110 protein-coding genes (1 of these 110 running past the window's edge) are annotated in these 113,315 nt (G+C 71.2%); 76 read left to right on the plus strand and 34 right to left on the minus strand.

Annotated features, from left to right (window positions below):
- Positions 1-235: 235 nt before the first annotated feature.
- From AB0M82_RS18500 to AB0M82_RS18520, 5 genes are all read right to left on the minus strand, one after another.
- Complete coding sequence (locus AB0M82_RS18500; RefSeq protein WP_364722982.1) at positions 236-973, minus strand: SDR family oxidoreductase; 738 nt, start codon at positions 971-973, stop codon at positions 236-238.
- 98 nt (positions 974-1,071) lie between these two features.
- Entirely contained in the window at positions 1,072-1,932 is an 861-nt protein-coding gene (locus AB0M82_RS18505; RefSeq protein ID WP_364722984.1) for an amino acid ABC transporter permease, read from the minus strand.
- A complete protein-coding gene (locus tag AB0M82_RS18510; RefSeq protein ID WP_364722986.1) occupies positions 1,929-2,576 on the minus strand; it encodes an amino acid ABC transporter permease in 648 nt (215 codons plus the stop codon). Before AB0M82_RS18510 ends, AB0M82_RS18505 begins: the two co-directional genes overlap by 4 nt.
- 181 nt (positions 2,577-2,757) lie before the next feature.
- Entirely contained in the window at positions 2,758-3,684 is a 927-nt protein-coding gene (locus AB0M82_RS18515) for a glutamate ABC transporter substrate-binding protein (RefSeq protein ID WP_364722988.1), read from the minus strand.
- Positions 3,685-3,739: 55 nt separating this feature from the next.
- Positions 3,740-4,468, minus strand: a complete 729-nt coding sequence (locus AB0M82_RS18520; RefSeq protein ID WP_364723262.1) for an amino acid ABC transporter ATP-binding protein — start codon at positions 4,466-4,468, stop codon at positions 3,740-3,742.
- A gap of 305 nt (positions 4,469-4,773) precedes the next feature.
- Here AB0M82_RS18520 and AB0M82_RS18525 point away from each other — a divergent pair, with 305 nt between their 5' ends.
- Positions 4,774-5,448: a response regulator transcription factor gene (locus tag AB0M82_RS18525; RefSeq protein ID WP_364723264.1), complete on the plus strand. Its 675-nt coding sequence runs from the start codon at positions 4,774-4,776 to the stop codon at positions 5,446-5,448.
- 5 nt (positions 5,449-5,453) lie between these two features.
- Positions 5,454-6,851, plus strand: coding sequence for a HAMP domain-containing sensor histidine kinase (locus AB0M82_RS18530; protein ID WP_364722990.1), 1,398 nt, complete (start codon positions 5,454-5,456; stop codon positions 6,849-6,851).
- On the opposite strand, the gene AB0M82_RS18535 is transcribed toward AB0M82_RS18530, so the two are convergent.
- Positions 6,848-7,774 carry a TAXI family TRAP transporter solute-binding subunit gene (locus AB0M82_RS18535; RefSeq protein WP_364722991.1) on the minus strand — a complete coding sequence of 309 codons (927 nt, stop codon included), beginning with the start codon at positions 7,772-7,774 and terminating at the stop codon, positions 6,848-6,850. The two genes, AB0M82_RS18530 and AB0M82_RS18535, sit on opposite strands and share 4 nt — an antisense overlap.
- Before the next feature lie 398 nt (positions 7,775-8,172).
- Between AB0M82_RS18535 and AB0M82_RS18540 the strand changes: the two genes are divergently transcribed.
- From AB0M82_RS18540 to AB0M82_RS18560, 5 genes are all read left to right on the plus strand, one after another.
- Entirely contained in the window at positions 8,173-8,706 is a 534-nt protein-coding gene (locus AB0M82_RS18540) for a sigma-70 family RNA polymerase sigma factor (RefSeq protein WP_364722993.1), read from the plus strand.
- A gap of 44 nt (positions 8,707-8,750) precedes the next feature.
- On the plus strand, positions 8,751-10,064 hold the full coding sequence (locus tag AB0M82_RS18545) for an ABC transporter substrate-binding protein (protein WP_364722995.1): 1,314 nt from the start codon (positions 8,751-8,753) through the stop codon (positions 10,062-10,064).
- Positions 10,065-10,101: 37 nt separating this feature from the next.
- Positions 10,102-10,788 carry a hypothetical protein gene (locus tag AB0M82_RS18550; RefSeq protein ID WP_364722997.1) on the plus strand — a complete coding sequence of 229 codons (687 nt, stop codon included), beginning with the start codon at positions 10,102-10,104 and terminating at the stop codon, positions 10,786-10,788.
- Positions 10,789-10,923: 135 nt separating this feature from the next.
- Positions 10,924-12,417, plus strand: a complete 1,494-nt coding sequence (miaB, locus tag AB0M82_RS18555) for a tRNA (N6-isopentenyl adenosine(37)-C2)-methylthiotransferase MiaB (RefSeq protein WP_364722999.1) — start codon at positions 10,924-10,926, stop codon at positions 12,415-12,417.
- The gene (locus AB0M82_RS18560; RefSeq protein WP_364723000.1) at positions 12,414-12,887 is read left to right on the plus strand and encodes a hypothetical protein; all 474 of its coding nucleotides are present in this window, start codon (positions 12,414-12,416) and stop codon (positions 12,885-12,887) included. The genes miaB and AB0M82_RS18560 overlap by 4 nt, the downstream gene beginning before the upstream one ends.
- Before the next feature lie 111 nt (positions 12,888-12,998).
- On the opposite strand, the gene AB0M82_RS18565 is transcribed toward AB0M82_RS18560, so the two are convergent.
- The gene (locus AB0M82_RS18565) at positions 12,999-14,312 is read right to left on the minus strand and encodes a DUF349 domain-containing protein (protein ID WP_364723002.1); all 1,314 of its coding nucleotides are present in this window, start codon (positions 14,310-14,312) and stop codon (positions 12,999-13,001) included.
- A 216-nt stretch (positions 14,313-14,528) separates the two neighbouring features.
- Here AB0M82_RS18565 and miaA point away from each other — a divergent pair, with 216 nt between their 5' ends.
- Together miaA and dapF are read left to right on the plus strand one after the other, a co-directional pair.
- Positions 14,529-15,455, plus strand: coding sequence for a tRNA (adenosine(37)-N6)-dimethylallyltransferase MiaA (gene miaA, locus AB0M82_RS18570; protein ID WP_364723004.1), 927 nt, complete (start codon positions 14,529-14,531; stop codon positions 15,453-15,455).
- Positions 15,456-15,465: 10 nt separating this feature from the next.
- Complete coding sequence (gene dapF, locus AB0M82_RS18575) at positions 15,466-16,293, plus strand: diaminopimelate epimerase (RefSeq protein WP_364723006.1); 828 nt, start codon at positions 15,466-15,468, stop codon at positions 16,291-16,293.
- A gap of 69 nt (positions 16,294-16,362) precedes the next feature.
- Here dapF and valS read toward each other — a convergent pair whose 3' ends face one another.
- A complete protein-coding gene (gene valS, locus AB0M82_RS18580; protein WP_364723008.1) occupies positions 16,363-18,894 on the minus strand; it encodes a valine--tRNA ligase in 2,532 nt (843 codons plus the stop codon).
- A gap of 9 nt (positions 18,895-18,903) precedes the next feature.
- Positions 18,904-20,157, minus strand: a complete 1,254-nt coding sequence (locus AB0M82_RS18585) for an MFS transporter (RefSeq protein WP_364723010.1) — start codon at positions 20,155-20,157, stop codon at positions 18,904-18,906.
- A 62-nt stretch (positions 20,158-20,219) separates the two neighbouring features.
- On the opposite strand from AB0M82_RS18585, the gene AB0M82_RS18590 reads away from it, so the two are divergent.
- From AB0M82_RS18590 to AB0M82_RS18600, 3 genes are read left to right on the plus strand one after another with little or no spacing between them, the layout of a single operon-like run.
- Positions 20,220-20,723: a winged helix-turn-helix domain-containing protein gene (locus AB0M82_RS18590; RefSeq protein WP_364723012.1), complete on the plus strand. Its 504-nt coding sequence runs from the start codon at positions 20,220-20,222 to the stop codon at positions 20,721-20,723.
- 42 nt (positions 20,724-20,765) lie between these two features.
- Positions 20,766-22,199, plus strand: coding sequence for a GTPase HflX (hflX, locus tag AB0M82_RS18595; RefSeq protein ID WP_364723014.1), 1,434 nt, complete (start codon positions 20,766-20,768; stop codon positions 22,197-22,199).
- Between the two features lie 51 nt (positions 22,200-22,250).
- On the plus strand, positions 22,251-23,270 hold the full coding sequence (locus tag AB0M82_RS18600; RefSeq protein ID WP_364723016.1) for an esterase-like activity of phytase family protein: 1,020 nt from the start codon (positions 22,251-22,253) through the stop codon (positions 23,268-23,270).
- A 257-nt stretch (positions 23,271-23,527) separates the two neighbouring features.
- Here AB0M82_RS18600 and lexA read toward each other — a convergent pair whose 3' ends face one another.
- Positions 23,528-24,187: a transcriptional repressor LexA gene (gene lexA / locus AB0M82_RS18605; protein ID WP_364723017.1), complete on the minus strand. Its 660-nt coding sequence runs from the start codon at positions 24,185-24,187 to the stop codon at positions 23,528-23,530.
- 361 nt (positions 24,188-24,548) lie between these two features.
- Between lexA and AB0M82_RS18610 the strand changes: the two genes are divergently transcribed.
- The 3 genes from AB0M82_RS18610 (at position 24,549) to AB0M82_RS18620 (ending at position 31,144) form a co-directional block, all read left to right on the plus strand.
- A complete protein-coding gene (locus AB0M82_RS18610) occupies positions 24,549-25,022 on the plus strand; it encodes a LysM peptidoglycan-binding domain-containing protein (protein WP_364723019.1) in 474 nt (157 codons plus the stop codon).
- A gap of 302 nt (positions 25,023-25,324) precedes the next feature.
- Complete coding sequence (gene nrdR / locus AB0M82_RS18615) at positions 25,325-25,819, plus strand: transcriptional regulator NrdR (protein ID WP_364723021.1); 495 nt, start codon at positions 25,325-25,327, stop codon at positions 25,817-25,819.
- Positions 25,820-25,849: 30 nt separating this feature from the next.
- Positions 25,850-31,144 (plus strand): LAGLIDADG family homing endonuclease, encoded by a 5,295-nt coding sequence (locus AB0M82_RS18620; RefSeq protein ID WP_364723022.1) that lies wholly within the window; start codon positions 25,850-25,852, stop codon positions 31,142-31,144.
- A gap of 36 nt (positions 31,145-31,180) precedes the next feature.
- Here AB0M82_RS18620 and AB0M82_RS18625 read toward each other — a convergent pair whose 3' ends face one another.
- Positions 31,181-31,972: an isocitrate lyase/phosphoenolpyruvate mutase family protein gene (locus AB0M82_RS18625; RefSeq protein ID WP_364723024.1), complete on the minus strand. Its 792-nt coding sequence runs from the start codon at positions 31,970-31,972 to the stop codon at positions 31,181-31,183.
- A gap of 258 nt (positions 31,973-32,230) precedes the next feature.
- On the opposite strand from AB0M82_RS18625, the gene AB0M82_RS18630 reads away from it, so the two are divergent.
- Positions 32,231-33,943: a hypothetical protein gene (locus AB0M82_RS18630; protein WP_364723026.1), complete on the plus strand. Its 1,713-nt coding sequence runs from the start codon at positions 32,231-32,233 to the stop codon at positions 33,941-33,943.
- 166 nt (positions 33,944-34,109) lie between these two features.
- On the opposite strand, the gene AB0M82_RS18635 is transcribed toward AB0M82_RS18630, so the two are convergent.
- Positions 34,110-35,654 (minus strand): FAD-dependent monooxygenase, encoded by a 1,545-nt coding sequence (locus tag AB0M82_RS18635; protein WP_364723028.1) that lies wholly within the window; start codon positions 35,652-35,654, stop codon positions 34,110-34,112.
- Between the two features lie 90 nt (positions 35,655-35,744).
- Between AB0M82_RS18635 and AB0M82_RS18640 the strand changes: the two genes are divergently transcribed.
- Both AB0M82_RS18640 and AB0M82_RS18645 read left to right on the plus strand, forming a co-directional pair.
- Entirely contained in the window at positions 35,745-36,452 is a 708-nt protein-coding gene (locus AB0M82_RS18640) for a TetR/AcrR family transcriptional regulator C-terminal domain-containing protein (RefSeq protein WP_364723030.1), read from the plus strand.
- Between the two features lie 80 nt (positions 36,453-36,532).
- Positions 36,533-37,279 carry a ferritin-like domain-containing protein gene (locus tag AB0M82_RS18645; protein WP_364723031.1) on the plus strand — a complete coding sequence of 249 codons (747 nt, stop codon included), beginning with the start codon at positions 36,533-36,535 and terminating at the stop codon, positions 37,277-37,279.
- Here the strand turns inward: AB0M82_RS18645 and AB0M82_RS18650 are convergent.
- Positions 37,276-37,824: a helix-turn-helix domain-containing protein gene (locus AB0M82_RS18650; protein WP_364723033.1), complete on the minus strand. Its 549-nt coding sequence runs from the start codon at positions 37,822-37,824 to the stop codon at positions 37,276-37,278. The genes AB0M82_RS18645 and AB0M82_RS18650 overlap by 4 nt on opposite strands.
- Positions 37,825-37,904: 80 nt before the next feature.
- Here AB0M82_RS18650 and AB0M82_RS18655 point away from each other — a divergent pair, with 80 nt between their 5' ends.
- The gene (locus AB0M82_RS18655; protein ID WP_364723267.1) at positions 37,905-38,219 is read left to right on the plus strand and encodes a multidrug efflux SMR transporter; all 315 of its coding nucleotides are present in this window, start codon (positions 37,905-37,907) and stop codon (positions 38,217-38,219) included.
- Here AB0M82_RS18655 and AB0M82_RS18660 read toward each other — a convergent pair.
- The gene (locus AB0M82_RS18660; RefSeq protein ID WP_364723035.1) at positions 38,209-40,221 is read right to left on the minus strand and encodes a prolyl oligopeptidase family serine peptidase; all 2,013 of its coding nucleotides are present in this window, start codon (positions 40,219-40,221) and stop codon (positions 38,209-38,211) included. The genes AB0M82_RS18655 and AB0M82_RS18660 overlap by 11 nt on opposite strands.
- Positions 40,222-40,462: 241 nt before the next feature.
- Here AB0M82_RS18660 and AB0M82_RS18665 point away from each other — a divergent pair, with 241 nt between their 5' ends.
- Positions 40,463-41,398: a neutral zinc metallopeptidase gene (locus AB0M82_RS18665; RefSeq protein WP_364723037.1), complete on the plus strand. Its 936-nt coding sequence runs from the start codon at positions 40,463-40,465 to the stop codon at positions 41,396-41,398.
- Here the strand turns inward: AB0M82_RS18665 and AB0M82_RS18670 are convergent.
- Positions 41,382-41,963, minus strand: coding sequence for a TIGR03086 family metal-binding protein (locus AB0M82_RS18670; RefSeq protein ID WP_364723038.1), 582 nt, complete (start codon positions 41,961-41,963; stop codon positions 41,382-41,384). The two genes, AB0M82_RS18665 and AB0M82_RS18670, sit on opposite strands and share 17 nt — an antisense overlap.
- Positions 41,964-42,046: 83 nt before the next feature.
- Between AB0M82_RS18670 and AB0M82_RS18675 the strand changes: the two genes are divergently transcribed.
- From AB0M82_RS18675 to AB0M82_RS18690, 4 genes are all read left to right on the plus strand, one after another.
- A complete protein-coding gene (locus tag AB0M82_RS18675; protein WP_364723040.1) occupies positions 42,047-43,462 on the plus strand; it encodes a PLP-dependent aminotransferase family protein in 1,416 nt (471 codons plus the stop codon).
- On the plus strand, positions 43,459-43,905 hold the full coding sequence (locus AB0M82_RS18680) for a hypothetical protein (protein WP_364723041.1): 447 nt from the start codon (positions 43,459-43,461) through the stop codon (positions 43,903-43,905). The genes AB0M82_RS18675 and AB0M82_RS18680 overlap by 4 nt, the downstream gene beginning before the upstream one ends.
- A 106-nt stretch (positions 43,906-44,011) precedes the next feature.
- Positions 44,012-44,443 (plus strand): CBS domain-containing protein, encoded by a 432-nt coding sequence (locus AB0M82_RS18685; RefSeq protein ID WP_364723043.1) that lies wholly within the window; start codon positions 44,012-44,014, stop codon positions 44,441-44,443.
- Between the two features lie 257 nt (positions 44,444-44,700).
- A complete protein-coding gene (locus tag AB0M82_RS18690) occupies positions 44,701-46,092 on the plus strand; it encodes a glycoside hydrolase family 43 protein (RefSeq protein ID WP_364723045.1) in 1,392 nt (463 codons plus the stop codon).
- 49 nt (positions 46,093-46,141) lie between these two features.
- On the opposite strand, the gene AB0M82_RS18695 is transcribed toward AB0M82_RS18690, so the two are convergent.
- Positions 46,142-47,698 carry a DUF4139 domain-containing protein gene (locus tag AB0M82_RS18695; RefSeq protein WP_364723047.1) on the minus strand — a complete coding sequence of 519 codons (1,557 nt, stop codon included), beginning with the start codon at positions 47,696-47,698 and terminating at the stop codon, positions 46,142-46,144.
- An 84-nt stretch (positions 47,699-47,782) separates the two neighbouring features.
- Here AB0M82_RS18695 and AB0M82_RS18700 point away from each other — a divergent pair, with 84 nt between their 5' ends.
- Positions 47,783-49,591 carry a Xaa-Pro dipeptidyl-peptidase gene (locus tag AB0M82_RS18700; RefSeq protein ID WP_364723049.1) on the plus strand — a complete coding sequence of 603 codons (1,809 nt, stop codon included), beginning with the start codon at positions 47,783-47,785 and terminating at the stop codon, positions 49,589-49,591.
- 170 nt (positions 49,592-49,761) lie between these two features.
- Here the strand turns inward: AB0M82_RS18700 and AB0M82_RS18705 are convergent, their stop codons facing one another.
- Together AB0M82_RS18705 and AB0M82_RS18710 are read right to left on the minus strand one after the other, a co-directional pair.
- On the minus strand, positions 49,762-50,403 hold the full coding sequence (locus tag AB0M82_RS18705) for a response regulator transcription factor (protein WP_364723269.1): 642 nt from the start codon (positions 50,401-50,403) through the stop codon (positions 49,762-49,764).
- Positions 50,400-51,512, minus strand: coding sequence for a histidine kinase (locus AB0M82_RS18710; protein ID WP_364723051.1), 1,113 nt, complete (start codon positions 51,510-51,512; stop codon positions 50,400-50,402). Before AB0M82_RS18710 ends, AB0M82_RS18705 begins: the two co-directional genes overlap by 4 nt.
- A 94-nt stretch (positions 51,513-51,606) precedes the next feature.
- On the opposite strand from AB0M82_RS18710, the gene AB0M82_RS18715 reads away from it, so the two are divergent.
- The gene (locus AB0M82_RS18715; RefSeq protein WP_364723053.1) at positions 51,607-52,461 is read left to right on the plus strand and encodes a M23 family metallopeptidase; all 855 of its coding nucleotides are present in this window, start codon (positions 51,607-51,609) and stop codon (positions 52,459-52,461) included.
- 158 nt (positions 52,462-52,619) lie between these two features.
- Positions 52,620-53,693, plus strand: a complete 1,074-nt coding sequence (locus tag AB0M82_RS18720) for a DUF4192 domain-containing protein (protein ID WP_364723055.1) — start codon at positions 52,620-52,622, stop codon at positions 53,691-53,693.
- Between the two features lie 85 nt (positions 53,694-53,778).
- Here AB0M82_RS18720 and AB0M82_RS18725 read toward each other — a convergent pair whose 3' ends face one another.
- The 4 genes from AB0M82_RS18725 to AB0M82_RS18740 all read right to left on the minus strand — a co-directional run bounded on the left by AB0M82_RS18725 (position 53,779) and on the right by AB0M82_RS18740 (position 58,245).
- Positions 53,779-54,972, minus strand: coding sequence for a cytochrome P450 (locus tag AB0M82_RS18725; RefSeq protein ID WP_364723057.1), 1,194 nt, complete (start codon positions 54,970-54,972; stop codon positions 53,779-53,781).
- A gap of 151 nt (positions 54,973-55,123) precedes the next feature.
- Positions 55,124-56,113 (minus strand): UDP-glucose 4-epimerase GalE, encoded by a 990-nt coding sequence (gene galE, locus AB0M82_RS18730; protein WP_364723058.1) that lies wholly within the window; start codon positions 56,111-56,113, stop codon positions 55,124-55,126.
- 234 nt (positions 56,114-56,347) lie between these two features.
- The gene (galK, locus tag AB0M82_RS18735) at positions 56,348-57,532 is read right to left on the minus strand and encodes a galactokinase (protein WP_364723060.1); all 1,185 of its coding nucleotides are present in this window, start codon (positions 57,530-57,532) and stop codon (positions 56,348-56,350) included.
- Entirely contained in the window at positions 57,529-58,245 is a 717-nt protein-coding gene (locus AB0M82_RS18740; protein ID WP_364723062.1) for an iron dependent repressor, metal binding and dimerization domain protein, read from the minus strand. The genes galK and AB0M82_RS18740 overlap by 4 nt, the downstream gene beginning before the upstream one ends.
- A 112-nt stretch (positions 58,246-58,357) precedes the next feature.
- On the opposite strand from AB0M82_RS18740, the gene AB0M82_RS18745 reads away from it, so the two are divergent.
- Positions 58,358-59,203, plus strand: coding sequence for a sulfurtransferase (locus tag AB0M82_RS18745; RefSeq protein ID WP_364723064.1), 846 nt, complete (start codon positions 58,358-58,360; stop codon positions 59,201-59,203).
- 29 nt (positions 59,204-59,232) lie between these two features.
- Here the strand turns inward: AB0M82_RS18745 and AB0M82_RS18750 are convergent, their stop codons facing one another.
- Positions 59,233-59,913: an alpha/beta hydrolase gene (locus tag AB0M82_RS18750; RefSeq protein ID WP_364723066.1), complete on the minus strand. Its 681-nt coding sequence runs from the start codon at positions 59,911-59,913 to the stop codon at positions 59,233-59,235.
- 130 nt (positions 59,914-60,043) lie between these two features.
- Between AB0M82_RS18750 and AB0M82_RS18755 the strand changes: the two genes are divergently transcribed.
- From AB0M82_RS18755 to AB0M82_RS18765, 3 genes are read left to right on the plus strand one after another with little or no spacing between them, the layout of a single operon-like run.
- Positions 60,044-61,213, plus strand: a complete 1,170-nt coding sequence (locus AB0M82_RS18755) for an acetoin utilization protein AcuC (RefSeq protein ID WP_364723068.1) — start codon at positions 60,044-60,046, stop codon at positions 61,211-61,213.
- Positions 61,214-61,215: 2 nt separating this feature from the next.
- Complete coding sequence (locus tag AB0M82_RS18760; RefSeq protein ID WP_364723069.1) at positions 61,216-63,897, plus strand: GNAT family N-acetyltransferase; 2,682 nt, start codon at positions 61,216-61,218, stop codon at positions 63,895-63,897.
- Position 63,898: 1 nt separating this feature from the next.
- Positions 63,899-65,041, plus strand: a complete 1,143-nt coding sequence (locus tag AB0M82_RS18765) for a serine hydrolase domain-containing protein (RefSeq protein ID WP_364723071.1) — start codon at positions 63,899-63,901, stop codon at positions 65,039-65,041.
- A gap of 54 nt (positions 65,042-65,095) precedes the next feature.
- On the opposite strand, the gene AB0M82_RS18770 is transcribed toward AB0M82_RS18765, so the two are convergent.
- Positions 65,096-66,118, minus strand: a complete 1,023-nt coding sequence (locus AB0M82_RS18770) for an acyl-CoA dehydrogenase family protein (protein WP_364723073.1) — start codon at positions 66,116-66,118, stop codon at positions 65,096-65,098.
- A gap of 8 nt (positions 66,119-66,126) precedes the next feature.
- Positions 66,127-67,308: an acyl-CoA dehydrogenase family protein gene (locus AB0M82_RS18775; protein WP_364723075.1), complete on the minus strand. Its 1,182-nt coding sequence runs from the start codon at positions 67,306-67,308 to the stop codon at positions 66,127-66,129.
- Positions 67,309-67,378: 70 nt separating this feature from the next.
- Between AB0M82_RS18775 and AB0M82_RS18780 the strand changes: the two genes are divergently transcribed.
- The 13 genes from AB0M82_RS18780 (at position 67,379) to AB0M82_RS18840 (ending at position 78,996) form a co-directional block, all read left to right on the plus strand.
- Positions 67,379-67,570 carry a ferredoxin gene (locus tag AB0M82_RS18780; RefSeq protein ID WP_364723077.1) on the plus strand — a complete coding sequence of 64 codons (192 nt, stop codon included), beginning with the start codon at positions 67,379-67,381 and terminating at the stop codon, positions 67,568-67,570.
- A gap of 84 nt (positions 67,571-67,654) precedes the next feature.
- Entirely contained in the window at positions 67,655-68,512 is an 858-nt protein-coding gene (locus AB0M82_RS18785) for a 3-oxoacyl-ACP reductase (RefSeq protein WP_364723079.1), read from the plus strand.
- On the plus strand, positions 68,509-69,267 hold the full coding sequence (locus tag AB0M82_RS18790) for a glucose 1-dehydrogenase (RefSeq protein ID WP_364723081.1): 759 nt from the start codon (positions 68,509-68,511) through the stop codon (positions 69,265-69,267). Before AB0M82_RS18785 ends, AB0M82_RS18790 begins: the two co-directional genes overlap by 4 nt.
- Before the next feature lie 87 nt (positions 69,268-69,354).
- Complete coding sequence (locus AB0M82_RS18795) at positions 69,355-70,143, plus strand: ABC transporter permease (RefSeq protein ID WP_364723083.1); 789 nt, start codon at positions 69,355-69,357, stop codon at positions 70,141-70,143.
- A complete protein-coding gene (locus tag AB0M82_RS18800) occupies positions 70,143-70,991 on the plus strand; it encodes an ABC transporter permease (RefSeq protein WP_364723085.1) in 849 nt (282 codons plus the stop codon). Before AB0M82_RS18795 ends, AB0M82_RS18800 begins: the two co-directional genes overlap by 1 nt.
- Positions 70,988-72,322 (plus strand): MCE family protein, encoded by a 1,335-nt coding sequence (locus AB0M82_RS18805; RefSeq protein WP_364723087.1) that lies wholly within the window; start codon positions 70,988-70,990, stop codon positions 72,320-72,322. The genes AB0M82_RS18800 and AB0M82_RS18805 overlap by 4 nt, the downstream gene beginning before the upstream one ends.
- The gene (locus tag AB0M82_RS18810) at positions 72,319-73,356 is read left to right on the plus strand and encodes an MlaD family protein (RefSeq protein ID WP_364723089.1); all 1,038 of its coding nucleotides are present in this window, start codon (positions 72,319-72,321) and stop codon (positions 73,354-73,356) included. Before AB0M82_RS18805 ends, AB0M82_RS18810 begins: the two co-directional genes overlap by 4 nt.
- Positions 73,357-73,472: 116 nt before the next feature.
- Complete coding sequence (locus AB0M82_RS18815; protein WP_364723091.1) at positions 73,473-74,453, plus strand: MCE family protein; 981 nt, start codon at positions 73,473-73,475, stop codon at positions 74,451-74,453.
- Positions 74,450-75,640: an MCE family protein gene (locus AB0M82_RS18820; RefSeq protein ID WP_364723093.1), complete on the plus strand. Its 1,191-nt coding sequence runs from the start codon at positions 74,450-74,452 to the stop codon at positions 75,638-75,640. The genes AB0M82_RS18815 and AB0M82_RS18820 overlap by 4 nt, the downstream gene beginning before the upstream one ends.
- Positions 75,637-76,803 carry an MCE family protein gene (locus AB0M82_RS18825; protein WP_364723095.1) on the plus strand — a complete coding sequence of 389 codons (1,167 nt, stop codon included), beginning with the start codon at positions 75,637-75,639 and terminating at the stop codon, positions 76,801-76,803. Before AB0M82_RS18820 ends, AB0M82_RS18825 begins: the two co-directional genes overlap by 4 nt.
- On the plus strand, positions 76,800-78,032 hold the full coding sequence (locus AB0M82_RS18830; RefSeq protein ID WP_364723097.1) for an MCE family protein: 1,233 nt from the start codon (positions 76,800-76,802) through the stop codon (positions 78,030-78,032). Before AB0M82_RS18825 ends, AB0M82_RS18830 begins: the two co-directional genes overlap by 4 nt.
- Positions 78,029-78,517 carry a hypothetical protein gene (locus AB0M82_RS18835; RefSeq protein WP_364723099.1) on the plus strand — a complete coding sequence of 163 codons (489 nt, stop codon included), beginning with the start codon at positions 78,029-78,031 and terminating at the stop codon, positions 78,515-78,517. Before AB0M82_RS18830 ends, AB0M82_RS18835 begins: the two co-directional genes overlap by 4 nt.
- Complete coding sequence (locus tag AB0M82_RS18840) at positions 78,514-78,996, plus strand: hypothetical protein (RefSeq protein ID WP_364723101.1); 483 nt, start codon at positions 78,514-78,516, stop codon at positions 78,994-78,996. The genes AB0M82_RS18835 and AB0M82_RS18840 overlap by 4 nt, the downstream gene beginning before the upstream one ends.
- On the opposite strand, the gene AB0M82_RS18845 is transcribed toward AB0M82_RS18840, so the two are convergent.
- The gene (locus tag AB0M82_RS18845) at positions 78,993-79,469 is read right to left on the minus strand and encodes a hypothetical protein (RefSeq protein WP_364723103.1); all 477 of its coding nucleotides are present in this window, start codon (positions 79,467-79,469) and stop codon (positions 78,993-78,995) included. The genes AB0M82_RS18840 and AB0M82_RS18845 overlap by 4 nt on opposite strands.
- 63 nt (positions 79,470-79,532) lie before the next feature.
- On the opposite strand from AB0M82_RS18845, the gene AB0M82_RS18850 reads away from it, so the two are divergent.
- The 3 genes from AB0M82_RS18850 to AB0M82_RS18860 all read left to right on the plus strand — a co-directional run bounded on the left by AB0M82_RS18850 (position 79,533) and on the right by AB0M82_RS18860 (position 83,056).
- Entirely contained in the window at positions 79,533-80,780 is a 1,248-nt protein-coding gene (locus tag AB0M82_RS18850) for an aminotransferase class I/II-fold pyridoxal phosphate-dependent enzyme (RefSeq protein WP_364723104.1), read from the plus strand.
- A 116-nt stretch (positions 80,781-80,896) separates the two neighbouring features.
- Positions 80,897-81,871, plus strand: a complete 975-nt coding sequence (locus AB0M82_RS18855) for a ferritin-like domain-containing protein (protein ID WP_364723106.1) — start codon at positions 80,897-80,899, stop codon at positions 81,869-81,871.
- Between the two features lie 78 nt (positions 81,872-81,949).
- On the plus strand, positions 81,950-83,056 hold the full coding sequence (locus AB0M82_RS18860) for an FAD-dependent monooxygenase (protein WP_364723108.1): 1,107 nt from the start codon (positions 81,950-81,952) through the stop codon (positions 83,054-83,056).
- On the opposite strand, the gene AB0M82_RS18865 is transcribed toward AB0M82_RS18860, so the two are convergent.
- Positions 83,046-84,092: a LacI family DNA-binding transcriptional regulator gene (locus AB0M82_RS18865; protein WP_364723111.1), complete on the minus strand. Its 1,047-nt coding sequence runs from the start codon at positions 84,090-84,092 to the stop codon at positions 83,046-83,048. The genes AB0M82_RS18860 and AB0M82_RS18865 overlap by 11 nt on opposite strands.
- A 248-nt stretch (positions 84,093-84,340) precedes the next feature.
- Here AB0M82_RS18865 and AB0M82_RS18870 point away from each other — a divergent pair, with 248 nt between their 5' ends.
- The 4 genes from AB0M82_RS18870 to AB0M82_RS18885 are packed head-to-tail and all read left to right on the plus strand — an operon-like array spanning position 84,341 to position 88,840.
- Positions 84,341-85,621, plus strand: coding sequence for an extracellular solute-binding protein (locus AB0M82_RS18870; protein ID WP_364723114.1), 1,281 nt, complete (start codon positions 84,341-84,343; stop codon positions 85,619-85,621).
- On the plus strand, positions 85,621-86,553 hold the full coding sequence (locus AB0M82_RS18875) for a sugar ABC transporter permease (RefSeq protein ID WP_364723117.1): 933 nt from the start codon (positions 85,621-85,623) through the stop codon (positions 86,551-86,553). Before AB0M82_RS18870 ends, AB0M82_RS18875 begins: the two co-directional genes overlap by 1 nt.
- 9 nt (positions 86,554-86,562) lie before the next feature.
- On the plus strand, positions 86,563-87,447 hold the full coding sequence (locus AB0M82_RS18880; RefSeq protein ID WP_364723119.1) for a carbohydrate ABC transporter permease: 885 nt from the start codon (positions 86,563-86,565) through the stop codon (positions 87,445-87,447).
- Between the two features lie 16 nt (positions 87,448-87,463).
- Positions 87,464-88,840 (plus strand): GH1 family beta-glucosidase, encoded by a 1,377-nt coding sequence (locus tag AB0M82_RS18885; RefSeq protein ID WP_364723122.1) that lies wholly within the window; start codon positions 87,464-87,466, stop codon positions 88,838-88,840.
- 63 nt (positions 88,841-88,903) lie between these two features.
- Here the strand turns inward: AB0M82_RS18885 and AB0M82_RS18890 are convergent, their stop codons facing one another.
- Entirely contained in the window at positions 88,904-90,700 is a 1,797-nt protein-coding gene (locus tag AB0M82_RS18890; protein WP_364723125.1) for a long-chain fatty acid--CoA ligase, read from the minus strand.
- Positions 90,701-90,827: 127 nt separating this feature from the next.
- Between AB0M82_RS18890 and AB0M82_RS18895 the strand changes: the two genes are divergently transcribed.
- The 8 genes from AB0M82_RS18895 (at position 90,828) to AB0M82_RS18930 (ending at position 96,226) form a co-directional block, all read left to right on the plus strand.
- Entirely contained in the window at positions 90,828-91,232 is a 405-nt protein-coding gene (locus AB0M82_RS18895) for a polyketide cyclase / dehydrase and lipid transport (protein ID WP_364723127.1), read from the plus strand.
- A 33-nt stretch (positions 91,233-91,265) separates the two neighbouring features.
- Positions 91,266-92,060: a metallophosphoesterase gene (locus AB0M82_RS18900; RefSeq protein WP_364723129.1), complete on the plus strand. Its 795-nt coding sequence runs from the start codon at positions 91,266-91,268 to the stop codon at positions 92,058-92,060.
- A 27-nt stretch (positions 92,061-92,087) separates the two neighbouring features.
- Positions 92,088-92,522 carry an SRPBCC family protein gene (locus AB0M82_RS18905; protein WP_364723132.1) on the plus strand — a complete coding sequence of 145 codons (435 nt, stop codon included), beginning with the start codon at positions 92,088-92,090 and terminating at the stop codon, positions 92,520-92,522.
- Between the two features lies 1 nt (position 92,523).
- The gene (locus AB0M82_RS18910; RefSeq protein WP_364723134.1) at positions 92,524-93,663 is read left to right on the plus strand and encodes an ArsA family ATPase; all 1,140 of its coding nucleotides are present in this window, start codon (positions 92,524-92,526) and stop codon (positions 93,661-93,663) included.
- Positions 93,660-94,091 carry a hypothetical protein gene (locus tag AB0M82_RS18915; protein ID WP_364723136.1) on the plus strand — a complete coding sequence of 144 codons (432 nt, stop codon included), beginning with the start codon at positions 93,660-93,662 and terminating at the stop codon, positions 94,089-94,091. Before AB0M82_RS18910 ends, AB0M82_RS18915 begins: the two co-directional genes overlap by 4 nt.
- Positions 94,092-94,106: 15 nt before the next feature.
- The gene (locus AB0M82_RS18920) at positions 94,107-95,045 is read left to right on the plus strand and encodes an ROK family protein (protein WP_364723271.1); all 939 of its coding nucleotides are present in this window, start codon (positions 94,107-94,109) and stop codon (positions 95,043-95,045) included.
- A gap of 86 nt (positions 95,046-95,131) precedes the next feature.
- Positions 95,132-95,368, plus strand: a complete 237-nt coding sequence (locus AB0M82_RS18925; RefSeq protein ID WP_364723139.1) for a hypothetical protein — start codon at positions 95,132-95,134, stop codon at positions 95,366-95,368.
- Between the two features lie 12 nt (positions 95,369-95,380).
- A complete protein-coding gene (locus AB0M82_RS18930; RefSeq protein WP_364723141.1) occupies positions 95,381-96,226 on the plus strand; it encodes an NUDIX hydrolase in 846 nt (281 codons plus the stop codon).
- Here the strand turns inward: AB0M82_RS18930 and AB0M82_RS18935 are convergent, their stop codons facing one another.
- From AB0M82_RS18935 to AB0M82_RS18945, 3 genes are read right to left on the minus strand one after another with little or no spacing between them, the layout of a single operon-like run.
- Positions 96,227-97,366 carry a glutamate--cysteine ligase gene (locus AB0M82_RS18935; RefSeq protein ID WP_364723143.1) on the minus strand — a complete coding sequence of 380 codons (1,140 nt, stop codon included), beginning with the start codon at positions 97,364-97,366 and terminating at the stop codon, positions 96,227-96,229. It abuts the gene before it with no gap.
- An 11-nt stretch (positions 97,367-97,377) separates the two neighbouring features.
- A complete protein-coding gene (locus AB0M82_RS18940; RefSeq protein WP_364723145.1) occupies positions 97,378-97,908 on the minus strand; it encodes a hypothetical protein in 531 nt (176 codons plus the stop codon).
- A complete protein-coding gene (locus AB0M82_RS18945; protein WP_364723273.1) occupies positions 97,905-98,672 on the minus strand; it encodes an alpha/beta fold hydrolase in 768 nt (255 codons plus the stop codon). The genes AB0M82_RS18940 and AB0M82_RS18945 overlap by 4 nt, the downstream gene beginning before the upstream one ends.
- A 211-nt stretch (positions 98,673-98,883) precedes the next feature.
- Here AB0M82_RS18945 and AB0M82_RS18950 point away from each other — a divergent pair, with 211 nt between their 5' ends.
- The 16 genes from AB0M82_RS18950 to truA all read left to right on the plus strand — a co-directional run bounded on the left by AB0M82_RS18950 (position 98,884) and on the right by truA (position 110,319).
- The gene (locus tag AB0M82_RS18950; protein WP_364723147.1) at positions 98,884-99,645 is read left to right on the plus strand and encodes a lysophospholipid acyltransferase family protein; all 762 of its coding nucleotides are present in this window, start codon (positions 98,884-98,886) and stop codon (positions 99,643-99,645) included.
- A gap of 17 nt (positions 99,646-99,662) precedes the next feature.
- On the plus strand, positions 99,663-100,151 hold the full coding sequence (locus tag AB0M82_RS18955; protein ID WP_364723149.1) for a polyadenylate-specific 3'-exoribonuclease AS: 489 nt from the start codon (positions 99,663-99,665) through the stop codon (positions 100,149-100,151).
- Between the two features lie 362 nt (positions 100,152-100,513).
- Positions 100,514-101,488 (plus strand): hypothetical protein, encoded by a 975-nt coding sequence (locus AB0M82_RS18960; RefSeq protein ID WP_364723151.1) that lies wholly within the window; start codon positions 100,514-100,516, stop codon positions 101,486-101,488.
- Positions 101,489-101,510: 22 nt separating this feature from the next.
- A complete protein-coding gene (locus AB0M82_RS18965) occupies positions 101,511-102,164 on the plus strand; it encodes a LysE family translocator (RefSeq protein ID WP_364723154.1) in 654 nt (217 codons plus the stop codon).
- A gap of 282 nt (positions 102,165-102,446) precedes the next feature.
- On the plus strand, positions 102,447-103,754 hold the full coding sequence (secY, locus tag AB0M82_RS18970; RefSeq protein WP_364723157.1) for a preprotein translocase subunit SecY: 1,308 nt from the start codon (positions 102,447-102,449) through the stop codon (positions 103,752-103,754).
- Complete coding sequence (locus AB0M82_RS18975; protein ID WP_364723159.1) at positions 103,751-104,305, plus strand: adenylate kinase; 555 nt, start codon at positions 103,751-103,753, stop codon at positions 104,303-104,305. The genes secY and AB0M82_RS18975 overlap by 4 nt, the downstream gene beginning before the upstream one ends.
- Before the next feature lie 44 nt (positions 104,306-104,349).
- On the plus strand, positions 104,350-105,123 hold the full coding sequence (gene map, locus AB0M82_RS18980) for a type I methionyl aminopeptidase (RefSeq protein ID WP_364723162.1): 774 nt from the start codon (positions 104,350-104,352) through the stop codon (positions 105,121-105,123).
- Positions 105,124-105,455: 332 nt separating this feature from the next.
- Positions 105,456-105,677 (plus strand): translation initiation factor IF-1, encoded by a 222-nt coding sequence (gene infA, locus AB0M82_RS18985; RefSeq protein ID WP_004558881.1) that lies wholly within the window; start codon positions 105,456-105,458, stop codon positions 105,675-105,677.
- A 37-nt stretch (positions 105,678-105,714) separates the two neighbouring features.
- The gene (rpmJ, locus tag AB0M82_RS18990; RefSeq protein WP_004558882.1) at positions 105,715-105,828 is read left to right on the plus strand and encodes a 50S ribosomal protein L36; all 114 of its coding nucleotides are present in this window, start codon (positions 105,715-105,717) and stop codon (positions 105,826-105,828) included.
- A gap of 206 nt (positions 105,829-106,034) precedes the next feature.
- Positions 106,035-106,415 carry a 30S ribosomal protein S13 gene (rpsM, locus tag AB0M82_RS18995; protein WP_034285908.1) on the plus strand — a complete coding sequence of 127 codons (381 nt, stop codon included), beginning with the start codon at positions 106,035-106,037 and terminating at the stop codon, positions 106,413-106,415.
- Entirely contained in the window at positions 106,412-106,597 is a 186-nt protein-coding gene (locus tag AB0M82_RS19000) for a hypothetical protein (RefSeq protein WP_020643221.1), read from the plus strand. Before rpsM ends, AB0M82_RS19000 begins: the two co-directional genes overlap by 4 nt.
- Before the next feature lie 18 nt (positions 106,598-106,615).
- The gene (gene rpsK, locus AB0M82_RS19005) at positions 106,616-107,023 is read left to right on the plus strand and encodes a 30S ribosomal protein S11 (protein ID WP_247060546.1); all 408 of its coding nucleotides are present in this window, start codon (positions 106,616-106,618) and stop codon (positions 107,021-107,023) included.
- A 23-nt stretch (positions 107,024-107,046) separates the two neighbouring features.
- Entirely contained in the window at positions 107,047-107,652 is a 606-nt protein-coding gene (gene rpsD, locus AB0M82_RS19010; protein ID WP_364723166.1) for a 30S ribosomal protein S4, read from the plus strand.
- A gap of 93 nt (positions 107,653-107,745) precedes the next feature.
- Complete coding sequence (locus tag AB0M82_RS19015) at positions 107,746-108,816, plus strand: DNA-directed RNA polymerase subunit alpha (RefSeq protein WP_364723168.1); 1,071 nt, start codon at positions 107,746-107,748, stop codon at positions 108,814-108,816.
- Positions 108,817-108,860: 44 nt separating this feature from the next.
- Entirely contained in the window at positions 108,861-109,415 is a 555-nt protein-coding gene (gene rplQ, locus AB0M82_RS19020) for a 50S ribosomal protein L17 (protein ID WP_364723171.1), read from the plus strand.
- A 73-nt stretch (positions 109,416-109,488) separates the two neighbouring features.
- A complete protein-coding gene (gene truA, locus AB0M82_RS19025) occupies positions 109,489-110,319 on the plus strand; it encodes a tRNA pseudouridine(38-40) synthase TruA (protein WP_364723276.1) in 831 nt (276 codons plus the stop codon).
- A gap of 85 nt (positions 110,320-110,404) precedes the next feature.
- Here the strand turns inward: truA and AB0M82_RS19030 are convergent, their stop codons facing one another.
- The 3 genes from AB0M82_RS19030 to AB0M82_RS19040 are packed head-to-tail and all read right to left on the minus strand — an operon-like array spanning position 110,405 to position 112,694.
- A complete protein-coding gene (locus AB0M82_RS19030; protein ID WP_364723173.1) occupies positions 110,405-111,124 on the minus strand; it encodes a hypothetical protein in 720 nt (239 codons plus the stop codon).
- Complete coding sequence (gene eccE / locus AB0M82_RS19035; RefSeq protein WP_364723175.1) at positions 111,121-112,302, minus strand: type VII secretion protein EccE; 1,182 nt, start codon at positions 112,300-112,302, stop codon at positions 111,121-111,123. Before eccE ends, AB0M82_RS19030 begins: the two co-directional genes overlap by 4 nt.
- 17 nt (positions 112,303-112,319) lie before the next feature.
- Positions 112,320-112,694: a hypothetical protein gene (locus AB0M82_RS19040; RefSeq protein WP_364723178.1), complete on the minus strand. Its 375-nt coding sequence runs from the start codon at positions 112,692-112,694 to the stop codon at positions 112,320-112,322.
- A gap of 253 nt (positions 112,695-112,947) precedes the next feature.
- On the opposite strand from AB0M82_RS19040, the gene eccB reads away from it, so the two are divergent.
- On the plus strand, positions 112,948-113,315 hold the start of the coding sequence (eccB, locus tag AB0M82_RS19045; RefSeq protein WP_364723180.1) for a type VII secretion protein EccB. Its footprint extends 1,267 nt past the window's final position; 368 of the gene's 1,635 nt are visible here — the first part of the coding sequence; it begins with the start codon at positions 112,948-112,950; its stop codon lies beyond the right edge, outside the window.

A 113,315-nucleotide genomic window follows, 5' to 3' on the forward strand; every position in this document is an offset into this window, starting at 1 on the left:
ATCTCGGACTTGATCTTCGCAAATCCAGTCCTACCAGGGACCCCACGCCTCACTTCAGCACCAACACACCCCACAGCCCTACTGAGAAAACCTCATTGGGTGCGTGGAATCAGTCCTGCGGCGCGGAGCGCCTCCGTTGAGGGCGGTGGTGGGGGCATGGGAGGAGCAACCAACGCCACATTGGGGCGCTTGAGCCGGGCCGTCGAAAGCCTGGGCGAGGCTGCCCGAGCGCGGATCAGCCGAGCGCGCGGCCGCCGTCGACCAGCAGCCGCTGACCGGTGACGAAGCCCGCATCCTCCGACGCGAAGAAGCTCACCGCCGCCGCGACGTCCTCGGGGGTGCCCAGCCGGCCCACCGGCACCCCCGCCAGGTAGGCCTCGCGCTCGGCTTCGGGGACGTCCGCGTGCCGCTCCACCGGGACGAACCCGGGCGCGACCGTGTTGACCGTGATGCCGTCCGGCGCGAGTTCGCGCGCCCAGGCGCGGGCCAGGCCGATCTGCGCGCTCTTGGCCGTCGCGTAGGCGGAGCGTCCGGGTGGCGGGCGGTCCGCGACCTCCGAGTCGACGTGCACGATCCGGCCGTACCCGCGGGCCCGCATCCCGGGCAGCACCGCGTGCCCGAGCAGCACCGGGGATCGCACGAAGTAGTCCAGCTGGGCCAGGTGCTCCGGCCAGTCCACTTGGGACACCGGCGCGTCGGGTCGCGGGCCGGTGGCGTTGAGCACCAGCACCCCGATCGGGCCGAGCAGCGTGGTGACGGCGTCGACGAGGTCGCCGACCTGACGCCGGTCGGTGACGTCCGCGGCGAAGGCGCCCGCCCGGCCGCCTTCCGCGAGGATGCCCTCCGTCGCGGTCTTGAGATCGTCGTCGTCGTGGCGGCCGTTGACGGCGACGGCGAACCCGTCGCGGGCCAGCCGCCGGGCGATCACCCGCCCGAGGCCCCGTGAGCTGCCGGTCACCAGTGCGACACCCATGGGTCCGACGCTACGGAACACGCGCGATCACGACAAGAGCACGACCGGGCACGACGAAGCCCCCGGGAGCGAAGTCCCGGGGGCCTCGAAGGCGGTGATCAGGCGGAGGCGGCCACGACGTCCTCGGCCGCGGCGGGCGGCCCCGTCACGACCTTCTTGTTGCGCCGGTTGCGACGTTCCAGGTACGTCGCCAGCGCCGCCAGCAGCAGGCACATCACGACGTAGATGGCGGTCGCCACGATCGTCGACGGCACGATCGGCCGCCCGAACGTGCCCTGCGAGCCGATGTAGCGGGCGTAGTACAGCAGCTCCTGGAACGTGATGATGAAGCCGAGCGCGGTGTCCTTGAGCAGCACGACGAGCTGGCTGATGATCGTCGGCAGCATCGCCCGGACCGCCTGCGGCAGCAGGACCAGGAACATCACCTGCGTCTTGCGCATGCCGAGGGCATACGCGGCTTCGCTCTGGCCCTTCGGCAGCGACTGGATGCCCGCGCGGAAGACCTCCGCGAGCACCGAGCCGTTGTACAGCGTCAGGCCGAGCACCACGCCGAGGAACGGCGACGTCGGCACGCCGGCGGTCGGCAGGCCGAAGTAGAACAGGAACATCAGGATCAGCGCGGGGATGGCGCGGAAGAACTCCACGACGAACCCGGCGATCCGGCGGATCCACGCGTGGTCGGACAGCCGGCCGGCCGCGAAGATCGCGCCGAAGATCAGGGCCAGCACGGCCGCCGCGGCGAAGGCCTGGAGGGTCTGGAGCACCGCGTTGGCCAGGTCCTCCTGGACCTGCGTGTACTGCAGCCATTCCCACTTGCGCGCGGTGAACTGGCCGCTGTCGTAGAAGCGCCATCCGATGTAGCCGACGAACGCGAGGACCACGAGGGTGCCGACGACCGCATACGTCCGGTACCGCAGCCGGGCCTTCGGGCCGGGGACGTCGAACAGAACGTTACTCATCGGGCCACGCTCCAGCGCTTCTCCAGGCTGCGTTGGGCGAACGACAGCACGGCGACCAGGATGATGAAGCCGAGGGCGACCCACAGGAGGCCGACCAGCTGGTTCTCACCGCGTTCGGACAGGTACGAGCGGATCGCGCCGGCCTCGGCGACGGAGAAACCGGCGGCGATCGTGGTGTTCTTCAGCAGCGCGATCAACGTGCTGATCAGCGGCGGCACGACCGACCGCAGCGCCTGCGGCAGCACGACCTGGCCGATGATCTGGGCGAACGTCAGCCCCAGCGCCCGCCCCGCCTCGGCCTGGCCCACCGGCACGGTGTTGATGCCCGAGCGCACGACCTCGCAGATGAACGCCGAGGTGTACACGGTCAGCGCGGTCACGGCGGCCGGGAAGTAGTCCAGCTTGACGATGTCGAGCAGCGGGTACGCGAACACGAAGAACGCGAAAACCAGGGTGAGCGGGGTGTTCCGGGCGATCGTCACGTACGCCGTGCCGACGGCGCGGAAGACGGGGACCGGGCTCACCCGCAGCATGGCCAGGATCGTGCCCCAGATCAGGCTGCCGACGGCCGAGAGCAGGAACAGTTCGATCGTGGTGAGGAAGAAGGGACCGAACAGGTCCAGGTTGTTGAGCAGGACGTCCATGGAGCCTTCCCGCGTCCGTGTTTATGTGGGTTTGTTGGGGAGCCAGAGGATGGATGTGGGAAGGCCGGTGAACCGGGAAACCCGATCCACCGGCCCCGGTGTCACCAAGCCGGCCAAAAGCGTTGCCGCGAAGCCATTCGGCCGTGACTGTGGCCGGCTTGGTGACGGTTGGCGCAGTGTGTCAGTACTTCTCGAGGGTCGGCGCCTTGGCGTCCGATCCCGACTTGCCGAGGGTGGCGTCGTAGATCTTCTTCCAGGTGCCGTCGTCCAGCGCCTTCTGCAGGATCTCGTTGATCTTGTCGCGCAGGACCTTGTCGTCCTTGTTCAGGCCGATGCCGTACTTCTCGGTCGAGAACGTCTTGCCGACGACCTTCAGGTTGTCCGGGTCCTGGGACGCGAAGCCCTTCAGGATCGCGTCGTCGGTCGTGACCGCGTCGACGTCCTTCGACAGCAGCTTCTCGACGCACTGTGAGTACTTCTGGAACTCGACGATGTTGCCCGGCTCGGTCAGGTTCTCCGAGCGGACCTTCTGGATCGGGGTCGAGCCGGTGACCGAGCAGACCTTCTTGCCCTTGAGGGTCTCCTTGCCGGTGATCGACGTGTCGTCCTTGCGCACCAGGAGGTCCTGGCCGGCGACGAAGTACGGCCCGGCGAAGGACACCAGCGCCTTGCGCTTGTCGGTGATCGAGTAGGTGCCGACGTAGTAGTTCACGTCGCCGTTCGCGATCGTCTGCTCGCGGGCGCCGGAGTCGACGGTGCGGAAGGTGATCTTCTCCGGGTCGAAGCCGAGGCCGGCCGAGACGAGCTTGGCGATCTCGACGTCGAAGCCGCCGAACTTGCCGGTCGTCGGGTCCTTCTGGCCGAGGCCGGGCTGGTCGTCCTTCGCGCCGACGGTCAGCGCCTGCGCCGCCTTCATCTTGGCGAACACCGGGGAGCCCTGCAGGTCGACCCCGGTCGCGACCGGGTAGGTCGGCAGTGCCGCCGCGTTCGTGCCGTTCTGGCCGCCCGTGCCCGGCGTGGTCGGCGTGCCTTCCTTGCCGCAGGCGGTGAGCGTGGTCAGTGTCAGACCACCGACGAGCAGTCCCACCGCGAGGGTGCGGATCCTCATGTGAATCTCTCCTGTGTGTCGTCACCCGCGACGCGAACGGCGCCGCGGAACGTTGTCAGTGGGTCAAGATCTTGCCCAGGAAGTCCTTGGCGCGCTCGCTCTTGGGCGCGGTGAAGAACTCTTCGGGCGTGGTGTCCTCGACGATCTCGCCGTCGGCCATGAAGATCACCCGATTGGCTGCCCGGCGGGCGAAGCCCATCTCGTGGGTGACGACCAGCATCGTCATGCCGTCCTTGGCGAGGCCCGTCATCACGTCCAGGACCTCCTGGACCATCTCCGGGTCCAGCGCCGAGGTCGGCTCGTCGAACAGCATGACCTTGGGCCGCATCGCCAGCGCCCGCGCGATGGCGACGCGCTGCTGCTGGCCGCCCGACAACTGCGCCGGGTACTTGTCGGCCTGGTTGGCGATGCCGACGCGCTCGAGCAGCTCCATCGCGGTCTTGCGGGCTTCCGCCTGGCCGAGCTTGCGGACCTTGACCGGCGCGAGCATGACGTTCTCGACGATCGTCTTGTGCGCGAACAGGTTGAACGACTGGAACACCATGCCGACGTCGGCCCGGAGCGCGGCCAGCGCCTTGCCCTCGGCCGGCAGCGGGACGCCGTCGACGGCGATTTCACCCGAATTGATCGGCTCGAGGCGGTTGATGGCCCGGCACAGGGTCGACTTGCCCGACCCCGACGGACCCAGCACCACGACGACCTGGCCGCGAGGCACCTCGAGCGTGATCTCCCTGAGTACGTGCAGGTCGCCGAAGTACTTGTTCACGGCGGACGCCTTGATCATCGGCGCCGCCACCTCCGCGGTCATCTGGCCTCCAGTGTCGTTCGTTCCGGCAAACAGAGCATGGGTCATCACGCGATGGGCGAGAACCTACCGTTGGTCTAGCGGCTGGCAAGGCCGCTTGAGCAATACTTAGGGTTTCAACTGAGTATCGATGTCCCTTTCGGGCAGTATCGTCCGCGCCGCCGCGGGCGTCGAGTTCAACTCACGGAGAGTGACCGTCCGGGTGGCCGGTGCGGGCCTCGCCCGGAGGTCCTAGAGTTCGTCGCTACCGGCCGGTGAAGCAGGTCACCATGGGAGGCGGACGGGTGCGGGTGCTGCTGGTGGAGGACGACGACCGGGTCGCGGGCGCGCTCATCCCGGCGCTGACCCGCCGCGGCCTGGCGATCGCCCGGCTGGCCACCGGCGCCGGGGTGCTCGATCGCGTGCACGAGGTCGACGTCATCCTGCTCGACCTCGGGCTGCCGGACATCGACGGCGTGACGCTGTGCCGCCAGATCCGCGCGGTCAGTGACGTCGCGATCATCGTCGTGTCGGCGCGCGGCGAGGTCGACGACCGGATCCAGGGCCTGCGCGCGGGCGCCGACGACTACCTGGTCAAGCCCTACGACGTCGAGGAGCTGCTCGCCCGGGTCGAGGCGGTGCGCCGCCGCCGCGGGGAGCACACCACCACCGAGCCGGTGGTGATCCGCGTCGGCGACGTCAGCGTCGACCTGTCCCGGCACGAGGTGCTGGTCGACGGGCACGCGGTCGCGTTGTCCCGCAAGGAGTTCCAGGTGCTCGCGCTGGTGGCGGGCGCGCGCGGCGCGGTGTGCTCGCGCGAGCACGTGCTCACCGAGGTGTGGGGCCACCGCGGCCCGGCGGAGAGCCGCTCGCTGGACGTCCACGTCGCCACGCTGCGGACGAAGCTGGGCCGCCCGGCGCTGATCGAGACGGTCCGCGGGGTCGGGTACCGGCTCGGCGGCCAGGTCGCCCGGAGCTGAGGAGCGTGCGCGTCCGGCTGCAGGGCATCGTGCTGACGCTGGTCGCGTTGCTGGTGTTCGGCCTGGGCATCCCGCTGGCGACCTCGATCGCCGCCGGCGCGCAGCAGGACCTGTTCCTCGACCGGCTGACCGACACCGCCCGCTTCGCGTCGCTGGCGCAGCGTCCGCTGCTGGACAACAAACCGACGCTGCTCGAGCCCGACCTGCTCCGCTACACCGAGGTGTACGGCGTCCAGGTGGTGGTCTTCAACCAGGACGGCAAAGCGGTCGTCACCTCCCCCGGCCCGAACGGCGCGCGCATCGACCTGCGCGCCGAGCGAATCATCGGGCCGGCCCACGAGGCGCTCGCCGGCCGCCGGTCCCAGCCCGCCGGCGTGCTGATGCCGTGGGATTCGACGCCGCTGGTGCTCGCCGAACCGGTGCTCACCGACGGCGAGGTGCGCGGCGCGGTGCTCACCGTGTCCGACACCGGCGCCGAGCGCGCCGACGTGCTGTGGTGGTGGCTGCTGCTCGCCGCGGGCGGGATCCTCGCCTTCACGGTCGCGCTGGCCGTGGCGATCCCGGTGGTCCGGTGGATCCTGCGGCCGGTGCGGCGGCTCGACGACGCGACCGGCGCGCTGGTGGCGTCGGTGATCGGCGGCCGGGAGGCCGAGCCGGTGGGGGAGGGCGGCGGGCCGCCGGAACTGCGTCAGCTCGGCCGGTCCTTCGACCGGATGGCCGCCAGCGTGTCCGGCGCGCTGGCCGCGCAGCGTGCGTTCGTCGCGGACGCCTCGCACCAGCTGCGCAACCCGCTGACCGCGCTGAAGATCCGGCTCGGCAACCTCGAAGGTCACGTCGACGACGAGCCGGCCGCCGCCGACCTCGAGGCCGCGCGGGTCGACGCGGGACGGCTGCACCAGATCCTCGACGGCCTGCTTTCGATGGCCCGCGCCGAGGCGTCCGGCGGCGAGCTGGACCCGGTGGTGCTCGACGAGGTCGTCGCCGAGCGGGTCGCCGACTGGACGGTGGTCGGCGAGGCGCGTGACGTCCGCCTGGTGGTCGAGGCGGCGGGGGAGAGCGCGCGCGTGCGCATGCCGCCGCGCGGCGCCGAGACGATCCTGGACGCGCTGCTCGACAACGCGTTGAAGTTCACCGCGGCCGGCACCGAGATCCGGGTCGCCGTCGAACGCGACGACGACCGGGTGCGCCTGTCCGTGCGCGACCACGGGCCGGGGCTGCGGCCCGACGAGCTCGACCGCGCCCGGGACCGGTTCTGGCGCAGCCCGGCCCACCAGAACGTGCCCGGCTCGGGGCTGGGCCTGGCGATCGTCAGCGAGCTCGTCGCGCACTCCGACGGCGAGCTGGAGCTCGACCTGCCCGACGGCGGCGGCCTGCGGATCACGATGACGTTCCCGGCGGCCTAGGTCTTCTGGGCCCGGTAGTAGCGGAGCGCGCCCGGGTGCAGCGGGATCGGCTGGGTCTCGATGCCCGGGTGAACGTCGATCGACAGCGCCGCCGGGTTGGCCAAGGCGAGCTGCGGCCGGGCGTCGAACAGGCCGCGGACCAGCGCCTCGGCGACGTCGTCGCTCATCTCCCGGCGCACCACCAGGAAGTTCGGCACCACCAGCGTCGTCACCGGCACGAGCTGGTCGTAGGTGCTCGCCGGGATGGTCGCGGTGCCGTAGACCTGGCTGATCGCCTGCATCTTCGGCATCAGCTCGGCGATGTCGAGCAGCCGCAGCGAGTGCTCGCGGTTGTGGTCCGCTATCAACGGCGTCGGCAGGCCACCGGACCAGAAGAACGCGTCGACGTCGCCGTGCAGCAGCGCGACGATGGAGTTGTCGAGGCCGCGCGCGCTTGTACTGACCGAGTCTTTCAGGCCGGCCACGCGCAGCAGCTGGTCGGCGATGAACTCGACGCCGGAGGACGGCGACCCGATGGCGATCCGGCGGCCGCGCAGCTGCGCCACCGAATGGATGTCGGAGCCGGCGCGGACCACGATGTGCAGGTAGTCGTCGTGGATCCGCGCGAGCGCGGCGAGGCTGTGGTTGGTCTGGTACCGCTCGGCCGCGACATCGGCGGCGACGAAGGCGACGTCGGCCTGCCCGGCGAGCACCTTGTCGACGTTGGCGGGCGAGCCCTCGGTCTGCAGCACCTGCGGCCGCTCGATGCCCAGGCCCGCCTGCCAGGCGGTGGCGAGTGTCTGGGCGAGCCTGTCGTAGACCCCGCCGGGATTGCCGGCGGCGATCCGCAGCCGGACGTCGCCGAGGCCGGCGGTGCAGGCGGTGAGCGCCAGCAGCAGGGCGGCCGCCACCGCGAGTCCACGCGTCCGCCGGGGCCCGGTCACGAACCCGATCGTGCCAGATCCGGCGGCCTGCGTGCGCGGCGAAGCCTTCTTCACCGCGTCCCCGCGGTGACCGGCACGACGCGCTTTGCCGCGGTGGCGGGGCTCGGCGGCCCAGCCTCGCTCGCGAAGGCGGCGACCAGTTGACAAATTCCGGACAAATACGTGCGGCTTGATTTGTGCATCACTGTGTCACCTGGCCTTGTTCGACGAAGTATGCGTCCAATCAGGTGACGTTTGTCGTGCCGGCTTGATCACCACGTCTTCTCTGGCATGAGCGCAAGCGCAGACGACCAGGTATCGCCTACGAGGCGTGGTCCTTGGCGTCCTGCCCCTCTTCCGTGGCAATTCCGGACCGTTCTTTGCCGCCGTGGCCAGCGGCTCATCGAAGGCGAGTAAGCGTGACCAGTTACTGGGAACCAGTATCCGACGACCCATGCGGGGCGGATTTCGCCGACCTCTTTTCCCGTGTCGGTCCGCAGGTCAGGAGATTTGCCAGGGCCCGGACTCGCCGGATGGATCCGGAAGACGTCGTCACCGAAACGGTCCTGCGGCTCAAGGAGTACCTGGACGGCGGGTCCGACGGCGAACCGGTGAACCTGGTTCCGCTGGCCCTCCGCATCGCTCGCAACCTCATCGTGGACCATTCGCGGGTTCGCGGGCATGAGGTGTTGCTCCCGGTGGAAGACCTGATCGCCGTCAGAACTCTCCGTGAGGAGGACTTCGCGGACCAAAGTGCCGAGATCATCGACGCTTTCGACGCGCTTCGCGCCCTGCCTGACGAATTGCAGGAGATCATGACGCTGGTGTGCCTGAACGAGTGCTCGCTTTTCGAGGCCGCGCGCATTCTGGGTATCGGTGTCCGGACCGCGCAACGTCGTTACCAGAAGGGCAGGGAAAGACTGTGGCGCACCCTCAGGCCGCGCGACAGCTGACGACGAGGGATGGGACGAGGACAATGGGAGAGGGAGCGGGGAGAATGGTTTTTCGATGGTTGGGCCGTCGGGCCGTCGAGATCGACGATGTCGAGCTCGACCGGCGCCTGGCGGATCTTCGCCGCGCGCTGAGCTGCGCACCTCCGGGACGAGGCGGCATCGGGCCGGACGACGCCGCCGGCCGGCGGCCCGGCCACCCGGGTGCGAGCCTCGTCGCCATCGCCGGCACCTGCGCCGGTGATGACTCCGCGGCCGACGCCGCGGGACCGGACGCGGACCCGGTGGCGCTGCAGGTGGTGGCGTCGCGGCAGGCGGCCGGCCGTCGCGGCGGCGCCGCGCATGTCCGCGCGCTGACCGCGGCACCGCCACTCCACCGGCTGCCGGCCGCCGCGGTCGTGCTGGTCGTGCTGGCGGTCCTGTCGGCCATCGCGGGCGGGTTCTACTGGTATCGCGGGGCTGGGCAACCGGCGGAGCCGCCGCCGCTCACGCCGCCGGTCAAGGTTCGGGTGGGGGTGCTGCCCCTGGTCGACGTCGCGGCGTTCTACCGATCCGTCGACCAGGGCTACTTCCGGAAGGTGGGTCTCGACGTCCAGGTGGTCACCGTGGCGAGTGGTCCGGAAGCCATCCGGGGTCTCGAGACGGGCGTACTCGACGTCGCGTTCAGCAGCTATCCGGGGATGTTCCTGGCGCAGGCGACCCGTGCGGCCGACCTGAAGATCATCGCACCGGCGTACATCGCGAAGCCGGGGCACCTGATGCTCGTCGGTACGCCGGACCGCACCTTCACGAAGCCGGAACAGTCCGCGCACAAGCGGATCGCGGTCACCGCCCGGGGATCGATCTCGGACCTGCTCGCGATCTCGGGGTTGCGGCGGGTTGGCGGAGATCCGTCCACGGTCACCTGGGTCCCGATGGACATGAGGGCGATGGTGCCGGCGATGCAGCGTGGTGAGATCGACGGTGCCGTCGTCGCCGAGCCGTTCGTCACGACGGCCGGCGAAGCCGGCGCGGTCCAGCTCGTCGATCTCGGGCTCGATCTGAACTTCGAGATCTCCATGTCCGGTTGGGTGGTACCTGCCCGGTCCCTCGCCGCTCGGCCCGCGGTGGTCGAGGCCTTCCAGCGAGCCCTCACCCGGGGGGTCACCGATGTCCAGGACCGCGACGTCCGCGAACGGATTTTCCAGCAGTACCTCGGCATCGACGCCGAAACGGCGCGTGAGGTCCGGGTCGGCAGCTACCCCGCGCACCTGGATCTCGGCGACCTCCAGCGCGTCGCCGGGCTGATGGTGGAGCAGAAGATGCTGGCCGGACCGCTGGATGTGACGCCGATGCTCCTGCCCCCGGGGTCGGGCTCCTGACCGATGACGATCATTGTGCCGACCAGGAGGACAATCGATGGCGAAGACAGGCTGGCCCGCCACCCCATGGAGCGCCCAGCAGTGGTTGCGACGGCTGAGGCCGCAAGCGGACGCCCTGCACTACACCATCCTGGCGGTCGATGTGGAGGGCTTCAGCGCCCCCGGACGGACCAACCTGCATCGGCTGGTCGTCCGCTCCGCGCTGTACCAGGCGGTCGAGGACGCCCTGGCCGCGTCGGGCGTCCGGTGGCGTGGCTGCCATCGGACCGACCTGGGCGACGGGGTGCTGGTCCTGGTGCCGGGAACGTGTCCGAAGGCCGCCCTTGGCGAACGAGTTCCGCGGGTGCTCGCGAAACACCTGTCCGCGCACAATGGTGCGCACCGGTCCGAGGAACGGTTCCGGCTGCGGGTGGCGCTGCACGCCGGGGAGATCACTCGCGATACGCACGGTTTCACCGGATCGGCGATCCTCCACGCGTTCCGCCTCCTCGAATCCCGTGCCGTCAGGGACGCGTTGTCGGCTTCCGGCGGAGACGTCGCCGTAATCGCTTCGAGCTGGTTCTACGACGAGGTCATCCGGCACAGTCCGGTCACCGACCCCGGGAGTTACGTGCCCGTGGTCGTCACCGTGAAGGAGACCACAGCAGGCGCCTGGATCCACCTTCCGGCGAGGCGGGCGCCGGTGGCCGTCGTGGCGAAGGGCGCCGACCGCGAGTTCGGATAGCCGGCCGGCCGGGTCTCGACGGTGGTGCCGGTCCGGTCGCGACGAGCCGGCTGCGTCCGGCGGGAGCCGTCCAGGACGGCGGAGCCGGGAGGGGACACCGAGACGCAGGTGGGGGCGGGTCTACCCTGGTAGCCGATGACCGAGAACCAGGCACCCAGGGCGTACCAGATCCGCACCTTCGGCTGCCAGATGAACGTGCACGACTCGGAGCGGCTCGCCGGGCAGCTCGAGGAGGCCGGGTACGTCCCGGTGAGCGCCGGCGCCAAGCCCGACCTGATCGTGTTCAACACCTGCGCGGTCCGGGAGAACGCGGACAACAAGCTTTACGGCACCCTCGGGCACCTGCGCCCGGACAAGGTCGCGAACCCGGACCTGCAGATCGCCGTCGGGGGCTGTCTCGCCCAGAAGGACCGCGGGGAGATCGTCAAGCGCGCTCCGTGGGTGGACGTCGTGTTCGGGACGCACAACCTCGGGTCGCTGCCGACGCTGCTCGAGCGCGCCCGGCACAACGCCGAGGCCGAGGTCGAGATCCTCGAATCCCTCGAGACCTTCCCCTCGACGCTGCCCGCGCGCCGCGAATCGTCCTATGCGAGCTGGGTGTCCGTCTCGGTCGGGTGCAACAACACCTGCACCTTCTGCATCGTCCCCGCCCTGCGTGGCAAGGAACGCGACCGGCGGCCCGGCGAGATCCTCGCCGAGGTCGAGGCGCTCGTGGCCGAGGGTGTGCTCGAGGTGACCCTGCTCGGCCAGAACGTGAACTCCTACGGCGTCGAGTTCGGCGACCGGCTGGCCTTCGGCAAGCTGCTGCGGGCGACCGGCGGGATCAGCGGCCTGGAGCGCGTGCGCTTCACCTCGCCGCACCCGGCCGCGTTCACCTCCGACGTCATCGACGCCATGGCCGAGACGCCGAACGTCTGCCACCAGCTGCACATGCCGCTGCAGTCCGGGTCGGACCGCGTGCTGCGCGAGATGAAGCGGTCCTACCGCTCGGCGCGCTACCTGAAGATCCTCGACGAGGTCCGCGCGGCGATGCCGGACGCGGCGATCACCACCGACATCATCGTCGGCTTCCCCGGCGAGACCGAGGCGGACTTCCAGGCGACCCTGGACGTCGTCGCGCAGGCCCGCTTCTCCAGCGCGTTCACCTTCCAGTACTCGAAGCGCCCGGGCACGCCGGCCGCGACGATGGACGGCCAGCTGCCCAAGGAGATCGTGCAGGAGCGCTACGAACGCCTGGTCGAGCTGCAGAACGCGATCTCGTGGGAAGAGAACAAGAAGATCGTCGGCCGCCGGGTGGAACTGCTCGTCGCCTCGGGGGAGGGCCGCAAGGACGCCGAGACGCACCGGATGAGCGGCCGCGCCCGCGACGGACGGCTCGTGCACTTCACGCCGGCCGGCCCGGCGCTCGACCGGGCGGTCCGCCCGGGTGACGTCGTCGAGACGGTCGTCACCTACAGCGCGCCGCACCACCTGGTGGCCGACGGCGACCTGCTGACGCACCGGCGGACGCGGGCCGGCGACAACGCGGAGGCCGGGCTGCGGCCGAAGACGAGCGGCGTCACGCTGGGCCTGCCGGGCTTCGGTGCCCCGGCCGCCCGGCCGGAGCCGGTGAGTGGGTGTGCGTTGTGACCGAGCCGAGTGGCAACGGTGAGCTGGCCGAGCTGGCCGCCGAGATCGACGAGGTGGGCGAGCGCGCCTCCCGCACGGTGGAGCTGGGCCGCCGCGGGTTCACCATCGCCGTGTTCACGTTCGTGCTGCTGATCTGCCTGATCCTGCCGTGGGTCGGCGACCACGTGGGCTGGCAGGTCCTGGCCGGCGAAGGCGGCGGCATCCCGCAACTGTTCGCGGCGACGTCGACCGGCGTCGGCATCCTCGCGTCGGCGCTGGCGCTGGTGACGCGGCGGTGGTGGCTGGCCTGGGTGTGCGCCGCCGGCGGCTGGTTCGCTTCGGTGGACGGGCTGCTGGCCATCTGGTCGCAGCAGTCGTCGCACGCCAGCGGTGCCGCGGGCAGCGGACCCGGGTTCGGCCTGATCATCGCCTGGATCGCGACGATCTGCCTCGCCGTCCAGTGGATGCGGACGGCGTTCTCGCGCTCCTAGCGTCGCGCGTCCGAGGGTCGTTGACAGGGGCCCGGGGTTGCGTCTGACGCACCGAACGCCACCTTGGGGACTCAGCGTCCCCAAGGTGGCCGTCACGGACTTGAAGCGACCTCAGCGGTCGGCGACGGCCGCCTCAGCGGCCTCCAGCCACTCGCGCCACTGGGCGGCCTGCTCGTCGGCCTTCTTCGCGCGACGCTCGTCGCCCGCGGCGCGCGCCTTGGCTGCCTGGGATTCGAACTGCTCGACGCGCTCGCGGAACTGCGCGACCCGGGCCTGCGCCTCCGGGTCGGTGCGCCGCCAGCGGCTGTCCTCGGCCGACTTGACCGCGTCCTGGACCGCCTTCAGCCTGCTGTCGAGCTCGCGGATGCGCTCACGCGGGACCTTGCCGATCTCGTCCCACTGCTCCTGGATCCGGCGCAGCGCGTTCTTCGCCGCCTCGAAGTTCGCCGCCGCGTCGATCTTCTCGGCTTCGATCAGCAGCTCCTCCTTGCGCGCGGCGTTCGTGGCGAACTCGGCGTCACGCTCGGAGAACACCGCGGACCGGCGGGCGAAGAACTTGTCCTGCGCCGCGCGGAACCGCTGCCACAGCGCTTCGTCGCTGTCCTTCGGCGCGCGGCCGGCGGCCTTCCACTCGGTCATCAGGTCCTTGTAGCGGCCAGCGGTGTCGCCCCACTCGTCGGACTCGCTGATCGCCTCGGCCTCGGCGATGAGCTCTTCCTTGCGCTGCTTGGCCGCGGCGCGCTGCTTGTCGAGTTCGGCGAAGTGCGAGCCCCGACGGCGGTTGAACCCCTCGCGGGCCTTCGAGAACCGCTTCCACAGTTCGTCGTCGGTCTTGCGGTCGACGCCCTTGACCGTCTTCCACTCGTCGAGGATCGCGCGTAGCCGGTCACCCGCCGCCTTCCACTGCGTGGAGTCGGCGGCGATCTTCTCGGCCTCCTCGGCCAGCTCCTGCTTCCGGGCGATCGCGGCCGCGCGGGCCTCCTCGCGCTCCTGCTTCGCGCTGGCCAGCGCCTTCTCGGCGTGCGCGATGACGTACTCCAGCCGCGCGGCGAGCGCGGCCAGGTCGCCGACCAGGGCGGCCTCGGCGAGCCCGTCCCGGATCTGGGTGGCGCTCGACAGCGCGTGCTTCGGGTCGCCGGCCCCGGAGATCAGCCGGGTCTCCAGCAGCTCGACCTCGGTGCGCACGTCGTCGAAGCGGCGGGCGTAGTGCACGAGGCCCTCGTCGGGGGTGCCTGCCTGCCAGACGCCGACGGCGCGTTCACCCTCGGCGGTGATGACGTAGACGGTCCCCTCTTCGTCGATCCGGCCCCAGGTGGACGGGGTGGGCTCGGCGGGCGGCACGGGCGGGGCGGCGTGCCCGGCGTGCAGCGCGTGCGGCACCGGGTGCGGGGCCGGGGTACCGGTGGAAGTGTTCTCCTGGGCCATCGCAGGCTCCTTATCGCCTGTACGCCCGCTCGCGCGGGCGCCCCGCCGTCGGCGGGGCCGGGTAATGCGGTCGTCACGGGCCGTGCTCGGATGCTACGGCCCCACGCGGCATTCAAGCAGCTCAGCGCGCACCGTGGTACCGGATGGGCCATCCGAAGCTCGTGATCCTACTTCCGGTGGACGCTCCGTGTCGGCTCGCCGGTATCGTCAGCCGCCGTGACCAGCCCCGTCGTCCCGCCCGAACGCCGTCCGGTCGCGGTGGTCGGGCCGACGGCCACCGGCAAGACCGCGCTGGCCGTGGACCTGGCCCTCGCCATCGGCGGAGAGGTCGTCAACGCCGACGCGCTGCAGCTCTACCGGGGGATGGACATCGGCACCGCCAAGGCCACCGCGGACGAGCGTCGCGGCGTCCCGCACCACCTGCTCGACGTGCTGGAGGTGACCGAGACGGCGTCCGTCGCCGCCTACCAGCGCGCCGCACGGGCCGAGATCGAGCGGCTGCTGGCCGACGGCCGGGTGCCGGTGCTGACCGGCGGCTCCGGCCTCTACGTCCAGGCGGTGCTCGACGACCTGCGGTTCCCGGGCACCGACCCGGCGGTGCGGGCCCGGCTGGACGCGGAGGCCGCGGAGCTGGGCACGCCGGCGCTCTACACCCGGCTGGGGGAACGCGACCCGGCCGCGGCGGCGGCGATCCTGCCGACCAACACCCGGCGGATCGTGCGCGCCCTCGAGGTCATCGAGATCACCGGCGAGCCGTTTTCGGCGAACCTGCCGAAGCCGGGCCCGGCCCGCTACGGCACGGTCCTGGTCGGCGTCGACCGGGAGCCCGCGGAGCTCGACGAGCGCGTCGACGAGCGCGTCCGGCGGATGTTCGCCGCGGGGCTGGTCGACGAGGTCCGCGGGCTGCTGGCGCGGGGCCTGCGCGAGGGCAGGACGGCGTCGCAGGCGCTCGGCTACCAGCAGGTGCTCGCCGAGCTGGACGGCGAGGGCGACTTCGAGGCGGCCGCCGCGGCGACGGCGCAGGCGACGCGGCGCTTCGTCCGGCGGCAACGGTCGTGGTTCCGGCGCGACAAGCGGATCCACTGGTTCGACGGCGCCGATCCCGGGCTGGCCGCACGCGTCCTGGATACCCTGGGCCGGTAACCTTGCCGCTATGGGCGGAATCGAGTTCCTCAAGGGGCACGGCACACAGAACGACTTCGTGCTGCTCCCCGACGCGACAGGCCGCCTCGAGCTGACCGAGACGAGGGTCGCCGCGCTGTGCGACCGCCGCCGCGGGCTGGGGGCCGACGGCGTGCTGCGCGTCGTCCGCGCCGCCGCCCTCGGGGTGCCCTCGGATGGCGAATGGTTCATGGACTACCGCAACGCCGACGGGTCGATCGCGGAGATGTGCGGCAACGGTGTCCGCGTTTTCGCCCGCCACCTCGTCGACTCCGGCCTCGCCACCGAGGGCGAGTTCGTCATCGGCACCCGCGCCGGCGACCGCCCGGTGGTGGTGCACCCGGATCGTTCGGTGACCGTCCACATGGGACCGGCGACGATCACCGGCGCCTCGGTCACGGTGGTGGCCGGCCGGCCGTTCTCCGGCGTGGCGGTCGACGTCGGCAACCCGCATCTGGTGTCGCTGCTCGACGACGACGTCGCGGGGCTCGACCTGCGCGACCAGCCGGACTTCGACCACGACCTCTTCCCGCACGGGGTGAACCTCGAGTTCGTCAACCGGCTCGGCGAGGGCGCGCTGCGGATGCGCGTGCACGAGCGCGGCGTCGGCGAGACCCGCGCCTGTGGCACCGGCACGGTCGCCGCGGTGGCGGCGGCGTTCCACCTCGCGGGCACCGACACCGGCGTGTCCACTGTGGACCTCCCGGGCGGCCGGGTCGAGGTGACGGTGTCCCGCGGCGCTTCCACGCTCTCGGGTCCCGCGGAGATCGTGGCGCGCGGCGAGATCGACGAAGCCTGGTGGGCCGCCGCCGGTTCCTGACGTGCCAAGGCCGTGAATGTCGCATTGAGGGACTCAGAGTCCCTCAATGCGACATTCACGGACTTCTGGTCAGGTCGAGGTGCCGACCCGGGCGTCGAGGGCGAAGTCGCCGTCGCGGGTGGTGATGTGCAGGATCGCCCCGGCGACGCGGATGTCCGGCTCGATCTGGGCGAAGCGGGCCAGCACGTCGGCCGGGCCGGTCACCGACAACGAGTCCACCGCCGATCGCATCGAGACCTTCGCGTCCGTCTTCGCCCGGCGCACCGCCGCGATCACCTCACCCGCCAGCGTCAGCAGCTCCGGGTCACCGTCCGAAGCCTCGACCGCGGGCCACGACGCCCGGTGCACCGACCCCTCCCGCCACCACGACCAGACCTCATCGGTCGCGAACGGCAGGAACGGCGCGAACAGCCGCAGCACCGCCGACAACGCCGTCACCAGCGCCGCCTGCGCCGAGGAAGCCGCCTCCTCGCCGAGGTCGCCGTACGCCCGGCCCTTCACCAACTCGACGTAGTCGTCGCAGAATGTCCAGAAGAACGTCTCCGTCACCTGCAGCGCCCGCGCGTAGTCCAGGGCTTCCAACGCCGCCGTCGCCTGGGAAACGACGGCGGACAGCGACGCCAGCACGGCCCGGTCCAGCGGCTCGGCCGCGACCGCGTCCGGTGAGGGCACGCCGAGGCCGAGCACGAACCGGCTGGCGTTGAGCAGCTTCGTCGCCAGCCGCCGCCCGACCTTCATCTGGCCTTCGTCCACCGCGGTGTCGACGCCGGGCCGCGCGCTCGCCGCCCAGTAGCGCACCGCGTCCGAGCCGTGCCGCTCCAGCAGGTCCACCGGCGTCGTCGCGTTGCCCTTGGACTTCGACATCTTCTTGCGGTCGGGGTCGAGCACCCAGCCCGCGATCGACGTCTCCCGCCACGGCAGCACGCCGTGCTCCAGCTCCGCGCGCACCGCCGTCGAGAACAGCCACGTGCGGATGATCTCGTGCGCCTGCGGGCGCAGGTCCATCGGGAAGACGCGCGAGAACAGGTCGTCGTCGACACTCCAGCGGCCGACGATCTGCGGCGTGAGCGACGACGTCGCCCACGTGTCCATCACGTCGGCCTCGGCGACGAAGCCGCCCGGCACGCCGCGCTGGTCCTCGGCGAACCCGGGCGGGACGTCGCTGCTCGGGTCGACCGGCAAGGCGGCGTCGTCCGGCAGCAGCCGCTCGTCGTAGTCCGGCTCACCACGGGAATCGAGCCGGTACCACACCGGGATCGGCACCCCGAAGAACCGCTGACGGCTGATCAGCCAGTCGCCGGCGAGGTTCTCCACCCACGACGAATACCGGACGCGCATGTGCTTCGGCACCCAGTTCAGCTCTTCGCCGCGGGCGAGCATCTTCTCCCGGAAGGAGGCGTCGTTCCCGCCGTTGCGCAGGTACCACTGCCGGCTGGCGACGATCTCCAGCGGCTTGTCGCCCTTCTCGTAGAACTTCACCGAGTGCGTGATCGGCCGCGGCTCGCCCCGCAGCGCCCCGGCTTCGCCCAGCCGGCGGACCATGATCTCGCGTCCCGTGTGGACGGTCTTGCCCACCAACGACGCGTACGCGTCCGCGGGCACGCCGTGTGGCGCCTCGGGCAGGAACCGGCCGTCCCGGCCCAGCACCACCCGCGTGGCCAGCCGCAGCTCGCGCCACCACGTGACGTCCGTCGTGTCGCCGAAGGTGCACACCATCGCGATGCCGCGGCCCTTCTCCGGATCCGCCAGGTGGTGCGCCATCACGGGGACCTCGACGCCGAACACCGGCGTCCGGACGGACGTCCCGAAGAGCGGCTTGAACCGCTCGTCGTCCGGGTGCGCCACCAGCGCGACGCACGCGGGCAGCAGCTCCGGCCGGGTCGTCGCGATCACGACGTCCGAGCCGTCCGCCGCGGTGAACGCGAGGTCGTGGAAGGCGCCCGGGCGTTCGCGGTCTTCGAGTTCCGCCTGCGCCACCGCTGTCCGGAAGCTGACGTCCCAGAGCGTCGGCGCCTCGGCCTGGTACGCCTCGCCGCGGGCGAGGTTGCGCAGGAACGCGCGCTGCGAGATCAGCCGCGACTCGCGCCCGATCGTCTGGTAGGTCATCGTCCAGTCGACCGAAAGCCCGAGCCGCCGCCACAGCTGCTCGAAGACCTGCTCGTCGGTTGCGGTCAGCGTTTCGCACAGCTCGACGAAGTTCCGCCGCGACACCGCGACGACGTCCTTGCCCGGCTTCTCCGGCGGCCGGAATTCCGGGTCGTAGGGCAGTGAAGGCTCGCAGCGGACGCCGAAGTGGTTCTGCACGCGGCGTTCCGTCGGCAGGCCGTTGTCGTCCCACCCCATCGGGTAGAACACCTCGAGCCCGCGCATCCGCTTGAACCGCGCGAGCACGTCGGTGTGGGTGTAGGAGAAGACGTGCCCGATGTGCAGCGACCCGCTGACCGTCGGCGGCGGGGTGTCGATCGAGTAGATCTCGTCCCGGTTCTTGCCGCGGTCGAAGCGGTAGGCACCCGTGGATTCCCATACGGGTACCCACTTGGCCTCCAGACCGTCGACACCGACCTTGTCCGGGACTCGTGGGCGCTCGTGTGGGGTACTCATGCGGCAACTCTAGGGGGCCGGAGAACCGGTTTTCGCCTCGGTCGGCAGGTCGCGCATGTGCCGCAAGGGCGAGCACACGGCCCACAGGACCGCGGCGGCCTCGCCGGCGACGGCGACCCACATCGCGCCGCGCAGCCCGAGTCCTTCGCCGAGCGCGCCACCGAGCAGACCGCCGAACGGGATGGTGCCCCAGACGACGAAGCGCACGCTCGCGTTCATCCGGCCGAGCAGCCGGTCCGGGCAGATCGCCTGCCGGTACGAAACCTGCGCGATGTTGTAGACGATGATCCCGAACCCGCTGGCGACGAGCCCGAACCCGGAGAGCCCGAGCCGCCAGTCCGGCGCGGCGAGCGGGACCAGCAGGTGGCCGGGCGCGGTGACCAGCGGGACCAGCCAGATCGCGCGGGACTGGCCGACGCGGCGGGTGACCGCGCCCGAGCAGACCGCGCCGAGGATGCCGCCGGCGCCGCCGACCGCCATGAGCGCGCCCACCGCGGCCGGCGGCAGCCCGACGGTCCGCGTCAGGAACAGCACGTACACGGCGATGAACGCGCCGTTGAAGAAGTTCGCCGTCGCCGTCGTGCCCACGATCGCCCGCAACGGCTTGTCGGAGAAGACGAACCGCAGACCCTCGGCGATCTGCGGGAGCAGCCGGGCATGGCCGTCGCGCTGCGGCACGGGTTCCTCCGCGCGGATCCGCAGCAGGCACAGCGCCGAGGTGAGGAAGCCGAGGCCGGTGACCAGCACGGTGTTCGCCGCGGTCACCAGCTGGACCAGCACGCCGGCCGCGCCCGGCCCGGCGATCTGCGCGGTCGACTGGACGGCCTGCAGCTTGGCGTTGCCCTCGAGGAGGTGCTCCCGGCCGACGAGCGAGGGCAGGTACGACTGGTAGGCGATGTCGAAGAACACGGTCGCGATGCCGACGAACAACACGACGACGAGCAGCTGGGCGAACGTCAGCACCCCCGCCCACCAGGCGACCGGCACGCTCAGCAGCAGCGCCGCCCGCGTGAAGTCGGCGGTGAGCATCACGCGGCGGCGGCGCAGCCGGTCCACCCACACTCCGGCGGGCAGCCCGATCAGCACGAAGGCGAGCGTCTCGGCCGCGGTGAGCAGGCCCATCTCGAACGGCGTCGCGGCCAGCGTGACGGCGGCGAGCAGCGGGACGGCGGTGTTGCCGACGAACACGCCGAACTGGCTGGCCGTGTCGCCGGCGAAGAGCCGTCTGAAGTCGGCGTGGCGGAAGAGTGACCCCCTGGACATGACCCGAGTCTGACGCGAGTGATTGGAAAGTGTCAATCACTGTTCGCTCTAAGCTGTCCCGCGTGCTCCCCGCGAAACGACGTGCCGCGACCGAAGCCGAGGCTGCCGCGCTGGCCTCCGGAATACGGCTGCGCATCATCCGGTTGACCTTCTCGGAGGCGCTGACGAACAAGGAGCTGGCCGAAAGGCTGGGCCGAGACCCGGCGACGACGCTGCACCACGTGCGCAAACTCGTCGAGACCGGCTTCCTCGCCGCGCAGCCCCCGCGCCGCGGGACCAGGGGCGCGAAGGAAATTCCGTATCTTTCGACCGGGCTTTCCTGGACACTCGACTCATGCGGTGACAAGGACGTGGAGCAGGCGGTGCTCGAGGCCTATCTGGCCGAGATCGCCGAAACCGGATTCGAGGGCGTGCGCCAGTCGCGCCTGGTCGTCCAGGTGGACCCCGAGGAGCGGGCGGAGCTGGAAACGCGGCTCAACGCCCTGCTCGAGGAGTTCCGCGCACGCCCCCGCCGTCCCGGCGCCGAGCGCACCGCGGTCTACCTCGCCACTTATCCCAGCACGTAAAAGTTCGGTTCCTGCGGCGAATCGTGGGAACATGGAGGCACGATGACAGAACTGACACACACCGAAGACCACGACGGCGACCTGTCGACAGGCGAGATGGAGCTCGAGGACCGGGCGTCGCTCCGCCGGGTCAGGGGACTGTCCACGGAGCTGGACGACGTCACCGAGGTCGAGTACCGGCAACTGCGGCTCGAGCGCGTCGTGCTGGTCGGCGTGTGGACCGAGGGCACGGCCCTGCAGTCCGAGGCGTCGCTGGCCGAGCTGGCGCGCCTGGCCGAGACGGCGGGCTCGGAAGTCCTCGAAGGGCTCATCCAGCGGCGGACCAAGCCGGACCCGGCCACCTACATCGGCTCGGGCAAGGTGCGGGAGCTGCGCGACATCGTCTCCTCCACCGGCGCCGACACCGTGATCTGCGACGGCGAGCTCTCGCCGGGCCAGCTGCGGCAGCTCGAGGAGAAGGTCAAGGTCAAGGTCATCGACCGGACCGCGCTGATCCTCGACATCTTCGCCCAGCACGCCCGGTCGAAGGAGGGCAAGGCGCAGGTCGAGCTGGCCCAGCTGCAGTACCTGATCCCGCGGCTGCGCGGGTGGGGCGCGTCGCTGTCCCGGCAGGGCGGTGGCCGCGCCGGTGGCGCGAACGGCGGCGTCGGCCTGCGTGGTCCCGGTGAGACCAAGCTCGAGACCGACCGGCGGCGGATCAACAAGCGCGTGGCGAAGCTGCGCCGGGAGATCGCCGCCATGGACACGATCCGCGAGACCAAGCGCGGGCGGCGGCTGGCCAACGAGGTGCCCAGCGTGGCGATCGTCGGCTACACCAACGCCGGCAAGTCGAGCCTGCTCAACGCGCTGACCGGGGCCGGGGTGCTGGTGGAGGACGCGCTGTTCGCCACCCTCGACCCGACCACGCGGCGCGCGCAGACCGCGGACGGCCGCGGCTACACGCTGACCGACACCGTCGGGTTCGTGCGGCACCTGCCGCACCAGCTGGTGGACGCGTTCCGTTCGACGCTGGAAGAGGCCGCCGACGCGGACCTGCTGGTGCACGTCGTGGACGGGTCCGACCCGGCGCCGGAGGAGCAGGTCAGCGCCGTGCACGAGGTGCTCGGCGAGATCACGCGCAAGCGCAAGGAGCCGCTCCCGCCGGAGCTGCTGGTGATCAACAAGACCGACGCGTCCGACGAGGTCACCCTCGCCCGGCTGCGGCACGCGCTGGCCGGCTCGGTGCCGGTGTCCGCGCGCACCGGGGCGGGCATCGCCGAGCTCGTCGAGGTGATCGCCGAACGCCTGCCGCGGCCGGAGGTCACGGTCGACATCCTCGTGCCCTACGCGCGTGGCGAGCTGGTCTCGCGGGCGCACGCGGAGGGCGAGGTGCTCGAAGAGGAGCACGTCGAGGACGGCACGCGCCTGCTGGTGCGGGTCCGCCCGGACCTCGCCGCGGCTTTGCGCGAGTACGAGACCAACGCGACCAGGGCCTGAACGTCTCCGTAATGTGCGACCAGGTTGGTCGCACATTACGGAGGTGGCTGGGTGCGTTCGGTTGTCGCTATCGCGGCAGTTTCGTTGGCCGTGCTCGGCGGGCCGGTACCCGCGTCGGCGGCGGAGACGCCACAGCCCCTGTGCACGATGAAGGACTCCCGGATCGGCGAGCTGTCCGGCCTGGTGTCCGACGGCTCGCGGCTGTACGCGATCAACGACGGCGGCACCAAGGCCCAGGTGTTCGTGCTGGGGCGGGACTGCAAGGTGCAGAAGGTCCTCACCGACCGCACCGACCCGTTCGACGTCGAGGACCTGGCCCGCACGCCCGACGGGCGACTGTGGCTGTCCGACACCGGCGACAACGAGAAGGGCCGGCTGACCGTCGCCCTGCTGGAGATGAGCCCGCAGGGCCAGGTCACGCTGCACCGCCTCACCTACCCCGATGGCCAGCACGACACCGAAGCGCTGCTGATGGACAAGTCGGGCACGCCGTACCTGATCACCAAGGACATCCTCGGCGAGGCCAAGGTCTACCGGCCTTCGGGCCCGTTGGCGAGCCCCGGTCCGACGAACCTCGAGAAGGTCGGCTCGCTGAAGATCGAGACGACGGACACGCCGGGCGGCCCGGTCGGTTCGATCGGATCGGCGCTGGTCACCGGCGGCGCGTCGATGGCCGACGGCAGTGTCGTCGCGCTTCGGACCTACACCGACGCCTACGTCTACGCCGCGCCGGACGGCGACGTGGCGGCGGCGTTGCGGCGCACCCCGGTCCGGATCCCGTTGCCGGGGGAGAAGCAGGGCGAGGCGATCGCGTTCGACCCCGACGGAACACTGCTGTCCGGCGGCGAAGGCGTGGGCCAGCCCCTCCGCGCGGTGCGGGGCGCGGCCGCTCTGGCCGCGCAGTCCGGCGCACCGGCGGAGGGGAAGACCACGACCGGCACCGGCGCGTCGTCCGGCTCGGCGGGGGACGGGGCCGGGCTCCCCGTCCTGCCCGCCGCCGGGATCACGCTGGCGGTGATCGGGATCGGCTGGTTCGGCTTCAGCAGGCTGCGCCGCCGAAGCCGGAGCTGACTGGTGCAGGCGGGCTTGGCTCCCCACGGCCAAGACCACCAAGACCACCAAGATCACTCGATGCGGTGAATCTGGAACACCCACTCCGGCCGTGCGAAACCCCGGTGGTCAGGCGACCTGACCGCTCGAGGTGACCGAGGCGGGGGGTCCGGGGGCTTGCCCCCGGGCGGGGTCTGGGGGTTGCACCCCCAGAAGACACTTGTGACGAGCGGCCGTGGTCCGCGCTTTCCGCGGACACACCTCACCCATCCGACTCGTTACAACCGCCTGAGCACCGCCACGACCTTGCCGAGCACCGTCGCGTCGTCGCCGGGGATCGGCTCGTACGCCTCGTTGTGGGGCATCAGCCAGATGTGGCCGCCCTTGCGCTTGAACGTCTTGACCGTGGCTTCGCCGTCGATCATCGCCGCGACGATCTCGCCGTTGTCGGCGTCCGGCTGCTGCCGGACCACGACCCAGTCGCCGTCGGTGATGGCCGCGTCGATCATCGAGTCGCCGGTGACCTTCAGCAGGAACAGCTCACCCTCGCCGACGATCTCCCGCGGCAGCGGGAACACGTCCTCGATGGCCTGCTCGGCAAGCACCGGGCCACCGGCGGCGATCCGGCCGACCAGCGGCACGTACGCCGCCTTCGGCATGACCGGCTGCTGGTCCATCTCGATGCCCATGGGGTTGTCGTCGGTCGCCGCGAGCACCCCGACCGCGCGCGGCCGGTTCGCGTCCCGGCGCAGGTAGCCCTTGCGCTGCAGGGCACGCAGCTGGTGGGAGACCGACGACGTCGACGTCAGCCCCACCGCCTCGCCGATCTCGCGGACGCTCGGCGGGTAGCCGAACCGGCTCACCCAGGTGCGGATGACGTCGAGCACCTGCTGCTGGCGGACGGTGAGGGCGTCGTCCACTTCGTACACCTCGGGCATGGAGGTCACCTTGCCGGCGCCCCCGGGGGACCCACTGGTCCTGCCCGCCTTGTTCTCCTTCGCCACTGCGTCGCCTCCCAGACGTTCGCTGCACGTATCTGCGCGCCGGCCGCCGCCCGCCGGGTGCGGGCAGCCTCGCCGGGCGGCATCTGCCCGGCAGATGCCCTGGTCACCGACGTTAGCCCCCGGGCACGACGATTTCAAACATCTGTTCGATCGACACGCCGTGTCCGCTCGATTTTGTCGGTGGCAGGTGGTAGACCTTCGCACGGGCGTTCGATAGAACGCCTGTTCGATCTTGATCCGCCGGCCGGCCCCGGCCGCGGAATCGGGCGGACACCAGGGTTTCGAGGAGGTTCGGATGTCCATTCTGGCCGAACGCGGTCCGGCTCGCCCGGCGACCCCGCTCCCGGCGCCACCCCGTCCCGTCCGCGTGCTGCGCGGGCGCCGCGGTGAAGTGCGGCGCCCGCCGACGCGCGCGCGGGTCGTGGCGGGCCGCCGCCCGGCCGGCGCGCCCTGCGTGGCGCCCCGGCGGATGCCGGTGCGGTGGCCGTGGTTCGCCGCGCTCGCCGTCGCGAGCTGCCTCGTGGTCACTGGATCGGTTCTTTTCGCCGGCGGTGCCGCGGATGCTCCGGTGCCCGAGCGGACCGCGACGGTGTCGGTCGAGCAGGGCGACACCCTCGCCGCGCTGGCCACGCGATTCGCGCCGGACAGCGAACCTGGCGCGGTTGTTGCCCGGATCCTGGAGCTCAATCGCCTGGACCAGGCCGTGCTGGTCCCCGGGCTGCCGCTCACGGTCCCGGTCGCCGATCCCGCCGTCGTCTCCGCGCCCTGATGTCCCTCGCAGACCTTCCGGACGCGCTTCCCCGCCTTCTCGGGCGGGCCCGGCCGGCTTGCGCGCGCCCTCCGCGAGTTCTACGCTCGCCCGCTATATGTAGTAGTTACACCGCTGTAGTTGGTCCACAGGTTGGGGTAGACTGGGCAGCAGTTGTCCACAGCTGGCCGGCTCTTACCCACCGGATGTCCACAAGTCGATCACCAGGTGCAGGGGTGCCGGGTGCTCGCGGCGCGGCCACGCGTGGTGGCCGGGCGGACGTCGACCGGGGCGGCCGGCTCGGAGGGGAAGGTGATCGGCGGATGAGGTGCCCGTTCTGCCGGCATGCGGACTCTCGGGTCGTCGACTCCCGAGAGGTGGATGAAGGCCAGGCGATCCGCAGGCGGCGCTCGTGCGCGTCGTGCGGACGGCGGTTCACGACGTCGGAGACGATGGTGCTCGCCGTCGTCAAGCGCTCGGGCGTCACCGAACAGTTCAGCCGGGACAAGGTGGTGAGCGGCGTCCGCCGCGCCTGCCAGGGCAGGCCGGTCGACGACGACGCGCTGCAGCAGCTCGCGCAGCGCGTGGAGGAGTCGATCCGCTCCGCCGGGCTGGCGGAGATCCCGAGTCACGAGGTCGGTCTGGCCATCCTGGGCCCGCTGCGTGAGCTCGACGGGGTCGCCTACCTCCGGTTCGCCAGTGTCTACCGGTCCTTCTCGTCGGTCGAAGACTTCGAGAAGGAGATCGCCGATCTTCGTGAAGCCATGGCGGGTTCTGCTGCCCATGAGGAGAGCGATCAGCGCGACGACGGCGATTGACCGTCCCGCCGCGGGAGTGAGGGTTCAACCATGACCGAAACCGTGGGAACCGGGCCCGGCACAGCCGCCGGCAAGAAGAGCAAGGCCGCCGGCGGACTGAGCGCGAAGCGCGTCTTCACGACCGAAGGGCAGCACCCGTACGACCAGGTGACCTGGGAGCAGCGGGACGTCGTCATGACGAACTGGCGCGACGGCTCGGTCAACTTCGAGCAGCGCGGCGTGGAGTTCCCCGAGTTCTGGTCGGTCAACGCCACCAACATCGTCACCAGCAAGTACTTCCGCGGGGCCGTCGGCAGCCCGCAGCGCGAGCGCAGCCTCAAGCAGCTCATCGACCGCGTGGTGAAGACCTACGTCAAGGCCGCGGGTGAGCACGGCTACTTCGCCACGCCGCAGGACCTGGAGATCTTCGAGCACGAGCTCACCTGGATGCTGCTGCACCAGGTCTTCAGCTTCAACTCCCCGGTCTGGTTCAACGTCGGCACCGCGTCGAAGCAGCAGGTCAGCGCGTGTTTCATCCTCGCCGTCGACGACACGATGGAGTCGATCCTCAACTGGTACCGCGAGGAGGGCCTGATCTTCAAGGGCGGCTCCGGCGCCGGCCTGAACCTCTCCCGCATCCGCTCCTCGAAGGAGCTGCTCACCTCCGGCGGCACCGCCTCCGGCCCGGTCTCGTTCATGCGCGGCGCCGACGCGTCCGCGGGCACCATCAAGTCCGGCGGCGCCACCCGGCGCGCGGCGAAGATGGTCGTGCTCGACGTCGACCACCCGGACATCGAGGAGTTCGTCCAGACCAAGGCGCGCGAAGAGAAGAAGATCAAGGTCCTCCGTGACGCCGGGTTCGACATGGACCTCTCCGGCGCGGACATCTCCTCGGTGCAGTACCAGAACGCGAACAACTCGGTCCGCGTGTCCGACGAGTTCATGCAGGCGGTCGAGAACGGCACCGACTTCGGCCTGCGCGCGCGGCTCACCGGCGAGGTGATCGACCGGACCGACGCGAAGAAGCTGTTCCGCGGCATCGCCCAGGCCGCGTGGGAGTGCGCCGACCCCGGCATCCAGTACGACGGCACGATCAACGACTGGCACACCTGCCCCGAGGCCGGCCGGATCACCGCGTCCAACCCGTGTTTCCCGGCGGACCAGCGCGTTGTCACCGACGCCGGCTTGGTCCGTATCGGAGACCTCGTGCGGCGCGCCGCGCAGGGAGAGACGTTCGCCGTCTACACCAACGACGTGACGCACAAGGACACTCCGGCGTCGCGGATCGTCGCCACGCGGCCCACGCGCTACATGGTCACCGGGACCAACGAGATCGTCGAACTCCGTTTCAGCGACGGCTCCCGGCTCCGCTGCACGCCCAACCACCGCGTCTGGACCGAAAATCAGGGCTGGGTCCACGCCGGCAAGCTCAGCGACGCCGACAAGGTGGTGCGCTCGATCGAGCACGCGGCGCGGCCGTACGCGACAGCGGCGCTTCCGCCGCCGGCGATCCAGGCCGCGACGCGGGCGCGCGGCAGGGAACTGCGTGCCGTGCCGGAGAAGTGGACCACCGAACTCGCGCACTACGTCGGCTGGCTCGTCGGCGACGGCTGCCTGACCGACGCGGGCGCGGTCACCGTGTACGGATCCGAATGGGAGCGCGAGAACGTCCTCCCGCGGCACCGTGAGCTCCTCGCCGCGATCACCGGGTTGGCGAGCAAGCCCAGCCTGCAGGCCAACGGCACCGCCCAGCTCCGGGCGATGCGGGGACGGTTCGCCCTGCTCATGCGCGGACTTGGCGTCTCCAAGGAACGCTCCGCCGCGAAGGTTGTCCCGGACGCGATCTATCAGGCGCCCGAGGACGTCGTGACCGCGTTCCTGCGCGGCCTGTTCGACGCTGACGGCTGCGTGGTGAACCAGGCGGTCAAGGGCAACCGGTATGTCGGGCTGGGCAGCCGGTCCGAGGAACTGCTCATCGGCGTGCAGGAACTGCTGGCCAGCTTGGGCATCCGCGGCCGGATCTACAACTCGGAGAACAAGGCCGAATCCTTCCGATACACCACGAAGGACGGAGAGGAACGGACCTACGGCAGCGGTGGTCCCGCGTTCGACCTCCGTATCACCGGACGCCACATCGCCTCCTTCGCCGAGCTGGTCGGGTTCGACCACGCCGCCAAGTCGGCCAAGCTCGCCGACGTGCTGGCGAACCACGAGTTCTACGACGTGGACGAGACCGTGCGCCTGGTTTCGCGGGTCTCTCAAGGGTTCGAGACGACGTTCAACCTGACCGAGCCGCGGAACCACTCGTACATCGTCGGCGGCACGGTCGTCGCGAACTGCAGTGAGTACATGCACCTCGACAACTCGAGCTGCAACCTGGCCTCGCTGAACCTGCTGAAGTTCGTCACGTCCGATGGCACGTTCGACGCGCCGCTGTTCGCCCGTGCCGTCGAGTTCGTGATCACCGCGATGGACATTTCGATCTGTTTCGCGGACTTCCCGACCCAGCCGATCGCCGACACCACGCGGAAGTTCCGCCAGCTCGGCATCGGTTACGCCAACCTGGGCGCGCTGCTGATGGCGCTGGGCCACGCGTACGACTCCGACGGCGGCCGCGCGCTCGCGGCCGCGATCACGTCGCTGATGACGGGTGTGTCCTACCGGCGCTCGGCCGAGCTGGCCCAGGCGGTCGGCGCGTACGAGGGCTACGCCCGCAACGCCGAGGCGCACCAGCGCGTGATGCGCAAGCACGCGGCGGCGAACGAGCTCGTCCGCACCTACCACTCCAACGACGCCGCGGTCCGCGCGCTGGCGACGGAGGAGTGGAAGAAGGGCATCGACATCGGGACGAAGCACGGCTGGCGCAACGCGCAGGCGTCGGTGCTCGCGCCCACCGGGTGCCTGACCGCCGACACCCTCGTGACGACCGATCGGGGATTGGCCCGGCTGTCGGAGCTCGGTGACCTCTACGGTGACCGTTGGCAGGACATCGACCTCACCGTGTCGACCGACGAGGGGCCCCGGCAGGCGACGAAGTTCTTCGTCAACGGCGAGGAGCCCACCCGGCGCATCGTGACCAAGGGTGGCTACCGCATCCAGGGCACGCTCGCGCACCAGGCGAAGGTGGTCGACGTGGAGACCGGGGACTGGGTGTGGCGGCGTCTCGCCGACGTCCAGCCGGGTGATCTCGTGCCACTCCAGCTGGGTGGGCTGGTCGGTGAGCCGCGGCGGGTTCCCCTGCCCGTGCTTGACCAGGCGTACTACACCGATGATCGTGCGGTCGACGTTCCGGACGTCGTGGACGAGGACCTGGCTGAACTGGCCGGGTACTTCATGGGTGACGGGAGCTTGCACGCCAAGGGGATCCGGTTGTGTGTCGCCGACACCGATCCGGACGTCGTGACGCGGCTGCAGGTCCTGGCGAAGGGTTTGTTCAACCTCGACCCCGTGGTACGGCAGTGCGTCGGGTACCGCGAGGTGACGCTGCAGTCGGTGCGGTTGGCGAGGTGGTGGAAGGCGGCCGGTTTCGCGAAGGAACTGCCGGGTGCGGACCACGTGGGCAAGGGCTGGACGCCGAGGATCCCCGCCGCGGTCCGGGAGACGAACGCTCCCGCTGTCTACGCGTCTTTCCTTCGCGGGCTTTTCGAAGCCGATGGCACGGTGCTCGAAGGTGTGCCGAGTGTCTCGACCGCTTCGGAGCTGTTCGCCGAGGACGTCCGCACGTTGCTGTTGTCGCTGGGAATGGTGTCGACGACCCGGGCCACCACGAGCGGACGGGGTGGGACGCTGTACCAGATTCGCCTGCGCAACGTCGATCACGCGCTGATCTTCGACGAGGTCGTCGGATTCATGGGCGGCCGCAAGGACAGGGCGATGGTGGCGGTCGAACCGCGCGCTTCCGCGAAGGGCGACCGGATTCACCTGCCTCGTCCGGTGTGGGACGACCTGGTGCCGGCCGGGCACGGTTCCCGGGACGCGGTCGTGCAGTCGCTCAGGAAGACCGGAGGCGTGCCGCGCATGCTCGCCCGCCGGATCTTCGGCGAGACGTTCGACCAGCGGCTCGGACATGCGCTCGGCTACCTGTTCGAGCCCGTATTGTCCAATGAGGACGGGGGAGTGCAGCCGACATTCGACCTGTCTGTCCCGGAGAACGTGACCTACGTGGCGAACGGGTTCGTGAGTCACAACACCATCGGCTTCATGATGGACTGCGACACCACCGGGATCGAGCCGGACTTCTCGCTGGTGAAGTTCAAGAAGCTGGTCGGCGGCGGCTCGATGCAGATCGTCAACCAGACGGTGCCGCGCGCGCTGACGGCGCTCGGTTACCCGGACGAGCAGGTCGAGGCGATCGTCGAGTACGTGGCGCAGCACGGCCACGTCGTCGACGCGCCGGGGCTGCGGCCGGAGCACTACGAGGTGTTCGACTGCGCGGTCGGTCAGCGGTCGATCGCGCCGATCGGCCACGTGCGGATGATGGCCGCGGTGCAGCCGTTCCTGTCCGGCGCGATCTCCAAGACGGTCAACATGCCGGAGTCGGCGACGGTCGAAGAGGTCGAGGAGATCTACTTCCAGGGCTGGAAGCTCGGGCTCAAGGCGCTGGCCATCTATCGCGACAACTGCAAGGTCGGCCAGCCGCTGTCGACCGGCAAGAAGGACACGGCGGCCGCCGAGCCGGAGAAGGCCGTCGAATACCGGCCGGTGCGCAAGCGCCTGCCGAAGAAACGCCCGAGCCAGACGGTGTCGTTCACCGTCGGCGGCGCGGAGGGTTACCTGACGGCGGGTTCGTACCCGGACGACGGCCTCGGCGAGATCTTCGTCAAGCTGGGCAAGCAGGGCTCGACCCTGGCCGGCGTGATGGACGCGTTCTCGATGTCGATCTCGGTGGGCCTGCAGCACGGCATCCCGCTCGAGTTCTACGTCTCGAAGTTCTCGAACCTGCGCTTCGAGCCGGCGGGGATGACCGACGACCCGGACATCCGCATCGCGACGAGCGTGATGGACTACCTGTTCCGCCGGCTGGCGCTGGACTACCTGCCGTACGAGAAGCGTTCGCAGCTCGGCATCTTCTCGGCGGACGAGCGTTCGGCGGAGGTCGAAGCCGGCTACGGCGGCCCTGGCGTCGACCTCGAGACACTCCAGTCCACAGTGGATTCTTCGCCGGAGCCGCACGCCGACGAGACCGGGCACCCGCACCGCGAAGCCCAGACGACGACGGAGCTGATGGAACTCCGCCTCGGCAAGGCGGCGGACGCCCCGCTCTGCATGACCTGCGGCACGAAGATGCGCCCGGCCGGCTCGTGCTACGCCTGCGAAGGCTGCGGCGCGACGTCCGGGTGTAGCTGACGTTCTTCGGGCTGAACCGGGCGTCGCCCGCCCGGTTCAGCCGAAGAACTCCTGCAGTTCGGCAATCGGCGGCAGGTCGCCGACGAACCCGAACCGCCCCGCACGCATCTCCCGCGCTCCGTCCATGAACGACTTCAGCGCCAGCCGGGAGAGCGCCGCCCCGATGCTGACGCGGCGGACTCCGATCTCGGCCAGCCGGTCGAGGGTGATCGACGGATCCGCGAACCCCATCACGACGTTGACCGGCTTGCCCACCGACGACACCACCGCGCGCATCTCCTCCAGCGTCCGCAACCCCGGCGCGTACAGGACGTCGGCGCCCGCTTCCTCGTACGCCTGCAACCGCCGGATCGTGTCGTCGAGGTCGTTGACGCCGAGCCAGAGGTTCTCGCAGCGGGCGGTGAGCACCACCGATCGGACGTGGGCCGTCTCCACCGCCGCGCGGACGCGGTCGACGGCCAGCCCGATGTCGTAGATCGGCTGCCGGGGATCGTCCGTGAGGTCCTCGATCGACGCGCCGACCGCGCCGGCGTCGGCGGCCGCGTCGATCATCTTCGCGGCTTCGGCCGGGTCGTCGGCGAAGCCGTTCTCGAGGTCCGCGTTGACCGGCAGAGGGGTCGCTTCGGCGATCTCCCGGACGTTGGCCAGGATCTCCGCCCGGGTCGCGCGGGTCCGGCCGGCCACGTTGGCCACGCCCAGGCTCGTCGTGGCGAGGGCTTCGAAGCCGAGCCCGGCCAGCAGCCGGGCGGTTCCGGCGTCCCACGGGTTCGGCAGCAGGAAGGGTTCGGGTCGCTCGTGCAGGGCGCGGAACTCGTCGGCGGTCGTCATGGGTCGAGCTTGCGCCCGCGGCGGCCGGCGGACAATGCCCCACGCGCGGCGCCGAGCACCGGAGGGTGCGCTAATCGCAGCGAATCGCGGATAACAACATGGTTTTCGTCATTCTGAGCCAGTATTTCCTCCGGTTAATCGTCACGTTCGACCCCGCGCGCCGTCTATTCACTCGTCCGAGTTATCGTGCTCCCCGGGGGATTTCAAGTCGATTCCCTCTCTAGTGCACTCTGGTGCGGAACCGGGGGGAAATCCGCGATGACCTCGCTCATTGTCGACGAACCGACGCCGAAAACGGCAAGACCCCGACGCGGTGAGCGGCGTGGCCAGTGGCTGATCGGGCTCGTCCTCGCGGTTTTCGCCGTGCTGGCGTGGCAGCGCCGCTGGGTGTGCGACGACGGCCTGATCGTCCTGCGCACGGTGCAGAACCTGCTCGACGGGAACGGCCCGGTGTTCAACGCCGGCGAACGCGTCGAAGCCAACACGAGCACGCTGTGGACCTACCTCGTGGCCCTTGGCGGCCTGCAGCCGTGGCTGCGGCTGGAGTGGGTGGCGGTCGTCCTCGGGCTGCTGTCCGCCGTCGGCGGCCTCTTCTTCGGGCTCGACGGTGCCCGGCGCCTGTTCCCGGACCGGCGGATCGTGCCGGCCGGCGCCCTGGTGGTCCTCGGGTTGCCGCCCTTCTGGGACTACGCCACGTCGGGGCTGGAGACGGGGCTGGTCACGCTCTGGCTGTCCCTGGTGTGGTGGCGGCTGGTCCGGCACGCGACCGGCGGCCCGGTCCGGATCCTGCCGACCCTCGTGCTGATCGGCTGCGGCCCGCTGGTGCGCCCGGAGTTCGCCCTCGTCTCCGCGATTACGTTCGTCGCGCTGGTGGCCGTCGTCCGGCCGGGCTGGCGCCGCGGTCTCGGGTGGCTCGCGCTCGCCGGTGTGGTCCCGGTGGTCTACCAGGTGTACCGCATGGGCTACTACGGGCTGATCACGCCCAACACCGCCCTGGCGAAGGAGGCGACCCAGTCCCGCTGGGATCGCGGGTGGTTCTACCTCGTCGAAATGTTCGCCGCCTACTGGCTGCTGATCCCGGTCGCGCTGCTGCTCGCCGTCGCCGTGCCGGCCCTGCGGGGCCGGGAGCGGACGACGCTCGTGGTCGCGCTCACCCCGGTGGTCGCCGGGGTGGTGCTCGGGCTGTACGTCACCCGGGTCGGCGGGGACTACATGCACGCCCGGATGCTCCTGCCGGTGCTGACCTGCCTGCTCCTGCCGGTGATGGTCGCCCCGCTGACCCGGTGGACGGCCCCGCTCGTGGTCGCGCTCGTGGCCTGGACGGTCGTCAGCGCCGTCGGCCTGCGGCCGGTCTCCGCCGAGCAGCACAAGATCGGCGCGTACGGCATCAGCGACGCGCGCGTGTTCTGGGTCGACTCCACGCACAACGAGCACCCGATCACCGCCGACGACGCCGCGAACCTCGTCGGGTACATGCCCGATCTCGCCGCGGCGCGGGCGGGGAAGACCGGCCCGACCGTCGCGGTGAAGGTGAACTTCGTGTGGGTGGTCTTCCCGGGGACCCGCACGGTGGTCTCCACTCCCGGCGCGCTCGGTTTCCCGGGGCTCCTGCTGCCGCGCACGGAGACCGTGATCGACGACCTCGGGTTGGCCAGCCCGCTCGCCGCGCACAGCCTCGCGGTGCCCGGCAGGCCGGCGGGGCACCAGAAGAAGCTCTCGGTGGCCTGGGTCATCGCGGACGCCGGGGCCGGGACTCCGGAACAGCTTTCGGCCGCCGGGAACGAACTCGTCTACTCGGAGGAGATCAGGGCCGCGCGCATTGCGCTCACCCGGCCGGAGATCCGCGAGATGCTCGACTCGGTCCGGGCCCCGCTCACCTTCGGGCGGTTCCGGGACAACCTTCTGCACGCCTTCGGCCGCAGCCGGCTGCGCTACCACCCCGAGCCGTTCACCGCCCAGTGGGGCGGGTGAGCCCGGCCTGGGTCGACCAGGTGACGTTCCCGCGAATGTCCTTGAAGGGCAAGGCGTTCGTCTCGGCTGACCAGGCGGGTGGTTCCGCCTGGTCAGCCGAATGCCTGGGGTGGCTCGGAAATCGGCGGCAGGCCGGCGACGAACCCGGCTCACTCCATGAAGGACTTCAAAGCGAGCCGGGAAAGCGCGCCAGGATCCGGTCGACCACCCGGCCGAGGTCCCCGGACGCCGTCGTGCTCCGCCAAGCGACGAAGTGGTCCGGCCGCACCAGGACGGCGCCGCCGTCGGCGATTCCCGTGGCCGACAGCCAGGTTTCGTCCTCGACGAGGTGGGCGTCGATGTCGAGTCCCCTGGCCGCCTCGAGCCAGGCGGCGCGGCCGGTGAGCAGGGTGAGGCGACGGCCAACGAGGTCCAATGTGGACACGCTGTCGGTCAGCCAGGCGTGGGGGACGCGCGATCCCGGCGTCCCGTCGAGGATGACCTCTTCCGTGGACGGAAGTTCGGGCCGGGCGTCGAGCACCGCGGCCGAGTCATAGCGGTACCCGAGGTGGACGACCGGTGCGTTGACCACCCCGGCCGCCGCGCGGGCGGCCGCGGCGGCCGGGCTCTGCTCCCAGTGCAGGCGGGGGTCTTTCAGCCGTAGCAACGCTTGTTCGAGCGCCAGCGCCGCCACCGGACGGCGTTCGGTTTCGTAGGTGCCGAGCAGCGCCGGACCCGCCGAACCGTCGAGCACCGCGGCGAGCTTCCACGCCAGGTTGTGCGCGTCGGCGATGCCGGTGTTCGCGCCGAACGCGCCGAGGGGCGGGACAGCGTGCGCCGCGTCGCCGGCCAGGAACACCCGGCCGGCCCGGAACCGGTCGGCCAGCAGCCCGCGCACCCGCCACGGCAGCACGCTCAGGACCTCCACCGCCAGGTCCGGGTCGCCGACCGCGGCGCGGATCAGGGCACGGCAGCGCTCCGGCGAGAAGGCCTCCGCCGGCTCGTCGCCGAGTTCGGTGTGGAAGATCCAGTCCTTCTCGGCGTCGACGGTCACCAGCATCCCCGGCGACTCCGGCGTGGTGATGGTGCAGTTCGCGAAGTGGAGGCCCTTCGTGTACCGCGTGAGGTCGGCGCGGAACAGGATGTTGAGCAGCGGCCGGCCCAGCGCGCCCGGGCCCGTCGTGCCGATGCCGAGCGCGGCGCGCAGCTCGCTGCGGCCGCCGTCGGCCGCGATCAGGTAGTCGGCGCGCACCTCCCGCCGCCCGTCCGGGCCGTCGAGCACCGCGGTGACGCCGGCGTCGTCCTGCTCGGCCGAAACGAACGTGGTCGAGTACGCGATCGTCGCCCCGCGGTCCCGCGCCGCGCTCAGGAGCACCGAGTCGAGCCGGTCCTGGGGGCAGGTGCCGCGCAGCGTGCCCGGGCTGAGCTTCGAAGCGACGAGGTTCGGGCTGTTGGGGCGCGCCGGCGGCGTGTCGGGCAGGTCCGCCGTGGCCAGGGTCCTGGCGGAGATCTTGCCGAGCGTGGCCGACGGCCGGACGGCGACCGCCTCGACGTCGTCCGCCATGCCGGCCTGGCGGAAGAACTCCATGGTGCGGAAGCCGAGCCCGGTGGCGCGCGGGTGCGCGGACGGGCCGGGCGCGCGTTCGGCGACGAGCGACGGGACGCCGTGGTGGGCGAGGAAGAGCGCGGCGGACAGGCCGACGGTGCCGCCGCCGGCGATCAGAACCTTCATGAGACACCCCAGTGGTTACAGTGTTGTCGTTACGGATACACCGTAGCCACTGAGGTACGCTGTTCGCAACGGACGACGGGAGGAGCGCGGATGGCCGACGAGCCGGCGCTGGTGTGGGCCAAGGAACGGCGCAGCCCGCGGCGTCAGGCCCCGAGCGTCGAGCAGATCGTGCGGACGGCGATCGCGATCGCCGACGCCGAAGGGCTGCCGGCGGTCTCGATGCGCCGGGTCGCGACGGACCTTGGCTCGGGCACGGCGTCGCTGTACCGCTACGTCGCGAGCCGGGACGAGCTGGTGGACCTGATGATCGACGAGGTCACGGGCGCCGAAGACACCGGAGGCGCCGGGCTGACCGGCGACTGGCGCGCCGACCTGGCGGCGGTCGCCCGCCAGGCCCGCGCGACGCTGCTGCGCCACCCCTGGCTGAGCGGCGCGCTCCCCGGCCGCCCGGCGCTCGGGACGAACTCCCTGCGCCGCCACGAGGCCGCCCTCGCGGCGGCGGCGGAGCTGGCCGACGACATCACCTTCGCGGCGTCGGCGGTGGACGCGGTGCTGGCGTACGTGTTCGGCAGGGTGACGCAGGAGCTGGCGGAACTCCAGGCCCAGCGCCGCTCGGGGCTGACGAAGGAGCAGTGGCAGGCGAGCGTGGGCCCGTACATCCGCGACGTCATCGAGAGCGGGAAGTACCCGCAGTTCGCGCGCCGGGTGATCGAGGGGGAGGAGCGGAGTGCGGAGGAGGCCTTCGAGTTCGGCCTGAACTGCGTCCTCGACGGCATCGCGGCCCGCGTGCCGCGCTGAGCCGGCTCAGCCGTCGGTTCTCACCGGATCTCCACGGAAGCGTCCCATCTCCTCCACGTCGGTCGGGCATCATCGACGTGATGACCTACGCACACTGGCTCCAGGACTTCGAAACCGAGGCCGCACGCAGGCGGCAGCGCGAAGATCCGCCGTGGTCGCGCGGGGCGCGCCTGCATCCCGACGTCGCGCGGAGCGTGCAGCGGTTCCAAGTCGGCGAGGCCGGCGATGGTGCCAACCTCATCGCGAAGGCCGCCGGTGACGACGGCTATCTCGCCGCCGTGAAGCTCTTCGTCGCCGAAGAACAGAACCATGCCCGGATGCTCGCCGAACTGCTCGGCGCGGCCGGGGTGCCCATGGTCGCGAGCCACTGGTCGGACACGGTGTTCGTGCGGTTGCGGCGGGCGCTCGGGCTGCGGCTCGAACTGATGGTGCTGATGATCGCCGAGGTCGTCGCGCTGCGGTACTACCGGGCGCTGCGCGACGGCACGGACGACCCGCTCGTCACGCAGGTCGCCGCCCGGATCCTCGCCGACGAGGAGCGGCACGTGCCCTTCCACTGCCATCGGCTCCGGATCGCGTTCGAGAGCCTCCCCAAGGCCGTGCGCGCCGCGGTGTTCGGCGGCTGGCGGGTGCTGCTGCTCGGCGTCGCGCTCACGGTCGCCGCCGATCACGGCCCGGCGTTGCGCCGGCTCGGCGTCGGCCGGCTCGCGTTCGTCGCCGACGTGCTCACCGCCTTCGAGGCCGCGCTCGCGCGGATCCGTGGCGAAGAGCCGAAACCGAAGCCGCGGTACAACCCGAAACGGGCCCGGCCGCGCGGGCTTCTCTAGAGCGACCGAAGAGCCAGCTCCCGCAGCGTCGCCGTGATCCGCTCCGGTGCCACTCCCCGCGCCGTCTGGTGCAGGAACAGCTCCGGTGCCAGCGGGGCCAGCAGGACGTCGGCCAGGACGTCGGGGTCCGAGGCGCCCGCCGCTTCCGCCAGGACCCGGACGTGCGTGCGCCAGAAGCCGTACGCGCCCGTCGTGAAGCGCGAGTGACCGACCTCCGTGCCCAGCACCAGGTGCGCGTGCCGCTCCAGCAGGGCCACCATCGCCGCGTAGAACGCGGCCAGGCGCTCGCCCGGGGACGCCCCCGGGCCCAGGGGCGGGTCGCCGCGCAGCAGGGACTCCTGCAGCCGGCGCTCGTGCTCGTCCAGCAGGGCGACGGCGATCGCCGCACGGTCCGGGTAGCGGCGGTACAGCGTTCCGCGGCCGACGCCGGCCGCGCGCGCGATGTCCTCCATCGTCACGTCCGCCGCGCTGCGGGCGGTGAACAGCTCCTCCGCCGCCGCGAGGATCTTCGCGCGGTTGCGGGCCGCGTCGGCGCGTTCGGGCATGCCGCGAAGCCTAGGGAATATCCGGACATGGCGTCCAGTTCACCTAACCGGACACCGTGTCCACCTGGGAGGAGGCCCCGATGGGCTGGATCACGCTGGTCGCGGCCGGGCTCGTCGAGATCGCCTGGTCGCAGAGCATCAAACCGACGGAGAACTTCACCAGGCCGTGGCCGACGCTGCTGTGCTTCGTGCTCGGCGCCGCCGCGGTCTACCTGCTGTCACGGGCGATGGACACCGTCCCGGTGGGCACCGCCTACGCGGTGTTCACCGGGATCGGCGCCGTCGGCGCGATCGTGCTCGGCGTCGTCGTGAACAAGGACCCGCTGAGCCTCGGCCGGGTGGCCGCGCTGGCCCTGATCGTCGGCGGCGTCCTGCTCGCGCGCGTCACTTCGTGAGCTGCTCCCACAGGAACTCGAACACCAGCGCCCATTTGAACGCCAGCTGCTCGTTGTCCGCCGCCGCGCCGTGGCCGCCCTCGATGTTCTCGTGGTACCGGACGTCGTGCCCCTGCTCACGCATCCGCGCCACCATCTTGCGGGCGTGCGCGGGGTGCACGCGGTCGTCGCGCGTCGACGTCACGAACAGCGACGGCGGGTACGCACGTCCACTGTGGACGTTCTGGTACGGCGAGTACTTCGAGATGTACTCCCATTCCGCGGTCTCGTCCGGGTCGCCGTACTCGGCCATCCACGACGCGCCGGCCAGCAGGAGGTGGTAGCGGCGCATGTCCAGCAGCGGCACCTGGCTGACGATCGCGCCGAACCGCTCCGGGTAGCGCGTCAGCATGACACCCATCAGCAGCCCGCCGTTGCTGCCGCCCTGGATGCCGAGCTTCGCCGGCGTCGTGATGCCGCGGCCGACCAGATCCCCGGCCACCGCCGAGAAATCCTCGTACACGCGGTGCCGCTCGGACTTGATCGCCTGCGTGTGCCAGCCGGGCCCGTACTCGCCGCCGCCGCGGATGTTCGCGACGACGTAGGTGCCGCCGCGCGCGAGCCAGCCGCGGCCGATCATGCCGCTGTAGGACGGCGTCAGCGAAACTTCGAAGCCGCCGTAGCCGGTCAGCAGCGTCGGGCCGCCTTCGGCGCCGGACGGCCGCACGACGAAGTACGGGATCTTCGTGCCGTCCTCCGACGTCGCGAAGTACTGCGTCACGTCCATGCCCGCAGCGTCGAAGAACGCCGGAGCCTGCTTCAACACTTCGACCTCTTCGCCGACGTGGCCGTAGCTCAGCGTCGACGGCTGGAGGAAGCCGCTGGAGTTCAGCAGGTACTCGTCGCTGACGTCGGGGTCGGTGTCGAAGATGTCCGCGCTGCCGAACTCGGGCCCGCCGGCCAGTGCCGTGTCCTGCCAGCCGTCCGGGCCGGGCGTCAGGGTGCGCAGCTCGGTGCGGACGTCGCGCAGCGTGCCGAGCAGCAGGTGGTGGCGCGTCCAGGCCCAGTAGTCGAGCGAGGTGTGCTCGTCGGGCGTGAAGAGCGTCGTGAAGGACCGGTCCCCGGCCATGAAGGCGTCGAAGAGGATCGCGATCAGCGAACCCGCCGGGTGCTCGGCGCCGCCGACCGTCCACGCCGTCCGCGGCCGGACCAGGAGCCATTCGCGGTGCACGGACGCGCTCGCGTCGTCCGGGACGTCGATCTTCACCAGGCCGCCGGGCGTCCGCAGGTACAGCTCCGAGCGGTAGAAGTCGATCGCACGGCTGACGAAGTCGCGTTCGAAGCCTTCGGTCGGGTCATGGGACGCGCCGATCGAAACGTCGTCGGGCTTGCCTTCGTAGACCAAAGTCGCAGCGTCGAGCGGCGTCCCGCGGCGCCACTCCTTCGCCACCCGCGGGTATCCCGAGCTGGTCAGCGAGCCCGGGCCGAAGTCCGTTCCGATGTAGACGCGGTTTTCGTCGATCCAGCCGATGCGCGTCTTCGCCTCGGGGACGGTGAAGCCACCCTCGACGAATTCGTGCGCGTCGAGGTCGAACTCGCGGACCACCGTGGCGTCGGCGCCGCCACGGGAGAGCTCGACCAGGCCGCGCCGGTAGTCCGGCCGCAGCACGGTGGCGCCCTGCCAGACCCAGTTCTCACCTTCGGCCTCGGCCAGCGCGTCGACGTCGAGCAGCAGCTCCCACTCGGGTTCGGCCTGCCGGTAGGACGCCAGCGTCGTGCGCCGCCACAGCCCGCGCGGGTGCGTCGCGTCCTGCCAGAAGTTGTAGAGGAACTCGCCGCGGCGGCGCACGTACGGAATCCGGTCGTCGGCGTCGAGCACCTCGCGCAGCTCGTCACGCAGCTCGGCGAAGCGCGGCCCCGCGGTCAGCTCGGCCAGTGTCTCGTCGTTGCGGGCGCGCACCCAGTCCAGCGCGTCATCGCCGGTCACTTCTTCCAGCCACAGATACGGATCCTCGAAACTCATGCGTTCAGTCTCGCCCGCGCCCGCCGCCCGCGGCCACCGGGCGGCGTTCTCGTTTCGTGATCCTGGCCTCTTCGGCGGTCCGTATGCTGATGACCAGCGCCGGGGGGACGCGTGCTCGGGCTTGTCCGTGCCGGTCCGGCGGACGAGCCAGGGGGCGAACGTGTACGACGCCGACGGAAGGCCTGGTCTTCCCGGGCCGCCACCACCGCCGCCATCGGCCCGGCCGCCGGAACCCGCGTGGGTGCCGGAACCGAACCCGTGGGCGCCGAACTGGGCCGCCGCACCGCCCGTCCCGATCGCCCCGCCGCGCAACCGGCTCTGGGGCGCCGTCGCCGGGGTCATGATCGTCGTGCTCGCCATGTCGCTGATCGCGGCCACCATCCCGCGCCGGGTGGACGGGCGCGCCTTCGCCGCGCAGGGCGCCGACACCGGCCGGGCGTACGGCGGCACCGGCTCGACGTCGACCGGGAAGCCCCCGGCGGCCGTGCCGGAGCTGGCCGGCAACCCGCTGCTCGCCGAGGGCATCAGCCCCGGGCCCGCCACGTGCTCCCTGCCCGACCTCGGCCGCGCCGCCGAGCAGCTCAAGGCCTACTACCAGGCGCTCGCCGAGTGCCTCGAGCAGTCGTGGCGCCCGGCGCTGGAGAAGGCGAACGAGCCGACGCTGACCGCCACCGTTTCCGTCACGCTGCCTGAGCACAGCGCGTGCGGCAAGGCGCCGACGGAGAACGAAGCCGTGGCCTACTACTGCGGCGGCGACGCCACGATCTACGCGCCCACCGACTGGATGCTGGCCGACGCGGGCCTCAACAAGGCCCGGCACATCGCGACGATCGCCCACGAATACGGCCACCACGTCCAGCGGGAGAGCGGCATCCTGTCCGCGGCGGCGGACAAGATGACCTCGCCGAACGAGGACAGCGCGGCCGACAAGGAGGTCGTCCGCCGGATCGAGCTGCAGGCGAACTGCTTCGGCGCGCTGTTCCTGGCGGCCGTCGCGGGCTCGGGCTCGGTCAGCCGGTCGCTGGCGAACGCCGCGGTCGCCGACTACGGCCGGGCCAACGACAGCGACACCCACGGCTCGCGCGCGCACCAGCTGGCCTGGGCGAAGGCCGGCTACGACGGCAAGGCCACGAAGGCCTGCGACACCTGGAGCGCCCCGGTCACCGAGGTCGGCTGAGGGTCCAGGCGGGGTCGCGGCCGAGGAGGGCGAGGAACCGGTCGAGCTCGCTCGCGTCCGGCGGGACGTCGACGCGGCGCGCGAACGAGCCGTTGACTTCGCGGCCCTCGGCCGGGATGCGCTCGGCCAGCCGCAGGGCGGCGTCGACGGCTTCGGCGTCCGGCTCGTAGGGGAGACCGAGCGTGCGGGCCAGGTCCCAGCCGTGCGCGACGGTGTCGACCAGGTGCATGTGCAGGGCGACCGTGCCCGGGAACGTGCCGAAGTGGTTGATCGTGAGCCGCCGGTCCAGGACCGCGTCGTCGGCGATGGCGTCGAGGAAGTCGTCGACGGAGGCCTGGTAGGCGGCGTACGCGTCGTCCCCGAGGTCACCGCCGTCCCAGTCCGGGGCCGAGCCGTCACGGGCCGCGGCCGCGAAGGCGTGGTTCTCGCTGACCTGGTGGCGGAGCAGATCGGCCAGGGTCCAGCCGGTGCACGGGGTGGGGCGGGCGAGGTCGGCGGGCGTCGCGGCGGCGACGATCTTGTCGAGGACGAGCAGGGCCCGGCGGTCGAGTTCGCGGAAATCCATGGTTCGCACGCTAAGCGGGGGACCGGACCACGAACAGTGCCAAATCCTCGGCAATCTTCGTGGGCCAATCTAGACTCGGGCAGGTGGAGATCCACATCGACCTGACCGGGACGCGCGGCCACCGCGACGCGATCTACCGGCAGCTCCGCGCGGCGATCCTGGCCGGCCGGATCCGGCCGGGCGAGGCGCTGCCGCCGACCCGTGAGCTCGCGCAGCGGCTGGCGGTCTCCCGGACGACGGTGAGCGCGGCCTACGACCGGCTCACCGCCGAGGGGTTCCTCGCCGGGCGCGTCGGCGCGGGCACGTTCGTCACGGCGATCCCGGGGGCGCGTCCGGCGCCGGCGCCGGACGTCCCCGGCGTGCGGCCGCTCCCGGAGTGGGACGCGGTGCCGCCGCCGCCCGCGCCGTTCGCCCCGGCGCCGGAGTTCGACTTCCGGCCCGGTGTCCCGGATCTCTCGCTGTTCCCGTTCGACACCTGGCGCCGTCTCGTCACGCAGCGGCTGCGCGCCGGCCAGGCCGATCTGATGACCTACGGCGACCCGCAGGGCCACGCCGCGCTGCGCGCCGAGATCGCCCGGCACGTCGGGGTGGCGCGCGACGTGCGGGCGAGCGCCGCGCAGGTCGTGGTCACGGCCGGGGCCCAGCAGACGACCGACCTGGTCGCGCGGGTGCTGCTGCGGGACGGCGACCTGGCCGCCGTCGAGGATCCCGGGTACCCGCCGCCGAGGCTGGTGCTCGGGGCGCGCGGCGTCCGGGTCGCGCCGGTGCCGGTGGACGACGAGGGCATCGTCGTCACGGCGATCCCGGCCGGGACGCGGCTGGTCTACGTGACGCCGTCGCACCAGTACCCGCTGGGCCTGTCGATGTCGCTGGACCGCCGTCTCGAACTGCTCGACTGGGCCGAGCGGCACGACGCGGTGATCATCGAGGACGACTACGACACCGAGTTCCGCTACACCGGACGGCCACTGGAACCGTTGCACAGCTTGGATTCGCGGGGCCGCGTCGGGTACGTCGGGTCGTTCTCGAAGGTGCTTTCGCCGGCCCTGCGGCTCGGGTTCCTCATCGCGCCGCCGTCGCTCGTGCCCGCGCTCGTGAAGGCCCGGTACCTGACCGACTGGCACGCGCCGAACGTCGAGCAGGCGGCGCTGGCGGCGTTCATGGCCGAAGGCGGTTTCGCCCGGCACGTCCGGCGGATGCGGAAGGTCTACCGTGCGCGGCACGAGCTGCTGTCCCGGCTGCTCGCCCGTGACTTCGCGGACGTCCTGACGCCGTTGCCGTCGACCGCGGGCCTGCACCTGAGCGCGGTTTCGGCCGTCGACGCGGGCCCGCTCGTGAAGGCCGCGAGACGCCACGGCGTCCGGCTGTACTCGCTGGGGGACTTCGCCGTGGGCGAGCGGCGGCACGGGCTCGTCTTCGGTTACGGTGCGGTCGCGGCCGAGCGGATCGAGCCGGGACTGGCCCGGCTGCGGGCGCTGTGGGACGAAGGAGCGGCATGACCGACGACGTGATGGTGGCGATCGACGCCGGTCTGCGGCAGCACATCGGCGGCGACCGGGCCGGCGCGTACGCGACCTTCACGGCGTTGTGGGCTTCGATCGGACCGGATGGTGACCCGCTGCACCGCGTCGCGGTCGCGCACCACATGGCCGACGTCTGCGACGACCCGGCCGAGGAACTCGAGTGGGACCTGCGCGCGCTCGCGGCGGCGGACTCGCTGACCGACTCGCGGGCCCAGGAGTACCACTCGTCCCTGGCCGTGCGCGGGTTCTACCCGTCGCTGCACCTCAACCTGGGCGAGGACTACCGCAAACTGGGTGACGTCGCGGCGGCCCGCGAGCAACTGGCCTTGGCGCGGTCCCGCCTCGACGCCCTGGGCGACGACGACTACGCCGCCGGAATCCGGCTGGCGCTGGACGGGTTGGCCGAACGGCTCGGCTGAACCAACCGCACGGCAATACCACGAACACGCCCCGTTTGCCGGACTTTCGCGCTGGCCCGGGTGGCCCTAACCTGTGGTGATCCAGTTCCCGACGGGAAGGATCGCCATGCGGATTGCGGATCTGCTGCGAAAGAAGGGGTCGGCGGTCGCGACGGTCACCCCGGACACCACGGTGACCACGCTGCTCGCCGGACTGGCCGAGCACAACGTCGGAGCGATGGTGGTCGTCGCCCCGGACGGTTCGATCGCGGGAATCGTCTCGGAACGCGACGTGGTCCGCCGGCTGAACGAGCGCGGCCCCGGCCTGCTCGACGGGCCGGTGTCGGAGATCATGACGACACTGGTGGCCAGCTGCGGCCCGGACGACTCGGTGGACCAGTTGTCGGTGCTGATGACCGAGCGGCGGATCCGCCACGTTCCGGTCCTCGTCGACGGACGGCTGGCCGGGATCATCTCCATCGGGGACGTCGTGAAGAACCGGATGGAAGAGCTGGAGCAGAGCCAGGAACAGCTCCAGGCCTACATCTCCCAGGGTTAGCGCCCCTTCTGAAGGCCGCTGTCAGGGCACCTGCTGCCCTGGCAGCGGCCTTCAGGAGCGTTCGCGTCGCGTCGTCCGGGGCGCCGGCGGAAACCGGGCGTTGACTTCAGCCGGTCGTTCGCTGAGGATGTGGCGTACTCGCTGGACATCACACCCGAACCCCGGTCGTCAATGGCAACCCGGGGCGAGCGCCACAAAATGTTAGCGCTAACAACCCGATTTGGCGGGTTCGGGGATACACGGATCGGGGTAACGCAATGAAGCGTCGGCAACTGCTTTCCGCCGTGGGCAAGGCAGCCGTGGTGATCGGCGCGAGCTCGGCAGGCGCCCTGCTCCGCCCCGGCACCGCCGCGGCGGCCACCTACTCCGGCTACGCGATGGCCTACTTCACCGAGTCGCCGACGATGGCCGGCGCGAACTACGGGCTGCACCTGGCCGTCAGCTCCGACGGGCTGAACTGGACCCCGCTCAACCAGAACAACCCCGTCGCCACCCCGACCCTGGGCAGCACCGGCCTGCGTGACCCGTTCATCCTGCGCAAGCAGGACGGCACCTTCGTCGTCATGGCCACCGACCTCAAGGGCACCGACTGGAACTACCAGAGCCAGTACCTGCACATCTGGGATTCCGCCGACCTGCGCACCTTCACCGGCTACCGGCTGCTCAAGGTGCACTCGCTCGCCACCCACGCCTGGGCGCCGGAGGCGTACTGGGACGCCTCACGCGGCCAGTACGCCGTCGTGTACTCGGCGGTCAGTGGCGGCCACAACATCCTCATGGTCAACTACACGACCGACTTCGTCACGGCGTCCGCGCCGCAGGTCTTCTTCGACCCCGGCTACGACACCATCGACGGCAGCTTCGTCAGCGTCAACGGCGTCAACTACATGTACTACAAGAACAACACCAACAGCACCCTGCTCGGCACCCGGTCGAGTTCCCTCGCCCCCGGCAGCTTCAGCGGCTACACGAGCGCGATCTCGCCCGGGCGCGGGGTCGAGGCGCCCAACATCGTCAAGTCGAACAGCGCCGACGTCTGGTACATGTGGGGCGACACGTGGAGCCCGAACGGCCGGTTCTTCTGCTGGCAGACCAGCGATGTCGCGAGCGGTTCCTGGACGCTGCTGAACGATCGCGCCTACACGCAGCCGCTGAACTCCAAACACCCGGGCCTGACACCGATCACCGCCACGGAGCTGACGAACCTGGTGGCCAAGTGGGGAAACCCGGCCTGGAACCGGATCAAGTCGTACAACTTCCCCGACCGGTACGTCCGGCACGCCGACGACGTGGCGCGCATCGACCCGTACCCGTTCGACCCGTACACCGACCAGCTGTGGACGCTCGTCCCCGGCCTGGCCGACCCGGCCGGCGTGTCGTTCCGGTCGGTGAACGTCCCGGACCGCTACCTGCGGCACGAAAACTACGCACTCGTGCTCCGCGCCGACGACGGCACGGCACTGTTCAAGTCGGACGCCACCTTCTACCGCACGGCGGGCTTCGCCGACTCGTCCTGGACGTCGTTCCGCTCGTACAACTTCCCCGACCGGTATATCCGGCACTGGAACTACGAGCTGCGGATCGACCCGGTCTCCAGCGCTTCGACGACCACGGTCAAGCAGGACGCGACGTTCCGCGTCGGCTACTGACACGGCTGTGCCGGCACGGCTACCGACACAGCTGTGCCGGCACGGCTGCTCACTCCCGCCAGCCGGTCAGGTCCACGCCCTTCGCCACATCGACCCGGTAGGACAGCGTGACCAAACCGGTCTCGCCCGGTGCCAGCGTCAGCCGCCACGTGAACTCGCCCAGAGCGGACGTCTCCACCGGGTCCGGAGACGTCTTCACGTCCTTCACCGTGATCGTGTCGTCGCGGGACACCGGCGCTTGGTCCAGCACTGTCACCGTGGCGGGGCGCGACCCGTGGTTGCCGACCGAAATCTTGTACTCGGCCTCACGCCGCTTCTGCCCGGACAACGTCGCCTTCGAAGCCGTCCGCCGGACCAGTTCGCGCTCCACCCGGATCCGGTCGTCGACCCCCAACGCCAGCTCCAGTTCCTCCCCGGGAGCCCACGCCTCCAGCGTCGTCGTCCCGACGAACTCCGCGTCGTGGAACACCGAAGCCCGCCCGGGACGCAAAGCGTGGTCCGAAGTGTTCACGACCGTCGCCCGCAGGTACGCCTCCTCCGCCAGCACCGGCGCCGTGACGTATCCCAGCGAAGCGGTGAGATCCAGCTGCGCCAGCGTCGTCCGGTGGCCCTGCGCGCCCGAGGGCACCGCCACCGGTCGAGACGGCCGGTAGGTGACCGCTGTCGTGCCCTGCTCGACCGCGGCGAACTTCGACGCCATCGAATCGGCCGACGCCGCGAACCGCGCCATTCGCGCGCTCTCGGGGATACCGCCGCCTGCCGCGCCGTACGCGGCCGCCGGCGCCGCGGGGACCGGGTGGACGCGGTCGAGGTACCACGGCCGCAGTTCCGGCACCACCACCGCGACCGCCGGCCGCGCCGTCGACAGCGCCAGCTCGCACTCCGGCCAGTCCTCGCCCGTGTGCTGGCTGACCAGCCCGTACGACGTCACCGTGACGTCGGCGCCGCGGACCCGGATGTCGTAGCCCGGCTCCCAGCTCGCGCCGGGGACCACATAGGACAGTTCCAGCTCGGCCGAACCCGACGGATCCGAGATCTCCAGCTCCACGACCACCGATGTACTGTCCTGTTCGGACTGTGCGCTGCGCGCCTCGATCAGGCGGTCGAGCGCGGCGAGGTCGTCGCGCAGCCGGGCGATCCGGTCGGTCAGCACCCGCCGCGCCTTCAACGCCGAGGCGAGCCGTCCGCTCAGCGCGTCGGTCACCTCGGCGACGCGTTCCGGCGCGGCGGTCCCGGCCGCCAGCGCTTTCGCGAAGCTGCCGCCGCTGCGCTTCGCGAGCGAAGTCAGCAGATCCACCTTCATCGCTTCGGCCGCTTCGTCGTCCATGACGCCGTCGAGCGTGGCTTGGTCCGAACGCCGTTGCTCGACGAGCGCGCGCAACGCGGCGTCGGCCGGCGAAGCGTGCCGCTCGGTCCGCACGTCGACGCCGGTGATCAGCGCGGGCCCGGTCCCGGTGACGCGCACCGACCCCGGATCGAGCGCCAAGGGCAGCCCGGCGAACGTCACGCGCGGCCCGCCGTCGAGCGGGGTCCGGCCCCGGCGGGTGATCCGGGCCTGCTGCGGGTAGACGGTCACGGCGGCGATCGGCGCTTCCACGGTCGGCATGCCCCCGACGTTAGTCTCTTGACACCCCCGCGGCGGGGGCGGAAGTCTCGGAGGTCGTCCGCTTCGCCCGGCTTGGGGGTTTGAGTGAAAGCCGCACGAACCGCAGTCCTGCTCCTCGCGCTGGTGAGCCTGCCGCTGACCGCGGTATCGGCGGAAGCCGCCGATCCGCCGGTCCCGGTCTTCACCGGCGGCGAGGCGCAACCGGTGTTCGACCCGGCCGACGTCATCCGCGAGGACGTCTGGGTCACCGCGCCGGTCGACAGCGACCACGACGGCGCCGACGACCTGGTGCACGCCCAGGTCGTGCGCCCGCGCGCGACGCAGCAGGGCCTGAAGGTGCCGGTCGTCTACCAGGCCAGCCCGTACTACGCCGGCGGCAACGACATCGCGAACCACGACGTCGACGTCGAGCTGTACGCGCCCGGCCACGCCCGCGGCCCGGAAGGCCCGCGCGTCGCCGCGCACGGCGTCGGGCCGGCCGTCCCGATCGGCTGGCGCTACCAGAACTACTTCACCGCGCGCGGGTTCGCCGTGGTGTACGGCGAATCGCTCGGCACCGGGCTCTCGACCGGCTGCCCGACCACGGGTGACGTCAACGAGACGATCGGCGCCCGCGTGGTCGTCGATTGGCTCAACGGCCGCGCGCCCGCGCGCGACGCCGCGGGCGCCGCGGCGAAGGCGGACTGGACCACGGGCAAGACCGGCATGATGGGCGTGTCCTACAACGGGACGCTGCCCAACGCCGTCGCGAGCACCGGCGTCGAAGGGCTCGAGACGATCGTGCCGATCGCCGCGATCTCCAGCTGGTACCAGTACTACCGCAACGACGGCGCGGTGGTCGCCGCCGGCGGGTTCCAGGGCGAGGACGCCGACGTGCTCGCGGAGTACGTCTACACCCGCGCCGACCGGCAGGTCTGCCGTCCGGTGATCGACGGGCTGGCCCGCGACCAGGACCGGGTGACCGGCGACTACACGCCGTTCTGGGACGTCCGCAACTACCGCGACGACGTCGGCAAGGTGCACGCGTCGGTGCTCGCGGTGCACGGCCTCAACGACTGGAACGTCAAGACCGAGCAGGTCGCGACGTGGTACGAAGCGCTGAAGGCCCGCGGCGTCGAGCACAAGATCTGGCTGCACCAGTCCGGGCACGCGGACCCGTACAACCTGCGGCGCGACGCCTGGCTCTCGACGCTGAACAAGTGGATGTCGCACTACCTCTACGGAATCGACAACGGCATCCAGAACGAGCCGAAGGCGACGATCCAGCGCGAGGACCTGTCGTGGACCGACGAGGCCGACTGGCCGGCGCCGGGGACGTCCGACGTGCGCGTCTACCCATGGCCGGGCGGCCGCTCGAAGGGCGCCATCGACACCAGCAACCCGGTGCCGGGCACGGCGGCCGTCGAAACCCTCGCCGACGACTCGGCGAAGACGATCGAGCAGCTGGCCGGCCTCGCTTCGTCCGGGAACCGGCTGTTGTACGCGACTTCGGCGGCGAAGCAGGCCGTACGGCTTTCCGGCACGGCACGCGCCGACCTGGCGCTGTCGTTCGACCGGCCGGCGGCGAACATCTCGGCGATCCTGCTCGACCGCGCCCCGGACGGCACGTCCCACGTGATCAGCCGCGGCTGGACCGACCCGCAGAACCGCACGTCGCCCGCGCGGACGGAGCCGATCACGCCGGGCCAGGGCTACCGCGTCGGCGTCGAGCTGATGCCGAAGGACTACGTCCTCGCGGCGGGTCACCGGCTGGAGTTCCTGCTGGCCTCCAGCGACCACGACTACACGCTGCGGCCGAAGCCGGGCGCGGGGCTGGCGCTCGACCTGACGAAGACGTCGGTGACGCTCCCGGTCACGGGCGGCAAGCCGGCCCTGCGAGCCGCGTTCGGCTGACGCTGCCGGGGGCACGGTCCCACCCTGGGTGTTCCACCACAACGCGAACATCCCGCCCGGCGAAGGACCAATCCGGCCGAAAGTAGGCGGACACGGGCCGCAGCCGATCCGCACGAGGCAACGGTTTCCGCCGTGACTGCCGTCGGATTGGTACCCAACAGCACAGTGAGTCAGCCGGCGATGCCCGCCCGGTAGGCGAAGGCGACGGCCTGCGCGCGATCGCGCAGGCCGGCCTTGGCGAACAGGTGGTTCACGTGCGTCTTGACGGTCGCTTCGGCGACCACCAGGGTGCGCGCGATCTCGGTGTTCGACAACCCGGCCGCGATCAGCCGCAGCACCTCGATCTCGCGGGCGGTCAGGCCGTCGATCTCCTTGACCCGCTTGGGGGTGCCGCGCGCGGCGGCCTCGACGAGCCGTCGCTGCAACTCGCCGTCCACTGTGGACTGGCCGGCGGCGGCCGAGCGCAGTGCCCGCGCGATGGCCTCGGCGTCGGCGTCCTTGGTGAGAAACCCGCGGGCGCCGGCGCGCAGCGCGGCCAGCAGCGATTCGTCGTCGGCGTAGGTGGTGAGCACGACGACCTCGGTGCCCGGGTGCTCCGCGTGGATCCGCTCGGTGGTCTCGACGCCGTCGCAGCGCGGCATCCGCAGGTCGACCAGCACGACGTCGGGGTGGTGCCGGGCGACCAGGTCGAGCGCGGCGAGCCCGTCGGCGGCGGCGCCGACCACCTCGACGCCGGGCAGCAGCCCGAGCAGTGTGACCAAGCCTTCCCGGACCACCGCCTGGTCGTCGGCCAGCACGACGCGCAGCGTCACGTCGGCACCGTCAGGTGAATCCGCCATCCGTCCTCCCCCGGCCCGCTCTCCAGCCGCCCGTCGAGCAGCGCGACGCGTTCGCCCATCCCACGCAAACCGTAGCCTGCGGCCGGCGTGTCCGGCGGGCGCCGGCCCTGGCGGTCGGCGACGGTCAGCGCGACGGTCCCGGCCGCGTAGCCCAGCGTGACCTCGACGTCGGCGTTCGCCGCGTGCTTGCGGGTGTTGGCCAGCGACTCCTGCACCGCGCGGACCAGCGCGGTGCCGACGGCCGCGTCGAGCTCACGCGGCTCGCCCTCGACCGTGAGGCCGGTCCGGGCCCCGCTGTCCAGCCGGTACGCGGTCAGGAGGTCCGCGATCGCGCGTTCGACCGGGACGGCGTCCTCGCGCAGCGCGGCCACCGCGTTCCGCGCCTCGGCGAGGCCTTCCGAGGCCAGCTTCTGCGCCCGTTCGACCTGCGCCAGGGCGTCCGGGCTCGCGCCGTCGCGCATCAGCATGAGCCGCGCGCCCTGCAGGTTCAGCGAGAGCCCGGCCAGCGAGTGCGCCAGGACGTCGTGCAGTTCGCGGGCGATGCGGGCGCGCTCGGCGAGCGCGGCCGCGCGGGCGTGCTCCTCGGTGGCCGTCTGCGCGCGGGCCAGCGCCAGCTCGGTCTGCTCGATCCGGGCGAGCCGGGTCCGCCGGTTCAGCCCGAGCAGCACGACGACGGCCAGGACCGCGTACGTCGGCAGGGCGCCTTCCCAGTCGTCGCGATCGGTGGCCCAGAACGTGATCGCGGCCAGGTCGATCGCGACCGCGAGCACGATCGGCGCCTTCGACTGCCGGAGCACGACGAAGAACGTGGTGCTGAACATCGCCACCGACGCCCAGCTGTTCGGCAGCTGCGTCCACAGCGTGCTCGTGCTCGCGAGCACGGTGAGGGGCAGCGCCGGCGCCAGCCGGTGGCCACCGGCGTCGTAGCCCCACAGCAGCGGGATCGACAGGACCAGGGTGATCCCGATCAGGACCCAGGCGAGGGTGTCCGCGCGGGGCGTCGCGGCGAACATCGGCACCGCGACGAGACCCCAGCGCAGCCAGGCCTGAGCGTGGGGGAACGCGGCCCGTCCGGTCGTCAATTCGCGCTCCTCCGCGGGTGCTTGTACGGAAAATGTACCGACTCGGACTTGGCTTCGTGGCGTCAAGATGTCCCGTTTGTCAGGAGGTTTCCCCATGTCCAGGTTGCGACGGCTCGCCCTGCTCGCCGCCGCCGTGGCGCTCCCCGCGCTCGGCCTCACCCTCGCCGGCCAGGCGCCCGCGTCCGCCGCGCCCAACTTCCAGGTGCCGTTCAAGTGCGGGGTCACCGTGGACGCGGCGACGTTCAGCGGTCACAACCCGGAGTACTCGGTCGACTTCCAGAAGTCGGGCATCACGGGCATGCCCGTGCTCGCTTCGGCCGCCGGAACGGTGACGCGGGTGGAGAACGAGGGCACCGCGAGCTACGGCCGGTGGATCGAGCTCGACCACGGCGGCGGCTGGCGCACCCGCTACGCGCACCTGTCGACCCAGTCGGTTTCGGTCGGGCAGTCGGTCACCGGCGGCAAGCAGCTCGGCACGGCGGGCGCGACCGGCCACGTCAGCGGTCCGCACCTGCACTTCGAAGAGCGGCTCGACGGCATCGTGCAGAAGGCGAAGCTGAACGGCGTCGCCGTGCCCTACTACGCGCACACCAACTTCACGAGCAAGAACAACTGCGGTGGCAACCCGTACTCCGCCGAAGAGGTCTGCGGCGACGGCTTCTCCGTCGTCGACCAGCAGGCGCTGGCCAACTCCTCGGGCACGGCCTACCTGCTGTACAACGCCTCCACCAAGGCGAACTGCGTGACCACGATCAAGGCGACGTCGCTCGGCACGGCCAGCGCGGTCTCCGCATTCCTCGAGGTCCAGGGAGCGACCCGGACGACCGATTCCGGCAACTTCACCTACTACGCCGGGCCGGTGAAGAAGACCGCCGACTCCACCTGCGTCAAGTGGGGTGGCTCGGTGGGTAGCAACACCTACGAGAGCGGGTTCGAGCACTGCGACTGAGCGGACCCGGTCGGTGGGGCCGGGCAGCCTAGCCCACCCCACCGACAGGAATCCGCCGCCCGGCCGGGGCCGGGCCGGATCCGTCCACATCGGCCCCGTCCATCCACAGATTTGCCGCCACCGCCCCATCCGGCCCCGTTCTGCCCCACGGTGGAGGCATGACCACTACCAACCCGGCCGGCCCGGCGCCGGTCAACCTCCGGAATCCCGCGCAGCTGCTGGCCGCGCTCCCGTACCTGATCGGGTTCCGGCCCGAGAAATCCGTCGTCGTGCTCGGCCATCGAGCCCCCGAGGGCAACCGCCTAGGCCTGGTGCTGCGCGGCGATCTGCCCCGCCGCGAGGACCGGGCCCGCCAGGCCCGGGCACTCGCGCCGCGGTTCGCCCGGCGCGCGCACACCGGCGTGACGCTGGTGATCGTCGGCGGCAGGCGAAGATCCGGCGGCCCGCCGCCCCACGCGGGCTTCGTCCGCGAACTGACGGACGCGCTGGGCGAATTCGGTCTCCCGGTGCTGCACGCGATGTGGACGGCCGGCATCACCGCGGGCGCGCCATGGGCGTGCTACGCCGACGCGGACTGCGGCGGCGAGCTGCCGGACCCCCGCGCGACCGTGACGGCGGCGGTCGCCACCGAAGGCGGCCTGGTGGTGTTCGACAGCCGCGACGAGCTGGCGGCGCTGCTCGCCCCACGCTCACCGGAAGCGCTGGCCCGCCGGGCGGAACGGCTGGCGCGCCAGTCTTCGCTGCCGTGGCCCGAGGCGACGTGCGTCGCCGACGCGGCCGCGGTGATCCGCGCCGCGTTCGACCGGCAGCGCCGCGGTGAGGAACCCCCGACCGACGAGGAAGCCGTTCTCCTGGCGAGCGCCTTGACGATCACCGAGATCCGCGACGGGTGCCTGGCGATGGCGGTCCCGCCCGGCGGCCCGGCGGCGCGCGAGGCAGAGCGCCTCTGGCTGACGCTGGTCCGGGAGCTCCCGGCCCCGGAACGCGCCGAACCGGCGACGCTGCTGGGGTACACGGCCTTCATGCGCGGCGACGGCACTTTCGCGGGCATGGCGCTGGAAAACGCCCTGGAAGCGGCACCGGGCCACGTCTTGGCCGGGCTGCTGACGACGGTGCTGCGCTCCGGCTTCCCACCGGAGCAGCTGCTGGGCCTGGCACTGGCCGCGGATCCGGCCGGCGTGGCCGGCTTCGGCCTGGCCCCACCGGACATCGGCGCGGAGCGCGCCGGGTAAGGGGCGGTCGCTCGATCCGGGCGGCTCGACTCCGCGCCAGCTTCGCCTGCCCCGGGGCGAAAACCTGGCCGTCACCGGGTAGCGGTCACCAGCCGACCGGCATCCGACGCGGGCCGCGCACCGGCATCTCGACCTTCCACTCGATCTCTCCGGCGATCCGTAGCCCCGGCAACTTGCTCAGCAGCGCGCGCAGGCCTTCCTGCAGCTCGACCCTGGCGAGGTTCGCGCCGAGGCAGTGATGCACACCGTGCCCGAAACCCAGGTGCGAGTTCCCCTTCCGGTCGAAGCGCAGCACATCGGGATCCTCGAACTGCCGGGGATCCCGGTTGGCCGAGGCGAAGTCGGACACCACGGGCTCTCCCGCGCGCACCAGCGAACCACCCACCTCGACGTCCTCCGTCGCATAGCGAGGAAAGCCCGGCCAATGGCTCAGCGGGATGAACCGCGTCAGTTCCTCGACCGCGGCCGGCATCAGGCTGAGGTCGGCCCGCAGCTCGGCCAGCCGCTCGGGGTGCTCCAGGAGGACAAAGACCGACCCGGCAAGAAGTGACGCGGAGGTTTCGTGGCCAGACACCAGAAGCCCGTCGCACAAATCGATCAGCTCCAGCTCGGAGAGCCGGTCGTGCTCGTCGCGGGCCTCGATCAACGCGGTCATCAGGTCATCGGCGGGCTCCGCGCGCCGTGCGGCGATGAGCCCGCTCATGTACTCCTGCAGCTCCGCTTCGTTGGCCTCGTACTCCTGAGCGGTGGTCTCGCTCGTGGACAGGATCCGGTCGCTCCAAACCCGAAACTTCGGCCAGTCGGCCACTGGCACACCGAGCAGCTCACAGATCACCGCCACCGGCAGCGGCAACGCGAGATTTTCCACCAGGTCCGCCGGCGTGCCGCTGGCCACCATCGCGTCCACGAGTTCCTCGGCCAGCTGTCCAACCCGCCCGCGCAACTGCTGCACCCTGTTCTGGGTGAAGGCTTTGGCCACCAGCTTGCGCAGCCGGCTGTGGTCCGGCGGATCCATCATGATGATCCCGCCGTCCAGCTTGTGCGGCGTCATCCTCGGCACGTCGGCATCGACGGCCATGGCCCGGCTGAACCGCCGGTCACCGAACACCATGCGAACGTCGTCGTAGCGAGTGGCCAGCCACGCCGGCTCGCCGTAGGGCAGCTTGATCCGGATCATCCCCGGCGCGTCGCGCGCCTCCTCATAGGCCGGGTCGAGGGCGACCCCCTCCGCCGAGCCGAAGGGATAGCTGATGGGTTCGATCCGCACATGACTGGTCATTCTTCGTGTGTATCGAGTCCATCGGGATGAGAGCACCCCCTAACCAGCCGAGCAGGCGACACCCCTACGCACACGGGCACGGTTGGCTGTTCAAAGCAGGTTTGACGCATGGCTGGGCGGCACGCTGTTGGCCTACCCTCCGCCGCTCGGCTCAAGCTTGGGCCGCGCGCCGGCCCTGGGTGAATTCCCAGGCGTCCCGCACGATTCCGGTCAGGTCGGTGCGCTCGGGCTTCCAGCCGAGTTCCTCACGGGCCCGGTCGCTGGCGGCCACGAGCACCGACGGGTCGCCCGCGCGGCGCGGTGCCACCGCGGCCGGCACCGCGTGGCCGGTGACCTCGCGGCAGGCCTCGATCACCTCGAGAACGGAGAAACCCGTGCCATTGCCCAGGTTGTAGATGCGGTGCTCGCCCGCGGTGGCGTGCTTCAGCGCCAGCAGGTGCGCGTCCGCGAGGTCCACGACGTGGATGTAGTCGCGGACCGCGGTGTGGTCCGGCGTCGGGTAGTCGTCGCCGAAGATCTGGATGCGTTCGCGGTCGCCCGTGGCGACCTGGAGAACGAGGGGGATGAGATGGGTTTCCGTGGCGTGGCGTTCACCGAAGGCGCCGTACGCGCCCGCGACGTTGAAGTAGCGCAGGCTCACCGCGGCCAGGCCGTGCGCGCCGGCGAAGCCGGTGATCGCGTGGTCGATGGCGAGCTTGGTGGCGCCGTAGGTGTTGGTCGGCCGGGCCGGCGCGGACTCCGGGATCGGCGACTGCTCCGGTTCGCCGTAGGTCGCCGCGGTCGAGGAGAACACCAGCCGGGGCGTGCCGTGCTCCCGCATGGCTTCGAGCAGCCGCAGCGACGTGACGACGTTGCCTTCCCAGTACTTCGCCGGCTCCGTCATCGACTCGCCGACCAGCGACTTGGCCGCGAAGTGCAGCACGCCGTCGAAGCCCTCGCGCAGCAGGCTGCCCGCCACCTCGGCGGCGTCGCCCTCGATGAACCGCGCGTCCGGGTGGACGGCGTCGGCGTGCCCGGTGGACAGGTCGTCGACGACGGTCACCTGGTGCCCGGCTTCGACCAGCCGGGCGGCACAGACACTGCCGACGTACCCGGCGCCGCCCGTCACGACCAGCTTCAGGGCGTTGCTCTGCTCCGACACATCCAGGCCTTCCTGCCGAGGGTGATGACTGTCCTCTCCAGTCTTCCCCCTCGGCGACGCGCGGGTCCGCGCGGGGGTTGCCCCGGGCGGACCCGCGGGGCCTCGGCACTCGTCGGAGAACCCGCGTCCGCGATCGCGTCGCCAGGGCGCCCGGCCGCCGCGTCAGCGGGCTGTCCGCCGTGGCGGGTTCCGTGGGGTCATTTCCCCCGGCCGGCACCGTTCACCGACGCGCTCTCAGCGCTCGTCGCGCCCCGCGCCGCGGGACGGCACCGCGGTGAACATCCGCGGCCGCCGGTAACCGGCCTTCTCGTACGCCGCTTCGACGGCCGCCTTGACGCCGTCCAGGTCGGCGTCGCGGACCAGGGCGATCGCCGAGCCGCCGAAACCGCCGCCGGTCATCCGCGAGCCGAGGGCGCCGGCTTCCCGGGCCGCGTCGACCGCGAGGTCCAGCTCGGCCGTGGAGATCCGGTAGTCGTCGCGCATGCTGACGTGCGAGGCGTCCAGGTACGGGCCGATGTCGGCCAGCCGCCCGGCGCGCAGCAGCTCGACCGTCTCGAGCACGCGCTGGTTCTCGGTGACCACGTGCCGCACGAGCGGCGCCAGGTCCTCCGGCAGCCGGCCGAGGGCCTCGGCGAGACCTTCGACGGTGACGTCGCGCAGCGCCTTCACGCCGAGCAGCTCGGCGGCTCGCTCGGTGCCACGGCGGCGCTCGCCGTACCCGCCCTCGGCGTGCGAGTGCTTCGTGCGGGTGTCCATGATCAGCACCTGCAGCCCGGCCTCGGCCAGGCCGAACGGCACCTGCTCCTGCTCGCCCGAACGCACGTCGAGGAACAGCACGTGGGACTCGGTGCAGCAGAGGGACGCCGTCTGGTCGAGCAGGCCGGTGGGCGCGCCGACGAAGTCGTTCTCCGAACGCTGCACCCACCGCGCCACCTGGGGCCGCGTCGGGACGCGGTCGCCGGCGCCGTCCAGCTCCAGGCCGGCCAGGCCCAGCAACGCCAGCGACACCGCGCACTCGAGCGCGTGGGAGGAGGAGAGTCCCGCCCCCGACGGCACGTCCCCGGCGACGACCAGGTCGGCCCCGGCCGCGAAACCCTGGTCGCGCAGCACCCAGGCGACACCCGCCGGGTACGCGGCCCACCCGTCGACGGTGCCGGGCGTCAGGTCGGCGATCTTGAGCTCGCCGGAGCGCTGGATCTGGCCGTCGTCGCCGAGGGTGGCCACGGACAGGACGCCGTCCTCGCGGGGCGACGCCGCCGCGGCCAGGCGGTGCGGCAGGGCGAACGGCAGCACGAAGCCGTCGTTGTAGTCGGTGTGCTCACCGATCAGGTTGACCCGGCCCGGCGCCGACCACACCCCGGCCGGCTCGACGCCGTGCACGGTGCGGAACGCCGCCACGGCCTCCGAAGCGGGGCTCATCGGGCCTGCGCCAGGACGGCGTGCAGCGCGGAGCTGGCGACCTGGGCGGTGGTGTCCCCGCCGGTGACCTCGATGGTGCTGCCATTGGCCTTGCCGACGGTGACCGTGCCGCCCGGCACGATGCCGACCGACTTGAGCTCGGTCATCAGCGACTCGTCCAGCTGGACGTGCTCGGCGATGCGCCGGATCTCGACGCGGCCGCCGCCGGTGCGGGCGAACTCGTCGAGCCGGACCAGGTCGGCCTCCGCCGGCGGCGCGGGATCGCCGTCGCCCAGCTTGTCCAGGCCGGGGATCGGATTGCCGTAGGGGGACGTGGTGGGGTGGTCGAGCAGCTTGACCAGCTTGCGCTCGACGGCTTCGCTCATCACGTGCTCCCACCGGCACGCCTCGTTGTGCACGTGCTCCCACTCGAGCCCGATCACGTCGACGAGGAGACGCTCGGCCAGGCGGTGCTTGCGCATCACCGCGATGGCCAGCTCACGACCGTGGTCGGTCAGCTGGAGGTGGCGGTCGTCGGCGACCACGACCAGCCCGTCGCGCTCCATCCGGGCGACGGTCTGGCTCACGGTCGGGCCGCTCTGCTGGAGGCGCTCGGCGATACGGGCGCGCAGCGGGACGACACCCTCTTCTTCAAGCTCGTAGATGGTACGCAAGTACATCTCGGTGGTGTCGATGAGATCGTTCACGCTGTCCCCTTCGTCCGCGTCGCTCATCGTAGTCGTTCACCGGGGCAGCGGCGGGGGGCCTGGGGATAACAACTCGCCGGTGGGGGATATGTCCGCACCCCGGCGCGGCCGGCGGGGCGATCGCTGGAAGATGGGAGGCATGCGTCCGCTGATCAGCACCACCGACCTCGCCGCCGCGCTGGCCGGCCCGGCCGGGGACCGGCCCGTCGTCCTCGACGTCCGCTGGCGGCTCACCGGCCCGCCCGGCGCCGACTCCTACCGCGAGGGCCACGTGCCCGGCGCGGTCTTCACCGACCTCGACCGCGTGCTCGCGGGCGAGCCGGGCGAAGGGGGCCGGCACCCGCTGCCCGACCCCGCCGACCTGCAGCGCGACCTCCGCGCGGCCGGCGTGCGGGCCGACGCGCCGGTGGTGGTCTACGACGACGCCGACGGCTCGGTGGCCGCGCGGGCGTGGTGGCTGCTGCGCTGGGCCGGGCACGACGAGGTCGCGGTCCTCGACGGCGGTTACGCGGCGTGGACCGCCGAGGGGCACCCCGTCGACACCGAACCGGCCCGGCCGGAACCGGGGGACCTCACGGTCCGGCCGGGCGGGATGCCGGTGCTCGACGCCGACGAGGCCGCCGCGCTGGCCCGCGACGGCCTGCTGCTCGACGCCCGCGCCACCCCGCGCTACACCGGCGAGACCGAGCCGGTCGACCCGCGGGCCGGGCACATCCCGGGCGCGGTGAACGCCCCGTTCGCGGCCCACACCGGCGCCGACGGCCGCTGGCGGACGCCGGCGGAGCTGGCGGGCCGGTTCGCGGACCTGGGCCTGCGCCCCGGCGAGCCGGTCGGCGCGTACTGCGGCTCGGGGGTGACAGCCAGCTCGGTCGTGCTGGCGCTGGAACTCGCCGGGCACTCGGGCGCCGGCCTGTACGCGGGCTCGTGGTCCCACTGGTCCCGCGACCCGAAGCGCCCGGCGGCGACGGGCACCCTCCCCGGCTGAGCCGCCGAGACACGGTGGTCTTCCTGGCCTCACGCGGTCAGCGCCGGACCGATCAGGGAGACCACCAGGTCCGGATCCTCCAGGTGGACGTCGTGGCCGGTGGCGGTCTCGCACAGCCGGAACGTCGGAACCTCCGCCGCGACCGACCGCAGCTCGGCGAGCGTCCAGCGCTCGTACGCGAGCCAGGCGTCCTGCGCCTCCTCCGGCAACAGACCGGCCATCGACCGGGTCCCGCGGGTCACCACCAGCGGTCCCCGGGCCCGCCGGTACGCCGCGAACAGGTCCAGCGCGTCGATCGCCGCCATGACCGCGCGGAAATCCTCGTCGAGACCGGTGGCCATGGCGGTCAACGCGGCCCGGACCACCCGATGCCCGGCCACCGGGTCCGCCAGTCCCGCGTAGCAGGCCGGGGACGTCGGGTTGCCGTGGCCGTCGAAGTTCAGGGCGAGCGGACAGTCGGCGGCCCCGGCCCAGAGCGTGGCGACCATGCCGCCCAGCGAATGTCCCGCGACCACCGGGCGGGTCAAGCCCAGCGCCGAGACGACCGCCGCGACGTCCGCGACCGCCGAGTCCCACGTCCAGGGCGCGGCCGGGGTCGAGCCGTGCCCGCGCAGGCCGAGCGTCACCGGGCGGGCGCCGAGCGCGCGCAACCGGGCCACCACCGGGTCCCAGTCGGCGCTGTCGCGGTCGCCGCCGTGGAGAAGGACCACCGGGGCTCCGCGGCCGCCGTGGTCGGTCACGTGCAGGGGTACCGAACCGGAGAAGATCACGGCGCGGAGCGAACCAGGACCGGCCCGTTCCGGTCCACGGATTTCCGCGATCGGCACTAGAGTCGGCGGTATGTCGCCTGCCGTGGTGTGGGATTCCGCTCTGCTGGGTTACGACCTGGGCGGGGAGCACCCGTTCAACCCCGTCCGGCTGGAGCTCACCGTCCGGCTGGCCACCGAGCTCGGCGTGCTCGACGGCGTCGAGCTGCTCGTCCCGACGAACGCCGGAGACGAGGAGCTCCTCCGCGTCCACGCGCCCGAGTACCTCGCCGCCGTGCGGGAGGCGCCGCTGGCCGGCTGGGATGTCGGGCACGGGCTCGGCACCGCCGACAACCCCGTCTTCTCCGACATGCACGACGCCTCCGCCCTCGTCGTCGGCTCGACGCTGCTGGCCGCCCGCAAGATCGCCGAGGGCGAGGCCACCCGCGCGGTCAACATCGCCGGCGGCCTGCACCACGCGATGCGCGACCAGGCGGCCGGGTTCTGCGTCTACAACGACTGCGCCGTCGCCATCTCCTGGCTGCTCGACCACGGCTTCGAGCGGATCGCCTACATCGACACCGACGTCCACCACGGCGACGGCGTGCAGGCCGCGTTCTACGACGACCCCCGCGTCCTCACGATCTCGATGCACCAGCACCCCTTCACGCTCTGGCCGGGCACCGGCTACTCGGCCGAGACGGGCCGGGGGAAGGCCGAGGGCACCGCGGTCAACGTGCCGCTGCCGCCCCGCACCCGGGACCCCGGGTGGCTGCGCGCGTTCACCGCCGTCGTCCCGTCACTCCTGGCCGACTTCGAGCCGCAGCTGCTGTTCACGCAGTGCGGCGTCGACTCCCACGAGGAAGACCCCCTGGCTGATCTGTCGCTGTCAGTCGACGGGCACCGCACCATCTACACCACCTTGCGGAACCTCGCCGAGACGTACGCGGGCGGCAAGTGGATCGCCGTCGGCGGGGGCGGGTACCAGCTGATCCGCGTCGTCCCGCGGTCGTGGACGCACCTGATCGCCACCGTCCTCGACCGGGACATCGACCCCGCGACGCCGTTGCCGCCCGGCTGGGTGTCGACGGTGGGCAAGGCCGCCCCGCACGCCGAGCTGCCGCGGGCGATGACCGACGACCGCGACACGGAGTTCAAGCCGTGGGGCGACGGCGAGGACGACCCGGTCGACGTCGCCGTCCGGGACACGCGCCGTGCCGTCTTCCCCTCGCACGGCTTGGATCCGGACGACCCCAGGGACTGATCATGGCCGGACGGGACCCCTTCGACTACCCCCGCGACTGGGAGGCCGACGTCGTGCTGTCCGACGGCGGCACCGTCCACCTGCGGCCGATCGTCCCGACCGACGCCGGCAGCCTGGTCGCCTTCCACGGGCGGCTGTCGGAGCGCACCCGGTACCTGCGTTACTTCGGCGCCTACCCGCGGATCCCGGAGAGGGACCTGAAGCGGTTCTCCACGGTCGACCACCACGACCGGGTCGCGTTCGCCGCGTTCCTGGGCGACGACATCGTCGCGGTCGGCCGGTACGAACGGCTCGACGACGGGCCGTCGGCGGAGGTCGCCTTCGTCGTCAGCGACGCGCACCAGGGCCGCGGGCTCGGCTCGATCCTGCTCGAACACCTCGCCGCGGCCGCGTCGGAGTGCGGGCTGCGCCGGTTCGTCGCCGAGGTGCTCGCCGAGAACGCCGCCATGGTGCGCGTCTTCCGCGACGCCGGCTACCAGGTCAGCCGCGAGATCGAGGAGGGCGTGCTGCACCTGGAGTTCGACATCGATCCGACCGACGAGTCACTGGCCGTGGCCCGCTCGCGGGAGCAGGCGGCCGAGGCCCGCAGCGTGCACAACCTGCTGCACCCCCGCTCGGTCGCGGTGATCGGCGCGTCCACCGAGCCGGGCAAGGTCGGCCACGTCGCCTTCGCGAACCTCTTGGCCGCCGCGTTCACCGGCACCGTCTACCCGGTCAACGCGGAGCACCGCTCGGTCCGCGGCGTCCGCGCGTACCCGTCGGTGCTGGAGATCCCGGACCCGGTCGACCTGGCGCTGGTCGCGGTGCCCGCCGAAGCCGTCGAGTCCGTTTTGGACGCTTGCCTGGCGAAGGGCGTCAAGACGCTGCTGATCGTCTCCGGCGGGTTCGCCGAGTCGGGGCCGCGCGGCCTGTACGCCGAGCTGCGGCTGGTCGGTGAGGCGCGGGCGCACGGCATGCGCGTGGTCGGCCCGAACGCGCTCGGCGTGCTGAACACCGCGCCCGGCGTCCGGCTGAACGCGACGCTCGCCCCGCGGCTGCCCGGCCGCGGGCGTACCGGGTTCTTCTGCCAGTCCGGCGCGCTGGGCACCGCGATCCTCGCCGACGCCGAGGCGCGCGGCCTCGGCCTGTCGACGTTCGTCTCGGCCGGCAACCGCGCCGACGTGTCCGGCAACGACCTGCTCCAGTACTGGGAGACCGACCCGGACACCGATCTGGTGCTGCTGTACCTCGAGTCTTTCGGCAACCCGCGCAAGTTCGCGCGGCTGGCCAGGAGACTCGCGCGGACGAAGCCGATCGTCGCGGTGAAGTCGGGGCGGCACGCGGTCCGCCCGCAGCTGGCGGCGACGTCGACGGAGATCGACGAGGCCAGCGTCCAGGCGCTGTTCGAGCAGGCGGGTGTCGTGCGGGTGGAGTCGCTGGCGCAGCTGTTCGACACCGCGCTCGTGTTCGCCCACCAGCCGCTGCCCGACGGCCCGCGGGTGGCGATCGTCGGCAACTCCAGCGCCATCGGGCTGCTGGCCGCCGACACCGCGCGGATGCAGGGCCTGCGGCTGGCGTCCGACCCGGTGGACGTCGGCCCGCAGGCCGGGCCGGACGACTTCGCCAAGGCCGTCGGTGAGGCCCTCACCTCGCCGGACACCGACGCGCTGGTCGTCGTGTTCGTCCCGCCGGTGGCGATCCCCGGCACCGCGTACGCGCGCGCCCTGCGGGAGACCGTCGTCGAACTGGGACAGCGCAAGCCGATCGTCTCGACGTTCCTCGCCGCCGAAGGGGTGCCCGACGAACTCGCCGTCCTTTCCGGCGACGGCGTGCCGACGCGCGGGTCGATCCCGTCGTACCCGAGCCCGGAACGCGCGGTGAGCGCCCTCGCCAGGGTCATCCGCTACGCGGCGTGGCGGCAGCGTCCGCAGGGCACGCTGGTGCAGCCGTCCGGGATCCACACCGAGCAGGCGCAGGTGATCGTGCGCGAGCTCCTGGAAACCGAAAGCGGCAAGACGACGCTGCTCTCGGACACCGACGTCGTGCGGTTGCTGGGCTGCTACGGCATCGACGTGGTCCCGTTCCGCGTGGTGTCCACTGTGGACGAAGCGGTCGCGGCGGCGGCCGAGCTGGGCTACCCGGTGACGCTCAAGGCGGTCGACGAACGGCTGCGCGGCCGGCCCGACCTCGCGGGCGTCCGGCTCGACCTGTCTTCCGGCGACTCGGTGCGCACCGCGTACTCGACGCTGCGGGAAATCTCCGGCGACGACGACGTGTACGTCCAGCGGATGGCCCCGAAGGGCCTGTCGTGCGTGATCGGGCTGCAGGACGACCCGTCGTTCGGCACGCTCGTCTCGTTCGGGCTGTCCGGCCTGGTCAGCACGCTGCTGGGGGACCGCGCCTACCGCGCGGTGCCGGTCACCGACGTCGACGCGGCCACGCTGCTGCGCGAGCCGCGGACGGCGCCGCTGCTCACCGGCTACCGCGGCGACGAGCCCGCCGACCTCGCCGCGCTGCAGGACATGGTGCTGCGCGTGGCCGCGCTGGCGGAGGACAACCCGGAGGTGCGGTCGCTCGTGCTGGATCCGATCCTGGCGTCGCCGGACGGCGCCTTCGTCGCCAACGCCCGCCTGGTGCTGGGGCCGCCGCCGTCGCGGCCCGACACCGGCCCGCGACGGCTGCGCGCGATCAACCCCCTCGACTGACATGTCCGCGCTGACCGAGCTGCTGAACCGGCACGTCGACCCGGCCGACCTGCCGGGCGCGGTCGCGCTCGTGGCACACGGCGACCAGGTCGAGGCGGCGGCCGCCGGGTCGGCCGACGCCGGCGGCACGGTCCCGATGGCGCGGGATTCGCTGTTCCGCATCGCGTCGCTCACCAAGCCGATCGTGGCCGCGGCCGTCCTGCTGCTCGTCGACGAAGGCGAACTGGCCCTGGACGACCCGGTGGCGCGGTGGCTGCCGGAGCTGGCGTCGCCGGTGGTCGTCCGGACGCCCGCCGGGCCGGTCGACGACGTCGTGCCCGCCGTCCGCCCGATCACCGTGCGCGACCTGCTGACCTTCCGCTGCGGGTACGGCCTCGCGGCGGACATGACGCTGCCCGCGGTCGACCTGCTGCTCCAGGTGGTGGGTCACCCGGCCGCGGCGCCGCGGGCCCTGCCGCCGGACGAGTGGCTGGCGGCGCTGGCGCAGGTGCCGCTGCTGTACCAGCCGGGCAAGGCGTGGCTCTACGACACGGGCTCGGACCTGCAGGGCGTGCTGATCGCGCGGGTGTCGGGCCGTCCGCTGCCGGAGTTCCTGGCGGAGCGGCTGTTCGAGCCGCTGGGCATGGCCGACACCGGGTTCGCCGTGCCGACCGCGGCGCTGGGCCGGTTCACCGGCGCGTACCGCCGCGGCGAGGAGGGGCTCCGGCTGATCGACTCGCCGGAGGGCCGGTGGAGCAGCCCGCCGCCGTTCCCGTCCGGTGCGGCGGGGCTCGTGTCGACGGCCGACGACCTGCTCACGTTCGCCCGGTTCCTGCTGGCCGAAGGCACGGCGGCGGGCCGGCGGCTGCTGACGCCGGAGTCGGTGCACCGGATGACCACCGACCACCTGACGCCGTCCCAGCGGGCGGCCGCGCGGGTGTTCCTGCACGGCCAGGGCTGGGGCTACGGCGGTTCGGTCGACGTCGAGGCGAAGGAACCCTGGCAGGTGCCGGGCCGCTACGGCTGGATCGGCGGCGCGGGCACGGCCGCGCACCTGGTCCCGGCGACCGGCACGGTCACGGTGCTGCTCACGCAGGTCGAACTGACGGGCCCGGAACCTACCCCGCTGATGCGCGAATTCTGGACCTACGCGGCAAAGCCGTGAATGTCGCATTGAGGGACTCTATGTCCCTCAATGCGACATTCACGGCTTTTGGCACTACGGAGCGGAGGCGAGCTGGTCGCCCAGGGCGAGGAGTTGCGGGGTGGCCGGGCCCAGCAGGAACTCCAGGCGTTTCGCCGCCGTGAAGTAGCGGTGCACCACGTGGTCGACGTCGATGCCGACGCCGCCGTGGACGTGGACCGTCGTGTGGGCCACCCGGTGGCCCGCCTCGGCCGCCCAGAACTTGGCCGTCGCCACCGCTTCCGTCGCCGGCAGATCGGACGTCAGCCGCCACGCCGCCTGCAATGCCGTCAGCCGGACGGCCTCCACGTCAACATAGGCGTCCGCGAGGCGCTGGCGGACCGCCTGGAACCCGCCGATGACGTGGTCGAACTGCTTGCGCTCGCGCGCGTACGCCGCGGTCAGCTCCAACGCCTTCTCGACCACGCCGAGCTGCTGCGCGCACACCCCCACGGTCCCGCGCAGGCGCAGCCACTCGCCGATGTCGCCCAGCGAAGTCCCCGGCACGCCGGACAGCTCGAGCAGCGCCGCGTCCGCGTGGTCGGTCGTCTGCTGCGGCCGCACCGTGACGCCGGGAGCGGAAGCGTCGACCAGGAAGACCTCGCCGGAAGCCGCCACGAGGAACCCGTGGGCGAACGCGCCGAAGTGCACCGCGGACTGCGAGCCCGAAAGCACTCCCTCCGAAGCGGTGAAGCCGGACAGCGCCACCGCCAGAACGCGTTCTCCGCGCAGGACCGGCAGGACCCAGCGGTCCACCAGGTCCGGGGTGCCGAACTCCGCCAGCGCGGACGCCGCCATCGTGATCGACGGCAGGTAGGGGATCGCCGCCACCTCGCGGCCGATCTCGGTGAGCACCGCGCACTGTTCCAGCAGCCCGAACCCGCCGCCGCCGAGCGCGGACGGCAGGGCCGCGTCGAGCACGCCCGCCTGGCCGAGCGCCCGCCACAGGGGAGTGTCGAAGCCGCCCGTGCCGTGCGGGTCGTGGGTGACCTTGTCGGCCAGGATCCGCCGGGTCAGCGCGGCGAGCTCGGCCGACGCTTCCGAGGGGGTGAAGTCCATGAACGCTCCTAGCGCGTGACGGGCAGGCCGAGGGCGGTGGCGGCGATCATGTCCCGCTGGATCTCGTTGGTGCCGCCGCCGAAGGTGAGGATCAGCGCCGATCGGTGCAGCCGTTCGATCCGCCCGGCCAGCAGCGCGCCCGGTGAGCCCTCGCGGACGACGGCCGCCGCGCCGAGCACCTCCATCAGCAGCCGGTAGGCCTCGATCACGAACTCCGTGCCGTACACCTTCGTCGCCGACGCCTCGGCCGGGCCGAGCTCGCTCGCCACGGCCGCCCACGCGATCCGCCAGTTCCGCAGCTTCAGGTACTCCGCGCCCGCGTGCACCCGCGCCAGGTGCAGCCGCACCCATTCGGTGTCGATCACGCGGCGGCCGTCCGGCTGTTTCGTGCGCTTCGCCCAGTCCAGCACGTCGGCCAGTGCCTTGCGGACCGGTGCCGCCGACGTCAGCGCGACACGCTCGTGGTTGAGCTGGTTGGTGATCAGCGGCCAGCCCGCGTTCTCCTCGGCGACGCGCGCCGACACCGGCACCCGCACGCTGTCGTAGTAGGTCGCGCTGGTGCCGGCGCCGGCCACGGTGTGCACCTTGGTCCACGAGAACCCGGGCGACGACGTCGGCACGACGAGGATCGACAGGCCCCGGTGCTTCTTCGCCGCCGGGTCGGTCCGGACCGCGAGCCAGACGTAGTCGGCGTACTCGATCAGGCTGGTCCACATCTTCTGGCCGGTGACGACGTACTCGTCGCCGTCGCGCTCGGCCCGCGTCCGCAGCGACGCGAGGTCGGTGCCGGCCTCCGGCTCGGAGTAGCCGATCGAGAAGTGCAGCTCGCCGGCGGCGATCTTCGGCAGGTAGAACGCCTTCTGCTCGTCGGTGCCGTAACGCATGATCGTGGGCCCGACGGTGTTGACGGTGAGGAAGGGGACCGGCACCCCGGCGACGGCCGCCTCGTCGGTGAAGACGAGCTGGTCGAGCATCGGCCTGCCCTGCCCGCCGTACTCGCGCGGCCAGCCCAGCGCGAGCCAGCCGTCCTTGCCCAGCTGCCGGACGATTTCCTTGTACGCCAGGCCATCGCCGTACTCGCCGCCGCCCGACCGGAGGCCTTCCCGCCGGTCGGGCGTCATCAGCTCGGCGAAGTACTCCCGAAGCTCCGCGGCCAGCGCGCGCTGCTCCGGCGTGTAGTCGATCCGCACCCGTCACCTCGATCCGGCGTTACACTAGAACCTGTTCTAGTTGTACCAGTACTCACGCGGCGGAGGAAGCATGGAGATCGGCGTCGATCGTTCGCTCTGCGAGGCGAACGCGGTGTGCGTGGGATTCGCGCCGGACGTCTTCGACCTCGACGACGACGAAGAACTCGTCATCCAACCGGGCCCGGTGCCGAACGACCAGGTAGAACGTGTTTCTGATGCGATCAAGGGATGCCCGAAGAACGCCCTGTTCGTCACTGGTTAGCGCCGTTCACCCAAAGGCTTGATCTGAACGAGAACAGATTCTACTGTAGGCGCGAGATCCAGGACTCGACGAGGAGGCCTAGCGGTGACCCTGACCGGCAGGACAGCGATCGTCACGGGCGCCGGCGCGGGGCTGGGACGGGCCGAAGCGCTCGCCTTGGCCGCGCGAGGCGCCACGGTCGTCGTCAACGACATCACCGAAGCCAAGGACGTCGTCGGTGAGATCGAAGCGGCCGGCGGCAAGGCGGTCGCGGTCGCCGGGGACGTCGGGGAGCGGGCCACCGCCGACGCGCTCGTGAGCGCCGCCCTCGACCTCGGCGGGCTCGACATCGTGGTCAACAACGCGGGCGTGGTCCGCGACCGGATGCTGTTCTCGATGTCCGACGACGACTGGGACACCGTCGTCCGGGTCCACCTGCGCGGGCACTTCCTGTTGTCCCGCAACGCCGCGAAGCACTGGCGCGACAGGTCCAAGGCGGCGGGCGCGCCGGTGTACGGGCGGCTCGTGAACACGGCGTCGGAGGCGTTCCTCCTGGGTTCGCCCGGCCAGCCCAACTACGCCGCGGCGAAGGCGGGCATCACCGCGCTCACGATGTCGGCCGCCCGCGGCCTGGCCAAGTACGGCGTCCGCGCGAACGCGATCTGCCCGCGCGCGCGGACGGCGATGACCGAGGGCGTGTTCGGCGCCGCCCCTGCCGACGGCGCCGATCCGCTCTCGGTCGAGCACGTCGCCCCGTTCGTCGCCTACCTCGCCTCGCCGGCGGCCGAGCACGTCAACGGCCAGGTGTTCGTCGTGCACGGCGGCACGGTCGCGCTGGTCGAACCACCCCGGGTCGAGCGGCGCTGGCGTCTCGACGAGCTCGAAACGTCGGTCAGCGCGTTCTTCGCCGGGCGCGACCCCGGCCGGATGTTCGCCACCCCCGAGATCCTGGAGGAAACGTGAGGCTGGACGGGAAGATCGCGCTGATCACCGGCGCGGCGCGCGGACAGGGCGAGGCGGCCGCACGGGCCTTCGTCGCCGAGGGCGCGCGGGTGGTGATCGCCGACATCCTCGACACCGAGGGCAAGCAGCTCGCCGCCGATCTCGGCGAGAACGCCGTCTACCAGCACCTCGACGTCGGCGACGAGGACGGCTGGGCGGCCGCGGTCGAGCGGGTGACCACCGAGTTCGGCGCGCCGAACGTGCTGGTCAACAACGCCGGGATCCTGCACTTCTCCGAGCTCGGCAAGACGACGCTCGCCGACTACGAGCGGGTCATCCGGGTGAACCAGATCGGGGCGTTTCTCGGGATGCGTTCGGTCGTTGAACCGATGACCGCCGCCGGCGGTGGCTCCATCGTCAACGTGTCCTCTGTGGAGGGTCTGGCCGGGATGCCGTACCTCGTCGCCTACACCGCGAGCAAGTTCGCGATCCGCGGCATGACCAAGGTCGCCGCGATGGAGCTCGGCAAGAAGCACATCCGCGTCAACTCGGTGCACCCCGGCGCGATCGACACCAAGATGGTCGAGACCGCGGCGGGCGGGCAGAAAGTCGACATGTCGTATGTCGGGAAAAAGGTCGCCCTCCGGCGGGTCGGGCAGCCCGAGGACGTCGCCAAGCTGGTGTTGTTCCTGGCCAGCGACGAAAGCTCGTACTGCACGGGAGCGGAGTTCGTGGCCGACGGCGGGGCGACCGCGACCCACGCCCTCAACTTCTGAAGGAGCTTGAGTAAACACCGCTAACCAAAAGCGGGAACCGGGTGTGGAGAAGACTCGGAGGTCAATGACGACTTACTGGGAGGTGCGATGGGCGGCAACACCGGCACGCTCCCGGGAACCGCGGCCCTGACGCAGGTCGGCCGGCTCGCGACGCTTTCGTGGGAGGTCCTGCGCGCGATCTTCAAGCGCCCCTTCCAGACCCGCGAGTGGATCCAGCAGTGCTGGTTCTTCGCCAGCGTCACCATTCTGCCGACCGCGCTGGTGGCCATCCCGTTCGGCGCGGTGATCGCGCTGCAGCTCGGTTCGCTGACCGCGCAGATCGGCGCCCAGTCGTTCACCGGCGCGGCCAGCGCGCTCGCCATCGTGCAGCAGGCCAGCCCGCTGATCACCGCGCTGCTGGTCGCGGGCGCCGGCGGCAGCGCGGTGTGCGCGGACATCGGCGCGCGCAAGATCCGCGAAGAGATCGACGCCATGGAAGTCCTCGGCGTCAACCCGATCCAGCGCCTCATCGTGCCGCGGGTGCTCGCCGCGATGGTGGTTTCGGTGCTGCTCAACGGCTTGGTCAGCGTGGTCGGCGTGCTCGGCGGGTACTTCTTCAACGTCGTCCTGCAGGGCGGCACGCCCGGCGCGTACCTGGCCAGCTTCAACGCGCTGGCCCAGGTGCCGGACCTCTGGGTCAGCGAGATCAAGGCGCTGCTGTACGGCTTCGTCGCCGGCGTCGTCGCGGCGTTCCGCGGGCTGAACCCGGCGGGCGGGCCGAAAGGCGTCGGCGACGCCGTCAACCAGGCCGTCGTGATCACGTTCCTGCTGCTGTTCCTGATCAACGTCGTGCTCACCGCGATCTACCTGCGGATCGTCCCGCCGAAGGCCATGTGATGACGGCGGAACCCCTCGACCACGACCGGACGCTCGAGTACCTCGCGCGTCCCGGGCAGAGCCTGGAAGGCCTCGGCAAGCAGCTCGCGTTCGCCGCGAAAGCGCTCGCTTGGTCGCCGCGCACGATCCGGCGCTACAGCCGGGAAACGCTGCGGCTGCTCACCGAAGTCTGCTTCGGCACCGGCGGGCTCGCGGTGATCGGCGGGACGCTCGGCGTGATGATCGGGATGACGATGTTCACCGGCCTCATCGTCGGCCTGCAGGGCTATTCCGCGCTGAACCAGCTCGGCACGGCCGCGCTCACCGGCTTCATCTCCGCCTACTTCAACACGCGCGAGGTCGCGCCGCTCTCGGCGGGACTCGCCCTGAGCGCGACCGTCGGCTGCGGCTTCACCGCCCAGCTCGGCGCGATGCGGATCTCCGAGGAGATCGACGCCCTCGACGTGATGGGTGTGCCGAGCATGCCGTACCTGGTGACGACCCGGGTGCTGGCCGGGGTCGCGGCGGTGATCCCGCTGTACGCGGTCGGTCTGCTCTCGAGCTACCTCGCGTCCCGCCAGATCACCATCTGGCTCTACGGCCAGTCCGCGGGCACCTACGACCACTACTTCACGCTGTTCCTGCCACCCGGCGACGTCCTGTGGTCGTTCGGGAAGGTGATCGTGTTCAGCGTGCTCGTGATCCTGTCCCATTGTTATTACGGCTACCACGCGAGCGGCGGTCCGGCCGGGGTCGGCGTCGCGGTGGGCCGCGCGGTGCGGACGTCGATCGTGCTGATTTCCGTGCTCGACTTCTTCCTCAGCCTGGCGATCTGGGGGGCGAACACCACGGTGAGGATTTCCGGATGAGGCGTGAGCTCTGGCAGCGGCTCCGGTACCAGGTACTGGGGCTGGCTTTCCTGCTCGTCGCCGCGCTGTTCATCGCGTCCACGCTGGCCGTCTACAACAAGGCCTTCACGCCGGTGACGCTCGTGAAACTCGAAACCGACCGCGTCGGCAGCCAGCTGCGCACCGGCGGCGACGTCAAGGTCCGCGGCATGATCGTCGGCGAAGTCCGGTCCGTGCTGGCGAAGGGCGACCACGCCGAGTTGGAGCTGGCCCTCGACCCGGACAAGACCAACGTCATCCCGAAGAACGTCTCCGCGCGGCTGCTGCCGAAGACACTCTTCGGCGAGCGGTATGTCGCTCTGCAGCTGCCGGACAAGAAGGACCGGCCGATCGAGGCGGGCGACGTCATCCCGCAGGACCGCACAAGCGCCGCGATCGAGCTGCAGAAGGTGCTCGACGACGTGATGCCGCTGCTGCAGGCGGTGCAGCCGGAAAAACTGTCGAGCACGCTCACCGCGGTGGCCACCGCGCTCGACGGCCGCGGCAAGCAGCTCGGCCAGACCCTCGCGCAGCTGTCGGACTACCTCGGCGAGCTGAACCCGTCGCTGCCGGACATCAAGGCCGACATCACCGGCCTGGCGAACGTCGCGAACACCTACGACAAGGCCGCGCCGGATCTGCTGCAGGCGCTGTCGGACCTGACCACCACGAGCCGGACGATCGTCGACCAGCGCGCGCAGCTGAGCGATCTCTACGCCACGGTGACCGCGGCGTCGGTGGACCTCACGAGCTTCCTGCAGGTCAACAAGGACAACCTGATCCGGCTCACCACGGCGATCCAGCCGACGCTGGACGTGCTCGCCAAGTACGCGCCCGAGTACCCCTGCCTGATGCGGCAGCTGGCCGAGTCCGTGCCGCGGGCGGAGCTGGCGTTCGGCAAGGGCACCGCGCACCCGGAGGTCAGCCGGGTCACCATCGAGTTCGCCGCCAGCCGTGGCAAGTACCTGCCCGGCGTCGACGAGCCGAAGTACGAGGACAAGCGCGGGCCGCGCTGCTACCCGAGCGTCCCGCACCCCGGGGTGTGGCCGCAGTACCCGCCCGACGGCCCGATCGAGGACGGCTCCAGCAAGCCCGCGCCGCCGAAGGTCCCGGACGGCAGCCTCCCCGGCCCGATCACGGCCGGCGGCAGCGCGATCGGCGGGTCCGGCACCATCGTCGGCTCGGCCGACGAGTCGGACCTGATCGCCCTGCTCGCGTCGCCGGCGCTGGGCGCCCGGCCGGACCAGGTGCCCGGCTGGGCGGGCCTGCTCGTCGGGCCGCTCTACCGCGGAGCGGAGGTGGAGCTCAAGTGAGGACTTTCGTTCCGTCACTGGTGAAGCTGGCGGTGTTCGCCGTCGTCACCGTGCTGCTCACCGGGATCCTGGCGGCCACCATCGCGAACACGAACTTCGGCGAAACCTCGGGCTACCTGGCGAAGTTCACCGACGCGTCCGGGCTCAAGGAGGGCGACGACGTCCGCATCGCCGGCGTCAAGGTCGGCCAGGTCGACACGATCGCGGTGGTCGAAGGCGAGCGGAACCTCGCCGAGGTGCGGTTCGACGTCGAGCACGCCTACCGGCTGCCGGAGACGGTGACCGCGACGATCAAGTACCGCAACCTCGTCGGGCAGCGCTACCTCGCGCTCGGCACCGACGTCCCGGGCGACCGCGCGCTGCCCGACGGCGGCACGATCCCGCCCGAGCGCACCAAGCCCGCGTTGAACCTCACCGTGCTGTTCAACGGCTTCAAGCCGCTGTTCAAGGCGTTGAGCCCGAAGGACGTCAACCAGCTCTCCGCGGAGATCATCAGTGTGTTCCAGGGCGAGGGCGGCACGATCACCAGCCTGCTGCGGCACACCGCGTCGCTCACCACGGCGATCGCGAGCAAGGACCAGGTGATCGGCCAGGTGATCGCCAACCTCAACACCGTGCTCGGCACGGTCAACGCCCGCGGCCCGCAGCTCGGCGACCTCATCGAACAGACCCAGAAGCTGGTCAGCGGCCTGGCCGAGCAGCGCAAGCCGATCGGCGACGCGGTCAGCGCGCTCGGCGACCTCGCCGTGTCGACCACCGGGCTGCTGGCCGACGCGCGCCCGGCGCTGAAGGACGACATCGCCCAGCTCGGCGTGCTGTCGCAGAACCTCGGCGACTCGGGCGTGCTGCTCAACCACCTGCTCGAGGTGCTGCCGGGCAACCTGCAGAAGTTCACCCGGACCCTGAGCTACGGCAGCTGGTTCAACTACTACCTGTGCGGGATCACCGGCACCATCGGCATTTCCTCGCTCGACATCACGCTGCCGATCATTCCCATTCCCGGCACTCAGCGCGCGGAAAGGTGTGGCCCATGAGTCGGTTGGGGGGTCCAGGGGGGCTTGCCCCCCGGCCGGGGTCTGGGGCTAGGCCCCAGAGGACATGGAAGCCGCTGAAGGATCGCAACCAGGCCGCGGTCGGCGCGGTCGCGCTCGTGCTGATCGTGCTCGTCACGGCCACGACGTACTTCTCCGACCAGCTCCCGTTCTTCGGCAACGGCACGACGTATTCGGCGTACTTCGGCGAGTCCGCCGGGCTGGCGGCGGACAACGAGGTCGAGGTCGCCGGCGTCAAGGTCGGCACGGTGTCGTCCGTGAAGCTGGCCGGCAAACAGGTGCTCGTTCGCTTTCGGGTCAAGGACGTCCGGGTCGGCGACGCGACCACGGCGTCGATCGAAATCAAGACGCTGCTGGGGGAGAAGTACCTGGCGCTCGATCCGAAGGGCGGCGGCGCGCAGGAACCGAACTCGACCATTCCGCAGGCCCGCACGCGCACGCCGTTCCAGCTGCAGGACGCCTTCGAACAGCTGTCGACGACGGTCGGCGACATCGACACGACTCAGCTGGCGGACAGCTTCAACGCCCTGTCCGACAGCCTCAAGGACAGCCCGCAGTACCTGAAGGACACGCTGACCGGGTTGTCGTCGCTGGCCAAAACCGTGTCCTCCCGCGACGCCGACCTGCACGCGCTGCTGGCCAACACCAGCCAGGTGTCCAAGACGCTGTCGGACCGCAACGCCCAGCTCCAGCGCGTGATCAGCGACGGCAACCTGCTGCTCACCGAACTGCAGAACCGCAGGGCCGCGATCCACGCGCTGCTCACCGGCACCCAGCAGCTGTCGCAGCAGCTGACCGGGCTCGTCGCGGACAACCGCGCCCAGCTGAAGCCGACGCTGGACAAGCTCGGGAAGGTGACCGACATCCTGCACCGCAACCAGGGGAACCTCGACAAGAGCCTGCGGCTGATGGCGCCGTTCGCCCGGGTCGGCGCGAACGCCACCGGCAACGGCCGCTGGTTCGAGGGCTACCTGTGCGGGCTGCTGCCGCCGACGATCACCGCGGCCGGGCTGACCATCAACCCCGAAGGCTGCACCCCGCCGATCGCGGCGCCGAACCAGGGGGTGGGCGGCCGATGACCATCCGGACCTACCGCGGGCGCACCCTGGTGACGTGGCTGGCGTTCGCCTGCGTCGCCGCCCTGGTCGTCGCCGCCGGGCTGTACCTGGTCTTCCGGGAATCCGCCGGCACCAAGCTTTCGGCGTACTTCGGCAAGACCGTCGGGCTGTACGCCGGTTCGTCGGTGCGGGTGCTCGGCGTGCCGGTCGGCGAGGTCACCGACGTCACGCCACAGGGTGACGCGGTCCGCGTGGACATGCGGGTCGACGTCTCGCTGCCGGCCGACGTCGGCGCGGTCGTCGTCGCGCCGAGTCTGGTCAGCGACCGGTACGTCCAGCTCACCCCGGCCTACGACAGCGGGCCGGTCCTGGCCACCGGCACGGTGCTGCCGCGCGAGCGCACGGCCACGCCGGTGGAGCTGGACGACCTCTACTCGAGCCTGGACAAGCTGTCCACGGCGCTCGGCCCGAACGGCGCCAACAAGAACGGCGCGCTGTCCGGTGTCCTGGACACCGCCGCGAAGACCCTGACGGGCAACGGCGCTTCGCTGAACTCGACGGTCGGGCGGCTCGCCGACCTCGCCAAGACCCTCGACGGCTCGAAGGACGACCTGTTCTCGACGGTGGAGAACCTCAACTCGTTCACCGGCACGCTGGCCCAGAGCGACCAGCAGCTCGACGAGTTCTACGGGCGCGTCGCCGACGTCAGCCGGTTCCTCGCCGCGGATTCGTCCGAAGTCGGGGCCGCGCTGCGGTCGCTCGGGGGCGCGCTCGGCGACGTCCAGCAGTTCGTCAACGACAACAAGGCCGCCCTGGAGTCCAATGTGGACAAGCTGGCGTCGCTGTCGAAGGTCCTGGTCGACCAGCGCGCCGCGCTCGCCGAGGTGCTCGACATCGCGCCGACCGGCGCGACCAACTTCATCAACTCCTACGACGCGGCGTCGGGCACGATCGCCGTCCGCGACAACCTCAACGAGCTCACCCACCCGCCGATCCTCACCGTGTGCCGGCTGATCAGCTCGTTCACCCCCAAGGAAGTCCCGGACGCGCTGGGCGACATCTGCAAGCAGCTCGCCCCGGTCCTGGACGGCGCGCTGAAGCTGCCGTCGATCTCGCAGGTGCTCAACTCCCTGCAGACCGGCCAGCTCCCGCCGTTGCCGCTCCCGCTCGTCGACGTGATGGAACAGCTTTCGGGCGGTGCCAAGTGAACCGGCGGCAGCGGATCGCCGGCGCGCTGGCCGGCGTGCTCGTGCTGGCGGGCTGCAGCGACGGCGGGTTCAACGGCCTCTACGGCACGCCGCTGCCGGGCGGCGCCGACGTCGGCGACCACCCGTACCGCGTCACCGCGCTGTTCACCGACGTGCTCGACCTGGTGCCGCAGTCGAGCGTCAAGGTCAACGACGTGGCGGTCGGGCGGGTCGACAAAATCACGCTGACGCCGGACACCCGCTCGGCGCTGGTGGCGATGACCGTCGACGGCGACATCGCGCTGCCCGCCAACGCCCGCGCCGAACTGAAGCAGTCCAGTCTCCTGGGCGAGAAGTTCGTCGAGCTGAGCGTGCCCACGGCCGAGCCGGCCACCGGGAAACTGGGCGACGGCGGGCAGATCCCGCTCGGGCGCACCAACCGCAACCCCGAGGTCGAGGAGGTGCTCGGCGCGCTTTCGCTGCTGCTCAACGGCGGCGGCGTCGAGCAGATCCAGAAGATCAGCCACGAGCTCAACGACGCACTGTCCGGCAACGAACCGGAGATCCGCGCCCTGCTGTCCCGGGTGGACGAACTGGCCACGCAGCTCGACGGGCACAAGACCGAGATCCTGCGCGCCATCGACGGGCTCGGCAAGCTGTCGAAGACACTGACCGGCCAGACGCAGAACCTGACGAACGCGCTCGACCACCTCGCGCCCGGCCTGAAGGTCGTCACCGACCAGCGCGACCAGCTCGTGAGCATGCTGAACGCGCTGAACACGCTGTCCGGCGTCGCGGTCGACACCGTGACCCGGAGCCGTGACCAGCTCGTCGCGAACCTCAAGGCACTGCAGCCGACGCTGACCAAGCTCGGCGAAGCCGGGCAGAACCTGCCCACCGCGCTGCGGATCCTGCTCACCTACCCGTTCCCCGACTACGCGGGCAACGTGATCAAGGGCGACTACGCGAACGTCGAGGCGAACGTCAACCTCGACCTGGACACGCTGATCCGGAACTTCACGAACTCCTCGCAGCCGCCGATCGCGCTGCCTCAGGGCATCGGCGGCGGCCAGCAGGCCCCCGTCGCACCGCCCCTGCCGCTGCCCGACCTCGGTTCGGTCCCGCAGGCCGCGGGACCGAACCTGCTGGGCGGCCTGCTCGGCCTGCTCGGGGGTGGCCGGTGACCAGCCGCAAGATCCGCGTCCAGCTCTTCGCGTTCGTCGTCATCGCGGTGGTTTCGGTCGTCTACGCCGGCGGCCGGTACGCCGGGCTGGACCGGCTCTTCGGCAACCGCGGCTACGTCGTCACCGCGCAGCTGACCGACTCCGGCGGCATCTTCGTCAACTCCGAGGTCGCCTACCGCGGCGTCACGGTCGGGCGGGTCACGGCGATGACGCTCACCGAGCACGGCGTCGACGTCGCCCTCGACATCGACGCCGGCGCGCCGGACATCCCGGCCGACGCGCACGCCCAGGTGGCGAACCGGTCCGCGGTGGGGGAGCAGTTCGTCGACCTCCTCCCGCGGCACGACGGCGGCCCGTTCCTGCGGGACGGGTCGGTGATCACCGTGGACAGGACGTCGCTGCCGCCGTCGCCGGACACCGTGCTCGCGCACCTCGACGACCTCGTCGCGAGCGTGCACCCCGATTCGCTCCGGACGGTGGTCGACGAGACGTACGACGCGTTCGCGGGCACCGGACCGGAGCTGCAGCAGCTGCTCGACAGCACGGGCTCGCTGACCGCGGTGGCCGCGCAGTACGTCCCGCAGACGCGGGGACTCCTGCAGAACTCGCGGATCGTGCTCGACACCCAGCAGCGGCAGGCCGCGAACATCACCGACTTCGCGAGCGGGCTCCGCACGATCGCCGGGCAGCTCAAGACGTCCGATCCGGACCTGCGCCGGGTGATCGCGCAGGCGCCGCAGCTGGGCAGGCAGATCAGCGACGTGCTGGCCGCGTCCGGCACCGACCTGGGCGTGCTGTTCGCCAACCTGCTCACCACGGCGCAGATCACCACGTCCCGCAAGGACTCGATCGAGGAACTGCTGGTGGCGTACCCGATCATCTCGGCGTTCTCGCCGTCGACGTCCCCGGACGGCACGGGCCACCTCGGCGTGGTCCTCAACTTCTTCGACCCGGCTTCGTGCACGAAGGGCTACGAAGGGACGAAAGAGCGTCCCGCGAACGACACCAGCGAAGCGCCGGTGAACCTGAACGCCTACTGCGCCGAGCCGCCGGGCAGCCAGACCGGGGTGCGCGGGGCGCAGAACGCGCCCTACGCGGGGAAGCCGCCGGCCATCCCGGCCGCGCCGAAGCAGCAGGCTTCGACGGCTCCGCCGCAGCTTCCGGGGATGCTGAGCCTGCTGACCGGTCCGTCGGCGGGTGGGCTCGGCCGGCTGCTGGGTGGGTCGTGAAGCTCCGGGCGCTGGTGGTGGCCGCGGTCCTCGCCGTGCTGGCGGCGGCGTTCTCCGGCTGGACCTGGTGGCGGGCTGCTTCCGATGATTCGGCGGCTCGTGGCCGGGAGCGCGACGCGGTGCTCGCCGCGGCCGGGCCGGCACTGGTCACGCTCAACACGATCGACTACCGCAGCGCGGGCGCCGACGTCGACCGATGGATCGCCGCGACGACGGGCCAGTACGGGACGGACCTTTCGGGCGACCGTCAGCTGCAGATCGACCGAGCCGGCACTGCCCGCACGGTTTCTTCCGCCTCGCTGGTCCAAGCGGCGGTGACGGAGATCGACGTCGACGCGGGGTCGGCGCGGCTGCTGGCGGTGCTGGACGTCCGGGTGAGCACGGCGGGCTCGGCCGCCGTCCCGCGGATGAACCGGCTCACGGTGGACCTCCAGCGGTCCGCGAACGGCTGGAAGGTCGCGGGCGTCCAGGCGGCGGGCTCATGACCCGGGTGCTGGCGGCGGTGGTGGCGCTGGCACTGGGCTGCGCGGTGTGGTTCGGCATCGAGACGGCCTCGCTCTCGCCCGGCGACAACGCGGCCTTGGTCGACGCCACCGCGACCGCGTCGGTCTCGGCCGAGGTGAGTGACGCGGTGAAGGCGGTGTTCTCGTACGACTACGCGAACCTGGCCCGCACCGAGCGGGCGGCCTCGGAGGTCCTGACCGGCGACGCGGTCCGCCAGTACCAGGCCCAGTTCGCGTCGGCCCGCACTCGCGCGGTAGCGGAAAAGCTGGTCCGCACGACGACGGTCCGCGCGATCGGCGTCCGCACCCTGCGCGGCGACGACGCCGACCTGCTGCTGTTCCTGGACCAGCAGACGGTGGCCCAGGGCGGGGGAGCACCGTCGTCGTCGGTGACCCAGCTGGCGGTGACGGCCAAGCGGGTGGACGGCCGCTGGAAGCTGGCCACCCTGACGGCCCTTTAGCCGTCCCAGACCGCGGCGCCCTGGCGGAGCACTTCGACCCCCGAAGGCGACGGAACCGGCCACAGCTCCACCACGTACCGGTAGTGCTCCCCGAACTCGTGCTCGTTCCACGTGGTCGACGGTGGTCCGGCGGGCACGTACGAAACCCGCGCCCGGTACCGCCCGGGCAGCACCGCGAAGAACTTTTCCTGCGACGGATAGTCCGCGGGCCCGGAAATCACGAGTCTTCCGCTCGGCACCGGAAGATCCGCTTCCACCACGTGCTCGGCCGAAGCCACCACCGCGGGAGGTCCGGGCAGCAACGTCACCGACGACTCGACCAGGTCCGACCGCGCCGTGGCGATCGCGATACCGCCGGCCTCCGCCCCGATCCGGTGCTCCACCGCGTCGCCGGCCCAGCCGCTGCCGTCCAGCCGGGCCCCGGAATCGCGGACCGAGAACTGGCGCTGGTCGGCGTGGACGACGAGATGCACACGAACCACCCTAGCCAGGACCCGCCCCGAAATGGTATCGACGCCGGGGTTAGCGTTGACGCCATGACCACTGCTTCCGTCGACGTCGACACGGCCCGCAGCGACTATGCGGCCCTCGTCGACCGCGGCCTCTCCCTCGACATCACCCGTGGCAAGCCGTCCCCGCAGCAGCTCGACCTCTCGAACGCGCTGCTGGGCCTCCCCGGCGACGGCTCCTTCAAGGCCGAGGACGGCACCGACGTCCGCAACTACGGCGGCCTCAAGGGCCTGCCGGAGCTGCGCCGCGTCTTCGCCGGCGCGCTGCAGGTACCCGTCGAACAGCTGCTCGCCGCGGGCAACTCCAGCCTCGAGCTGATGCACGACGCCGTCGTCCAGGCCCTGCTGAGCAAGCTCCCCGGCGCCGAGCGCCGCTGGGCCGACGAGCCGCGCGTCGCGTTCCTCGCCCCCGTCCCGGGCTACGACCGTCACTTCGCGCTGACGGAGCGGTTCGGCATCGAACTGATCCCGGTCCCGATGACCGCCGAGGGCCCGGACATGGCCGTCGTCGAGCGGCTGGTCGCCGAGGACGCGGGCATCAAGGGCATCTGGTGCGTGCCGAAGTACAGCAACCCCACCGGTGTCACGTTCAGTGACGACGTCGTCAAGCGGCTCGCCACCATGACCACCGCGGCGCCCGACTTCCGGATCTTCTGGGACAACGCGTACGCCGTGCACCACCTGACCGACGCCGAGCCGGAACTGGCCGACATCCTCGCGCTGGCCACCGAGGCCGGGAACGCCGACCGCGTGTTCGTGTTCGGCTCGACCTCGAAGATCACCCTCGCCGGCGCCGGCGTCGGGTTCTTCGGCGCGTCCGAGGCCAACATCGCCTGGTGGACGGGGAACATCGGCAAGCGCACCATCGGCCCGGACAAGGTCAACCAGCTGCGCCACGCCCTCTTCCTCAAGGACGAGGACGGCGTCCGCGCGCACATGCGCAAGCACGCCGAGATCATCGGGCCGAAGTTCGAGGCCGTCGACCGCATCCTCACCGAAGAGCTCGGTGACTCCGGCCTGGTGTCCTGGACCAAGCCGACCGGCGGCTACTTCGTGACGCTGACCGTGCCGGAGGGCACCGCCAAGGAGGTCGTGCGGCTGGCGAAGGAGGCCGGTGTCGCGCTGACCCCCGCCGGCGCGACCCACCCGCACGGCGACGACCCGGCCGACGCTGTCATCCGCATCGCGCCGACCTTCCCGAAGCTCGCCGAGGTCGAAGAGGCCGTCCGCGCGCTGGCCGTCTGCGTCCGGCTTGCCGCCGCCCAACGCGGCTGACCTGCGAAAACAGAAACAGCAAGAACTTTTTCCCGTTTTGACCGAGCCGGGGGCCGTTCAGGTACGTATGACCGGTGGGTGAGGTGGACGAACTTGTCACGAGAGGACGTCCCCCGGTGTTCGGAAAACGCTACACACGGCAGCTGATCGAGCGCAGCGCGGAGAACGCGACCGACCGCCGCCGCTTCCTCAAGGCTGCGGGAGCGGCGGGGCTCGGCGTCGCGGGCGCCGGCGCGCTCGGCACGGCTCTGTCGCTGGGCCTCGGCTCGGCAGGAGCCACATCGCAGTACGGAGCGCAGGGAGGTGACGCGGCGAAGGAGGCGGCGAGCGACGCCGCCGTGCTGAACTTCGCGCTCAACCTGGAGTACCTGGAGGCGAACCTGTACTCGTTCGCCGTCTACGGGTACGGGCTGAACGAGAAGTACGTCAACGGCGTCGGCAACCTCGGCAAGGTCTCCGGTGGGCACGCGGTCAAGTTCAAGAGCGAGCACACCAAGCAGATCGTCCAGGAGATCGCCGGCGACGAGGTCGCACACGTCAACTTCCTGCGCAAGGCGCTGGACAAGGCGGCCGTCGCGCAGCCGGAGATCGACTTCCAGAACAGCTTCACCGCGGCCATGCAGGCCGCCGGGGTGATCAAGGAAGGCCAGACGTTCGACCCGTTCGCGAGCGAGAACAACTTCCTGCTCGCCGCGTACCTGTTCGAGGACGTCGGCGTGTCGGCCTACAAGGGCGCGGCGCCGCTGGTGAACAACAAGACGTTCCTCGACGCGGCGGCCGGCATCCTCGCGGTGGAGGCCTACCACGCGGGCATCGTGCGTTCACAGCTGTTCGAACGCGGCCTCGGCGACATCACGAACAAGATCTCCGACGCCCGCGACAGCCTCGACGGCAAGGCCGACGACGACGAAGGCGTGCTGAAGGACGGCAAGGCGAACCTCGTCCCCACGGACGCCAACGGCATCGCGTTCGGGCGTTCGGCCGACCGCGTGCTCAACATCGCCTACCTGAACCCGGACAAGGCGACCTCGGGCGGGTTCTACCCGCGTGGCCTGAACGGCGACATCGCCACCAGTGGCGCCAAGGAGTGAAGTTCGCGTGCCGCCGTCGCGGTAGTGTCGGGGGCGGCGGCACGCGGAGTTCACAGCGGGGTTCTTGGGGGGCGCGGGGTGCGGGTACTGGTCGCGGGTGGCGGGATTTCGGGCACGGTCACGGCGATGGCGCTGAAGCTCGCCGGGCACGAGGCGAGAGTCTTCGAAGCCCACCCCGCCGGCGGGGACGACATCGGTGCGTTCCTCACGATCATGCACAACGGCATGGACGCCCTGCGCGCGATCGGGGCCGACCGGCCCGTGATCGACGCGTCCTTCGCGGCCTGCGGGGTCGAGCTCGTCGCGCCCACGGGGGAGACCGTGGGGCGGCGGGAGTTCGACACCGAGGGCCTCGACGGACCACGCACCCTCACCCGCGCGACGCTCTACCGCGTCCTGCAGGACGAGGCCGTGCGCCGGGGCGTCCCGCTCGAGCGCGGCAAACGGCTCACCGGCGCGGAGGCCGGCCCGGACGGGATCACGGCCGGGTTCGCCGACGGCACCACCGCGACCGGTGACGTCCTCGTCGGCGCCGACGGCCTGCGCTCGGTCGTCCGCCGGCTGATCGACCCGGACGCGGACGCACCGCGCTACACCGGGCTGACCGTCGTCTACGGCTACACGCGCGCTCCCGGGTTGCCGTCGGCGCCCGGGATCTACCGGATGATCAGCGGGCGCCGGGCGTTCTTCGGCTTCACCACCGACCCGGAGGGCGCCACCTTCTGGTTCGCCCGCATCCCGGACACCGAGCGGCCCCGCGAGGAGATCGCCGCGGTCACCCCGGCCGGCTGGCGCGAGTTCGCGCACGCCGCGTTCGACGGAGATCCGTTGCCCTGCGCCGAAATCGTCGCCGCCACCGGCGACGAGGTGTTCGGCGGTCACGCCTACGACGTGCCGGAAACCCGCGTCTGGTCGACCCCCCACCTGGTCCTGACCGGCGACGCCGCCCACGCGGCGTCCCCGGCCGCGGGGCAGGGCGCGTCGATGGCTTTGGAGGACAGCGTGGTGCTCGCGCAGTGCCTGCGCGATCTCCCGGACCCGGCGTCGGCTTTCGCGGCGTACGAACGACTTCGCCGTCAGCGTGTCGAGAAGCTGGTGGCGGCGAGCGCCGGTCAGGACGTCGGCGCGGAGCGCGGCTGGCTCTACTCCCACCACATCGATTGGGACGCGAAGATCACCGCTTAGCGCCGCCGCACGAGTCGCGCACGATCAGGTGGGTCGGCAGCAGGACCGGTTCCGGCGCCGCCGCGTGCTCGATCATGCCCAGCAGCGCCCCGGCCGCCGCCGTGCCGAATCCCGGCTTGTCCTGCGCGACCGTCGTGAGCGAGGGGTCGACCAGGGCCGCCACCTCGATGTCGTCGAAGCCGACGACGGCCAGGTCGGCCGGCACCCGCAGCCCGGCCGCGCGGGCGGCGAGCAGGGCGCCGATCGCCATTTCGTCGCTGGCGGCGAACACCGCCGTCGGCGGGTCCTTGCGGGCGAGCAGCCGCCGCATCCCGACGAACCCGCTTTCGCGGTAGAAGTCGCCGGCCACCACGTAGTCGTCGCGCACCGGCAGCCCCGCGGCGGCCAGGCCGCGCAGGTAGCCCTCGGTGCGGGCGGCGGCGGGCGCGTTGCCGCGCGGGCCGGTGAGCGTGGCGATCCGCTCGTGCCCGAGCGCGGCGAGGTGCCGGACGGCTTCGGCCGCGCCCGCGGCGTTGTCCGAGGTCACGTACGTGGCTTTCGCCCCCGAAACGGCGACGTCGAGCGCGACGCACGGCAGCCCGGACTGCGCGAACGCGCCGAACGCTTCGGCGTCCGATCCGCTGTCGATCAGCACCAGCCCCGCCAGGTGGTGACGGCGGGTCATGCCGACGTAGGCGATCGGGTCGGCCAGCGACACGCCGGGAGTGCGGTCGCGGGCGTCGTCGCTCGTGGCGAGCAGGAGCAGGTGGTAACCGTGCGAGCTCAACGCGGACTTGAGGCCCAGCAACAGATCCTGGAGGAACGGGTGCCGCCAGCCGGGGCGGCGGTGGTCGGTGTCCCAGACCAGCCCGATCATCGCCGACTGCCGGCGGGACAGCGCCCGGGCCGACTCGTTCGGCGAGAAGTCGAGCTCGCGGGCCACGCGCTCGACGCGTTCGCGGGTCGGCGCGCTGACCGTGGCAGGGCGGTTGAACACCCGCGAAACGGTGGCGACGGAGACCCCGCAGAGCTGGGCGACCTCGCGGGCGGTGACCATGCTGACCTCCTGTCGCTGCGTTCGGGGGTTCCGGGTTGCGGAGCCCCCGGCCCGAGGCGAAGCCTCGGATGACGCTGTAACCGGTTACATCTTTAGCACACGGTCTGATGCTGCGAAAACAGTGAATCGCGTTACCGCTTCGTTACTTGACGGATCAGGGGTGGGAGCGCTCTCATGGAGGCCACGTTTCCCGCCCGGCCGGTCCCGGCCGTGGTGCTTCCGTGCGCTCGAAGAACATCGGAGATCTCATGCGCCCGAAAACGAGAAACCGCCGGATCCGCCTGCTCGCCGGGGCGTGCGCCGCCCTGGCCGCGGTCACCGCGTTGAGCGCCTGCGGTGACGGCGGCGCCGGTGGCGGCAAGGTCAAGCTCAGCCTCGGCCTGTTCGGCAACTTCGGGTACGCCGACCTGATCAAGGAGTACCAGGCGGCGCACCCGGGCATCGAGATCACCGAGCGGACCGCGGCCTACTCCGACCATCACAAGAACCTCGCCGCGCACCTGGCCACCGGCGGCGGCGCCGCGGACATCGAGGCGATCGACACCGGCTACGTCGCGCAGTTCAAGGCGACGCCGGACAAGTTCATCGACCTGAACACCGTCGGCGGCGACAAGCTCAAGGACCGCTGGCTGGGCTGGAAGTGGGCGGCGTCGCTGGGCAAGGGCGGGCAGCAGATCGGCTACGGCACCGACGTCGGCGGCCTGGCCATCTGCTACCGCCGCGACATGTTCAAGACCGCCGGGCTGCCCGAGGACCGGGACGCCGTCTCCGCGCTCTGGCCGACCTGGCAGGCGTTCTTCGAGGCGGGCAAGCGCTTCCAGGCCCAGGCGCCCAACGGCGTCAAGTTCATGGACGGCGGCCCGACCGTGCTCAACGCGATCGTCGGCCAGGCGCCGGTCGGGTACTACGACCAGAACGACCAGATCGTCGTGGGCAGCAACCCGGCGCTGCGGACCGGGTGGGACCAGGTCGTCGACGGCGTCAAGGCGAACCTCTCCGCCGGCCTGCTCTACAGCACGCCGACCTGGAACACCGGCTTCACCCAGGGCCAGTTCGCCACCGTCACCTGCCCGGCCTGGATGATGACCAAGATCAAGGACCAGGCGCCGGACACCGCGGGCAAGTGGGACGTCGCGTCCGTGCCCGGTGGCGGCGGCAACTGGGGCGGCTCGTACCTCACGATCCCCAAGCAGGGCAAGCACACCAAGGAAGCCGCCGAGCTCGCCGCGTGGCTGACCGCGCCCGAGCAGCAGGCGAAGGTCTTCACCAGCAAGGGCCTGCTGCCTTCGACGCCGTCGCTCTACGACGACCCGAAGATCACCGGCTACACCAACCCGTTCTTCTCGGGCGCTCCGGTGGGCAAGATCTTCACCGACGCGGCGAAGAAGCTGAACCCGCAGTACCAGGGCCCGAAGGCCGGAGACGTCCAGACGGAGTTCGGCAACGCGATGCAGCGCGTCGAGCAGGGCAAGCAGGACGGCGCGGCGGCGTGGCAGCAGCTGGTCGGTGACGTCGCGAAGCTGAAGTGATGGCTTCGGTCAAGACGCTGAGCTTCGCCGACAAGCGGCACAACTGGGACGTCAAGCTCTCGCCGTTCGGCTTCATCAGCCCGTACTTCCTGATCTTCGGCGTCTTCGGGTTGTTCCCGCTGCTCTACACGGCTTTCGTGTCGCTGCAGAAGCGCAACCTGCTCGACGCCGAAGGCGCGACGTTCATCGGGTTCGGCAACTACGAGCAGCTGCTGTTCCACGACCCGTACTTCTGGAACGCGATGGGGAACACGGTCAGCCTGTGGCTGCTGACCACGATTCCGCAGATCCTGTTCGCGCTCGGCATCGCGCACCTGCTCAACCGCAGGCTGCGCGGGCGGACACTGTTCCGGATGGGGATGATCCTGCCGAACATCACCTCGGTGGCGGCGGTGACGATCATCTTCGCGCAGCTGTTCGGCCGGGATTTCGGGCTGGTCAACTGGGGACTGAGCTGGTTCGGCGCCGGGCAGATCGACTGGCAGGCCGGCACGGCCAGCTCGCACACCGCCATCGCGGCGATGGTGGTGTGGCGCTGGACCGGCTACCACGCGCTGATCTTCCTCGCGTCGATGCAGGCGATCCCGTCGAGCATGTACGAGGCCGCCACCCTCGACGGCGCCCGGAACTGGCAGCAGTTCTGGCGGATCACCGTGCCGCTGCTGCGGCCGCAGATCATCTTCTCGACGGTGATCGCGACGACCGGGAACATGCGGCTGCTCGCCGAGCCGCTGCTGTTCAACCCCGGCACCGCGGCCGCGACCGGCGGGTCGGACCGGCAGTTCCAGACCGCCGCGCTCTACCTCTACGAGCAGGGCTTCACCAAGTACGACTTCGGCTACAGCTCGGCGATCGCGCTGATCCTGGCCGTGGCCACGATGCTCGTCGCGGGCCTGTCGTACCTGGTGACCCGGCGCATCCAAACGGACTGAGGAGCGGACATGACCACAGTGCTGACTCCGGCGGCGCCCGCGCCGCCCGTGGCGCCCGGGCGGGCCCGCCGGCTCGTGCGCCGCGTCGCGAGCCCGTGGACCTACGCCGCGCTGATCGCGATCCTGGCCGGCTCGGCGTTCCCGGTGTACTGGTCCTTCGTCGTCTCGTCGCAGACGACGGAGGCGGTCGGCAGCGTGCCGCCGGTCCTGGTGCCCGGCGGGCACCTGTTCGAGAACATCGCCCGCGTCTTCGACGAGACGGACTTCGCGCTCGCACTGGGGAATTCGCTGATCGTCGCCGGGACCATCACCGTTTCGGTGGTGCTGTTCTCGACGCTGGCCGGGTTCGCCTTCGCCAAGCTCCGCTTCCGCGGGCGCACCGCGCTGCTGCTCGTGGTGGTCGCCACCCAGGCGATCCCCACCGAGCTGGGCGTCGTGCCGCTCTACATGATGATGGCCGACTTCGGGTGGGCCGGGCAGCTGCAGGCGGTGATCGTGCCCGGGCTGGTCACCGCGTTCGGCGTGTTCTTCATGCGCCAGTACTTCGAGCGGGCACTGCCGCTGGAGCTGCTGGAAGCCGGGCGGATGGACGGCTGCGGTTCGCTGCGCCTGTTCTGGCACGTGGCGCTGCCCGCCGCCCGCCCGGCCGCGGCGGTGCTCGGGCTGTTCACCTTCATGCAGGCGTGGAACGACTTCTTCTGGCCGCTGGTGGTGCTGGTGCCGGAGAACCCGACCGTCCAAACCGCACTGTCCACCCTGGCCAGTGGCTACACCACCGACTACACCCTCGTGCTCACCGCCGCGACCATCGGCACCGTCCCCGTCCTCGTCGTGTTCCTGCTGTTCGGCCGCCAGATCGTCGGTGGCATCATGCAGGGCGCGCTCAAGGGCTGATCCTCCCGGAGTGAACGTGACCACCAGCTTCCCGCCCGGCTTCCGCTGGGGCGTGGCCACCTCGGCGTTCCAGATCGAGGGCGCCACCCGATCCGACGGTCGCGGACCGTCCATTTGGGACACCTTCGCGGCGGTGCCGGGCGCGGTGGCCGGCGGCGACACCGGGGAACCGGCGGCGGACCACTACCACCGCTGGCCCCGCGACCTCACCCTGCTCGCCGGGCTCGGCGTCGATTCCTACCGCTTCTCGGTGTCGTGGCCGCGGATCCAGCCGTCCGGCCGCGGCGCCGTCTCGCCGAAGGGGCTCGGCTTCTACCGGCAGCTCGTGGAAGGCCTGCGGGAGCGGGAGATCGAGCCGTTCCTGACGCTGTACCACTGGGACCTGCCGCAGGCTCTCGAAGACGAAGGGGGCTGGCGGTCGCGCGACACGGCCCTGCGGTTCGCCGAGTACGCCGCGCTGGTGCACGAGGAGCTCGGCGACGTCGTCGACCACTGGACGACGCTGAACGAGCCGTACCCGTGCGCGGTCGCGGGCTACGGCGAAGGCCGGCACGCCCCGGGGGCGCGGGAGGGGCACGGCGCCCTCGCCGCCGCCCACCACCTGCTGCTCGGCCACGGCCTGGCGGTGCGGGCCATGCGTTCACAGGCTCCCTCGCACCACCGGTTCGGGATCGTGCTCAACCAGTCGCCGGTCGTGCCGGTGTCGGATTCGGCCGCGGACTCCGCCGCGGCGGCCCGGCAGGACACGCTGCTGCGCCGCCAGTTCACCGACCCGCTGTTCGGCGGCCGGTACGCGCCGGGCCTGACGGCGATGTTCGACGGCGTCTCGGACTTCTCGTTCCGGGCCGACGGCGACCTGGAGACGATCGGCGCGCCCCTCGACTACCTGGGCGTGAACTACTACTACCGGCTGCACGTCGCCGACGCCCCGCACCGGGAGCCGGACCCGGCCCGGCGCACGGCGGCCGACATCGGGGTGGACACCACGCGGTTGCCGGACGTGCCGCGGACGGGCATGGGCTGGCCGGTCGAGCCCGAAGGCCTCACCGAAGCCCTGGCCGGCCTGCACAACCGCTACGCCGGCTTACCGCCGATGTACGTCACCGAGAACGGCTGCGTGTACCCGGACGTCCTCGACGACCAGGGCATGTTCGCCGACGAACAGCGCGTCGAGTTCCTGCGCTCGCACATCGACGCGGCCCGGGCGGCCGTCGCGGCGGGCGTCGACCTGCGCGGGTACTTCTGCTGGTCGCTGCTGGACAACTTCGAGTGGGCCCACGGGTACAAGCACCGGTTCGGGCTGGTGCACGTGGACTACACGACCCAGCGCCGCACCCCGCGGGCCAGCTACCACTGGTACCGCGACCACATCGCCGCCCAGCGCACCCCGTAACGCCGTGAATGTCGCATTGAGGGACTTGAAGTCTCTCAATGCGACATTCACGGACTTTGGGGCTTACTTCTTGTAGAGGCCTTCGATCGCGTCGGCGTAGTTCTTCGAGACCACGTTGCGCTTCAGCTTCAGGCTCGGCGTGATCTCGCCGCCCTGCTCGGTGAAGTCGTTGGCCAGGACCGAGAACTTCTTGATCGCCTCGGCCTTCGACACCTGCTTGTTCGCCTCGTCGACCGCGGCCTGGATCTCCGCGACCAGGTCCGGGTCCGTCGCCAGGTCCGCGACCGTGGCCGCGGCGGGCTTGCCGTGCTGGGACTTCCACGAGGGGAAGTACTCCTCGTCCACCGTGACGAGCGCCGCGATGAACGGCCGCTGGTCGCCGACCACCATGGCCTGGCTCACCAGCGGGGACGCCTTGATGGTGTCCTCGAGGCCGGACGGGGCGACGTTCTTGCCGCCCGCCGTCACGATGATCTCCTTCTTGCGGCCGGTGATCTTGAGGAAGCCGTCGGCGTCGAGCTCGCCGAGGTCGCCGGTGTGGAACCAGCCGTCGCTGAGCGATTCCGCCGTCGCCTGCGGGTTGTTGTAGTAGGCCCGGAACACGACGTCGCCCTTGAGCATGACCTCGCCGTCGTCGGCGATGCGGACCGACGTGCCGTTGACCGGCTTGCCGACGGTGCCGACGCGGAACGCGGTCTGCGTGTTGACGTTCGCCGCGGCGGACGTCTCGGTCAGGCCGTAGCCCTCGAACACCGGCACGCCGATGCCGCGGAAGAAGTGCGCCAGCCGCGCGCCGAGCGGGGCGCCGCCGGAGACCGCGGCCACGCAGCGGCCGCCGAGGGCCGCGCGCAGCTTGCCGTAGACGAGCTTGTCGAACGCCACGTGCTTCAGCTTCAGCCCGAGCCCGGCGCCACCCTTGTCCTGCGCCTCGCTGTAGGCGACCGCGACGGCTTCGGCGGCGTCGAAGATCTTGCCCTTGCCGTCGCCGTGGGCCTTCTGCTTCGCCGAGTTGTAGACCTTCTCGAACACGCGCGGCACCGCGACGACGAACGTCGGCCGGAACGTGCCGAGGTCGGCGACCAGGTTCTTGATGTCCGGGGTGTGCCCGAGGGTGACGCGGGCGGTCAGCGCCGTGATGGCGATCGCGCGGGCCAGGACGTGCGCCAGCGGCAGGAAGCACAGCAGCGAGTTGCCCTGCTCCATCAGCTGCGGGAACGCCTCGATGTCGGCGCGGATCTCGGCCAGCAGGTTGCGGTGGGTCAGCTCGACGCCCTTGGGACGGCCGGTGGTGCCCGAGGTGTAGACGATCGTGGCCAGCTCGCCGGCGGTCACCTCGCGGCGCCGCTCGTGCAGCTCGTCGTCGGACAGCTCCGCGCCGAGGGCGGCCAGCGTCTCGACGGCAGGGGTGTCACCCTCGATCTGCCACGTGTGGTTCAGCTCGGTGAGCCGGTCGCGGATCTCCTCGACCGTGCCGGCGTGGCCCGACGTCTCGACGAACACGGCCTTGGCGGCCGAGTCGGAGAGAATCCAGTGCACCTGCTCGGCGGAGGAGGTGTCGTAGATCGGGACGGTCACCGCTCCGGCGGCCCAGATCGCGAAGTCGATCAAGGTCCACTCGTAACGGGTCTTCGACATGATCGCGACGCGGTCGCCGCGGCCGATCCCGGCCTTGGCCATGCCCTTGGCCACGGCCAGCACCTCGCCGGCGAACTCCTTGGCGGTCACGTCCAGCCAGGTGCCCTCGACCTGGCGCCGGAAGCTGACCACGTCGGAGAACCGCTCCGCGTTCGCCCAGACGACATCGGCCATGTTTTCGTCGTCGGCCACCGGCTTGCCGGCGGGAGCGCTGTATTCGCGCACGTGGACCTCCGTGTTCAACGCGTGCGGTGGGCGACACCGCTGTTACCCGCCAGTCAACTTAGCGTGGTGTGCACCTTAAGACCATGCTGATCGCTCGTGCACGGCGAGGGCGTGACATTCTTCGCACGTGAACGCGCCACCCTCACTCGACATCGTCGACGAGACGTTCCTCGCCGTTCCGCCGGCCACCGTGGCCGCGGTCTTCGCCGAACCCGCGTCCTGGCGGCGCTACTGGCCTGACCTGGTCCTCGAGGTCTACACCGACCGCGGCGACAAGGGCCTGCGCTGGACCGTGCGGGGCGCGCTCGTCGGTACGATGGAGGTCTGGCTCGAGCCGGTGCTCGACGGCACCCTGCTGCACTACTTCCTGCGGGCGACGCCCGCCGACGCGGCCGGGACGCCCCGTGCGCTGGCGCCGCGTGACCTGCGCCGGGAGTTCGACCGGCGGGCCCGCGCGGCGAAGGGGATCGCACTCGGGCTCAAGGAGATCCTGGAGGACGGGCGCGAGCCCGGCGTTCCTCCGCGTGGCTGAGGGCAGTGACGTCGAAAGCTAGGGGGACTCGGGGTGCGGGTACACGTCGTCTCGGACGTGCACGGCAACGCGGACGCGTTGAAACGGGCGGGCGACGGGGCCGACGCCCTGGTCGTGCTGGGTGACCTGCTGGACTTCGTCGACTACCGGGAGCACGACAAGGGCATCATGGGCGCCCTGTTCGGCGGCGAGAAGGTCGGCGAGTTCGCGCGGCTGCGCCGCGAGGGCACCCGTGACGAAACCGTTGCCTACTCGCGAACGCTCTGGGCGACTCTCGACGACCCGGCCACGGCCGTCGACGAGGCCATCCGCACCCAGTACGCGGCGCTGTTCGCGGCGATGACCGCGCCCACCTACGCCACCCCCGGCAACGTCGACACGCCGGCGATGTGGCCCGAGTTCGCCGGCGAGGGCATCCGGGTCCTGGACGGCGAGGTGACCGAGATCGGCGGCCTGCGGTTCGGGTTCGTCGGCGGCGCGCTGCTGCCCGACGGCGTCGTGCCGCGGCGCCGGAAGGGCGCCGCCTGGCGGCCCTACCTGCGGGATCGCGAGGACTACGAGCGCGGGGTGGCCGCGCTCAGCGACGTCGACGTGCTGTGCACGCACGCCCCGCCCGCGCTGCCGGAGCTGACCTACGACGTCGTGGCCCGGCGCAGTGAGCTCGGCTCGGTGGCGCTGCTGGAGCTGATCCGCGCCCAGCGGCCGCGCTGGGCGGTGTTCGGGCACGTGCACCAGCCCCTCGCCGCCCGCGCCCGGGTCGGCCTGACCGAGTGCCGTAACGTGGGTCACTTCAAGGAGACCGGGCAGCCCTACGTGCTGCGGTGGTGACCAAGCGCTGCGGCTACGCTTCGACCCATGGCCGAGCAGTCCACACAGTCCATCGAGGTCGACGCCGAGCCCAGCCGGGTGATGGCCGTGATCGCCGACTTCCCCGCGTACCCGGAATGGGCCAAGGCCGTCCGGCAGACCGAGGTCCTCGACACCGACTCCGGCGGGCGCGCCAAGCAGGTCAAGCTCACCCTTGACGCGGGTCCGATCAAGGACGTCTACACCCTGGAGTACGACTGGGACGACGACGGCCTGGGCGTCAGCTGGCACCTGGTCAAGGGACAGATGCAGAAGGCGCAGAACGGCCGGTACGCGCTGGAGGACCTCGGCGGCCGCACGCGCGTGACGTACACGCTGTCGGTCGAGCTGGCGCTGCCGATGATCGGCCTGCTGCGCCGCAAGGCCGAGAAGATGGTCATGGACACCGCGTTGAAGGAGCTCAAGAAGCGAGCTGAGGGATAGCGTGCGGATCCTGCTGTTCACCGGCAAGGGGGGTGTCGGGAAGACCACGCTGGCCGCGGCCACCGGCGCCGCGCTGGCCGCCCGCGGCAGGAAGACCCTCGTCGTGTCCACCGACCCGGCGCACTCCCTCGGCGACGCCTTCGGCCACGCCCTCGGCGCCGAACCGTCCGAAGTGGACGCTCTCCTCTCGGCCGTCCAGATCGACTCGCGGACGTTGGTGGACACCACCTGGCACCGGCTGCGGGCCGAGTTGCGGGCGGTGCTGGCCGGCGTGGGACTCGACACCTTGGACGCCGAAGAGCTGACCGTCCTGCCCGGCGTCGACGAGCTGCTCGCCCTCACCGAGGTCCGCCGGCTGGCCGAGGACGGCCCATGGGAGACCATCGTCGTCGACTGCGGCCCGACGGCCGAGACGCTGCGGCTGCTCGCGCTGCCCGAAGCCGTCTCCGGCTACCTGACCCGCGCGTTCGGGCGCCGCGGCCGCGTCACCGAATCGGTGCGCCGCCTCGGCGCACACCTGGACGGCCTGCGCGCGCTGCTCACCGAGCCGTCGGTGACCACGGTCCGGCTCGTGCTCACGCCGGAGCGGGTGGTCGTCGCCGAAGCGCGGCGCACGCTCAGTTCGCTGGCCCTGCGCGGCATCGCCGTCGACGGCCTGATCGCCAACCGGCTGATGCCCGCGCCCGGCGTCTGGCGCGGCGGCGCCGGGTCGTGGCTGCGCACGCGGCGGACGCAGCAGGACGCCGTGCTCGCGGAGCTGGCGGCCGCCGGGTTCGGGCCGTCGACGCTGTCCCGCGTCGAGCACCGCGCCGTCGAACCGGTCGGGCTGCCCGCGCTGTTGGAGATCGCCGCCGAGCTCTACCGCGGCGCCGACCCGCTGGACGGTGACGGCACGCCCGTCACCCCGCTGCTGCGCGTGCGGCCGGCGCCGGACGGGTACACACTGCGCATCGCGATCCCGCTCGGGCGGGACGCCGAGGTCGATCTCGCCCGCGTCGACGACGACCTGGCGATCACCGTGGACGGTTTCCGCAGGCTCATCGCCCTGCCGGAGTCGCTGCGGCCGTGCCGGATCACCGGCGCGGAATCCGACGCCGACGGCCTGCTCGTGAGCCTGGCCGGGAATCGGGGACGCGGGTGAGCGAAGACGAACACGGGCCGCGGCTCGCGGAGGAGATCCGCCTGCTCGCCGAGATGGTCGTGGAGAAGGCGGCGCCGTGGCTGGACGGCCTGGTCGCGGCCGGGCACGGCACCGCGACCCCCGCCGAGGGGAGGGCGGACGGTTCGGTGTGCGGCTGGTGTCCGCTGTGTGCGATCGTCGCCGTTGTGCGAGGTGAACGGCCTGAGCTGGCCGCCCGGCTGGTCGAGCAGCTCGCGCAGCTGGTCGCCCTGCTGCGCGCGGTGCTCGCGGACCGCTGGGAGCCGGACGAGGGCGTGCACATGCCCGGGTTCCGGCCCGCGCCGCGGCCCACGGCGGACCCCATGGCGGACCCTATGGCGGCGACGCCGCGGGTACAGCACATCACCGTCCGCAGACGGGACGAGTGGCGGCCGGATCGGGAGAGCTGAGTGCGGACGATAGGGGTGGACGTCGGCGGGACGAGCATCCGGGCCGGCGTGGTGGACGAACGCGGCTCCCTGCTCGACACGGCCCGCGTCGCGACGCCGACCGAGGAAGGCGCGCTCGAGGACGCCATCGCCGGCGTGGTCGAGGACCTGCGCAACCGGCACGAGGTGGCCGGGGTCGGCCTGGCGGTGGCGGGGTTCGTCGCGCGGGACCGCCGGTCGGTGATGTTCGCGCCGCACCTGGCGTGGCGCGGCGCGCCGGTCGCCGACCGGATCGAAAAGCGCGTCGGCCTGCCGGTCCTGCTGGAGCACGACGTCAATTCGGCGATCGTCGGCGAGCACCGCTTCGGCGCGGCCCGCGGCGCGCAGGTGGCGGCGCTGGTCGCCCTGGGCACCGGAATCGGCGCCGGGCTGCTGCTGGACGGCAAGCTGTACCGGGGCGCGTACGGCGTCGCGCCCGAGCTGGGGCACCTGACGGTGGTCCGGGGCGGGCGGCCCTGCCCGTGCGGCAAGTACGGCTGCTGGGAGCGCTACTGCAGTGGAACGGCACTGGCGGCGACGGCGGTGGAGCTGCTGGCGCGGCACCCGGGCCGTTCGACGGTGCTGGCCCCCCAGGTCGCGGGCGACCCTGGCTCGGTGACGGGCCGCCGGGTGGCGGGCGCCGCCCGCGACGGCGACCCGATCGCCCAGCTGGCGATGGCGGAGCTGGCCAAGTGGCTCGGCGAGGGCCTGGCCCTGGTGGCGGACGTGTTCGACCCGGAGATCATCGTGATCGGCGGCGGGGTGTCGGAGTCGGCGCCGCTGTTCCTGGACGAGGCGCGAGAGCACTACGCGGGCACGATCACGGGCGCCCGGCACCGCCCGCTGGCGAGGATCCGCACGGCCCACCTGGGCGACGACACGGCGATCGTCGGCGCGGCGACCCTGGCCCTGGAAGCGGCGAAGACCCTGGTCTGACCCGGTCCCCGACGTCGCGAATGACCAAGGCCGGGCAGTTACCCACGGCCGTGAATGGCACATTGAGGGACTCTATGTCCCTCAATGTGCCATTCACGGCCAAGACCGGCCGGAAACGGGTGGCGGTGGTCGCCGGCGCCGTCATGATCCTGGGCTGGACCCTGGTGGCGCACTTCTGGATCCAGCCCCTCTTGCCGGCCCCGGTCGTGGCCGGCGTCCTGCTGGGCGGGATCACGCTCGGCATTCTCCTCACCGCGGTCATCGGCGGCCGCGCGAAGAAGGCGCCCGAAAGCGATGACCGGCGACCCCCGGCCGACCTGTGACACGCTGGACCGGTGAGTGACCCGTCCGCGAGCGTGTTCGTCCGCTGTTCCTGCGGGCACCTCCACTGGGGCCGCTACGGCGCTGCGGGCCTGCTGCTCGTCGATCCGGCGCGCGGGGTCCTGCTGCAACGGCGGGCCTGGTGGGTGCACCACGGCCGGACCTGGGCGCTGCCCGGCGGCGCCATCGAGGCGGGGGAAACCGCGGTCAAAGCCGCCGCTCGCGAAGCCTTCGAAGAGGCTTCCGTGCCCGCCGGAGCCTTCCGGGCGGTCTCGGCGTCCGTGGTGGACCATGGGGACTGGAGCTACACCACCGTGCTCGCCGTCGCCGACGGGGCCGAAGCGCGGGTCGCGAACACCGAGAGTGCGGAGGTGCGCTGGGTGGACCCCGACGACGTCCCTGGGTACCGGCTGCACCACGACTTCGCCGCCGCCTGGCCGGACCTGCGCGACCGCATCGGCCATGAGCTCGTCCTGGTCGTCGACGCGGCCAACGTCGTCGGCTCGCGGCCGGACGGCTGGTGGCGTGACCGGCACGGCGCCGCCGAGCGCGTCCGCGACCAGCTCGCGAAACTCGCCGAAGCCGGCGTGCCGGACCCCGGTGACCCGGCCGTCACCTGGTGGCCCCGGATCGTCCTGGTCGTCGAAGGCAAGGCCAGGCACGTCGGGCCCGTGCCCGGCGTCGAGGTCGTCGCGGCGGACACCGACGGCGACTCGAAGATCGTCGAGGTCGTCGCGAAGCAGGCCGGCGCCCGGATCCTCGTCGCGACCGCCGACCGCGAACTGCGCCGGCGGGTCGAAGCCCTCGGCGCGTCGATCCTCGGCCCCGGCACGCTGCGCACCCAGCTCGACGGGCTCTAGCTAGTCCTTCGAAATCCCGTCCCGCATCTCGGCGACCAGCGACGCGACGACGGCCTTGAGGCTGCCCTTGTGCCGGTCCGCGACCGCCCGCTGCCGCTGATAGCTCGGCCCGTGGCGAAGGATCGTCTCGACGTCGCGCAGCTCCGCCACGCAGTCCAGCCGCCGCGCCACCGGCTCCAGCCGGTCCAGCAGATCGCTGATGTCGTCGGTGACCAGCCGTTCGCGCCCGGCCGCGTCCAGGATGACGATCGCATCGGTGCCGTAGCGGGCCGCGCGCCACTTGTTCTCCTGGACGTGCCACGGCGGCAGGGTGGGGAGGATCTCGCCGTCCTCGAGGCGCTCGCAGAAGTCGTCGACCAGGCACTGCGTCAGCGCCGCGATCGCGCCGACCTCCATCAGGGTCGGCAGCCCGTCGCAGACGCGCATCTCGATGGTGCCGAGATGCGGGGCCGGCCGGATGTCCCAGCGGATCTCCGAGAAGTGGTCGATCACGCCGGTGGTGAACATGTCCTCGACGTAGCTCTCCAGCTCCGTCCACTTCCGGAACTGGAACGGCAGCCCGGCCGTCGGCAGCTGCTGGAACATCAGCGCCCGGTTCGACGCGTACCCGGTGTCCTCGGCTCCCCAGTACGGCGACGACGCCGACAGCGCCTGCAGGTGCGGCGCGTAGTTGAGCAGCGCGTCGAGGATCGGCAGCACCTTCTCGCGGTGGTCGATCCCGACGTGCACGTGGACGCCGTAGATCAGCATCTGCCGGCCCCACCACTGCGTCCGGTCGATCAGCTTGGCGTAACGCTCCTTGTCGGTGACCTTCTGCTGGTACCAGTTCGAGAACGGGTGCGTCCCGGCCGAGAACATCTCGACGCCGAGCGGGTCGGCGACGCCGTGGACGACGTCGAGGGAGTCGTTCAGATCGGCCTTGACCTCGGCGATCGTGTCGCAGACGCCGGTGATGACCTCGACGGTGTTGAGCAGCAGCTCCTGCTTGATCTTCGGGTGCTCGGCGGCGCCGTCCGGGCGGACCGCCTCGAGGATCCGCTCGGCGACCGAGGACAGCTCGCCGCTGCGCCGGTCCACCAGGCCGAGCTCCCACTCCGCGCCGACGGTCGATCGCCGCGAAGGACTGAACTCGATGTGCATCGCCGTCCGCGTCAGACCTGGGCGCCGTTGCTCGGGTCCGCGCCGGGCGGCGGACCCTGGCGCACGCGAAGCAACAGCAGCGCGATCGCCGTCGCGAGCGCGAGGATGCCCAGCGGCGTCGCCACCGTCGGGCCCACGCCGATCGCGCCGGGCACGATGAGCAGGAACAGCCCGGCCAGGAACAGCAGCAGGATGAGGAACGCGCCCATCTTCGGCCGCGGCAGCGGCGGCGGCTCCGGCGGGACGTAGTGCTCGTCGTCGGCCGCCGGGTCGTCGGAGAACATCGTGGTGTCCCACGACGTGCCCCCGGACCGCCAGCCGGGGTCCGCCGGGGTGTCCACGGCGGGCGGCTCGGCCGGCCGGTCCGGCGTCTTCCGCGACTCGCTCTCCGCGCCGGCCGCGGACGCGGCGCCGCCGGCCGCGGCGGCGTCGGAGTCCGAGCCGGCGGTTTCGGGGAACCCGAACCCCTCGGCCCGCAGGTCGGCGACGATCTCGGCGAACGTCGCGTCGACGTCCTCCGGCCCGTCCTTCCCGCGGCTCATGCGGTCTCCTCAGGCTGTGCGGCGTGCGCCTTCGCGAACTCGACGCTCCGCGTGAAGATCACCTCGGCGTCGTTGTCCTGCGTCGCCACGTGGTAGCTGTTCTCGAGCACGACCTCGGTGACGTCGGTGCTCGAAACGCCCTTCAGCACCAGCTGCGAGTTCACCGGCTCGACCACGTGGTCGACCGTCGAGTGCAGCAGGAGCACCGGCTGGGTCACCTTCGCCAGGTCGGCGCGCACGATCGCCCACAGCCGCGCCAGGCTCGCCGCCGCCCGGACCGGGGTCCTCGGGTAGGCCAGCTCCGTCTCGCCCGGCTTCTTGATGTCGTTCGCGATCGCCGGCACTGACGGCACCACCCGGGCCAGCACCGGCAGCAGCCGCGTGTCCCACTTCAGCCGCGTCACCGACGGGTTGACCAGCACGATCCCGGCGATCCGGTCGCCGAACTCCTCGGCCAGGCGCAGGGTGAGCGTCCCGCCCATCGACAGGCCGCCGACGAACACCGTCCGGCAGGTCGCCAGCAGCGCCAGCAACGCTTCGCGGACCGCGCCGTACCAGTCCTCCCACGTCGTCCGGTTGAGGTCCGGCCAGCGGGTGCCGTGCCCGGGCAGCAGCGGGCAGCGCACGGTGAACCCGGCTCCGGCCAGGTGATCACCCCAGGCCCGCATGCTCGCCGGGGTACCGGTGAACCCGTGGCAGAGCAGGAACCCGGTCTCGGCCGAACCGGTGTGGCCGAACGGTTCCGCGCCGGCGAGCACGCCCATGCGATCGCCTTCCGTGTGAGCGGTGTAGGCCATCCATGCTCTCACGCCCGGCGGGCGTTGTGGGGGTCCGCCCGGGCCCGGAATTCGCTGTGAGATCGATCGCTGCTTCGGTGGTATCCGGGTGGTCTCCGTTGTGCGGCGGCCACGGGGGTTCGTAGGCTGTTCCGGCGGGCGACAGGGGCTACAGCTGCGATGGAGGACTGAGACACCGGTGCTGTACTGGCTCATGAAGTGGGTGTTCCTCGGTCCGCTGCTCAAGGCGCTGTGGCCGACCAAGGTCGTCGGTGCGGAGAACATCCCCGAGAGCGGCGGCGCGATCCTGGCCGGCAACCACCTGGCGGTGGCGGACTCGTTCTTCATGCCGCTGCGGGTCAAGCGCAAGGTGACCTTCCCGGCCAAGTCCGAGTACTTCACCGAGCCCGGCTTCAAGGGCAAGCTCAAGAAGTGGTTCTTCACCGGCGTCGGCCAGTTCCCGATCGACCGCTCCGGCGGCAACGCCGCGCAGGCCGCGCTCGACACGGCGATCCGCCTGGTCAAGGCCGGCCACCTCCTCGGCATCTACCCCGAGGGCACCCGCTCCCCGGACGGCCGGCTGTACAAGGGCAAGACCGGCGTCGCCCGGATCGCCCTGGAGTCCGGCGGCGTGGTGGTGCCGGTGGCGATGATCGGCACCGACAAGGTCAACCCCATCGGCTCGAAGATGTGGTGGCCACGCCGCCTCGAAGTCCGCTTCGGCAAGCCCCTGGACTTTTCGCGGTACGAGGGCCTCTCTGGCGACCGTTTCATCGAACGGTCCATCACCGACGAGATCATGTACGCCCTGATGGAGCTGTCCGGCCAGGAGTACGTCGACATCTACGCGGCGAAGGCGAAGGAACTGCTGGCCGCCGAGGCCGCCGGCGTCAAGCCGAAGGTGCCTGCACAGCCCGGCGCGCGCGACGCGGCCCGGGTGCCCGACAGCAAGGTCGGCTAGCCGACTAGGGTTCACCGGTGCGTTTTTTCTACGACACCGAGTTCATCGAGGACGGCGTGACGATCGACCTGGTGTCGATCGGTGTCGTTGACGAGCGTGGCCGCGAGTTCTACGCGGTCTCCACGGACTTCGACCCGGCGAAGGCCGGGCAGTGGGTCCGCGACAACGTCCTGGACAAGCTGCCCTCACCCGCCGACCCGGCCTGGCGCAGCCGCGAGAAGATCCGCACCGACCTGCTGGAGTTCTTCGGCAAGCCACCGGGCGGCATCGAGCTGTGGGCCTGGTTCGCCGCGTACGACCACGTCGCGCTCGCCCAGCTGTGGGGCCCGATGCCGGCCCTGCCGCGGCAGCTGCCACGGTTCACCCGCGACCTGCGCCAGCGCTGGGAGGACGCCGGGAAGCCGAAGCTCCCGGCGGCCCCGACCGACCAGCACGACGCCCTCGCGGACGCGAAGCACAACCTCGCCCGCTGGGCGGTCATCGAAAACTACTTCCCGCGCCGCTGACGCCGGCCTCGCGCGGTGCCGCGAATGACTCATTCGCGACCTGCGAGGTCCCCGATGAGTCATTCGCGCAAGGCTGGGTAGTTAAGGATTCCTCTGCCGCGCAAGCGGTCAACGGAAGGCCGTGAATGGCCCATTGAGGGACTCTATGTCCCTCAATGGGCCATTCACGGCTGTGGGCGAGGGCCCGGCGCTTGCCGCGCTCGCGTGTCTCCTGACAGCTGGCGGCTCGGTTCTGCCGCTGTTCCGCATCGACGAGCCGGCGGGCACGGACTCGGGCGTGGCGATCACCGTTCTGCCGCCCGAGCGGGGACTGACCGGATAGTTCCCTTGCCGGGACGGGGATCCGGACGGAGGATCACAGGGTGGACAGACCATCGCAGGACTCCGGCCCGCCGTCCGACACCGGCGAGTCGCCGCTGAGCTTCCCTGTCGAGGCGCCGAAGCTCGCGGGCGTCGAACCGGGGACGGGGGCGCCGCTGGGCTTGCCCGCGGAGGCCAGGCCGCTCGGGGGCCCGTTGGCTTTTCCGGCGGAGGCCTCGGCAGGGCCGCCGAGCATCCCACCCGCGTCGCCGTTTCAGGCCGAGTCCCCAAGGCTCGCCGAGCTGACGCCCTTGCCGTTCCCCGTGGCCGAGCTGCCTGGCTCAGCCGCAGCCGCAGCCGCAGCGACCGCACCGCCGCCGGATCCCGCCGCCGGGCATGGGCCGGTCCCGCTCCCGGCGCCGCCGTCGTCCGAGCTGCTCCGCTTCGTCCCGCCGGCCCTCACCTCCGTCGCCGCACTGATGGTCGTCGGTGGCTGCTTCCTGCCGCTGTTCCGGATCCAGCAGCACCTCAACGTCGGCCAGCGGTTCTTCGAAGCCCAGCTGACCGTCACCAAGACCGCCTGGGCCACCCTGATCGACATACCCGGCCAGGAAGCCGCCGACCGCCCGGGCGCGCCACTGGGCATCCCGCTCGTCATCGTGGCCGCCTTGCTGGCCGTCGCGGCGGTCGCCGCCTTCTCGCGGCCCGGCCGCGGCTTCGCCCGGCGGCTGGTCTCCGCGAGCGCGGTCTTCACGGCCGGTGTCGTCACCACCGTCGGGATGAGCCGGTTCGAGTGGTCCGCCCTCCTCGGGGCCGAGGACCTGGAGGTCACCACCGCGCCCGGCATGTGGCTGCTGATCTCGGCCACCGTCCTGGCCGCCGCGGCGGCGGTGGTCGCCTCCCTGCCCGCCTGGAAGGGCTCCACCCAAGACTGGGCCGACCCCGCGATCGCCTACACCGACACCCCGACGCCGCCCTCCGGCGTCGCCATCACCGTGCTGCCCCCGGACCCGGAGGACGACGAGCAGCGTCCTTAACCCGTTGGCGACCGCCGCTACGGTGGGGACGGAGGTGGTCGTCGTGTCGTGGCTGCTGGTCTTCTTCGGGGCGTCGGTGCTCATCGCCCTTACGCCGGGGGCGAACAACCTGCTCGGTCTCCACCACGGCATGACGCACGGTGTTCGCCGGGGCCTCGCCGGGCTCGGCGGCCGGCTGGTCGCGTTCACCCTGTTGATCGCCGCCGTCGCGGCCGGACTGGGGCAGCTCCTGGCCGCGTCCGAGACCGCGCTGACGATCATCAAGTGGGCCGGCGTCGCCTACCTGCTCTGGCTCGGCCTTCGGCTCCTCCGGTCCACCTTCCGCCGCGGGAACGAGCCGGCCGGGGCCACCCCAGCGGCCACCGGACCGACGTCCGCGTGGCGCGTCGCGCGCAAGGAGTTCAGCGTCGCGATCACCAACCCGAAGGCGATCCTGATCTTCACGGCCTTCGTCCCGCAGTTCATCGACGCAGGTCACGGCCCCTTTTCGGCGCAGATCGCACTCCTGGGGGCGGTGTACCTGCTGGCCGAGTTCCTGGCCGGCTCGGCCTACGTCGGCGTCGGGGCCGCGGTGAAAGCGTTCGAGCTGTCGCGGCGCGCCCGCCGCACCGTCGACCGCGGCACCGGGGTGGTCCTGGTCGGCTTGGCCGGGGTCCTCGCGACCTCGAACGCGTGACGTTCCCAGCCCGGAAACCGTCCGCACCGCGGGCCGGTGTGTCAAGGAATACGACCAAGACGGGGATGTGGATCAACCCGCCGGAGCAACCTTGGTACGGAAAACCCACACGGACTGCGGACACGCCCTGTGAAGCTGTTAGAGTCGGCGACACGCTTCGGGACGAGTGTGCCCCGAAGCGTTCCTGGCTTGCGTGCCAGTAGTGCTGTGTTCCCGCCGGCCCCGTGCCGGCCAAGCCGATCGTCGGTTAGGACAGCCGACGACGCCGAGGAGGTCCCCCGCGTGCTCAGCGCCTTCCGCTCGGCTCTCGCGACGCCGGATCTACGCAAGAAGATCCTGTTCACGCTAGCCATCGTCGCGGTTTACCGAATCGGTGCGACCATTCCGGCCCCCGGTATCTCGTATGGTGCCGTACAGGCTTGTAGTTCCCAGGCGCAGCAGGAGGGCGTCTACCAGCTGCTGAACCTGTTCAGCGGTGGTGCGCTGCTGCAGCTGTCGCTGTTCTCGACCGGCATCATGCCGTACATCACGGCGAGCATCATCATCCAGCTGCTCACCGTGGTCATCCCGCGGTTCGAGGAGCTGAAGAAGGAAGGGCAGTCCGGCCAGGGCAAGCTGACCCAGTACACCCGGTACCTGACGATCGCGCTGGCGATCCTGCAGGCCACCGGCGTGGTCGCGCTCGCGGACCGCAAGCAGCTCTTCCCCGACTGCGACTCGCCGATCATCCCGGACAACAGCGTCTACTCGCTGGCGATCATCGTCATCACCATGACCGCGGGCACCGCCGTCATGATGTGGCTGGGCGAGCTGATCACCGAGCGCGGTATCGGCAACGGCATGTCCGTCCTGATCTTCCTGAACATCGCCGCGCGCATCCCGGTCGAGGGCGGCAACATCCTGTCCAACGGCGGTGGCGTCGCGCTGACGATGATCTGCGTCTTCGGCCTGGTGATCATCGCGAGCGTCATCTTCGTCGAGCAGGGGCAGCGCCGGATCCCGGTGCAGTACGCCAAGCGCATGATCGGCCGCCGGATGTACGGCGGCACGTCGACCTACCTGCCGATCAAGGTGAACCAGGCCGGCGTCATCCCGGTCATCTTCGCGTCGTCCCTGCTGTACCTGCCGGACCTGATCAGCCGCCTCGTCGGCGACCAGAACAGCAACTCCGGCTGGCAGGTCTTCATCAAGAACTACATCGTGAACCAGTCCAGCTGGGTGCACATCGCGCTGTACTTCGCCCTGATCATCTTCTTCACGTACTTCTACATCACGATCACGTTCAACGTGGACGAGCGTGCGGACGAGATGAAGAAGTTCGGCGGCTTCATCCCGGGTATCCGTCCCGGCCGCCCGACCGCGGAGTACCTGAGCTTCGTGCTCGGCCGGATCACCCTCCCCGGTTCGCTGTACCTGGGCATCATCGCGATCCTTCCGAACTTCTTCCTGTCGCTGACCGGTAGCGGGAACAACCAGAACTTCCCGTTCGGTGGCACGGCTGTGCTGATCATGGTCGGTGTCGGCCTTGACACCGTGAAGCAGATCGAAAGCCAGCTGATGCAGCGCAACTACGAAGGGTTCTTGAAGTGACGCGCCTGGTTCTCGTCGGACCGCCCGGTGCGGGCAAGGGCACCCAGGCGGTGGCCCTGTCCGAGCAGTTGCGCGTCCCGCACATCTCCACCGGTGACCTGTTCCGCGCGCACGTCGGTCAGGAGACCCCGCTGGGCCAGGAGGCGAAGCGCTACCTGGACTCGGGTGAGCTCGTGCCCGACTCGGTGACCAACGAGATGGTCCGGGAGCGGCTCGCCGAGCCGGACGCGAAGGTCGGCTTCCTGCTCGACGGCTTTCCCCGCAACACCAAGCAGGCCGAGGTCCTCGGCGAGATCCTGGGTGACGCGGACGTCGCGCTCGACGCCGTGATCCAGCTGCAGGTCCCGGAGGACGTCGTCGTCGGGCGGCTCATGTCGCGCGGCCGCGCGGACGACACCGAAGAAGTCATCCGCCGCCGTCAGCAGATCTACGTGTCGGACACCGCGCCGCTGCTCGAGTACTACGCCGACATCCTGGTGACGGTCGACGGCGTCGGCAGTGTCGAAGAGATCTCCGGCCGCGTGCTGAAAGCGCTGCGCGACCGCACGTGAATCTCGGAGGATTGCGTGTTCTGCAAGTGCTCCGCCGTGGGCGCATGATCGAGGTCAAGACCCCCGGTGAGCTGGAGGCGATGCGAGCCGCGGGGCTCGTCGTCGCCCGCACGCTGGCGGCGGTTCGCGCCGCCGCGGCGCCGGGGGTCAGCACCGCCGAGCTCGACGAGCTGGCCGAGCAGACGATCCGGGACGCCGGCGCGGTGCCGTCGTTCAAGGGCTACCACGGCTTCCCGGCGTCGATCTGCGCTTCGGTGAACGAACAGATCGTCCACGGCATCCCGGCGAAGACCCAGGTCCTCGCCGACGGCGACATCATCTCGGTCGACTGCGGCGCGATCCTCGACGGCTGGCACGGCGACTCCGCGGTGACGCTGGCGATCGGCAAGGTCGCGGACGTCGACCTGGCGCTGTCCGCGGCGACCGAGGCAGCGATGTGGGCCGGGATCGAGGCGGTCGTCGCCGGCGGCCGGCTCACCGACATCTCTTACGCCGTCCAGTCGGCGGCCGAACGCGCGGGCCGCGACGACGGCGTCGAGTACGGGATGATCGTCGAGTACGGCGGTCACGGCATCGGCCGCCAGATGCACATGGACCCGTTCCTGCCGAACATCGGCAAGCCGGGCAAGGGCCCGCGGCTGAAGGCCGGCATGGCGCTGGCGATCGAGCCGATGCTGACCGGCGGCGACGGGGAGACCCGCGAGCTGGACGACGGCTGGACGGTGGTCACGGCCGACGGCTCGCGAGCGGCCCACTGGGAGCACACGGTCGCGATCACCGACGACGGTCCCTGGGTACTCACCGCTCCCGAAGACTGATTCCGGGGGTTCCGGGTGGCGGAGCCCCCGGCCCCGGGCGGAGCCCGGGTTGATACAGACTCCTGACCTGCGCATTCACCCGTCGGTGTTAAGCATGGACTCCGTGACCTGGGCGCTCACCTAGCACGGTTACCCCCAGGTTGGGGTCGCGACACGGGTTGCGTACACTGTCAAGTCGGCGCACTTATCGCGCCCGGATCCTGCGCGTTCGTGAATTCACGGTACTGGGACTCGGGCACCAGTGTGTCGACGTTCCACCCAGACAGGCACTCGTGCTCATCTGATCACTCAGTGTAGCGACAGGCAGTGTTGACGAAGGAAATGCGGAGGACATGGCGAAGAAAGACGGGGCCATCGAGGTCGAAGGCCGCGTAGTCGAGCCGCTCCCCAACGCGATGTTCCGCGTCGAGTTGGAGAACGGTCACAAGGTCCTGGCACACATCAGCGGCAAGATGCGGCAGCACTACATCCGCATCCTGCCTGAGGACAGGGTTGTCGTGGAGCTGTCGCCCTACGACCTCTCTCGTGGTCGCATCGTCTACCGCTACAAGTGATCACGAAGAGCAGCTCAGAAGCAGGAGAGCAGAAGACGTGAAGGTTCAGCCGAGCGTCAAGAAGATCTGCGACAAGTGCAAGGTGATCCGCCGCCACGGCCGGATCATGGTGATCTGCGAAAACCTGCGGCACAAGCAGCGGCAGGGCTGATCTCCCGCACTCGAACCAGAGTGGATTGACGGCTACACACCCTCCCCGCACCTGCCGGATCACGCGAGTGAGCCGGTTCACCCCCGGACTTCAGGCCGGGGCCGGGACACCCGAAGCGCAAGCCGAGGGCACGACAGGCGAGTCGGTCCCGGAACCGGACGGGGAGCAGACCTGAAGATGAATTCTATGAAGGAGCATCAACGCCAATGGCACGACTCGCTGGCGTAGACCTCCCCCGCGAAAAGCGGTTGGAGATCGCGCTTACGTACATCTACGGCATCGGCCGTACCCGCTCGAAGCAGCTCATCAAGGCTGCCGAGCTCAACGCGGACACTCGCGTCAAAGACCTCAGCGATGACGACCTCGCGAAGCTGCGTGTGTACATCGAAGAGAACTTCAAGGTCGAGGGTGACCTTCGCCGCGAGGTGAACGCCGACATCCGTCGGAAGATCGAGATCGGGTGCTACGAGGGCCTTCGGTGGCGTCGCGGACTTCCCGTCCGCGGTCAGCGCACCAAGACCAACGCCCGTACCCGCAAGGGTCCGAAGAAGACGGTCGCCGGCAAGAAGAAGGCTGGCAAGAAGTGAGCGTCCAGGGCAAGAAGGTCGTGCAGATGGGTGGCGCCCAGCGCCGCGGCTCGGCTTGTGTCTCGCCCAAGGCGCTCTACGCCCGCCCGATGGCGCTCCGCAACCTGTACACCGACGCCGGTTCGATCATCCGGCGCGGACAGGCCGAAGCGGTCGCCGCTCACCAAGAGAACGCGCGCTAACAGGAGAACCCTCAGAACATGCCACCGAAGTCTCGTACCGCGGCGGGGACCAAGAAGGTCCGCCGCAAGGAAAAGAAGAATGTCGCGCACGGTCACGCGCACATCAAGAGCACCTTCAACAACACCATCGTCTCGATCACGGACCCGACCGGTGCCGTGATCGCGTGGGCGTCGAGTGGTCACGTGGGCTTCAAGGGCTCGCGTAAGTCCACCCCGTTCGCCGCGCAGATGGCCGCCGAGAACGCCGCCCGCAAGGCCGCCGAGCACGGCATGAAGAAGGTCGACGTCTTCGTGAAGGGCCCGGGTTCGGGCCGCGAGACGGCGATCCGCTCGCTGCAGGCGGCCGGCCTCGAGGTCGGCACCATCCAGGACGTGACCCCGCAGCCTCACAACGGCTGCCGCCCGCCCAAGCGGCGCCGGGTCTGAGGAACGGGGAGGAGTAAGAAGAAATGGCTCGTTACACCGGCCCCGCGACGCGTATTTCGCGTCGCCTCAAGGTTGACCTCATCGGCGGCGACCAGGCTTTCGAGCGTCGCCCCTACCCGCCGGGCCAGCACGGCCGCGGGCGCATCAAGGAGTCCGAGTACCTCCTGCAGTCGCAGGAGAAGCAGAAGGCTCGTTACACCTACGGCGTTCTCGAGCGTCAGTTCGTCCGGTACTACAAGGAAGCCGTCCGGCGTCCTGGCAAGACCGGTGAGAACCTGCTGCAGATCCTCGAGTCCCGCCTGGACAACGTGATCTACCGTGCCGGCATCGCCCGCACCCGCCGTCAGGCGCGTCAGCTGGTGAGCCACGGCCACTTCCTGGTCAACGGCACCAAGGTCAACGTCCCGTCGTTCCAGGTCTCGAAGTGGGACATCATCGACGTGCGGCCGAAGTCGTTCGCGATGCTGCCCTTCGTCGTGGCGAAGGAGTCCTACGGCGACCGCCCGATCCCGGCGTGGCTGCAGGTCGTCCAGTCCAACCTCCGCGTGCTGGTCCACCAGCTGCCGGAGCGTGCGCAGATCGACGTTCCGGTTCAGGAACAGCTGATCGTCGAGCTCTACTCGAAGTAATCGAGTCACGACGGCGGCGCCCTCCGGGCGCCGCCGCCGCGCCATCCCTTCGACGTCATATGGCGGGCGTCGTCTGGAAAGGAATTAGGAAGAATGCTGATTTCCCAGCGGCCGGCTCTCGGCGAAGAGACGGTCAACGAGACCCGCTCCCGGTTCACCATCGAACCGCTGGAGCCCGGCTTCGGCTACACGCTCGGCAACTCGCTGCGGCGCACGCTGCTGTCGTCCATCCCGGGCGCGGCCGTGACGAGCATCCGCATCGACGGCGTGCTGCACGAGTTCACCACCGTTCCCGGGGTGAAGGAAGACGTCACCGACGTCATCCTGAACCTCAAGGAGCTCGTGGTGTCCTCGGAGGAGGACGAGCCGGTCACCATGTACCTGCGCAAGCAGGGCCCCGGTGAGGTCACGGCGGCCGACATCGTGCCGCCGGCCGGTGTCACCGTGCACAACCCGGATCTGCACATCGCGTCGCTGAACGGCAAGGGCAAGCTCGAGATCGAGCTCGTCGTCGAGCGCGGCCGCGGTTACGTTCCGGCCCTGCAGAACAAGCAGGCGGGCGCGGAGATCGGCCGGATCCCGGTCGACTCGATCTATTCGCCGGTGCTGAAGGTGACGTACAAGGTCGAGGCCACCCGTGTCGAGCAGCGCACCGACTTCGACAAGCTGATCCTGGACGTCGAGACCAAGCCGTCGATCACACCGCGCGACGCGGTCGCGTCGGCCGGCAAGACGCTGGTGGAGCTGTTCGGTCTCGCTCGCGAGCTGAACGTCGACGCCGAGGGCATCGAGATCGGCCCGTCGCCGCAGGAGGCGGACACCATCGCCGCCTACGCGATGCCGATCGAGGACCTGGACCTCACCGTCCGGTCGTACAACTGCCTCAAGCGCGAGGGCATCCACACGGTGGGCGAGCTCGTCTCGCGCAGCGAGGCGGACCTGCTCGACATCCGCAACTTCGGCGCCAAGTCGATCGACGAGGTCAAGCTCAAGCTCGTCGGCCTCGGCCTCGCGCTGAAGGACAGCCCGCCCGGGTTCGACCCGACCGCGGCTGCCGCCAGCTACGACGGTGAAGGCTGGTCGGAGGGTGTCGGCGGGATCGCCGACGGGATTTCGGACGGCCACGACGATGGCCAGGACTACGCAGAGACCGAGCAGCTCTAGGGCTCTGTGCCTGGACGCTGCGAGCTGAACTAGTAGGAGAACCAATGCCCACCCCTACCAAGGGAGCCCGGCTCGGCGGGTCGTCCGCGCACGAGCGGCTGATCCTGGCCAACTTGGCCACGCAGCTGTTCGAGCACGGCAAGATCACCACGACCGAGGCGAAGGCGAAGCGGGTCCGCCCGCTGGCCGAGAAGCTGATCACGAAGGCGAAGCGGGGCGACCTGCACAACCGCCGTCAGGTTCAGCGTGTCGTCCGTGACAAGGACGTCGTCCACAAGCTGTTCGCCGAGATCGGTCCGCACTTCGCGGAGCGTCCGGGTGGCTACACCCGGATCACCAAGACGATGGCGCGCAAGGGCGACAACGCCGCCATGGCCGTCATCGAACTGGTGCCCGAGAAGACCGTGACGAGCGAGGCCGAGCGCGCGCGCAAGACCAAGTTCGCCAAGGACGAGAAGGCCGCCGCTCCGGTTGCCGAGACCACCGAGGCGCCCGCCGCCGAGGAGGCTCCGGCTGCCGAGGAGGCCAAGGCCGAGGACACCACCGCCGCCGAGACCGAAGCCCCGGCTTCGGACGACGCGGACGCCAAGAAGGACTGACGTCCTGACGGCCGATTCGACACCGGACGAGCCCGCCACTCCCGCTTGGGAGGGCGGGCTCGTTCGTCTGCGCCTGGACGTCTCCTACGACGGCACGGACTTCTCGGGCTGGGCCCGTCAGCCGGGCCGCCGCACGGTGCAGGGCGTCCTGGAGGAGGCCCTGCGGCGGCAGCCACCGGGGTCCGCGGTGCCGAAGTCCGTGGTCGTCGCGGGCCGGACGGACGCGGGGGTGCACGCGACCGGCCAGGTCGTGCACCTCGACGTCGTCCCGCTGGTTCCTGGCGCGGCCGGCCGCGTCCCGGTCTCCGCGGTGGGTATCCCGGACCTGACCCGCATGGCGGGCCGCTGGAACCGCCTCCTGCCGGGCGACGTCCGGGTGCTGGGCGCCCGGGTGGCCCCCGACGGGTTCGACGCCCGGTTTTCGGCGATCCGGCGGCATTATCGTTACCGGGTCTCGGACGCCCCCTGGGGCGTGGACCCCTTGCGGCGCAACGACACCCTGGCCTGGGGACGGCCACTGTCGACGGACGCGATGAACGAGGCCGCCGCGTCGCTGCTGGGACTCCGTGACTTCGCGGCGTACTGCAAGCAGCGCGACACGGGCACGACCATCCGCGAGTTGCAGCGGCTGAGCTGGCGCCGGGTGGACGAGCACCTGCTGGAGGCCGAGGTCTCGGCGGACGCGTTCTGCCACTCGATGGTCCGCAGCCTGGTCGGAGCGCTGCTCCTGGTCGGCGACGGCCGCCGCGGCGGCTCGTGGCCCGCGGAGGTGCTGGCGAGCGGCGTCCGCGACAGCGCGGTGGCCCCGGCCCACGGCCTCACCCTCACCGCCGTCGACTACCCCCCGGACGCCGACTTGGCCGCCCGCGCCGAGCAGACCCGCAACATCCGCACCTCGCTCTGACGCCACCCCGAAAGCCGTGAATGTCGCATTGAGGGACTTCAAGTCCCTCAATGCGACATTCACGGACTTGGCCCGAAGGAAAGTCTCAGTCGCCGCGGCGGACCGGGCCCAGGATCTGCTGCTCCTTGCCCGTCGTGACCAGCCTCAGCGGGCGCCAAAGGTTGCGGCCCAAGGCCACCACCTGGTCGTCCTTCAGCATCGTCAGCTGGCGCATCATCTGCGGCGGCAGGTTCCAGATACGGCCCGCCAGCTCGGCCTGGCCCGCCGGGAGACGCTGCATCAGCACCAGGTCCGCCGCGTTCGCCGTCACGCCCGCCTGCGGGTGCAGGTACGGCAGGACGTAGATCGTCGTCTGCCACGGCGAGCGGGGCGGGAACAGGTCCTGCGGGGTCGGGCCGCCGTCCGTCACCACCAGCAGCGGCGCGTCCTCCGACGGCCGCGGCAGCTCGACCGGCGACAGCCGGCGGATCTGCACCAGCGGCGAAGGCCGTCCGTCGCGGTTGCCGGCCGCCTGGGACAGCACCTGCCACGCCGCCGGCCGCCCCGTCGCCACCACGACCCACGCGCCGACCGCCATCGCGCGCAGGGCCACTTGGCGGGCCAGGTACAGCCCGCCCACCAGCACGATGCGGGTCGGCGTCGAGCGGAGCGCCGAGATCGTCAGCGGCTCGCCCTTCAGGCCCGAGCCGAGCACGATGCCGCCGCGGTCACCCGAAGGGCTGATCGCGTCGAGCATCGCGGGGTCCACCGTGAACTCCGGCGCCACCCCGGTGTTGTGCCCGGCGTCGCGGACGCGGGAAGTCATGCCGTACCTCCGATCGGCAACGTCGCGGCGAACGCGGAGACCTGCAGCCCGCGCAGCGGCGTCAGGTCCACCCCGAGCCGCTCGGACAGTCCGTGCAGCCGCTGGTCGGCGGCGTCGAGTTCACGCGGGTTCCGCGCGCTCAGCCGGACCACGCCCCGCAGCCCGATCTTGCCGTCGTCGGACGCCGGGGAGATCGACATCGCCAGCGTCGCCGACAGCGCGCGGACGCTCGTCAGGGCGTTCAGGGTGCCGGTGATCTTGCCCTTCGGCCAGCCGGTGATCGCGTAGCTCGCGTGCCCGATCCCGGCCGCGGTGACGCCGGACCAGCGCTCCTGCATCGTGACCTTGGCAGGCGACCCGGCGACGGAAGTCAGCTCCGCGGCCGAAATGCTCGCCCGCAGCAGCTCGTCCGGGTCGAGCGGGCGCGTCGGCACGCCCTGCGACTCCAGGGCGTTGCGGACCCGCGAAAGCGCGCCGATCAGCGCGCGGTGGGCGCCGACGACGCCGCCGCCGCGCTCCCGGATCGCCGCCGGGCACCGCTTCGGGTCCAGCCGGATCGCGACCCACGTCGTCCGCCGCGCCGCCGCGGGCAGCGGCCCCAGCACCTCCATGTAGGAGCTCAGCGCCGGCGAGTCCGACGGCAGCGCCGCGCTGCCTGGGTAGCAGTGCCAGATCATCTGGATCGAGTCGAGGACCACGCCGCGGTCTTCGAGGCACGGGGCGAGCGCCGACAGCGGCAGGCTCGGCGCGCCGTCGGCCTGGGTGATCAGCGCCGGCGTCGGCTCGACGAGCAGCACCGCCGTCCACGTGCCGTCGTTCCAGGCGAGCCCGACCTGCTGGCGCTCGTGGTCGACGCCGTGCGCGACGACGAGGTCCGGCACGGCGATGCGGAGCAGGTTCACGCGGGCGTCGTCCGCGCCGGTCACCGTCGTCTCCTCGGCGGCCATCGCCTCGACGGTGCTCGGCGGCAGCGGGTTCGCGACCCGGTCGTGGGACCGGAAGGAGTAGCGCAGCGTGAGCCCGACCCACTGGGTGAACCAGCGGCCGCGCCAGCGCAGCAACGCGACGATGAGGGCGAAGGCGAGGATGCCGATCCCGACGTACTTCAGCGACATGTCGATCGCGAGCAGCACGAGCCCGGCCGCGAGGCCCACCTCGAGCACGACGAGGTTCGCCACGGGGAGCGGGCCGAGGGTCACGCCTGTGGAACGGCGCCGCGCCGGGGGCGCCGTCCGGGCCGGGGGCGGGGGAGTGGCCGCGCCGCCGGAGCCACCGCTGTCGGGCCCCTTGGGACCGCCAGGGCCACCCGGTCCGCCGGGACCGCTGGGGCCACCAGGTCCGCCGGGGCCACCCGGCCCACCGGGCCCGCCCGGGCCGCGCGGGGGGACGCCTGGCCGGGCGGGGACGCCCACCGGACCGCCAGGGCCACCACCGGGTTTACCGGGACCCGCCGGACCGCCACCGGGCCCGCCAGGCCCTCCGGGAACTCCACCGGGGCCACCGGGTCCGCCAGGTCCACCGGGGACGCCACCAGGGCCACCGGGAACGCCACCGGGTCCTCCCGGACCACCGGGTCTGCCCGGCCGCGGCGGCGGGCCCGGCGGGCGACCACCGGGCGGCGGGGGCCCGGGCGGGCCAGGCGGACGTGGAGGAGTGGTGACGGACATCCGCGCTTTCTCTTCCCCTCGTGCTTGCTGCGTACCCGGAAGCCGGGTCCCGGGATGCCCGACACTAGCTTGAGTTGGTAGAAACCCCACACCAGACGGTCCCCGTACGGCTATCCTGCGGAACCGTACCGCGACGGGGAGAGCTGTAGGTCGAGAATGCCATCAACACCCACGACTAAGTCTCAGGTCCAGGCGTATCAGTTCGTCCTACGGCGGATGCAGTCGGCGCTGGTCCGGCGGGACGCCGTGATGCTGCACGACCCGATGCGCACCCACACGCGGGCCACCATCGTCGGGGTCGTGCTCGGGGCGCTCGGCATGATCGTGTTCGTCGTCTGGGGGCTGCTCAGCCCGGCGCCGTCGGTGCCGGACGCCGGGAACATCGTGATCGGCGAGCAGTCCGGCACGGTCTACGTCGTGACGGGGAACCCGAAGAAACTGATCCCGACGTTCAACCTCGCGTCGGCGCGGCTTCTCCTGCTGGCCCAGCAGAAGCAGTCGAGCTCGGGAGGTGCGGGCGGCGC

Source organism: Amycolatopsis sp. NPDC051128 (assembly GCF_040682715.1).
Lineage (GTDB): Bacteria > Actinomycetota > Actinomycetes > Mycobacteriales > Pseudonocardiaceae > Amycolatopsis.

Bases quoted from the DNA above. Each gene is read 5' to 3' on its own strand.
- AB0M82_RS18500 (WP_364722982.1), bottom strand. From the start codon at position 973: ATGGGTGTCGCACTGGTGACCGGCAGCTCACGGGGCCTCGGGCGGGTG.
- AB0M82_RS18505 (WP_364722984.1), bottom strand. From the start codon at position 1,932: ATGAGTAACGTTCTGTTCGACGTCCCCGGCCCGAAGGCCCGGCTGCGG.
- AB0M82_RS18510 (WP_364722986.1), bottom strand. From the start codon at position 2,576: ATGGACGTCCTGCTCAACAACCTGGACCTGTTCGGTCCCTTCTTCCTC.
- AB0M82_RS18515 (WP_364722988.1), bottom strand. From the start codon at position 3,684: ATGAGGATCCGCACCCTCGCGGTGGGACTGCTCGTCGGTGGTCTGACA.
- AB0M82_RS18520 (WP_364723262.1), bottom strand. From the start codon at position 4,468: ATGATCAAGGCGTCCGCCGTGAACAAGTACTTCGGCGACCTGCACGTA.
- AB0M82_RS18545 (WP_364722995.1), top strand. From the start codon at position 8,751: ATGGTTTTTCGATGGTTGGGCCGTCGGGCCGTCGAGATCGACGATGTC.
- AB0M82_RS18550 (WP_364722997.1), top strand. From the start codon at position 10,102: ATGGCGAAGACAGGCTGGCCCGCCACCCCATGGAGCGCCCAGCAGTGG.
- miaB (WP_364722999.1), top strand. From the start codon at position 10,924: ATGACCGAGAACCAGGCACCCAGGGCGTACCAGATCCGCACCTTCGGC.
- AB0M82_RS18565 (WP_364723002.1), bottom strand. From the start codon at position 14,312: ATGGCCCAGGAGAACACTTCCACCGGTACCCCGGCCCCGCACCCGGTG.
- dapF (WP_364723006.1), top strand. From the start codon at position 15,466: ATGGGCGGAATCGAGTTCCTCAAGGGGCACGGCACACAGAACGACTTC.
- valS (WP_364723008.1), bottom strand. From the start codon at position 18,894: ATGAGTACCCCACACGAGCGCCCACGAGTCCCGGACAAGGTCGGTGTC.
- AB0M82_RS18585 (WP_364723010.1), bottom strand. From the start codon at position 20,157: ATGTCCAGGGGGTCACTCTTCCGCCACGCCGACTTCAGACGGCTCTTC.
- hflX (WP_364723014.1), top strand. From the start codon at position 20,766: ATGACAGAACTGACACACACCGAAGACCACGACGGCGACCTGTCGACA.
- lexA (WP_364723017.1), bottom strand. From the start codon at position 24,187: ATGCCCGAGGTGTACGAAGTGGACGACGCCCTCACCGTCCGCCAGCAG.
- AB0M82_RS18610 (WP_364723019.1), top strand. From the start codon at position 24,549: ATGTCCATTCTGGCCGAACGCGGTCCGGCTCGCCCGGCGACCCCGCTC.
- nrdR (WP_364723021.1), top strand. From the start codon at position 25,325: ATGAGGTGCCCGTTCTGCCGGCATGCGGACTCTCGGGTCGTCGACTCC.
- AB0M82_RS18620 (WP_364723022.1), top strand. From the start codon at position 25,850: ATGACCGAAACCGTGGGAACCGGGCCCGGCACAGCCGCCGGCAAGAAG.
- AB0M82_RS18625 (WP_364723024.1), bottom strand. From the start codon at position 31,972: ATGACGACCGCCGACGAGTTCCGCGCCCTGCACGAGCGACCCGAACCC.
- AB0M82_RS18630 (WP_364723026.1), top strand. From the start codon at position 32,231: ATGACCTCGCTCATTGTCGACGAACCGACGCCGAAAACGGCAAGACCC.
- AB0M82_RS18635 (WP_364723028.1), bottom strand. From the start codon at position 35,654: ATGAAGGTTCTGATCGCCGGCGGCGGCACCGTCGGCCTGTCCGCCGCG.
- AB0M82_RS18640 (WP_364723030.1), top strand. From the start codon at position 35,745: ATGGCCGACGAGCCGGCGCTGGTGTGGGCCAAGGAACGGCGCAGCCCG.
- AB0M82_RS18645 (WP_364723031.1), top strand. From the start codon at position 36,533: ATGACCTACGCACACTGGCTCCAGGACTTCGAAACCGAGGCCGCACGC.
- AB0M82_RS18650 (WP_364723033.1), bottom strand. From the start codon at position 37,824: ATGCCCGAACGCGCCGACGCGGCCCGCAACCGCGCGAAGATCCTCGCG.
- AB0M82_RS18655 (WP_364723267.1), top strand. From the start codon at position 37,905: ATGGGCTGGATCACGCTGGTCGCGGCCGGGCTCGTCGAGATCGCCTGG.
- AB0M82_RS18660 (WP_364723035.1), bottom strand. From the start codon at position 40,221: ATGAGTTTCGAGGATCCGTATCTGTGGCTGGAAGAAGTGACCGGCGAT.
- AB0M82_RS18670 (WP_364723038.1), bottom strand. From the start codon at position 41,963: ATGGATTTCCGCGAACTCGACCGCCGGGCCCTGCTCGTCCTCGACAAG.
- AB0M82_RS18680 (WP_364723041.1), top strand. From the start codon at position 43,459: ATGACCGACGACGTGATGGTGGCGATCGACGCCGGTCTGCGGCAGCAC.
- AB0M82_RS18685 (WP_364723043.1), top strand. From the start codon at position 44,012: ATGCGGATTGCGGATCTGCTGCGAAAGAAGGGGTCGGCGGTCGCGACG.
- AB0M82_RS18690 (WP_364723045.1), top strand. From the start codon at position 44,701: ATGAAGCGTCGGCAACTGCTTTCCGCCGTGGGCAAGGCAGCCGTGGTG.
- AB0M82_RS18695 (WP_364723047.1), bottom strand. From the start codon at position 47,698: ATGCCGACCGTGGAAGCGCCGATCGCCGCCGTGACCGTCTACCCGCAG.
- AB0M82_RS18715 (WP_364723053.1), top strand. From the start codon at position 51,607: ATGTCCAGGTTGCGACGGCTCGCCCTGCTCGCCGCCGCCGTGGCGCTC.
- AB0M82_RS18720 (WP_364723055.1), top strand. From the start codon at position 52,620: ATGACCACTACCAACCCGGCCGGCCCGGCGCCGGTCAACCTCCGGAAT.
- AB0M82_RS18725 (WP_364723057.1), bottom strand. From the start codon at position 54,972: ATGACCAGTCATGTGCGGATCGAACCCATCAGCTATCCCTTCGGCTCG.
- galK (WP_364723060.1), bottom strand. From the start codon at position 57,532: ATGAGCCCCGCTTCGGAGGCCGTGGCGGCGTTCCGCACCGTGCACGGC.
- AB0M82_RS18740 (WP_364723062.1), bottom strand. From the start codon at position 58,245: ATGAGCGACGCGGACGAAGGGGACAGCGTGAACGATCTCATCGACACC.
- AB0M82_RS18745 (WP_364723064.1), top strand. From the start codon at position 58,358: ATGCGTCCGCTGATCAGCACCACCGACCTCGCCGCCGCGCTGGCCGGC.
- AB0M82_RS18755 (WP_364723068.1), top strand. From the start codon at position 60,044: ATGTCGCCTGCCGTGGTGTGGGATTCCGCTCTGCTGGGTTACGACCTG.
- AB0M82_RS18760 (WP_364723069.1), top strand. From the start codon at position 61,216: ATGGCCGGACGGGACCCCTTCGACTACCCCCGCGACTGGGAGGCCGAC.
- AB0M82_RS18765 (WP_364723071.1), top strand. From the start codon at position 63,899: ATGTCCGCGCTGACCGAGCTGCTGAACCGGCACGTCGACCCGGCCGAC.
- AB0M82_RS18770 (WP_364723073.1), bottom strand. From the start codon at position 66,118: ATGGACTTCACCCCCTCGGAAGCGTCGGCCGAGCTCGCCGCGCTGACC.
- AB0M82_RS18780 (WP_364723077.1), top strand. From the start codon at position 67,379: ATGGAGATCGGCGTCGATCGTTCGCTCTGCGAGGCGAACGCGGTGTGC.
- AB0M82_RS18795 (WP_364723083.1), top strand. From the start codon at position 69,355: ATGGGCGGCAACACCGGCACGCTCCCGGGAACCGCGGCCCTGACGCAG.
- AB0M82_RS18800 (WP_364723085.1), top strand. From the start codon at position 70,143: ATGACGGCGGAACCCCTCGACCACGACCGGACGCTCGAGTACCTCGCG.
- AB0M82_RS18805 (WP_364723087.1), top strand. From the start codon at position 70,988: ATGAGGCGTGAGCTCTGGCAGCGGCTCCGGTACCAGGTACTGGGGCTG.
- AB0M82_RS18820 (WP_364723093.1), top strand. From the start codon at position 74,450: ATGACCATCCGGACCTACCGCGGGCGCACCCTGGTGACGTGGCTGGCG.
- AB0M82_RS18840 (WP_364723101.1), top strand. From the start codon at position 78,514: ATGACCCGGGTGCTGGCGGCGGTGGTGGCGCTGGCACTGGGCTGCGCG.
- AB0M82_RS18850 (WP_364723104.1), top strand. From the start codon at position 79,533: ATGACCACTGCTTCCGTCGACGTCGACACGGCCCGCAGCGACTATGCG.
- AB0M82_RS18865 (WP_364723111.1), bottom strand. From the start codon at position 84,092: ATGGTCACCGCCCGCGAGGTCGCCCAGCTCTGCGGGGTCTCCGTCGCC.
- AB0M82_RS18870 (WP_364723114.1), top strand. From the start codon at position 84,341: ATGCGCCCGAAAACGAGAAACCGCCGGATCCGCCTGCTCGCCGGGGCG.
- AB0M82_RS18875 (WP_364723117.1), top strand. From the start codon at position 85,621: ATGGCTTCGGTCAAGACGCTGAGCTTCGCCGACAAGCGGCACAACTGG.
- AB0M82_RS18880 (WP_364723119.1), top strand. From the start codon at position 86,563: ATGACCACAGTGCTGACTCCGGCGGCGCCCGCGCCGCCCGTGGCGCCC.
- AB0M82_RS18905 (WP_364723132.1), top strand. From the start codon at position 92,088: ATGGCCGAGCAGTCCACACAGTCCATCGAGGTCGACGCCGAGCCCAGC.
- AB0M82_RS18935 (WP_364723143.1), bottom strand. From the start codon at position 97,366: ATGCACATCGAGTTCAGTCCTTCGCGGCGATCGACCGTCGGCGCGGAG.
- AB0M82_RS18940 (WP_364723145.1), bottom strand. From the start codon at position 97,908: ATGAGCCGCGGGAAGGACGGGCCGGAGGACGTCGACGCGACGTTCGCC.
- AB0M82_RS18945 (WP_364723273.1), bottom strand. From the start codon at position 98,672: ATGGGCGTGCTCGCCGGCGCGGAACCGTTCGGCCACACCGGTTCGGCC.
- map (WP_364723162.1), top strand. From the start codon at position 104,350: ATGATCGAGGTCAAGACCCCCGGTGAGCTGGAGGCGATGCGAGCCGCG.
- infA (WP_004558881.1), top strand. From the start codon at position 105,456: ATGGCGAAGAAAGACGGGGCCATCGAGGTCGAAGGCCGCGTAGTCGAG.
- rpsM (WP_034285908.1), top strand. From the start codon at position 106,035: ATGGCACGACTCGCTGGCGTAGACCTCCCCCGCGAAAAGCGGTTGGAG.
- rpsK (WP_247060546.1), top strand. From the start codon at position 106,616: ATGCCACCGAAGTCTCGTACCGCGGCGGGGACCAAGAAGGTCCGCCGC.
- rpsD (WP_364723166.1), top strand. From the start codon at position 107,047: ATGGCTCGTTACACCGGCCCCGCGACGCGTATTTCGCGTCGCCTCAAG.
- AB0M82_RS19015 (WP_364723168.1), top strand. From the start codon at position 107,746: ATGCTGATTTCCCAGCGGCCGGCTCTCGGCGAAGAGACGGTCAACGAG.
- rplQ (WP_364723171.1), top strand. From the start codon at position 108,861: ATGCCCACCCCTACCAAGGGAGCCCGGCTCGGCGGGTCGTCCGCGCAC.
- AB0M82_RS19030 (WP_364723173.1), bottom strand. From the start codon at position 111,124: ATGACTTCCCGCGTCCGCGACGCCGGGCACAACACCGGGGTGGCGCCG.